This window comes from Labrys sp. 22185, assembly GCF_052045555.1.
GTDB lineage: Bacteria > Pseudomonadota > Alphaproteobacteria > Rhizobiales > Labraceae > Labrys > Labrys neptuniae.
This window is the reverse complement of sequence record NZ_JBQEPH010000006.1, coordinates 1-110082: the sequence shown is the minus strand read 5'-3', so window position 1 is coordinate 110082 and position 110082 is coordinate 1. Positions and strand designations below refer to the sequence as shown.

At 64.0% G+C, this 110082-nt stretch carries 113 protein-coding genes and 1 pseudogene (1 of these 114 only partly in view); 68 read left to right on the top strand and 46 right to left on the bottom strand.

From position 1 onward, the window contains the following. Positions 1–665: the end of an FAD-containing oxidoreductase gene (locus ACTJKX_RS14210; RefSeq protein ID WP_440725642.1), read on the top strand. The gene continues 718 nt to the left of window position 1, outside the view; only the last 665 of its 1383 coding nucleotides appear in the window; the start codon falls outside the window, past its left edge; it ends in the stop codon at positions 663–665. Between the two features lie 278 nt (positions 666–943). Next, entirely contained in the window at positions 944–1717 is a 774-nt protein-coding gene (locus ACTJKX_RS14205) for a hypothetical protein (RefSeq protein ID WP_440725641.1), read from the top strand. A 197-nt stretch (positions 1718–1914) separates the two neighbouring features. On the opposite strand, the gene ACTJKX_RS14200 is transcribed toward ACTJKX_RS14205, so the two are convergent. After that, a complete protein-coding gene (locus ACTJKX_RS14200; protein WP_440725640.1) occupies positions 1915–2874 on the bottom strand; it encodes a MurR/RpiR family transcriptional regulator in 960 nt (319 codons plus the stop codon). Positions 2875–3114: 240 nt separating this feature from the next. Between ACTJKX_RS14200 and ACTJKX_RS14195 the strand changes: the two genes are divergently transcribed. The 5 genes from ACTJKX_RS14195 (at position 3115) to ACTJKX_RS14175 (ending at position 8877) form a co-directional block, all read left to right on the top strand. Beyond that, entirely contained in the window at positions 3115–3933 is an 819-nt protein-coding gene (locus tag ACTJKX_RS14195) for an ABC transporter ATP-binding protein (protein WP_394311869.1), read from the top strand. 10 nt (positions 3934–3943) lie between these two features. Then, the gene (locus ACTJKX_RS14190) at positions 3944–4786 is read left to right on the top strand and encodes an ABC transporter permease (RefSeq protein WP_394311871.1); all 843 of its coding nucleotides are present in this window, start codon (positions 3944–3946) and stop codon (positions 4784–4786) included. Between the two features lie 120 nt (positions 4787–4906). Beyond that, positions 4907–6049 carry an ABC transporter substrate-binding protein gene (locus tag ACTJKX_RS14185; RefSeq protein ID WP_440725777.1) on the top strand — a complete coding sequence of 381 codons (1143 nt, stop codon included), beginning with the start codon at positions 4907–4909 and terminating at the stop codon, positions 6047–6049. Positions 6050–6295: 246 nt separating this feature from the next. Then, positions 6296–7381 (top strand): Gfo/Idh/MocA family protein, encoded by a 1086-nt coding sequence (locus ACTJKX_RS14180; RefSeq protein WP_440725639.1) that lies wholly within the window; start codon positions 6296–6298, stop codon positions 7379–7381. A gap of 65 nt (positions 7382–7446) precedes the next feature. After that, on the top strand, positions 7447–8877 hold the full coding sequence (locus ACTJKX_RS14175) for an amidase (protein WP_440725638.1): 1431 nt from the start codon (positions 7447–7449) through the stop codon (positions 8875–8877). Positions 8878–9023: 146 nt separating this feature from the next. On the opposite strand, the gene ACTJKX_RS14170 is transcribed toward ACTJKX_RS14175, so the two are convergent. Further along, positions 9024–10157, bottom strand: coding sequence for a site-specific DNA-methyltransferase (locus tag ACTJKX_RS14170; protein WP_311942435.1), 1134 nt, complete (start codon positions 10155–10157; stop codon positions 9024–9026). A gap of 307 nt (positions 10158–10464) precedes the next feature. Here ACTJKX_RS14170 and ACTJKX_RS14165 point away from each other — a divergent pair, with 307 nt between their 5' ends. The 5 genes from ACTJKX_RS14165 (at position 10465) to ACTJKX_RS14145 (ending at position 15812) form a co-directional block, all read left to right on the top strand. Further along, the gene (locus tag ACTJKX_RS14165) at positions 10465–11445 is read left to right on the top strand and encodes an ABC transporter substrate-binding protein (RefSeq protein ID WP_440725637.1); all 981 of its coding nucleotides are present in this window, start codon (positions 10465–10467) and stop codon (positions 11443–11445) included. Between the two features lie 353 nt (positions 11446–11798). Then, positions 11799–13370 carry a sugar ABC transporter ATP-binding protein gene (locus tag ACTJKX_RS14160; RefSeq protein ID WP_440725636.1) on the top strand — a complete coding sequence of 524 codons (1572 nt, stop codon included), beginning with the start codon at positions 11799–11801 and terminating at the stop codon, positions 13368–13370. Then, positions 13363–14319 (top strand): ABC transporter permease, encoded by a 957-nt coding sequence (locus tag ACTJKX_RS14155; RefSeq protein WP_311942157.1) that lies wholly within the window; start codon positions 13363–13365, stop codon positions 14317–14319. Before ACTJKX_RS14160 ends, ACTJKX_RS14155 begins: the two co-directional genes overlap by 8 nt. Beyond that, on the top strand, positions 14319–15356 hold the full coding sequence (locus ACTJKX_RS14150; protein WP_394311876.1) for an ABC transporter permease: 1038 nt from the start codon (positions 14319–14321) through the stop codon (positions 15354–15356). The genes ACTJKX_RS14155 and ACTJKX_RS14150 overlap by 1 nt, the downstream gene beginning before the upstream one ends. 9 nt (positions 15357–15365) lie before the next feature. Further along, on the top strand, positions 15366–15812 hold the full coding sequence (locus ACTJKX_RS14145; RefSeq protein WP_105862358.1) for an RbsD/FucU family protein: 447 nt from the start codon (positions 15366–15368) through the stop codon (positions 15810–15812). A gap of 210 nt (positions 15813–16022) precedes the next feature. Here the strand turns inward: ACTJKX_RS14145 and ACTJKX_RS14140 are convergent, their stop codons facing one another. Further along, positions 16023–16595, bottom strand: coding sequence for a ribonuclease HII (locus ACTJKX_RS14140; RefSeq protein ID WP_311942167.1), 573 nt, complete (start codon positions 16593–16595; stop codon positions 16023–16025). A gap of 186 nt (positions 16596–16781) precedes the next feature. On the opposite strand from ACTJKX_RS14140, the gene ACTJKX_RS14135 reads away from it, so the two are divergent. After that, the gene (locus ACTJKX_RS14135) at positions 16782–17234 is read left to right on the top strand and encodes a hypothetical protein (protein WP_311942170.1); all 453 of its coding nucleotides are present in this window, start codon (positions 16782–16784) and stop codon (positions 17232–17234) included. 58 nt (positions 17235–17292) lie between these two features. Here the strand turns inward: ACTJKX_RS14135 and ACTJKX_RS14130 are convergent, their stop codons facing one another. Beyond that, positions 17293–18417, bottom strand: a complete 1125-nt coding sequence (locus ACTJKX_RS14130) for a PA0069 family radical SAM protein (RefSeq protein ID WP_394311877.1) — start codon at positions 18415–18417, stop codon at positions 17293–17295. 183 nt (positions 18418–18600) lie between these two features. Between ACTJKX_RS14130 and ACTJKX_RS14125 the strand changes: the two genes are divergently transcribed. Beyond that, complete coding sequence (locus tag ACTJKX_RS14125; protein WP_394311878.1) at positions 18601–19116, top strand: glycosyltransferase; 516 nt, start codon at positions 18601–18603, stop codon at positions 19114–19116. Positions 19117–19214: 98 nt separating this feature from the next. Here ACTJKX_RS14125 and ACTJKX_RS14120 read toward each other — a convergent pair whose 3' ends face one another. The 7 genes and pseudogenes from ACTJKX_RS14120 to uxaC all read right to left on the bottom strand — a co-directional run bounded on the left by ACTJKX_RS14120 (position 19215) and on the right by uxaC (position 27135). Continuing rightward, positions 19215–20294 carry an ABC transporter ATP-binding protein gene (locus ACTJKX_RS14120; protein WP_311942181.1) on the bottom strand — a complete coding sequence of 360 codons (1080 nt, stop codon included), beginning with the start codon at positions 20292–20294 and terminating at the stop codon, positions 19215–19217. A gap of 112 nt (positions 20295–20406) precedes the next feature. Beyond that, positions 20407–21474 (bottom strand): Gfo/Idh/MocA family protein, encoded by a 1068-nt coding sequence (locus tag ACTJKX_RS14115; protein ID WP_440725635.1) that lies wholly within the window; start codon positions 21472–21474, stop codon positions 20407–20409. After that, the gene (locus tag ACTJKX_RS14110; RefSeq protein ID WP_440725634.1) at positions 21474–22484 is read right to left on the bottom strand and encodes a Gfo/Idh/MocA family protein; all 1011 of its coding nucleotides are present in this window, start codon (positions 22482–22484) and stop codon (positions 21474–21476) included. The genes ACTJKX_RS14115 and ACTJKX_RS14110 overlap by 1 nt, the downstream gene beginning before the upstream one ends. 25 nt (positions 22485–22509) lie before the next feature. Then, positions 22510–23376: a carbohydrate ABC transporter permease gene (locus tag ACTJKX_RS14105; RefSeq protein ID WP_440725633.1), complete on the bottom strand. Its 867-nt coding sequence runs from the start codon at positions 23374–23376 to the stop codon at positions 22510–22512. Beyond that, positions 23369–24232 (bottom strand): annotated as a pseudogene (locus ACTJKX_RS14100) (carbohydrate ABC transporter permease); the annotation flags it as partial. The gene ACTJKX_RS14105 and the pseudogene ACTJKX_RS14100, both read right to left, overlap by 8 nt. An 89-nt stretch (positions 24233–24321) precedes the next feature. Continuing rightward, positions 24322–25605, bottom strand: a complete 1284-nt coding sequence (locus ACTJKX_RS14095; protein WP_311942193.1) for an ABC transporter substrate-binding protein — start codon at positions 25603–25605, stop codon at positions 24322–24324. A gap of 129 nt (positions 25606–25734) precedes the next feature. Then, positions 25735–27135: a glucuronate isomerase gene (uxaC, locus tag ACTJKX_RS14090; RefSeq protein WP_440725632.1), complete on the bottom strand. Its 1401-nt coding sequence runs from the start codon at positions 27133–27135 to the stop codon at positions 25735–25737. A gap of 119 nt (positions 27136–27254) precedes the next feature. On the opposite strand from uxaC, the gene ACTJKX_RS14085 reads away from it, so the two are divergent. After that, complete coding sequence (locus tag ACTJKX_RS14085) at positions 27255–27995, top strand: GntR family transcriptional regulator (protein ID WP_440725631.1); 741 nt, start codon at positions 27255–27257, stop codon at positions 27993–27995. A 64-nt stretch (positions 27996–28059) separates the two neighbouring features. After that, on the top strand, positions 28060–29322 hold the full coding sequence (locus ACTJKX_RS14080) for a Gfo/Idh/MocA family protein (protein ID WP_394311892.1): 1263 nt from the start codon (positions 28060–28062) through the stop codon (positions 29320–29322). A 289-nt stretch (positions 29323–29611) separates the two neighbouring features. Here the strand turns inward: ACTJKX_RS14080 and ypfJ are convergent, their stop codons facing one another. Together ypfJ and ACTJKX_RS14070 are read right to left on the bottom strand one after the other, a co-directional pair. After that, positions 29612–30514 (bottom strand): KPN_02809 family neutral zinc metallopeptidase, encoded by a 903-nt coding sequence (gene ypfJ, locus ACTJKX_RS14075; protein ID WP_367626599.1) that lies wholly within the window; start codon positions 30512–30514, stop codon positions 29612–29614. A gap of 237 nt (positions 30515–30751) precedes the next feature. Continuing rightward, a complete protein-coding gene (locus tag ACTJKX_RS14070) occupies positions 30752–31588 on the bottom strand; it encodes a uracil-DNA glycosylase (protein WP_440725630.1) in 837 nt (278 codons plus the stop codon). 146 nt (positions 31589–31734) lie between these two features. Between ACTJKX_RS14070 and ACTJKX_RS14065 the strand changes: the two genes are divergently transcribed. The 3 genes from ACTJKX_RS14065 to ACTJKX_RS14055 all read left to right on the top strand — a co-directional run bounded on the left by ACTJKX_RS14065 (position 31735) and on the right by ACTJKX_RS14055 (position 36780). Then, on the top strand, positions 31735–33135 hold the full coding sequence (locus ACTJKX_RS14065; RefSeq protein ID WP_440725629.1) for a cell wall hydrolase: 1401 nt from the start codon (positions 31735–31737) through the stop codon (positions 33133–33135). Positions 33136–33450: 315 nt separating this feature from the next. Then, positions 33451–36231, top strand: coding sequence for a DUF2339 domain-containing protein (locus ACTJKX_RS14060; protein ID WP_440725628.1), 2781 nt, complete (start codon positions 33451–33453; stop codon positions 36229–36231). A gap of 6 nt (positions 36232–36237) precedes the next feature. Next, the gene (locus ACTJKX_RS14055; protein WP_440725627.1) at positions 36238–36780 is read left to right on the top strand and encodes a hypothetical protein; all 543 of its coding nucleotides are present in this window, start codon (positions 36238–36240) and stop codon (positions 36778–36780) included. Positions 36781–36960: 180 nt separating this feature from the next. Here ACTJKX_RS14055 and ACTJKX_RS14050 read toward each other — a convergent pair whose 3' ends face one another. From ACTJKX_RS14050 to ACTJKX_RS14040, 3 genes are read right to left on the bottom strand one after another with little or no spacing between them, the layout of a single operon-like run. Further along, positions 36961–37470: a tyrosine phosphatase family protein gene (locus tag ACTJKX_RS14050; RefSeq protein ID WP_149251686.1), complete on the bottom strand. Its 510-nt coding sequence runs from the start codon at positions 37468–37470 to the stop codon at positions 36961–36963. 6 nt (positions 37471–37476) lie between these two features. Further along, positions 37477–38085, bottom strand: a complete 609-nt coding sequence (locus ACTJKX_RS14045; protein ID WP_440725626.1) for a hydrolase — start codon at positions 38083–38085, stop codon at positions 37477–37479. 2 nt (positions 38086–38087) lie between these two features. Beyond that, positions 38088–38705 carry a DNA-3-methyladenine glycosylase I gene (locus ACTJKX_RS14040; protein WP_440725625.1) on the bottom strand — a complete coding sequence of 206 codons (618 nt, stop codon included), beginning with the start codon at positions 38703–38705 and terminating at the stop codon, positions 38088–38090. 169 nt (positions 38706–38874) lie between these two features. Between ACTJKX_RS14040 and ACTJKX_RS14035 the strand changes: the two genes are divergently transcribed. Beyond that, complete coding sequence (locus ACTJKX_RS14035; RefSeq protein WP_440725624.1) at positions 38875–39885, top strand: LLM class flavin-dependent oxidoreductase; 1011 nt, start codon at positions 38875–38877, stop codon at positions 39883–39885. Here ACTJKX_RS14035 and ACTJKX_RS14030 read toward each other — a convergent pair. Beyond that, complete coding sequence (locus ACTJKX_RS14030; RefSeq protein ID WP_394311901.1) at positions 39867–40457, bottom strand: hypothetical protein; 591 nt, start codon at positions 40455–40457, stop codon at positions 39867–39869. The two genes, ACTJKX_RS14035 and ACTJKX_RS14030, sit on opposite strands and share 19 nt — an antisense overlap. Before the next feature lie 274 nt (positions 40458–40731). On the opposite strand from ACTJKX_RS14030, the gene sigJ reads away from it, so the two are divergent. Beyond that, on the top strand, positions 40732–41640 hold the full coding sequence (gene sigJ, locus ACTJKX_RS14025; protein WP_440725623.1) for an RNA polymerase sigma factor SigJ: 909 nt from the start codon (positions 40732–40734) through the stop codon (positions 41638–41640). After that, positions 41637–42230 (top strand): flavodoxin family protein, encoded by a 594-nt coding sequence (locus ACTJKX_RS14020; protein WP_440725622.1) that lies wholly within the window; start codon positions 41637–41639, stop codon positions 42228–42230. Before sigJ ends, ACTJKX_RS14020 begins: the two co-directional genes overlap by 4 nt. Positions 42231–42244: 14 nt before the next feature. Here ACTJKX_RS14020 and ygfZ read toward each other — a convergent pair whose 3' ends face one another. Beyond that, entirely contained in the window at positions 42245–43087 is an 843-nt protein-coding gene (ygfZ, locus tag ACTJKX_RS14015; RefSeq protein WP_440725621.1) for a CAF17-like 4Fe-4S cluster assembly/insertion protein YgfZ, read from the bottom strand. A 139-nt stretch (positions 43088–43226) separates the two neighbouring features. Here ygfZ and ACTJKX_RS14010 point away from each other — a divergent pair, with 139 nt between their 5' ends. Next, positions 43227–44552, top strand: a complete 1326-nt coding sequence (locus ACTJKX_RS14010) for a dihydroorotase (protein WP_440725620.1) — start codon at positions 43227–43229, stop codon at positions 44550–44552. A 110-nt stretch (positions 44553–44662) separates the two neighbouring features. On the opposite strand, the gene ACTJKX_RS14005 is transcribed toward ACTJKX_RS14010, so the two are convergent. After that, entirely contained in the window at positions 44663–46201 is a 1539-nt protein-coding gene (locus ACTJKX_RS14005) for a rhomboid family intramembrane serine protease (RefSeq protein ID WP_440725619.1), read from the bottom strand. A gap of 255 nt (positions 46202–46456) precedes the next feature. Here ACTJKX_RS14005 and ACTJKX_RS14000 point away from each other — a divergent pair, with 255 nt between their 5' ends. The 9 genes from ACTJKX_RS14000 (at position 46457) to ACTJKX_RS13960 (ending at position 55599) form a co-directional block, all read left to right on the top strand. Next, positions 46457–46705, top strand: coding sequence for an exodeoxyribonuclease VII small subunit (locus ACTJKX_RS14000; protein WP_068284665.1), 249 nt, complete (start codon positions 46457–46459; stop codon positions 46703–46705). A 135-nt stretch (positions 46706–46840) separates the two neighbouring features. Further along, on the top strand, positions 46841–48760 hold the full coding sequence (gene dxs / locus ACTJKX_RS13995; RefSeq protein WP_440725618.1) for a 1-deoxy-D-xylulose-5-phosphate synthase: 1920 nt from the start codon (positions 46841–46843) through the stop codon (positions 48758–48760). Next, complete coding sequence (locus tag ACTJKX_RS13990; RefSeq protein ID WP_394311909.1) at positions 48760–49509, top strand: TlyA family RNA methyltransferase; 750 nt, start codon at positions 48760–48762, stop codon at positions 49507–49509. Before dxs ends, ACTJKX_RS13990 begins: the two co-directional genes overlap by 1 nt. A gap of 73 nt (positions 49510–49582) precedes the next feature. Continuing rightward, positions 49583–50809: a class I SAM-dependent RNA methyltransferase gene (locus tag ACTJKX_RS13985; RefSeq protein WP_440725617.1), complete on the top strand. Its 1227-nt coding sequence runs from the start codon at positions 49583–49585 to the stop codon at positions 50807–50809. Positions 50810–50917: 108 nt separating this feature from the next. Then, positions 50918–51436: a gluconokinase gene (locus ACTJKX_RS13980; protein WP_440725616.1), complete on the top strand. Its 519-nt coding sequence runs from the start codon at positions 50918–50920 to the stop codon at positions 51434–51436. Positions 51437–51653: 217 nt separating this feature from the next. Further along, positions 51654–53072 carry an FAD-binding oxidoreductase gene (locus ACTJKX_RS13975; RefSeq protein WP_440725615.1) on the top strand — a complete coding sequence of 473 codons (1419 nt, stop codon included), beginning with the start codon at positions 51654–51656 and terminating at the stop codon, positions 53070–53072. A 1-nt stretch (position 53073) separates the two neighbouring features. Further along, positions 53074–53679: an NAD(P)H-dependent oxidoreductase gene (locus ACTJKX_RS13970; protein ID WP_440725614.1), complete on the top strand. Its 606-nt coding sequence runs from the start codon at positions 53074–53076 to the stop codon at positions 53677–53679. 14 nt (positions 53680–53693) lie between these two features. Beyond that, on the top strand, positions 53694–54419 hold the full coding sequence (locus ACTJKX_RS13965) for a 3-keto-5-aminohexanoate cleavage protein (RefSeq protein WP_440725613.1): 726 nt from the start codon (positions 53694–53696) through the stop codon (positions 54417–54419). Between the two features lie 124 nt (positions 54420–54543). Then, positions 54544–55599, top strand: a complete 1056-nt coding sequence (locus ACTJKX_RS13960) for a D-alanyl-D-alanine carboxypeptidase family protein (RefSeq protein WP_440725612.1) — start codon at positions 54544–54546, stop codon at positions 55597–55599. Between the two features lie 11 nt (positions 55600–55610). On the opposite strand, the gene ACTJKX_RS13955 is transcribed toward ACTJKX_RS13960, so the two are convergent. After that, entirely contained in the window at positions 55611–55940 is a 330-nt protein-coding gene (locus ACTJKX_RS13955) for a hypothetical protein (protein ID WP_440725611.1), read from the bottom strand. 109 nt (positions 55941–56049) lie between these two features. Further along, positions 56050–56679 (bottom strand): SOS response-associated peptidase, encoded by a 630-nt coding sequence (locus ACTJKX_RS13950; protein ID WP_440725610.1) that lies wholly within the window; start codon positions 56677–56679, stop codon positions 56050–56052. Here ACTJKX_RS13950 and ACTJKX_RS13945 point away from each other — a divergent pair. The 5 genes from ACTJKX_RS13945 (at position 56678) to ACTJKX_RS13925 (ending at position 59269) form a co-directional block, all read left to right on the top strand. Then, on the top strand, positions 56678–57163 hold the full coding sequence (locus ACTJKX_RS13945) for an NUDIX hydrolase (RefSeq protein ID WP_415080660.1): 486 nt from the start codon (positions 56678–56680) through the stop codon (positions 57161–57163). The genes ACTJKX_RS13950 and ACTJKX_RS13945 overlap by 2 nt on opposite strands. Continuing rightward, positions 57160–57585 carry a TIGR02301 family protein gene (locus ACTJKX_RS13940; protein ID WP_440725609.1) on the top strand — a complete coding sequence of 142 codons (426 nt, stop codon included), beginning with the start codon at positions 57160–57162 and terminating at the stop codon, positions 57583–57585. The genes ACTJKX_RS13945 and ACTJKX_RS13940 overlap by 4 nt, the downstream gene beginning before the upstream one ends. Positions 57586–57671: 86 nt before the next feature. After that, the gene (locus ACTJKX_RS13935) at positions 57672–57932 is read left to right on the top strand and encodes a hypothetical protein (RefSeq protein ID WP_068284643.1); all 261 of its coding nucleotides are present in this window, start codon (positions 57672–57674) and stop codon (positions 57930–57932) included. 109 nt (positions 57933–58041) lie between these two features. Beyond that, positions 58042–58680, top strand: coding sequence for a hypothetical protein (locus ACTJKX_RS13930; RefSeq protein ID WP_440725608.1), 639 nt, complete (start codon positions 58042–58044; stop codon positions 58678–58680). Positions 58681–58822: 142 nt separating this feature from the next. Next, complete coding sequence (locus ACTJKX_RS13925) at positions 58823–59269, top strand: hypothetical protein (protein ID WP_440725607.1); 447 nt, start codon at positions 58823–58825, stop codon at positions 59267–59269. A gap of 50 nt (positions 59270–59319) precedes the next feature. On the opposite strand, the gene ACTJKX_RS13920 is transcribed toward ACTJKX_RS13925, so the two are convergent. The 3 genes from ACTJKX_RS13920 to ACTJKX_RS13910 form a co-directional block, all read right to left on the bottom strand. Further along, positions 59320–60255 (bottom strand): histone deacetylase family protein, encoded by a 936-nt coding sequence (locus tag ACTJKX_RS13920; RefSeq protein WP_440725606.1) that lies wholly within the window; start codon positions 60253–60255, stop codon positions 59320–59322. Positions 60256–60376: 121 nt separating this feature from the next. Beyond that, positions 60377–61240 (bottom strand): SDR family oxidoreductase, encoded by an 864-nt coding sequence (locus tag ACTJKX_RS13915; protein ID WP_311942287.1) that lies wholly within the window; start codon positions 61238–61240, stop codon positions 60377–60379. A 12-nt stretch (positions 61241–61252) separates the two neighbouring features. Continuing rightward, positions 61253–63019 (bottom strand): acyl-CoA dehydrogenase, encoded by a 1767-nt coding sequence (locus tag ACTJKX_RS13910; RefSeq protein ID WP_440725605.1) that lies wholly within the window; start codon positions 63017–63019, stop codon positions 61253–61255. Between the two features lie 107 nt (positions 63020–63126). Between ACTJKX_RS13910 and ACTJKX_RS13905 the strand changes: the two genes are divergently transcribed. Then, a complete protein-coding gene (locus ACTJKX_RS13905) occupies positions 63127–64098 on the top strand; it encodes an L-threonylcarbamoyladenylate synthase (RefSeq protein WP_394311930.1) in 972 nt (323 codons plus the stop codon). A 458-nt stretch (positions 64099–64556) separates the two neighbouring features. Next, positions 64557–65747, top strand: coding sequence for a sulfotransferase domain-containing protein (locus ACTJKX_RS13900; RefSeq protein WP_440725604.1), 1191 nt, complete (start codon positions 64557–64559; stop codon positions 65745–65747). Between the two features lie 62 nt (positions 65748–65809). On the opposite strand, the gene ald is transcribed toward ACTJKX_RS13900, so the two are convergent. Next, positions 65810–66928 (bottom strand): alanine dehydrogenase, encoded by a 1119-nt coding sequence (gene ald, locus ACTJKX_RS13895; protein WP_311942298.1) that lies wholly within the window; start codon positions 66926–66928, stop codon positions 65810–65812. A gap of 160 nt (positions 66929–67088) precedes the next feature. On the opposite strand from ald, the gene ACTJKX_RS13890 reads away from it, so the two are divergent. After that, positions 67089–67562: an Lrp/AsnC family transcriptional regulator gene (locus tag ACTJKX_RS13890; protein WP_068284623.1), complete on the top strand. Its 474-nt coding sequence runs from the start codon at positions 67089–67091 to the stop codon at positions 67560–67562. 15 nt (positions 67563–67577) lie between these two features. Here the strand turns inward: ACTJKX_RS13890 and ribB are convergent, their stop codons facing one another. From ribB to ACTJKX_RS13860, 6 genes are all read right to left on the bottom strand, one after another. Then, the gene (gene ribB, locus ACTJKX_RS13885) at positions 67578–68873 is read right to left on the bottom strand and encodes a 3,4-dihydroxy-2-butanone-4-phosphate synthase (protein WP_440725603.1); all 1296 of its coding nucleotides are present in this window, start codon (positions 68871–68873) and stop codon (positions 67578–67580) included. 80 nt (positions 68874–68953) lie between these two features. Then, positions 68954–69304: an anti-sigma factor family protein gene (locus ACTJKX_RS13880; RefSeq protein WP_394311934.1), complete on the bottom strand. Its 351-nt coding sequence runs from the start codon at positions 69302–69304 to the stop codon at positions 68954–68956. Next, complete coding sequence (locus tag ACTJKX_RS13875) at positions 69301–69747, bottom strand: sigma factor-like helix-turn-helix DNA-binding protein (protein ID WP_311942305.1); 447 nt, start codon at positions 69745–69747, stop codon at positions 69301–69303. The genes ACTJKX_RS13880 and ACTJKX_RS13875 overlap by 4 nt, the downstream gene beginning before the upstream one ends. A 145-nt stretch (positions 69748–69892) precedes the next feature. Further along, positions 69893–70873 carry a nickel/cobalt transporter gene (locus ACTJKX_RS13870; RefSeq protein WP_440725602.1) on the bottom strand — a complete coding sequence of 327 codons (981 nt, stop codon included), beginning with the start codon at positions 70871–70873 and terminating at the stop codon, positions 69893–69895. Next, positions 70870–71517 carry a DUF1007 family protein gene (locus ACTJKX_RS13865; protein ID WP_311942309.1) on the bottom strand — a complete coding sequence of 216 codons (648 nt, stop codon included), beginning with the start codon at positions 71515–71517 and terminating at the stop codon, positions 70870–70872. Before ACTJKX_RS13865 ends, ACTJKX_RS13870 begins: the two co-directional genes overlap by 4 nt. 318 nt (positions 71518–71835) lie before the next feature. After that, positions 71836–72849 carry a zinc-binding alcohol dehydrogenase family protein gene (locus tag ACTJKX_RS13860; RefSeq protein ID WP_415080678.1) on the bottom strand — a complete coding sequence of 338 codons (1014 nt, stop codon included), beginning with the start codon at positions 72847–72849 and terminating at the stop codon, positions 71836–71838. 102 nt (positions 72850–72951) lie between these two features. On the opposite strand from ACTJKX_RS13860, the gene ACTJKX_RS13855 reads away from it, so the two are divergent. Further along, positions 72952–73326, top strand: a complete 375-nt coding sequence (locus tag ACTJKX_RS13855; protein WP_440725601.1) for a winged helix-turn-helix transcriptional regulator — start codon at positions 72952–72954, stop codon at positions 73324–73326. Between the two features lie 25 nt (positions 73327–73351). On the opposite strand, the gene ACTJKX_RS13850 is transcribed toward ACTJKX_RS13855, so the two are convergent. Both ACTJKX_RS13850 and ACTJKX_RS13845 read right to left on the bottom strand, forming a co-directional pair. Continuing rightward, the gene (locus ACTJKX_RS13850) at positions 73352–74056 is read right to left on the bottom strand and encodes a DUF1045 domain-containing protein (RefSeq protein ID WP_440725600.1); all 705 of its coding nucleotides are present in this window, start codon (positions 74054–74056) and stop codon (positions 73352–73354) included. Positions 74057–74181: 125 nt separating this feature from the next. Beyond that, positions 74182–75768, bottom strand: coding sequence for a gamma-glutamyltransferase family protein (locus ACTJKX_RS13845; protein WP_440725599.1), 1587 nt, complete (start codon positions 75766–75768; stop codon positions 74182–74184). 218 nt (positions 75769–75986) lie between these two features. Between ACTJKX_RS13845 and ACTJKX_RS13840 the strand changes: the two genes are divergently transcribed. After that, complete coding sequence (locus ACTJKX_RS13840) at positions 75987–76244, top strand: hypothetical protein (protein WP_440725598.1); 258 nt, start codon at positions 75987–75989, stop codon at positions 76242–76244. A 34-nt stretch (positions 76245–76278) separates the two neighbouring features. After that, the gene (locus tag ACTJKX_RS13835) at positions 76279–77223 is read left to right on the top strand and encodes an alpha/beta hydrolase fold domain-containing protein (RefSeq protein WP_440725597.1); all 945 of its coding nucleotides are present in this window, start codon (positions 76279–76281) and stop codon (positions 77221–77223) included. 11 nt (positions 77224–77234) lie between these two features. On the opposite strand, the gene ACTJKX_RS13830 is transcribed toward ACTJKX_RS13835, so the two are convergent. Both ACTJKX_RS13830 and ACTJKX_RS13825 read right to left on the bottom strand, forming a co-directional pair. Then, positions 77235–78581 (bottom strand): MATE family efflux transporter, encoded by a 1347-nt coding sequence (locus ACTJKX_RS13830; RefSeq protein WP_440725596.1) that lies wholly within the window; start codon positions 78579–78581, stop codon positions 77235–77237. 74 nt (positions 78582–78655) lie between these two features. After that, entirely contained in the window at positions 78656–79081 is a 426-nt protein-coding gene (locus tag ACTJKX_RS13825; protein WP_440725595.1) for a DUF1330 domain-containing protein, read from the bottom strand. A gap of 203 nt (positions 79082–79284) precedes the next feature. Between ACTJKX_RS13825 and ACTJKX_RS13820 the strand changes: the two genes are divergently transcribed. Continuing rightward, complete coding sequence (locus ACTJKX_RS13820; RefSeq protein WP_440725594.1) at positions 79285–79620, top strand: GIY-YIG nuclease family protein; 336 nt, start codon at positions 79285–79287, stop codon at positions 79618–79620. A gap of 194 nt (positions 79621–79814) precedes the next feature. Continuing rightward, on the top strand, positions 79815–80084 hold the full coding sequence (locus ACTJKX_RS13815; RefSeq protein WP_311942332.1) for a hypothetical protein: 270 nt from the start codon (positions 79815–79817) through the stop codon (positions 80082–80084). Between the two features lie 154 nt (positions 80085–80238). On the opposite strand, the gene ACTJKX_RS13810 is transcribed toward ACTJKX_RS13815, so the two are convergent. After that, positions 80239–81939 carry a vWA domain-containing protein gene (locus ACTJKX_RS13810; protein ID WP_440725593.1) on the bottom strand — a complete coding sequence of 567 codons (1701 nt, stop codon included), beginning with the start codon at positions 81937–81939 and terminating at the stop codon, positions 80239–80241. Between the two features lie 365 nt (positions 81940–82304). Here ACTJKX_RS13810 and ACTJKX_RS13805 point away from each other — a divergent pair, with 365 nt between their 5' ends. The 4 genes from ACTJKX_RS13805 (at position 82305) to ACTJKX_RS13790 (ending at position 85638) form a co-directional block, all read left to right on the top strand. Beyond that, on the top strand, positions 82305–82607 hold the full coding sequence (locus ACTJKX_RS13805) for a hypothetical protein (protein WP_311942338.1): 303 nt from the start codon (positions 82305–82307) through the stop codon (positions 82605–82607). Between the two features lie 598 nt (positions 82608–83205). Next, positions 83206–83793: a L,D-transpeptidase gene (locus ACTJKX_RS13800; RefSeq protein ID WP_311942341.1), complete on the top strand. Its 588-nt coding sequence runs from the start codon at positions 83206–83208 to the stop codon at positions 83791–83793. 226 nt (positions 83794–84019) lie between these two features. Next, positions 84020–84895, top strand: coding sequence for a glyoxalase III HchA (hchA, locus tag ACTJKX_RS13795; RefSeq protein ID WP_440725592.1), 876 nt, complete (start codon positions 84020–84022; stop codon positions 84893–84895). 38 nt (positions 84896–84933) lie between these two features. Beyond that, a complete protein-coding gene (locus tag ACTJKX_RS13790) occupies positions 84934–85638 on the top strand; it encodes a PA1136 family autoinducer-binding transcriptional regulator (RefSeq protein ID WP_394311951.1) in 705 nt (234 codons plus the stop codon). 116 nt (positions 85639–85754) lie between these two features. On the opposite strand, the gene ACTJKX_RS13785 is transcribed toward ACTJKX_RS13790, so the two are convergent. The 3 genes from ACTJKX_RS13785 to ACTJKX_RS13775 form a co-directional block, all read right to left on the bottom strand. Continuing rightward, the gene (locus ACTJKX_RS13785; RefSeq protein WP_149251642.1) at positions 85755–85943 is read right to left on the bottom strand and encodes a hypothetical protein; all 189 of its coding nucleotides are present in this window, start codon (positions 85941–85943) and stop codon (positions 85755–85757) included. A gap of 316 nt (positions 85944–86259) precedes the next feature. Next, a complete protein-coding gene (locus ACTJKX_RS13780) occupies positions 86260–86478 on the bottom strand; it encodes a hypothetical protein (RefSeq protein WP_440725591.1) in 219 nt (72 codons plus the stop codon). Positions 86479–86682: 204 nt separating this feature from the next. Continuing rightward, complete coding sequence (locus ACTJKX_RS13775) at positions 86683–87183, bottom strand: RT0821/Lpp0805 family surface protein (protein ID WP_311942356.1); 501 nt, start codon at positions 87181–87183, stop codon at positions 86683–86685. A 21-nt stretch (positions 87184–87204) separates the two neighbouring features. Here ACTJKX_RS13775 and pdxH point away from each other — a divergent pair, with 21 nt between their 5' ends. The 4 genes from pdxH (at position 87205) to ACTJKX_RS13755 (ending at position 90515) form a co-directional block, all read left to right on the top strand. Further along, positions 87205–87849 carry a pyridoxamine 5'-phosphate oxidase gene (gene pdxH / locus ACTJKX_RS13770; protein ID WP_440725776.1) on the top strand — a complete coding sequence of 215 codons (645 nt, stop codon included), beginning with the start codon at positions 87205–87207 and terminating at the stop codon, positions 87847–87849. A gap of 129 nt (positions 87850–87978) precedes the next feature. Beyond that, positions 87979–88731 carry an SDR family NAD(P)-dependent oxidoreductase gene (locus ACTJKX_RS13765; protein WP_394311955.1) on the top strand — a complete coding sequence of 251 codons (753 nt, stop codon included), beginning with the start codon at positions 87979–87981 and terminating at the stop codon, positions 88729–88731. Between the two features lie 148 nt (positions 88732–88879). Further along, complete coding sequence (fabI, locus tag ACTJKX_RS13760) at positions 88880–89698, top strand: enoyl-ACP reductase FabI (RefSeq protein WP_068284574.1); 819 nt, start codon at positions 88880–88882, stop codon at positions 89696–89698. Between the two features lie 235 nt (positions 89699–89933). Then, on the top strand, positions 89934–90515 hold the full coding sequence (locus tag ACTJKX_RS13755; RefSeq protein ID WP_394311958.1) for a histidine phosphatase family protein: 582 nt from the start codon (positions 89934–89936) through the stop codon (positions 90513–90515). A gap of 123 nt (positions 90516–90638) precedes the next feature. Here ACTJKX_RS13755 and ACTJKX_RS13750 read toward each other — a convergent pair whose 3' ends face one another. Beyond that, positions 90639–91058 carry a hypothetical protein gene (locus ACTJKX_RS13750; protein WP_311942369.1) on the bottom strand — a complete coding sequence of 140 codons (420 nt, stop codon included), beginning with the start codon at positions 91056–91058 and terminating at the stop codon, positions 90639–90641. Positions 91059–91227: 169 nt separating this feature from the next. Here ACTJKX_RS13750 and aroC point away from each other — a divergent pair, with 169 nt between their 5' ends. Then, positions 91228–92343 carry a chorismate synthase gene (gene aroC, locus ACTJKX_RS13745; protein ID WP_440725590.1) on the top strand — a complete coding sequence of 372 codons (1116 nt, stop codon included), beginning with the start codon at positions 91228–91230 and terminating at the stop codon, positions 92341–92343. A 69-nt stretch (positions 92344–92412) separates the two neighbouring features. On the opposite strand, the gene ACTJKX_RS13740 is transcribed toward aroC, so the two are convergent. Next, a complete protein-coding gene (locus tag ACTJKX_RS13740) occupies positions 92413–93342 on the bottom strand; it encodes a DnaJ C-terminal domain-containing protein (RefSeq protein ID WP_311942376.1) in 930 nt (309 codons plus the stop codon). A 281-nt stretch (positions 93343–93623) separates the two neighbouring features. Here ACTJKX_RS13740 and ACTJKX_RS13735 point away from each other — a divergent pair, with 281 nt between their 5' ends. Further along, the gene (locus tag ACTJKX_RS13735) at positions 93624–94337 is read left to right on the top strand and encodes an HAD family hydrolase (RefSeq protein ID WP_440725589.1); all 714 of its coding nucleotides are present in this window, start codon (positions 93624–93626) and stop codon (positions 94335–94337) included. Then, positions 94337–95221: a DUF1499 domain-containing protein gene (locus ACTJKX_RS13730; RefSeq protein ID WP_440725588.1), complete on the top strand. Its 885-nt coding sequence runs from the start codon at positions 94337–94339 to the stop codon at positions 95219–95221. The genes ACTJKX_RS13735 and ACTJKX_RS13730 overlap by 1 nt, the downstream gene beginning before the upstream one ends. Here ACTJKX_RS13730 and ACTJKX_RS13725 read toward each other — a convergent pair. Further along, positions 95206–96114, bottom strand: coding sequence for an MBL fold metallo-hydrolase (locus ACTJKX_RS13725; protein WP_440725587.1), 909 nt, complete (start codon positions 96112–96114; stop codon positions 95206–95208). The two genes, ACTJKX_RS13730 and ACTJKX_RS13725, sit on opposite strands and share 16 nt — an antisense overlap. A gap of 162 nt (positions 96115–96276) precedes the next feature. Between ACTJKX_RS13725 and ACTJKX_RS13720 the strand changes: the two genes are divergently transcribed. From ACTJKX_RS13720 to ACTJKX_RS13710, 3 genes are all read left to right on the top strand, one after another. Further along, a complete protein-coding gene (locus ACTJKX_RS13720) occupies positions 96277–96489 on the top strand; it encodes a cold-shock protein (protein ID WP_068284736.1) in 213 nt (70 codons plus the stop codon). 90 nt (positions 96490–96579) lie between these two features. Beyond that, entirely contained in the window at positions 96580–97182 is a 603-nt protein-coding gene (locus tag ACTJKX_RS13715; RefSeq protein ID WP_440725775.1) for a glutathione S-transferase family protein, read from the top strand. A gap of 4 nt (positions 97183–97186) precedes the next feature. Further along, positions 97187–97681 carry a GNAT family N-acetyltransferase gene (locus ACTJKX_RS13710; protein WP_440725586.1) on the top strand — a complete coding sequence of 165 codons (495 nt, stop codon included), beginning with the start codon at positions 97187–97189 and terminating at the stop codon, positions 97679–97681. Positions 97682–97820: 139 nt separating this feature from the next. On the opposite strand, the gene ACTJKX_RS13705 is transcribed toward ACTJKX_RS13710, so the two are convergent. Beyond that, positions 97821–98516 carry a helix-turn-helix transcriptional regulator gene (locus ACTJKX_RS13705; RefSeq protein ID WP_440725585.1) on the bottom strand — a complete coding sequence of 232 codons (696 nt, stop codon included), beginning with the start codon at positions 98514–98516 and terminating at the stop codon, positions 97821–97823. 113 nt (positions 98517–98629) lie between these two features. On the opposite strand from ACTJKX_RS13705, the gene ACTJKX_RS13700 reads away from it, so the two are divergent. Beyond that, positions 98630–99526 carry a DMT family transporter gene (locus ACTJKX_RS13700; RefSeq protein WP_440725584.1) on the top strand — a complete coding sequence of 299 codons (897 nt, stop codon included), beginning with the start codon at positions 98630–98632 and terminating at the stop codon, positions 99524–99526. 66 nt (positions 99527–99592) lie between these two features. Here the strand turns inward: ACTJKX_RS13700 and ACTJKX_RS13695 are convergent, their stop codons facing one another. Further along, positions 99593–100228, bottom strand: a complete 636-nt coding sequence (locus ACTJKX_RS13695) for an outer membrane protein (RefSeq protein WP_367623376.1) — start codon at positions 100226–100228, stop codon at positions 99593–99595. Between the two features lie 277 nt (positions 100229–100505). After that, positions 100506–100973, bottom strand: a complete 468-nt coding sequence (locus ACTJKX_RS13690) for a hypothetical protein (protein ID WP_311942401.1) — start codon at positions 100971–100973, stop codon at positions 100506–100508. 255 nt (positions 100974–101228) lie between these two features. On the opposite strand from ACTJKX_RS13690, the gene ACTJKX_RS13685 reads away from it, so the two are divergent. The 7 genes from ACTJKX_RS13685 to ACTJKX_RS13655 all read left to right on the top strand — a co-directional run bounded on the left by ACTJKX_RS13685 (position 101229) and on the right by ACTJKX_RS13655 (position 107172). Beyond that, entirely contained in the window at positions 101229–101978 is a 750-nt protein-coding gene (locus ACTJKX_RS13685; RefSeq protein WP_311942403.1) for an SDR family oxidoreductase, read from the top strand. 103 nt (positions 101979–102081) lie between these two features. Next, on the top strand, positions 102082–104049 hold the full coding sequence (gene uvrC, locus ACTJKX_RS13680; RefSeq protein WP_394311971.1) for an excinuclease ABC subunit UvrC: 1968 nt from the start codon (positions 102082–102084) through the stop codon (positions 104047–104049). 41 nt (positions 104050–104090) lie between these two features. Then, positions 104091–104693, top strand: a complete 603-nt coding sequence (gene pgsA / locus ACTJKX_RS13675) for a CDP-diacylglycerol--glycerol-3-phosphate 3-phosphatidyltransferase (RefSeq protein ID WP_440725583.1) — start codon at positions 104091–104093, stop codon at positions 104691–104693. A gap of 19 nt (positions 104694–104712) precedes the next feature. Further along, positions 104713–104964, top strand: a complete 252-nt coding sequence (moaD, locus tag ACTJKX_RS13670) for a molybdopterin converting factor subunit 1 (protein ID WP_311942409.1) — start codon at positions 104713–104715, stop codon at positions 104962–104964. Between the two features lie 19 nt (positions 104965–104983). Further along, positions 104984–105445, top strand: coding sequence for a molybdenum cofactor biosynthesis protein MoaE (locus ACTJKX_RS13665; RefSeq protein ID WP_394311973.1), 462 nt, complete (start codon positions 104984–104986; stop codon positions 105443–105445). Positions 105446–105533: 88 nt separating this feature from the next. Continuing rightward, a complete protein-coding gene (locus ACTJKX_RS13660; protein WP_394311975.1) occupies positions 105534–106682 on the top strand; it encodes a hypothetical protein in 1149 nt (382 codons plus the stop codon). Between the two features lie 202 nt (positions 106683–106884). Next, positions 106885–107172, top strand: coding sequence for a hypothetical protein (locus tag ACTJKX_RS13655; RefSeq protein WP_068284544.1), 288 nt, complete (start codon positions 106885–106887; stop codon positions 107170–107172). A 535-nt stretch (positions 107173–107707) separates the two neighbouring features. Here the strand turns inward: ACTJKX_RS13655 and ilvA are convergent. Next, positions 107708–109222, bottom strand: a complete 1515-nt coding sequence (ilvA, locus tag ACTJKX_RS13650) for a threonine ammonia-lyase, biosynthetic (RefSeq protein WP_367623372.1) — start codon at positions 109220–109222, stop codon at positions 107708–107710. 135 nt (positions 109223–109357) lie between these two features. Here ilvA and ACTJKX_RS13645 point away from each other — a divergent pair. Continuing rightward, positions 109358–110082 (top strand): caspase family protein (locus ACTJKX_RS13645; RefSeq protein ID WP_440725582.1); only part of this gene is annotated, 725 nt, incomplete at its 3' end.

Sequence of the window (110082 nt, the reverse complement as noted above, 5' to 3'; positions counted from 1 at the left end):
ATGGCGGCGGGGTTGCCGTCACCGTGGCGGGGGAGGGGCAAAGTCCCATGCGGATATCGGGCTCGCATGTGCTTGTCGCCGTCGGCCGGGTTCCCAATACCGACGATCTCGGCCTGGACAAGGCCGGCGTGCACACCGATGAGCGCGGCTATGTCATCGTCGATGATGAGCTGCGCAGCAACGTCGAGGGCATCTGGGCGCTCGGCGATTGCAACGGCAAGGGCGCCTTCACCCATACCTCCTACAATGACTACGAGATCGTCGCCGCCAATCTGTTCGATGCCGATCCGCGCCGGGTCAGCGACCGCATCACCGCCTATGCCCTCTATATCGATCCGCCGCTCGGACGCATCGGGCAGACCGAGGAGGAGGTACGCCGGTCCGGACGGAAGGCCCTGATCGGCAAGCGGCCGATGACGAGGGTCGGCCGGGCGGTCGAGAAGGGCGAGACGCAGGGCTTCATGAAGGTGATCGTCGATGCCGACAGCCATGCCATTCTCGGAGCGGCCATCCTCGGTGTCGGCGGTGACGAGGTCGTCCACGGCCTGCTCGACGGCATGTATGCCAAGGCGCCCTACACCACCATCCAGCGCGCCGTGCATATCCATCCGACCGTTTCGGAGCTGGTGCCGACCATGATCGGCGAGATGCAGCCGCTGGTGTAGCGGCGCATTTCATGAATGATGGAAACGGAAGTATTGGGAATCGATTGTGGAGAGGGTGGACGCATGCGCTAGGCCGGTTGCAAAACTGGTTCGCGGAAACAGGCTTTTGCAGCCGATCTCCACAACGCCAGCACCGCCAGCATTTGATGTAAACGCTTCGGAAATCAGTAATTTAACGGAAGGGGGATGATAAAAATGGTCCCTGTAACAGACATTGAATCGCAACGTGAAGTACATAACAATCTGTCATGGCTCCCGATAAACGCGCTCTCGAAATCTTGACCAGCATGTTCTGGTCTTCTTCAGGCTGGAAGCGCGCCCCCTCGGTGTCTCCCGAGGACTTCGCCTATGCCAAGGCGCAAGGATTGATGTTCGATCCGGTCGAATTTTCGCATGACGAGGTAGTAGACGCGGTGGTAAACGCCGTGGCCGGAACTAGCCGTAAAGCAATTGCTCACGCTTTTATATCGAGTCTTGGATCGAGACGACTTGATCTTCGCTCGGCGATGGGAAGCTACGCAGTTGGCCTACATATGAAAACACATTCGAAGGCCGTCTGCTGCGGAAACCAAAGTTGCGCTTATTGTGGCGCGTACGACAAAGCGAATGCAGATCTCAATGTCTTGAGCTTTGAGCGAATTAAATGTGGTGGGGTTCGTCACGACAATCCCCGCTACATAGCATTCGATCTTGAGGCGTTTGCTGCGAGCGAGAGTGTCGCTCCGAAAGAGGCCGATTATTTGATTCTCCGATCCGTTCTCAATGTGGCGAAATCCATGCCCCCGACAGCGCGGCTGGGTGATTTGGAACGGGCGCTGTCCAAGCTGTTGCCTTCCAACAATGCGGAGCGGCGTATTCTGATCGGCATCCTTGGATACGCAGGCATTCTGGTAGATCCCAGTCGACCGGACTTTCGGCGACAATTCGTATCGAGTGCAGAACGCGAACGGACCCCTTGGCATAAGGATGACTGGCCTTATCCGGTCCAGTGGTGGAATGGCTCTTGCGGCGTGAACCAGGCGGCGATCAATGAATGGTTTCCCGGTCTCTGACGAATAACTACCTTCCTTCAATCCGAGACCTTTGTCGCCGCAAAATCTCCGATTAAAGCTGCACTTCTATGCCTGAGTTTTGCAACCCATTTAGCTTAGGATTCTGCCCTCTCCCACAAACGGGCCGGCGTTGTCCCCATTGAGCCACTCTGCGGCGAGGGAAGTAGATGCTAGAGCATCTCTCCGCAGACAGCCTCTCAATCCCCCAGAGGTTCCATCTCCTTGCCGGCGCGGCGGATCTGCACATTGTATTTGATGCGGCGCAGCGTCTCGCGGGCCGAGCCGCCGAGCTTGTAGCCAGTGGCCGTCGCCATCAGGTCGATCAGGGTCAGGAAGGCAAAGCGCAGGGCCGTGGGCTTGAGCGTGTCGGGGAATTCGGGCACGGCCACGGTCAGCCTCACGTCGCAGGCGCGGGCGAGATCGGTGTCGGGCGCGGTGACACAGATGGCGGTGGCCCGGTACTGGCGGGCGATCTCGACCGCTTCGACGACCTCGCGCGTGCGCCCGGTTGCCGAGATCGCGATCACCACGTCCCTCGGCTTCAGGGTCGAGGCCGTCATGCGCATGACATAGGGGTCGCAATGGGCCGATACCGCGACGCCATAGCGAAACAGGCGATATTGGGTTTCCTGCGCCAAGGCGGAGGCGCTGCCGCCCAGGCCGAAGACGGCGATCTGGTGGGCACCGGCGATCAGGTCGCCCGCCTTCTGCAGTTCAGCGGGATCGAGCTGGCGCTCGGTTTCCTGGATGGCACGATGGGCCTCACCGAATACGGCATTCCAGTACGGCAGTTCCGGGGCCTGGTAGCCGGCATTGGTGCCCGGCTTGCCGAGATAGAGCGCGCCAACCACCAGGCTCTGCGCCAGGCGCAGCTTGAAGTCCCTGACGCCCTCGCAGCCGATGGCGCGGCAGAAGCGAGTGACGGTGGGTTCGCTCACTCCGGCTCGCCTGGCAAGCTCACCATTGGAGGCGGCGACGGCGGCCTCGACATCTTCGAGCACCACGTCTGCGACGCGCCGCTCGGCCGGGCGGAGCTCGCGATAACCGTCCTTCACCAGGGAAATGATGTCCGGGATATGGGTCATGCGCTCGGAAGCGGCGCTGCCCGGCTCACTCGCCTTGCCGTGCCGGGACGCTCGCTTCCTGTCCTGGCTCATCAGGCGTTTCTCCCTGGGATTAAAGTGTGCACCATCGTGGGACAGCGTGATCCATGTAGGAAAGTAACACAACCTTCATGTTGCAATAACACAAGATAATTCCGATAGATAGAAGGTATTTCGGTGCGCTGGTCCTGCAATGGTCCTACCATATGCTTGACACTAAAGTAGGATAGTTACACAGTGCCGGCAGCGATGAGATGGCCCTTGAGGGCCACGGCGCATTCTCCGAGGGATGGAATGAAAACGGGGCTGGCATCACACCCGAAGCTTGCCGTGCGGGAGGCGAGCAAGGTCTATCACACCGCTTCGGGCAATCTCGTTGCGCTGGACCGCTGCAGCATCGACATTCAGGCCAACCAGATCGTCTCCATCGTCGGTCCCTCCGGCTGCGGCAAGACCACCTTGCTGTGGTCGATGTCGGGTCTTCACCGCCTCTCCAGCGGCGAGATCAGGCTGGACGGGAAAGCGATCACCGGCCCGCATCCCGATATCGGCCTCGTCTTCCAGGAAGCCAACCTGCTGCCCTGGCGCAACCTCGACGCCAATATCGCCTTTCCCTTCGAGATCAAGGGCACCCGTCCCGACCGGGCCTGGATCGAGCATCTCCTGCAACGCGTCGGCCTTGCCGGCTTCGGCGGCAAGTTCCCGCGCGAGCTTTCCGGCGGCATGCAGCAGCGGGCCTCCATCGTGCGCGCTCTAGCGCTCAAGCCTTCGGTCTTGCTGATGGACGAGCCCTTCGGCGCCCTCGATAGCTTCACCCGCGAAGAGATGAACCGCTTGGTCGAGGAGATCTGGCTCGATCGGCCGACCACCATCGTCTTCATCACACACAGCATCGAGGAGGCCATCTTCCTCTCGGACCGGGTGATCGTGATGAGCGCCAGGCCCGGGCGGGTGGCAAGGGAATATCAGGTGCCCTTCGCGCGCCCGCGCTCCCTGGAGATCATGGCCACCAAGGAGGTCTTCGACCTGCAGAACGCCATCAAGCTCGACATCGTCGGCGGCCGCGCCAGCCAGACGCAGGCGCCGCTGCGCAGCGCCGTGGCCGCAAGCTGAGGATATCGCCGTGAGTGACGCCGTTCCCCAATTTTCCAAGGCGAAGTCCGGCGATGGCCGGGATGTCAGCCTCACCAATCTGTCGGCCTTTTCCTCCGGCCCCGGCATCAAGTCCGGCTTCGAGATTGCCGCGATCATCGCGGTCGCGGTGATCCTGATCGGCGGCGCGGAGGTGGCGCTCCGGCTGTTCAAGGTGCCGCTCTATATCATGCCGCCGCCGAGCGCGATCGCCGCGGCGCTGTTTACCGAGTTTCCGCTGATCCTGCCGCATCTGGGCTATACGCTGGTGGAACTGGGCGGCGGCTTTGCCATCGGTGCCTGCATCGGCCTGATCCTTGCCGCCTTGATCACCCAGTTTCCTTTCGCCGAGAAGATCATCGCACCCTATATCCTGCTGCTGGTCACCACGCCGATGCTGGCCTTGGTGCCGCTGCTCATCCTGCGCTTCGGCTTCGGCTATACGCCGAGGATCATCGCGGTGGCGCTTGCCGCCGGCCCGATGGTGATGATCAACGCGGCGACCGGCTTCCGGCGGGTCGACAATGCCAAGATCGCGCTTGCCCGTTCCTATGGTGCCTCGACGCTGCAGATCTTCTGGAAGATCCGCGCACCGATGGCCCTGCCGATGATCCTGGTCGGCCTGATGATCGGCGCCATCTTCGGCCTGCTGACGGCTGTTGGGGCCGAGATGGTCGGTGGCGGCTTCGGGCTCGGCAACCGTCTGACCACCTATTCCTCCATGATCCAGATGCCGCAATTCTTCGCGGTGGTGCTGGTGCTCTCCATCCTCGGCATCCTGATCTATGTGCTGTTCTTCCTGATCGGCAAGAAATGGGCGAGTTGGGAAGCCTGAGCAGGAAAGCGGGCGATGGCAAAGCGTTAGAACGAACAAACCACACACCATTCGAACTGCCGGAAACAGGCGGGATGCAACCGGAGGAAAGCCGTGACGAAGAACGAGATCGTATCGACAATGCCGGGCATCAACCGGCGCTATTTCCTGCAGGTGGGTGCCGGCGGCCTGGTGACGGCGACGGCCCTCGGTGCCTCCGGCCTGCTGGCGCCGGCACGGGCTGCAACCTATGAGAAGTTCACCTGGATCTCGCCGCGCGGCACGCTGGAAGTGCTCGACGACTATCCCTATTGGGCGGCGAAGAAGGCCGGCTATTTCGGCGATCTTGCCACCGACATGCAGCCTGGCCCCTCCGACGGCACGGCGACGGTGAAATTCGTCGATGTCGGCCAGGCCGACATGGGTTTCCCATCCCCGGGCGTATTCTCCTTCGCCATCCAGAACGGCATGAAGCTGAAATCCGTGTTCCATATGGGTGCACGCGACACGTTCAGTTTCGCCTTCCGCAAAGGCGAGGGCACCAAGGATCTCAAGACGCTGGAAGGCAAGACCATCCTGCTCGGTTCGGCCGCTTGGCAGGCGATCACCGATCCATTGCTCGCCGCCCAGGGCGTCGACGTCAAGAAGGTGAAATATGTCGAGGCTGGCTGGCCGACCTGGGGCACGGCACTGGCCGGCGGGCAGGGCGATGCCGCCCTGTCCTGGGAAGGGCTCAGGGCGGAATGGATCGCCAAGGGACTCAGCTTCGACTACTGGCTCGGCGTCCAGCATTCGAAATTTCCGGCCAATACCTTCGTGGTGCGCAGCGCTGACCTCGAGGATCCCGACCGCAAGACCTTCCTGGAGAAATATCTGCGCGGCTGGGCCATGGGCCTGGAGTTCGGCTACCAGAACCCGCGCGCGGCGGTGGAGGCGGTGTTCGAGCAGTTCCCGACGCTCGCCAGCAATCTCGGCCCGGAGCTCGGAACCACCTCCATCCTGCAGCAGGTCAACGTCTTCCGCGGCGACATGGACAAGCGCGGCGGCTGGGGCTGGCACGACATGGCGAGCTGGCAGGGCTTCTTCGACCAGATCCACAAGATCGGCCAGATCACCTCGCCGGTGAAGGCGGAGGACGTGCTCACCAACGACCTGATCAAGCCGGCCAATGATTTCGACAAGGCCAAGGTCAAGGCCGACGCTGACGGCGCCAAGCTTTCGGACGGCTTTGCCAAGGTCGACGTCGAGAAGATCAAGGCGAACCTGTTCAACGGGGCGCTGTAGGGGGAATGCGGTTCACATAGGGAGGTAACGCTGCGATTTGTCATAGCCGGGCTTGACCCGGCTATCCAGGATCCACGCGAAGGGGCTGGATTGCCGGGTCAAGCCCGGCAATGACAAGGTAGCGCAAGCTCCAGGACGCTCAAGTGAACTGCATCGGCCCTCTAAAGGGCGCTTTTGCAGAGCTTTGAAATCCGGCGCGGATCCCGGTCTGCGTCGGACCATGTGATTGGCAGTGGGGGAGGGCGCATGTCCGACAAGGTTAGGATTCTCGTGGTGGGGCTCGGCAATATGGGGGCCTCCCATGCCAGCGCCTATCATCGCAATGATGGCTTCGAGATCGTCGGCATCATGAGCCGTTCGATCAAGTCGAAGCCCGTGCCGGCCGAACTCGAAGGCTATCCGCTGTTCGAGGATTACGAGACCGCGCTGACGGAGACCAGGCCCGATGCCGTCTCGATCAATTCGTGGCCGAACACCCACGCCGACTACGCGCTGAAGGCGATCGAGGCCGGCTGCCATGTCTTCATGGAAAAGCCGATCGCCACGACGATCGAGGATGCGGAGAAGGTGGTCGCCGCCGCCCGCGCCAAGAACCGCAAGCTGGTGCTCGGCTATATCCTGCGCGTGCATCCCTCGTGGGTGAAGTTCATCGAGATGGGCCGGACCCTCGGCAAACCCCTGGTGATGCGCCTCAACCTCAACCAGCAGAGCAGCGGCCCGGCCTGGCATTGGCACAAGAACCTGATCGATTCCCTGATCCCGATCGTCGATTGCGGCGTGCATTATGTCGATGTGATGTGCCAGCTCACCGGTGCCAGGCCGCTGCGCGTGCACGGCATCGGTGCCAAGCTCTGGCAGGAGGCGGCCCAGCAGAATTACGGCCACCTGCACGTCACCTTCGATGACGGTTCGGTCGGCTGGTATGAGGCCGGCTGGGGCCCCATGATGAGCGAGATCGCCTATTTCGTGAAGGATGTGATCGGGCCGGAAGGAGCCGTGTCCATCGTCGCCGGGCAGACCGAGAGCGCCAAGCAGGGCGAGGAACTTTCCGATTCCGCCGACATCGATCGCCACACCAAGACCGATGCCATCAAGATCCACTACGCCAAGGTCGACGCCGACAAGAACTTCGCCAAGCCGGACGAGATCTTCAGCATGGAGGACGAGCCGGGGCACCAGGAATTGTGCGACCGTGAGCAGGCCTATTTCCTCAAGGCCATCCGCGAGGATCTCGATCTCACCGAATCCATGGCGGCCGCAGTGAACAGCCTGCGCATCGTGCTGGCTGCCGAGCAGAGCATCCGGGAAAAGCGGGCGATCGAGCTCGGCTGACCGGCCCGGCGCGCGCGATTAGTGCGCGCCGTCCCTTCGATTTTCATCACCAAGGATTGATTGTCATGACGTCATTGCTGGAGACCTATGTCGAATCCGATGCGCTCGGCCTGGCCGCGCTCGTGCACAGAGGCGAGGTGTCGCCTGTCGAAGTGGCGGAAACCGCCATCACCGTGATCGAGCAGGTCAATCCGAAGCTCAACGCCGTCATCCACCGGCTCTACGACATGGGACGGGCAATGGCCGCCAAGGTCGACCGCAAGGCGGCTTTTGCCGGCGTTCCCTTCCTCGCCAAGGAACTCGCCAGTTCCTGGGAGGGCGCACCGCTCACCAATTCGTCGCGCTACCTGAAGGATCTGGTGGCCGAGAGCGATTCTGTCTCGGTGCAGCGCATCAGGGCGGCCGGCCTGGTGCTGCTCGGCAAGTCGAACGCGCCCGAGAATGGCTGGTCGATTTCGACCGAGCCCAAGCTCTACGGCGCCACCATCAATCCCTGGAAGGAAGGCATCACCGCCGGCGGGTCGAGCGGCGGCACGGCGGCAGCCGTGGCCTCGCGCATGGTGCCGATCGGCGAGGCGAGCGACGGCGCCGGCTCCATCCGCGTTCCCGCCTCCTGCTGCGGTATCGTCGGCCTGAAGCCCTCGCGCGGCCGCGTCACCCTCGCTCCGGCGGGGGACTTCTGGTATGGCGGCGCCTATTTCCTCTGCCATTCGCGCAGCGTACGCGATACTGCCGCCTATCTCGATGCTGTTGCCGGCGCCCTGCCGGGCGATCCCTATACGCCGCCGAGGCCGGCGCAGAGCTGGCTGGAACTGTCGAAGCGCGCGCCTGCGCGGTTGCGCATCGGCTACACCATCACGCCGGCCAATGGCACGCCGATCGATCCCCAGGTGAAGGCGACGGTGCTGGCGACGGCGAAGGTGCTGGAAGGTCTCGGCCATGTCGTCGAGGAACATGACATGGCCTTGGACGGCAATGACGCCTGGAAGACCTATACCCATATGTCTCCGGTCGAGACGGCCGCGATGTTCGACGGATTGGCCGGCGTGATCGGGCGTCCCGTCACCCGGGACGATGTCGAGCCGGTGACCTGGGCGGTGATCGAGCGCGGCCGGTCGATCAGCGGCGTGGAACATGCCCGCGATGTTTGGAAATTGCGTGAGCTCAGCCGCGCCATCGCCGAGGACCTTGCGCCCTACGACATCTTCATCACGCCGACCCTGACGCAATTGCCGCGTCCGATGGGTTATTACGACATGTCGATGACCGATCTCGACCAGTACAACGCCAGATGGACGGATGCGGTCTTTGCCTTCCCGTTCAATCTTTCCGGCCTGCCCGCGATCTCGCTGCCGCTGGGCTCGACGCCGGACAGCATTCCGATCGGTGTGCAGCTGGTCGGGCGTTATGGCGACGAAGCGAGCGTGCTGGCGGTGTCGACGCAGCTGGAGCAGGCCATGCCCTGGAAGGACAGGCGCCCGGCTATCAGTGCGTGAGGTGATAGATGCCTTCTCCCCTTGTGGGAGAAGGTCCCGGCAGGGGGATGAGGGGTGTTGGCGCATAGGCCGGTGAGGCAGAGTTGCTCCCCTCATCCGTCATTGCATTCGCAATGCCACCTTCTCCCGCAAGGGGAGAAGGAAGCTCACCCGGCTGCCGCTAGTTCCTTGCGCAGAATGGCGCGCAGCTCGTCGATCAGCACCGGCTTGCCGCCGTCGTCATAATGCCAATAGGTCCAGCCATTGCAGGCGGGCAGGCCCTGGGCGAGGGCGCCGATCTTGTGGATCGATCCGACGATGTCGCCGAGCATGATCGAGCCGTCGACCCGCACGCGGGCCTGATGGCGGCCATTGGCATCGGTCAGGATGGCGCCGGGCTGCAGGAGCTGGCGTTCGATCACGTTGGCGAAGGGAATGCGCGGTTCGGAGCGTTTCTCGGCCGGTGCCAGCATGGCGGCATCGTCGACAGGCGCGGCGAGGGCGATGCGTTCGCGGGCATGGGCGATATAGGCCTGGTCGCGTTCGATGCCGACGAAGTGGCGGCCGAGCTTCTTGGCGACGGCGCCGGTGGTGCCCGAGCCGAAGAAGGGGTCGAGCACGACGTCGCCCGGCTTGGAGGCGGCGAGCAAGATGCGCCCCAGCAACGCCTCCGGCTTCTGGGTCGGATGGGCCTTGCGCCCCTCGTCGTCCTTGAGCCGTTCGGAGCCGGTGCACAGCGGAATCAGCCAGTCGGAGCGCATCTGCACATCCTCGTTGCCGGCCTTCAGCGCCTCGTAATTGAAGGTGTAGCGTGAGCGCTGGTCGCGCGAGGCCCAGATCAGGGTCTCATGCGCATTGGTGAAGCGCTTGCCGCGGAAATTCGGCATCGGGTTGGATTTGCGCCAGACGATGTCGTTGAGGATCCAGAAATCGAGATCCTGCAGGCTGGCGCCGACCCGGAAGATGTTGTGATAGGAGCCGATCACCCACAGCGTGGCATCCGGCTTCATCACGCGCTTGACGGCGGCGAGCCAGGCCCTGGTGAAGTCGTCATACTCGCGCAGGGAGGCGAACTTGTCCCAGTCGTCATCGACGGCATCGACCATGGAATTGTCGGGCCGCTGAAGATCGCCGCCCAGCTGAAGGTTATAGGGCGGGTCGGCAAAGACGAGATCCACGCTTGCGGCCGGCAGGCGCTGCAACGCGGCAATACAATCGCCTTCGATGATGGTATCGAGCGGTAGAACCGCGCCCGCCACAAGCGACGAACGCGATTCTACACGCTTCAACCCAGGGCTCATCCGAAGCGCTTGGGCGGCTCCGGTACGCGAGATACTCATGGGGTACTCATACGCAACGCTTACTGACAACACGTTGGATCCTGGGCTGGTTTGGTAAATTCCGCGTTGCCGCCGCGATAAAAATTTCGTGCCGGAACGGGACGCCTGTGTCGTGGCCGAGCTTGGTTGTGATTGACCGGGTTCTGCTCAAATTGATGACTTGACGCGGTTCAAATTGTCCGACCATTCTAGCCGCCGACCCTGGCGCGGAAACTGCGCTGCCATCGGTCCGGGCCCGTCGGAACAAGGGCCCAAACGGGAGAGAAAAATGATCACGCGTCGTTCCTTGCTGCAGATCGCGGCCGGCAGTGCTGCGTTCACCGGCCTCGGGCTGGTGCCGGCCTATGCCGACCTGCCCAAGCTGAAGAAGAAGGATACTTACAAAGTCGGCTTTGCGCAGACGGAGAGCAACAATCCCTGGCGCCTTGCCCAGACCGCCAGCATGAAGGACGAGGCCCAGAAGCGGGGCTGGCAGCTCGTCTACACCGATGCCGCCGGCTCGGCCGCCAAGCAGGTTGCCGACGTACGCTCGATGATCGCCCAGAAGGTCGACGTCATCCTGCTGTCGCCGCGCGAGGAAAAGCCGCTGGTGCCGGCGGTGATGGAAGCCAAGAAGGCAGGCATCCCGCTCTTCCTCATCGATCGCGGCGTCGATGTGAATCTCGCCAAGGGCGGCAAGGATTATGTCGCCTTCATCGGCTCGGACTTCATCAAGGAAGGCGAGATGGCTGGCGAATATCTGGCCAAGGCCGTCAATGGCAAGGCCAAGATCATCGAATTGCAGGGCACGGTCGGCTCTTCTCCGGCCAATGACCGCAAGACGGGCTTCGAGAAGGCGATCAAGGCCTATCCCGACATGAAGATCATCGCCTCCCAGTCGGGTGACTTCGCTCGCGACAAGGGGCGCCAGGTCTTCGAGACGCTCTACCAGGCCCATCCCGACGCCACCGCCCTCTATTCGCATAATGACGAGATGACCATGGGCGCCATCGCCGCCATGGAGGCTGCCGGCAAGGTGCCGGGCAAGGACCTGATCCTGGCCTCGATCGACGGTACGCGCGATGCGGCCCAGGCCGTTTCGGATGGCAAGATCCTCGTCCTGATCGAATGCAATCCGAAATTCGGTCCGGCCGCCTTTGATGCCATCGTCAAATATGCCGCCGGCGAAGCCGTGGCGCCGCGTCTCGTCAATACCGACCGGCTGTTCAACAAGGACAACATCGCTGCTTATCTGCCGGAATCCTATTGATCCGGCTGTTGTAAGGCACTGACCCCCGTCGCTGCCGGGCTTGGCTCCTTGCGGCTCGTCCACTTGGAGTTGGCGCGACCTTTGTCATTGCCGGGCCTGACCCGGCAATCCAGTCCCTGTTGCCCGATCGGCTGCGTGGCTTCTGGATAGCCGGGTCAAGCCCGGCTATGACAAAAGGGAGCGTTTCCTCCTTGAGTGGGCCGCATTGGGTCTCGATCGGCAATCCAGCTCTTCTTTTGCGATGGAGAGCCTGGATGTCCGGATCGAGCCCGGACATGACAAAGATTGAGTCTGTGCTCGATTGTTTACAATGATAGAGGCGGGTTTTGCCGCCATTATGAGCCGGAGACCGAATGGCAGCATCGTCTGCGCTTCTTTCCATGGAAGCCATCACCAAGAGCTTTGGCGGTGTCAAAGTCCTGCATGGCGCGACCCTCGAGATTGCTCCTGCCGAGGTCATGGCCTTGGTCGGCCAGAACGGGGCCGGCAAGTCGACCATGATCAAGATCCTCAACGGTGCCCATTCGCATGATGGCGGCGCGATCACCTTTGGAGGGGCGCCCTGGCAGGCGAGCTCTCCGCAGCAGGCCCAGCGCCTGGGGGTGAGCACCATCTTCCAGGAACTCAACCTGATCGGCTATCGCTCGGTTGCCGAGAACATCTATCTCGGTCGCGAGCCCAAGCGTGCGGGCCTGTTTATCGACTGGAAAGCGATGAATGCCGGCGCGCGGGAACTGCTGGCCCGTTTCGACGTCAATATCGACGTTACCCAACCCTTGGGGGGCTTCCCCACCGCCATCCAGCAGATGGTGGCGATCGCTCGCGCGGTATCCTTCAAGGCCCGCCTGGTGATCATGGACGAGCCGACCTCCTCCCTCGACGAGGCCGAAGTGGCGGTGCTGCTGCGCACCATCCGGCAATTGAAGAGCGATGGGGTCTCGGTGCTGTTCGTCACGCACAAGCTCGACGAGCTCTATGCGGTCTGCGACCGGGTGACCATCATGCGGGATGGGCGCACGGTCGCCGTTTCGGCCATGCAGGAGATGCCCAAGCTCACTCTGGTCACCACCATGCTTGGCAGAGCCCTGGCCGAGGTAATGGCCGGCCCCACCGCCGCCGAGCGCGACGAAGCGCCGTCACGCCGGGAGGAATTGCTCGGCGTGCGTTCGCTTGCGGTCGGTCGGCGGGTGAGCGACGCTACGCTTTCGATCGACAAGGGCGAGATTGTCGGACTGGCCGGCCTGCTCGGTTCGGGGCGGACCGAGACCGCTCGCGCCATCTTTGCCGCCGATCGCCGGGCCAAGGGAGAGATCGCCTTCGGCGGCGCCAGGACGGATTTCCGTTCGCCCGCCGAGGCCATCAAGGCCGGCATGGGTTTCTGCTCGGAGGATCGCAAGGTCGAGGGCATCATTCCCGACATGTCGGTTGCCGACAATCTCACTCTTGCGCTGATGCCTGCCCTCTCTCGCTCCGGCCGCTTCGACCTGGCCGAGCAGAGGCGGATCGTCGAGCGCTTCATCAAGGAAATCGGCATCAAATGCTCGAGCCCGGATCAGAAGATCCGCGAATTGTCCGGCGGCAACCAGCAAAAGGTCCTGCTCGCTCGCTGGCTGTGCATGAATCCCAAACTTCTCATTCTGGATGAACCCACCCGCGGCATCGATGTCGGTGCCAAGGCGGAAATTCTCAACCTGATCCGGCGCTTTTCCGCCGAGGGCCTCGGCGTGCTGGTGATTTCGTCCGAACTTGAGGAAATCATCGAGGCAGCGACCCGCGTCTTCGTGCTGCGCGACGGCTTGAGCGTGGCGGAACTGCGTCCGCCCGATATCAGCGAGGACAGCATCATGGCCGCCATGGCCCACGGCGCCAGCCCTGTCGCCGAAGAGACTGGAACGCCAGCCCACGGAAAACCCGGCCATGCGTGACGTTCCTGCGTTCCTGCAGCGCTACGGTGTCTTCATCGCGCTGCTGCTTCTGATCGGCTTCAATTTCGCCGTCACCCCCAATTTTGCCACCACCCAGACCTTGCTGCTCAACCTCACCCAGGTCTGCACCATCGTGATCGTCGGCATCGGCATGACGCTGGTGATCGCGACCGGCGGCATCGACCTGTCGGTCGGCTCGCTGATGGCGATCGCCGGTGCGCTGTCGCCGATGATCTTCACCGGCAAGCTCGTGGATTTTCCCAGCCTCTATGTCGCGATCGCCTTCGGTATCGTTATTCCGGTGCTGGTGGCCGGCCTGTTCGGCCTGTTCAATGGCTGGCTGATCACGCGCTACAACATCCAGCCGATCATCGCGACGCTGATCCTGTTCATCGCGGGCAGGGGGCTTGCCCAGGTCTCCACCAATGGCGACCTGCAGGTCTTCAAGGTCCCTGAATTCCAGGCGATCGCGCTCGGCAAGGTGCTGGGATTGCCGTTCCAGGTCTGGATCATGGCTGTTCTGGTGATCGCGGCCGCCTATGTGCTCAAGGGCACCGTCTTCGGCCGCCAGGTCCTGGCGGTCGGCGGCAATGAATCGGCGGCCCGGCTCGCCGGCGTGCCGGCGGCTCGGGTCAAGGTGCTGGTCTATTTCATCTGCGGGCTGTGCGCCGGCATCGCCGGCCTCATCGAGATCGCCATGAATTCGGCGGCCGATGCCAATCTGATCGGCATGGGCAAGGAACTCGATGCCATCGCCGCGGTGGCGGTGGGCGGCACCCTGCTTTCGGGCGGCCGGGCCACCATCGTCGGCACCCTGTTCGGAGCCCTGATCATCCAGCTGGTGCGCTATACCTTGCTTGCCAACGGCGTGCCGGATGCGGCGGCCCTCATTGCCAAGGCGGTGCTGATCGTGCTCGCCGTCTGGCTCCAGCGGCAGGGAACGGCGTGATGAAGAAATTCCAGTTCACGCCGGTGATCGGCGTCCTGCTCGCCCTCGTGCTGCTCGCGGCCTTCGGCGCCTGGCGCTATGACGGCTTCCTCGGCACCTACAACATCCAGACGGTGCTGCGCTACAACTCGATGTTCATGCTGGTGGCCCTCGGCATGTGCTTCGTGATCATGACCGGCGGCATCGACCTGTCGGTCGGCACCACCGCGGCGCTGGCGAGCGTGGTCTCCGCCTATCTCAGCTCCTATGGTCTCCTCGCCGGTGCGGCCGGCGGGCTTGCGGCGGGTGCGATCGTCGGCCTCATCAACGCTCTGATCATCACCCGTTTGAAGATACTGCCTTTCATCGCCACGCTGGCGACCATGCTGGCGGCGCAGGGAACAGCCTTGCTGCTGGCCAACAACCAGTCGGTTTCGGCTTCCTACGATACCGCCTTCACCGTGCTCGGGCAGGGCGATCTGTTCAGTTTCGTCAGGCCCGAATGGGTGGATGCCGAAAATGCCGGCATTGCGGCCAACATTCTCGGCTTCATCCTGAGTTTCCCGACGCCCGCCTGGATCGCCTTGGCGGCCTATATCGTAGGGGCGGTGACCCTGAACTCCACCTCCTTCGGCCGGCACGTGCTGGCGGTCGGCGGCGGCACGGAAGCCTCCCGTCTGATGGGTTTGCCGGTCAACCGCACCATCTTCGCTGTTTATGTGATCTCCGGCGTGACGGCCGGCATGGCTGGCGTGATCCTGGCCTCGCAATTCGGGGCGGGGCAGCCGATCGAAGGCATTGGCTGGGAGCTGATCGCCATTGCCTCGGTGGTGGTGGGCGGCACGCTGCTGACGGGCGGCAAGGGCTCGATCGGCGGCACGCTGGCCGGGGCCTTGCTGCTTGGCCTGATCTACACCATCCTCAATTTCGAGAACGGCATGGGCTGGATCTCGCTCTCGGCCTATTGGCAGTCGGTGGTGCGCGGCGCCTTCCTGCTGGTCGTCGTCATCCTGCAGGCCAAACTCATGCAGACCAAGCCTGCGCAGATCGCAAAATAGGAAAACACCATGCTCAAGAACATCGATCCGTTGCTGAATGCCGATGTGCTCTATGCCCTCAGGGCGATGGGGCACGGCGATACGCTGGTGATCTGCGACACCAATTTCCCGGCCGATTCGGTTGCCCGCGAGACGGTGCTGGGCGATCTCCTGCGCATCGACGGCGTGACGGCGGCGCGGGCGGTCGAGGCCGTGCTGTCGGTCGTGCCGCTGGATACTTTCGTCGACGACTCGGCCCGCCGCATGGAGATCGTCGGTTCGCCTGACGAAATCCCGGCGGTCCAGCAGGAGGTGCAGGCGGCCATCGACAAGGCGGAAGGCAAGTCCTGGCCGATGACCTCGATCGAGCGCATGGAATTCTACGAACACGCCAAGAAGGCCTATTGCGTAATCGCCACCGGCGAGCGTCGCTTCTATGGCTGCTTCATCTTCCGCAAGGGCGTGATTGCGCCGTAGGAGGTGTTGCACCTCTCATCCCCCTGCCGGGACCTCTAGTCAACTCAAGGGAGTTGACGGCACCCGCAAGGGGAGAAGGAGCCTTTGTGGGACAGGCCGCGCGATGTTGAAGCGGCCGGATGTGGCAAAAGCGAGCCCGATGAAATCCCTTCTCCCCTTGCGGGAGAAGGTGGCGGCAGCCGGATAAGGGGGACGCGCTGTCCCTCCTCTTCAAACCCGATAAGCCTTGAGCCTGCCGAATGTCAGGCGGTGGTGCGGACAGGGGCCGTGCGTGTCGATGGCGGCGGTATGTTCGGCGGTACCGTAGCCCATATGACGCTCGAAGCCATAGAGCGGGTAGGTGGCCGCGAGCTTGATCATCAGGCGGTCGCGGGTGACCTTGGCGATGATCGAGGCGGCGGAGATGGCCGGCACCAAGGCGTCGCCATCGACGATGGCGCGGGCTGGAAGCTGCAGGCCGTGCGGCACGTCCTTGCCGTCGATCTCCACCGACGAGGGGCGCAGGGACAGGCCCCTGACCGCCCGCCGCATGGCGTCGAGCGTGGCGCCGCGGATGTTGAGCCGGTCGATCAAAGCCGGGCTCGAGAAGGCAACCGACACCGAAAGCGCCGACGCCATGATCTCCTGATAGAGTTCCTCGCGCCGTGCTGCGGTGATGACCTTGGAATCGGCCAGGCCGACGGGCACTCTGTCAGGATCAAGGATGACCGCGGCTGCCGAAACCGGGCCGGCCAGCGGTCCCCGGCCAGCCTCGTCGACGCCAGCGAGAAGAAGTTTTGTCATGAACTGGCGTTAGAAGATTCCCGCCGACAGGTCCAGCGCGGAGGATGGTTCGAAGCTGTACCGATACAAATCGTGACTTGCTTTGTATCTCTGCCGTGTCAAGTTGAGCCGCAATATTTCACGGCATGTTGCCGACGACGGTAGCTGGCGTCTGGGCAGATAGCGTTTGTTGCAGGGCGAGGTGGAATGCAAAAGAACGTGACCGATATCGAGGCAGTTGCGCCTTCTCAGGACCATCAACCCAAGAGCGAAGTGGCATCAACTCCGGCTCCGGCCAAGGCCGGCCTGGCCTCCGACAATGTTTTCGATCGTCTGGTGCATGACGAGGAGGATGTCGTCGGCCTCCTCGCGTTCTCCCTTTCCATGCAGAACAAGCGTGACTGGCTGGTGGCGTTCAAGAAGGAAGTCGGTCGTGACCCGACACCCCAGGAACTCGCCGCCTATGACATCGGCGAGCGGATCGATCGTCGCCTGGCGACCTATCGAAAGCTCGCCGAGCACGCCTTGGCCGGCAATTCCTTCTGGGCCTCGGCCACCCTGACACCGGTGAGCGAATTGCCCGGCCCCACCGTGAGCGAGCCTTCTTCTGCCCCGGCCAAGCCGCAACGCTCGTCCTGGTTCGGCAACAGCAAGGGATGATTGCCGCCCGCTGGCCAGATGGCGGGCAACGCGACCGATGGACGAAAGAGTGGCCTGATCAGAACAGCGCCAATTGTTCGCCCATCCGCACCGGGCGGGTGAACAGGTCGGTGCGCAGTTTCAGCCGCCTGGCGTTGATGCCGAGCCGCGCGGCTGCCAGTTCGAAGCGCCGGCCGATCATCCAGGCATAGGGCCCGGTGCCGGACATGCGCAGGCCCCAGCGTGAATCATAGTCCTTGCCGTCGCGGCTCGAGCGCATCAGCGAGAAGACATGGTTCATGGCATCGGGGCGATGCTCGTTGAGCCAATCGCGCATCAGGCCCGAAATTTCCAGCGGCAGGCGCAGCATGACGTAACCCGCCTCGCGGGCACCAGCCGCACGGGCCGCCTCGAGGATGCGCTCGATCTCGGCATCGTTGATCTTGGGGATGATCGGCGCCACCATCACCGTTACGGGAATGCCGGCATCGGCCAATTGGCGCATGGCCTTCAGCCGCAGGGACGGCGTGGCCGCGCGCGGTTCGAGCGAGCGGGACAGCTTGGCGTCGAGGGTGGTTACCGACAAAGCGACCTTGACGAGGCCACGCCGGGCAAGACGCGCGAGAATGTCGATGTCGCGCGTGATCAGGCCCGATTTGGTGACGATGCCGACCGGATGGCTGGTTCTATCGAGAACCTCCAGGATGGAACGAGTGATGCCGCGCTGGCGCTCGATCGGCTGATAGGGATCGGTATTGGTGCCCATCGCGATGGTGCGCGGCTGGTAGTTCTTCGCCGACAACTCCTTTTCCAAGAGAGAAGCGGCATTCGGCTTGGCGAACAGCTTGGTCTCGAAGTCGAGCCCCGGCGAGAGGCCCATATGCGCGTGCGTCGGCCGGGCGAAGCAATAGACGCAGCCATGCTCGCAACCGCGATAGGGGTTGATCGAACGGTCGAAGGAAATGTCCGGCGAGTCGTTGAAGGTGATGATCTTGCGGGCCTGCTCCTCCTGGATTTCGGTGCGCAGGGTCGGCAATTCCTCGATCGAGTTCCAGCCGTCATCCTCGATGAAGCGCGACAGCCCCTCGAAGCGCCCGCTGGCATTGGAGCCGGCGCCGCGCCCCCGCCGTCGCTCGATGTCGACCACGGTCGTGCCCACCGGCACCGCATCGGTGAGAGAGACCTTGCTTATCGGCACGCCCATGGCCGCCTCCGCGAATCAAATTTCTCTGTTCTCATTAGAACAAAAAGAGAACATCCGGGCAAGCGAAACCAAAATGCCAATCATTTGAGCAGGATCGCGCCTTCGCGCCCCTCACGTCGGGCGGTGGTGCATGATATGCGGACCTTTGAAAAAAGTGACCGTTCCAGTCGGACCAGACTTGCCATGATCAGTGTCGTCATCGCCGCAAACGGCCAGGAAGTCGCGCTGGCGGAAACGCTGGCTGCCCTTGTCCCGGCGGCGGCGGATGGCTTTGTGCGCGAGGTGGTGGTGGTAGCGGAATCCGGGCCGTCGCAGGGCACGCGGCTGGTCGCCGACGCGGTCGGTTGTGTCATTGTCGAGGGCGATGCCAGGGCCGGGCTGGAGGCTGCCCGCAGCGACTGGGTGCTGGTGATGGCGCCGGGCGTCCGGCTGGAAAGCGATTGGTTCCGCGAAGCCGGCGTGATGATGCAGCGATTGCAAAGAGCGAACGACCGGCCGGTTGCGATGCTGTTTCGTGGCGCTGTCGACGATTATGGCTGGCGCGCAAGGCTCTGCGAAATCGTGCTCAAGCTGTCGCGTAGCCGCAGACGGAAGCAGGCCATGCTGGCGCCGCGCAAGGCGCTGCTGGCGGGGGGGCGCTTGGGGACTCATGCCTTGCGCGCGCGTGCTTTTACGGGTGGAGTGGGGACGGTGCGGTGAGGCAGGCGCTCCTGGGACCGCCGGCTTCCAGCCGGCTCTTGGAACCGTCGCACGTGCGGAAAGGAAGAGCCGGCCGGAAGCCGGCGGTCCCAGCGAATCTAGCGCCGCAGCGAAGCTCCACCGCTGTCGAAGACATGGCAGAGGGCGGGGTCGGCGCGTAGCGGCACGGTTTCGCCATGGCGGACCCGCAGCTGGCCGGGGGCTGAAATGGTCAGGTTCTCGCCGCCCGTGGTGGTCGCATAGAGCACCGTCTCGCCACCGAGATGCTCGACCAGATGGACCTTGACCTCGCCGAGCGGCTCGCCGGCCTCGCCGCCGACCAGGATATGCTCGGGGCGGACGCCGAAAGTGACGGGCGCCGTTGCCGCCGCGCCCGGCAGCGGCGCGCCGAGGCGAACCGATTGCCCGGCGACTTCGATCGCATCGCCGGTCCCGGTCAGGCGGCCGGCCAGGAAGTTCATCTTGGGCGAGCCGATGAAGCCGGCCACGAACTGGTTGGCCGGTGCGTTGTAGAGGTCGAGCGGTGCACCGACCTGCATCACCACGCCGTCGCGCAGCACCACGATCTTGTCGGCCATCGTCATCGCCTCGACCTGGTCGTGGGTGACATAGATCATGGTGTTGCCGAGGTCCTGGTGCAGCTTGGCGATCTCCACGCGCATCTGCACGCGCAGTTCCGCGTCGAGATTGGAGAGCGGCTCGTCGAACAGGAAGATGCGCGGTTCGCGCACGATGGCCCGCCCGATGGCGACGCGCTGGCGCTGCCCGCCGGACAGGGCCTTGGGGCGGCGCTGCAGATAATTCTCGATCTTGAGGATCCGGGCGGCATGGTGCACCCGCGTCTCGATCTCGGCCCGCTTGTAGCCGGCGGTTTCCAGGCCGAAGGCGAGGTTCTTGTACACCGTCATGTGGGGGTAGAGAGCATAGGACTGGAACACCATGGCGATGCCCCGGCGCGAGGCCGGCACATTGTTCATGCGCTCGCCGTCGATGAGGAGGTCGCCGCCCGAGATCGGCTCGAGCCCGGCGATCATGCGCAGGAGGGTGGACTTGCCGCAACCGGATGGGCCGACGAACACCGTGAACTCGCCCGGTTCGATGACGAGGTCGACGCCGTGGATGACGTCCAGCGAACCATAGCGCTTCACCACCTTGTCGAGCCTGATGCTGGTCGCCATGCCGTCCTCCCTACAAACCATTCGCACTTGATTGAACCCAAGGGACTGTCATCCCCGGCGGGGTCGTAGACCCCGGGAAGGGGATGACACGTCCTCATTTGCGGGCGGTTCTCTAAGGCCACCAACCGCGATATTTCGGATGATCCGGGCCGATCGGCAGGTCGACGTCGCTGCCGGTCTGGGCGGAGTGATAGAAGGCGGTCGCCAGTTCCAGCGCCCGGCGCGCATCATCGACCGTGACCGGCACCGGGCCCCGGCCATGCAGAGCCTCATGGAAAGCATCCATCTGCCCGAGGAAGCGGCGGCCGACCGGGGGCAGGTCGGCGACGAGATCCTTGATATCGGCGGCCACGGCCTCGTTCGCCGGCAGGATGGTCCAGGGTTCGTCGCCCGGCGAATAGGCCTCGCCGCCGCTCTCGAAGGTGACGTTTTCGAAGCAAAGGCGCAGTCGCGAAATCTCGTTCTGCGAGCCCAAAGTGGCGCTGGCGGCTACCAGCGCGCCATTTTCCATTTCCCAGGAGGAAGAGACGCAATCCTCCACCTCGATGGCGTTGACCCGTGTCGTCGCCCGTGCGAACAGCCGCCGTACCGGGCCCATCAGGTAGGTCATCATGTCGTGCTGGTGGATGGCATGGGTCATCAGCACGCCGCCGAGTTCTGTGTCCCATTTGCCGCGCCAATAGACGGCATAGTAATCGGGCGTGCGCTTCCAATGGGTTTCCACCGTGCCGAGATAGGGCTTGCCCGCCAGCCCCGCCTCGATGACGCGCCTGGCCTTCTGCACGCCCTCGCCGAAACGGTACTGGAAGATCGGCATCAGCATCTGCCCGCTCTGGGCCTGTGCATTGGCGAGCAGGTCGGCCTCATGCAGCGAGCCGACCAGCGGTTTCTCGCAGACGACATGCTTGCCGGCCGCCAGGGCGCGGCTGACCAGCTCGAAATGGGTGGCTGGCGGCGTGGCGATGTCGATCACGTCGATATCGTCGCGCTTGAGAAGTTCGTCGAAATGCAGCGTGCGGCTCTCGGCCGAGAATTCGTCGGCCACCGCATCGAGGCGCTCCTGGTTGCGGTCGCAGACGGCGGCGAGCCGCCAGCGTTCGGGGCGGGCGGCATAGGCCTCGGCGATGTGGGAGCGGCCGATGTTCAGCCCGACCACGGCGACGGATTTGATCTCGCCCATCACGCGGCCTCCTCGGCGTGCTGCTGGGCCCTGAGGGCGAGTTCCATCGCCTTGAAGCAACGGGCCTGCGGCATGGCCGTCTCGGTGCGCTCGAAGACATCGGCGATGAACTGCCGCCCGAAGGGGAGCTCGACCGCCGAGCAATCGATATGCTGCATGCCCTTGCGGTCGGTCAAGAAGAGATGGTCTCCGCCGGGCCGGCCGGCGACGTCGACATATTTGCGCAGTTCGATGGTGCCATGCGTGCCGGTGATGAAGAGCCGCCCATCGCCCCACACCGGCAGGCCGTCCGGCGTGAACCAGTCGACGCGGATATAGCCGGTGACACCCCCGGGAGTGCGCAGGTGGACATCGCCGATATCCTGCAGGCCCGGCTTGTCGGCATTGGCACGATTGCCGACGGCGGCCGAGAGGATGTCGGCATCCTCGGCACCGGTGAAGAACAGGAACTGCTCGAACTGGTGGGCGCCGATATCGACGAGGATACCGCCATAGCGCTCGCGCTCGAAGAACCAGCCTGGCCGCTGGGGCTTGCGCAGGCGATGCGGGCCGAGACCGGTCATGGTCACGACCTCGCCGATGGCGCCGGAGGCCACCAGTTCGCCGGCCTTGACGGTGGCGGGCACCTCGAAATGTTCCGAATAGAGGATGGAGAAAATGCGCCCGGTTTCGGCCTGAACCAGGCGCACGCTTTCGAGCTGGTCGAGGCTGGTCATGCCCGGCTTGTCCAAAAGCACGTCCTTGCCGTGGCGCATGGCCGTGATGGCGATGTCGGCGCGGTCACCCGGAATGGCGGCGGTGACGATGACGTCGATCGCAGGGTCCTCATAGAGCCTGTCCGCTTCGGCAACGCACGGGATGTCAGGATAGGCCGCGGCAAAGGCGGTGGCGAGATCGTCCTCGGCGGCATGAAAGCCGGTGCAGACGGCACCTGCCTGCCTGAGTGCCCTGATCTGGCCGTGGATATGGTCGTGGTTGATGCCGATGACGGCGAATTTCAAAGGTCTCATATCAATTTTCCGCAAAAGTGTGGCGTCAGCGTTTCATGCCGGTGGTGGCGATGCCTTCGATCAGAAGGCGCTGGAAGAACAGGAAGACCAGGAAGATCGGGATCAGGGAGAGCACCGACATGGCGAACAGGGCGCCCCAGTCGGAGGTGCCGCTGGCATCGACCAGCGAGCGCAGGCCGAGCTGCACGGTGTAGGTGTGGATGTCGCCCAGATAGATCAGCGGCCCGAAGAAGTCCTCCCAGGTCCAGATGAAGGAGAAGATCGCAGCGGTGGCGAGCACGGGAACGGAAAGCGGCAGCACGATTTTCCAGTAGATGCGCCAGGCGCTGCAGCCATCCATCATCGCGGCCTCGTCGAGCTCGCGCGGCAGGCCGCGGAAGAACTGCACCATCAGGAAGATGAAGAAGGCATCGACCGCGAGGAATTTGGGCACCACCAGCGGCAGCCAGGTGTTGACCCAGCCGATGTTCAGGAACAGCACATATTGGGGAATGAGGGTGACGTGATAGGGCAGCATCAGTGTGCCCAGCATCAGCGCGAACCAGAAGCTCTTGCCGAAGAACTGGAGCCGCGCGAAGGCATAGGCCGTCAGCGAGGCGGCCATGACATTGCCGATGGTCGCCAGCACGGAAATGGCCAGCGAGTTGAGGAAGAAGGTGCCGAAGCTGACCTGCAGGCCGAACCAGCCGGTTTCATAGGCCCGGATCGAGACCTGGGAGGGGATCAGCGAGGTCTGGCCGCCGAAGATGTCGTCGGCCGGCCGCACCGAGCCCGCCAGCATCCAGAGCAGGGGGTAGAGCATCACGAAGGAGGCGGCGATCAGGGCGGCGTGGATCAGGGCGGAGCGCAGGACTGATCGTTCCGGCGCGTGCATGGCGGCGGCATCAGTCATCGTAATGCACCCAATAGCGCGCGGTCAGGAAGGAGAAAGCGGTGAAGAAGGCGATGATCAGCACCAGGATCCAGGCCAGTGCCGAGGCATAGCCCATGCGGAAGAAGCCGAAGGCTTCCTGGTAGAGATAGAGCGTGTAGAACAGGGTCGAGTTGATCGGGCCGCCATTGCCCTCGGAGATGATGAAGGCGGGCGTGAAGGCCTTGAAGGCCTCGATGGTCTGGATGACGAAGTTGAAGAACACCACCGGGGTGAGCAGCGGCAGCGTGATCTTGAAGAATTGCCGGGCCTTGGAGGCGCCGTCCAAGCTGGCTGCCTCGTACATGTCCTGCGGAATCTGGCGCAGGCCCGCCAGGAAGATGATCATCGGCGAGCCGAACTGCCAGACCGAGAGCGCTACCAGTGTATAGAGCGCATAGCGCGGATTGGAGATCCAACTCGGCCCGTCGATGCCGGCGAGGGCAAGGAGGGAATTGACGAGGCCGTCGGCGGCAAAGAGCTGGCGCCACAGCACCGCGATCGCAACGGAAGCGCCGAGCAGCGAGGGCAGGTAGAAAATGGCGCGATAGAGCGGAAGCCCCCTGATGCCGCGATTGAAGGCCATGGCCAAAGCGAGGGCGAAGATCAGCTTGAGCGGCACCGACAGGATCACATAGGTGAAGGTCACCTTCATCGCCGCCGCGAATTTCGGATCGGCGGTGGCGATGCGCACATAGTTGGCGGGGCCGACGAATTGCGGGCTCTGCAGCAGGTCGTAATCGGTGAAGGACAGATAGAGCGAAGCCAGAGCCGGCCCCAGGGTGAGGCCGAGAAAGCCGATCAGCCAGGGAGCCAGGAACAGATAGCCGGCACTATTGCGGCGCAGGGCCTGCCGCAGCCAGCTTTCGGAGATCTCGCTGGGGTGGGCCAGTGTCGTCGAGGCCAGAGTGGTCGGGGGCATGGCACTCAACCCCGTTTGAGGATCGACTCGGCTTCCGTGACGAACTGCTCGCCCCCTTGTTCCGGCGTCGACCCGAAAGCGACTTCCTGGCTGATACGCTGCAGCACGAAGGAGATCTCGCCGGCTCCCTTGGGCGGGGAGGGCGGCAGGGGCCCGACATAGGGATCGAGCTTGCCGACATAATCGACCATCTGCCTGCTGACATCGTCGAGCGAGGCGGCCGCAAGGTCGCGCATGGCGGGGGAGGCGGGCACCCCTCGTTCCACGCCGAGGATCTTGACGCCGGCGGGATCATGCACAGTGAAATTGGCCAGCTTGACGGCAAGCTCCGGTGCCTTGGCGTCCGAGGAGATCGACCACATCTGCGAGGGCTTGAGATAGTGGCCGGGCTTGCCACCGGTCATCACGGGATAGGCCGTGATCGACAGTTTGGCCTTGCTGAGCTGCTGGGCGCCGATGAACTGGTTGGAATGCAGGAAGCTGGCAGCGGCATAGCCGAGGGCTAGCGGCGAGGTCTCCAGCGTGAGCTTGTCGAGGGCCTGGATGTCGGCGGTGACGCAGCCGCCGGAATCGCGCAGGGCTCCCCACAGCTTGAACCAGTCGGCCGCGTCCTTGGCGTCGAAGGCGACCGAGCCCTTGTCGTCATAAAGCGCCTTGCCGCGCTGACGCAGCCAGAGCTCAAAAGCCGGTTCGAGGCCGCTGGCGTCGACGGAAGCGTAGAATTTCTTGCGTTTGTTGGCCTTGCCGAAAGCTTCGCATTTGCTGGCGAATTCCTCCCAGCTCGTGCCGAATTTCGGCGGCTCGACGCCTGTTTCCTGCCAGGCCGCCGCGTCATAGGCCATGGCGGAGGAATTGACCCCCAGATTGATGCCGTAGAGCTTGCCGTCGACGCTGCAGGACCCCAGATTGGTCTTTCCGAAATCGGCGATGTCGAGAAGGTTGCCCAGATACTGGTCGAGCGGCACGATGGCGCCGCGGCGGGCATATTCGAACATGTAGCGGTAGTCCATCTGCACCAGGTCCGGCGCATTGCGCCCGGCGACGCGCGTGGCGAGACGGGGCCAGTAGTCGCTCCATCCGGTGAATTCGGTCTTGGTGTCGATGCCGGCGTTGGCCGCCCGGAAGGCATCCACTGCCTTGTTGGTGCGGTCGGCCCGCTCCTGCGAGCCCCACCAGAATACCCTCAGTTGCTTGTCCTGGGCCCGGACCGGGCTGCCCAGCGTGATGGAGGCGGCAAATCCGCATCCGGCTCCCAGCATGGCACGACGACTGACGAGATGGGCACTCATGGCTTCCCCCCTTTTCCGGTCCGTTTGGTTGCTCGAAGGCCGGTTTTTCTGCGTTCTTGTCTTTGTACTCGTGCGTTTCGATATCGATATGACGTTACGTGACATTACGCGCCGCTACGGCATGCAATGTCAGAGTTTGTAGGCGCGCTTGGCGAGGTTATAGGCAAGGTCCACGGCTATCTCGGCGGCCTCGTCCTCCTCCAGGCGATGATCGGCGACCAGCCGGGCGAGGAAGGCACAGTCGACGCGGCGAGCCATGTCGTGGCGAGCCGGGATCGACAGATAGGCCCTGGTATCGTCGTTGAAGCCGACCGTGTTGTAGAAGCCTGCCGTCTCGGTCGCGAGTTCACGGAAGCGGCGCATGCCCTCCGGGCTGTCGAGGAACCACCAGGGCGGCCCGAGCCTGAGCGCCGGATAATGGCCGGCGAGGGGCGCTAGTTCCCGACTGAAGGCCGTCTCGTCCAGGGTGAAGAGCACGATGGTGAGACCGGGCTCGTTGCCGACGGCGTCCAGCAGAGGCTTCAGCGCCTCGACATAGCTGGTTTGCCTCGGAATATCGGCACCGACATCGGGACCGAAACGGGTGAACAGCGCCGGATTGTGGTTGCGATGGGAGCCGGGATGGAGCTGCAGCACGAGCCCGTCGTCGAGGCTCATCCGTGCCATTTCGGTGAGCATCTGCGCCCGGAACAACTCGGCATCGGCGGCGGAGGCTGGGCCGGCAAGCAGACGAGCGAACAGTGCCGTAGCATCGGCCCTGTCGAGATCGGCCGTGCGGGCGCTGGGGTGACCGTGATCGGTCGAGGTCGCCCCCAGCGACTTGAAGAAGGCGCGGCGTTCGCGATGCGCCATCAGATAGCCGTCCCATGTGGCTGGCTGTCCGGTGAGATCGAGGAGATGGCGAACCTGGCTGCGGAAATCGGCGCGGTCGGCGTCGACGACGGCATCGGGGCGATAGGCCGGCAGGACACGTCCCTTCCAGCCGGAGGCACGAATGGCCTGATGGGCCTTCAAGGCGTCGGTGGCGCTGTCCGTGGTGGAGATCGCCTCGATATTGAAGCGGTCATAGAGCGCGCGCGGGCGGAATTCCGGCCGTTGCAGCGCGGTCGCGATCTCGTCGTAAAGGCGGTCGGCATTGCCGGGTGCCAGGCGCTCGGTGATGTCGAAGCCGCTCTCCAGCGAATGCTCGAACCACAAGCGGCTCGGCGTGCCCCGAAACAGGTACCAATGGTCCGCGAACAGCCGCCAGATCTTGCGGCCGTCGGCTTCGACATCAGTCCCATCGCGGCTGGGAATGCCGAGCGCTTCCAGCCGCACGCCCTGCGAATAGAGCATGCGGGTGATGTAGTGGTCCGGCTTGACGAACAGGGTGGCAGGGTCGGGGAAGGCCGCATCCTCAGCATACCAGTTGGGGTCGGTATGACCATGCGGGGAGAGGATCGGCAGGCCTGCCACCTGCCCATAGAGGCGGCGCGCAATGGCCCTGGCGTCCGGTTCGATCGGCAAAAGCCTGTCTGGATGAAGTGCCATGCGGGGCTCGGCCCTGTTCTGGTTGGCGTCTCCTCTTGACGGAGGCTTTAACACTAAGATACTAGTGTGTCAAAATCTGATCATCGCGATGCCGCGAGAGGTCGCATCAGGCCGGGGCCATGGAGAGCCAGGACACGAGCCATTCGCTGGAAATCCTGACGGCGCGAGGCAAGGCGGCGCAGTCCGGCGTTCGCCCGAGGCGGCCGCGCGTCACCACGGCGACCCTGATCTATGACGATCTGCGCGAGGCAATCCTCGGCATGCGCCTGGTGCCCGGCACGCCTTTGCAGGAGAAGGCGCTGACCCAGCGTTTCGGCGTGAGCAAGACGCCGGTGCGCGAGGCCCTGATCCGCCTGGCAGAGGACGGCCTGGTCGATATCTTCCCGCAATCGGGAACCTTCGTCTCGCGGGTGCCGGTGGCCGCTATTCCGGAGGCGGTGGTGATCCGCCAGTCCCTGGAGGACACGGCGGTGCGGCGCCTGATCGAGATCGCCACGCAAGCCGATATCGCCACGATCGACGCCATCCTGGCGCGCCAGCGCCTGCTGGCCGATCTCGGCGACAAGGATGCCTTTCACGAGGCGGACGAAGCCTTTCATCAGGCCATTGCCCAGATCGCCGGCTATCCCAGCATTCCGCGCCTGCTGCGCCAGATCAAGGTCCAGATGGACCGGGCTCGGCGGTTGACCCTGCCGGTGGCGGGCCGGATGCATCAGGTCATCGCCGAGCACAGCTTCATCCGTGATGCCATCGCCCGCCGCGACGTCGAGGTGGCCAGCAGGGCCATGAAGGCCCATCTGAGCGCCGTGGTTCCCGACATCGACCGGTTGAGGGTGCAATATCCCGATTATTTCGTCTGAGCGCCCCGGAGAAAGATCCCGTTCCCGGACGCCGTCAACAGCCAGAACCGCATGAGGAAACGCTATGACGATGCAAGCGACGAGACATGAGGAAGGGGCCGAGCGGCATCGGGTGGCCCTGGTCGGCACCGGTCATCGCGGCGCGGGCATGTGGGGCAAGGAATTGCTGCAAGGCTGGCGGGACCGGGCCGAGTTCGTGGCGATCTGCGACGTCAACGAGATGCGGGCCACGGCCGCGCGCACCGCGATCGGCACCAATGCGCCCGTCTACACCGACGTCGACGAGATGCTGGCGAGCGTGAAGCCGGAGATCGTCATCGTCTGCAGCCGTGACGACACCCATGACGAGATCATCGTCAAGGCGCTCGAGGCGGGCTGCCGGGTAATCACCGAAAAGCCGATGACCACCACGCCGGAAAAGTGCCGGCGCATCCTCGAAGCCGAGGCACGCACCGGCCGGCCTGTCGACGTGACCTTCAACTATCGCTTCGCGCCCACGGCCGCCCGCATCAAGCAGTTGCTGCGCGAGGAGGCGGTGGGCACCGTGACCTCGGTCGATTTCCATTGGTATCTCGACACCCAGCATGGTGCCGATTATTTCCGGCGCTGGCACGCCAAGGAAGCCCATTCGGGCAGCCTGTTCGTGCACAAGGCCACCCATCATTTCGATCTGCTCAACTGGTATCTGGACTCGGTGCCTCGCGAGGTCTCGGCCTTCGGTACCCAGCGCAATTACGGCCGCAACGGGCCGTTCCGCGGGGAGCGTTGCCAGACTTGCGTCCATGCCCAGGATTGCGATTTCTATTTCGACATGAGCAAGGATCCCTGGCTGACCATGCTCTACGAGGACCCGTCAGCCGAGGACGGCTATGTGCGCGATGGCTGCGTCTATCGCGAGGACATCGACATCGCCGATACCATGACGGCGATGCTGCGCTTCGAGAACGAGGTGATCGTGTCCTATTCCCTCAACACCTTCATGCCGATCGAGGGCTATCACCTGGCCTTCAACGGTACCAAGGGGCGCATCGAGGTCCGCCAATATGAGCGCCAGGCCTTCGAGACGCCCGACCATGACGAGATCCTGCTGATGCGCAATTTCGGCGACGTCGAGCGGATCAGCGTGCCACATGCCGGCGGCGGGCATTTCGGCGGCGACGACCGCCTGCGCGACATGCTGCTGCGCCCCGGCATGACCGATCCGCTCGGCCAGCGCGCCGGCGCGCTGGCCGGCGCGATGTCGATGCTGTGCGGGGCGGCGGCTGTTGCCAGCATGAAATCGGGGCGTCCTGTCAGGCTTTCCGAACTCGGAGGCCTGCCGGCCTGAACGGGAGGATGGGTCCTCGTTTTCTGACCTGAATCTTTGCATGCCGCCTGAAATCGAATGAGTTTACGTGGGCGATGCTGCCCCTCACCGTACCTCTCCCCGTAAGAACGGGGCGAGGAGGCGCAAGTGTTGCGATTGATCTTCGGAGCTCTCATCTCGCCCCACCGTTGGGCGAGATGAGAGGTTTTCGGCATAAACTCGACGTCAAAGTCCCCTCGCCCCGTTCTTACGGGGAGAGGTACGGTGAGGGGCTGCGCGACCTCAATGACAAGGGAGTGAAGTATTCCCCTCAGATGGCGCCGGAGGTGTCGCAGGAGCGGATCTGGCCGCTCTTCAGGCCGGTAACGAACCAGCGCTGGCGCTGGGCAGCCGTGCCATGGGTGAAGCTGTCGGGCACGACATAGCCCTGCATCTTCTTCTGCAGCATGTCGTCGCCGATGGCCTGGGCAGTCTGCAGCGCGCCTTCGATGTCGCCCTGTTCGATGAACTTGAAATCCTGCTGGGTACGGTTGGCCCAGACGCCGGCCAGGCAATCGGCCTGCAGTTCCTGGCGCACCGAAGCGCCGCCGGCCCCGGCCCCGCCTTCGCGCAGGAGGCCGAGTTCGTCCTGCACGTGGTGGCCGACTTCATGCGCGATCACATAGGCCTGCGCGAAGGCGCAGGCGCCCTGGCCGGCCGGGCAGGCGTTGAAGCGGTTGCGCATCTCGTCGAAGAATTCCGTGTCGAGATAGACCTTCTTGTCATTCGGGCAATAGAACGGGCCCATGGCCGATTGCGCCGTGCCGCAGGCCGAACGCGTTACGCCGCTGAACAGCACCAGCTGGGTCGGCTGGTAGCTCTTGCCCCGGACCTGTTCCTGGAACAGCTTGGTCCAGGTATCTTCGGTCGAGCCCAGAATCTTGCGCACGAAGGTTCCCGAAGCGTCGTTGGCGCCGCCTGCCTGGCTGGAGGGGCGTGGCTGCTGCTGTTCCTGGACCTGCGGCTCGCCTCCGCCGCTGAGGCCCTGCAGGGCATTGAAGGCCGCTTCGGGGCCGACGAGGAAATAGAGCGCGGCCACGATCACCAGGCCGCCCAGGCCGATGCCGCCTCGTCCACCCGGGAAGCCTCCGCCGCCGCCACCGCCGCCGAAACCACCGCCTTCGCCGCGACGATCGTCGACATTGTCGGATGCGCGCATATCGTCGAGTTTCATCGCCCTGTCTCCTGCTCCCCGGATGCCGGCCTTTCACCGATGTCGGGCCGGCACGGTGATTTGTGCTGTGCAAGCCATACCCAATAAATATGTCTTCGCAAAGCCTGTTACAGGGGTTCTAGGTGGTGCTTACGTAAGGAAATATAGTTTTCCCAAAATGTGCCCTCTTGTTTGGTACAAGCAGCGGTAAACGACAGCACTCTCCCGGCGAAAAAAGGAGGCAAAGGGGCGTTTGCCTCAGGGCGCATCCTGCTCCAGGGCGGTGCGGATGGCGCGGAAGTCGCGCCAGGCCAGGCGCTTCTGCACCGGCTGGCGCAGCAGATAGGCCGGATGCAGCGTGGCGATCGCCCGGATGCGCTGGCCGCCGAGATCATAGTCGAGCCAGCGCCCGCGCAGTTTCAGGATACCGTCGGTGACGCCGAGCAACGCCTGGGCGCTGCGGGCGCCGAGGCAGACCAGGACCTTGGGGGCGACCAGCTCGATCTGCCTTTCGATGAAGGGACGGCAGATCGTGGTTTCCTGCGGGGTGGGATCGCGATTGCCGGGCGGACGCCAGGGCACGACATTGGCGATATAGGCCTTGGTGCGGTCGAGCCCTATGGCAGTCAGCATGCGGTCGAGCAACTGGCCGGAGCGGCCGACGAAGGGCTTGCCCTGGATGTCCTCGTCGCGTCCGGGTGCCTCGCCCACGAACATCACCTTGGCGTCGGGAGCACCGTCGGCAAAGACGAGACGGTTGGCCGTGGCCTTGAGGGCGCAGCCGTCGAAGCGCTCGAGCAGGTCCCGCAATTCGTCCAGCGTGCGGGCACTGCGCGCCTGTTCGCGGGCCGCCAGTTCCACCGCGTCCGGAGAGGTGGTGAGCAGGGTCGGTGCCGGGGAGGCCATGCGGGGCTGCGCCGTGGCAGCAGGAGGCCTGCGCGCCGGATCGGGATTGGGCGCGGAACGCATGAGGGAGGAGGCGGGGGTAGCCTGGGCGCTCTCGGCAAAGCGATCGAGCGGCTCGTCCCCGATCGCCACGTCCACGCCCATATCGGCATACCATTGCAGCAGCGCGACGATCTGTTCGGGAGGCATGGACGCGGACATCATAGCGAAAGGATAGAGCAAAGCTTCCAGAGTTGGAACAGGCTGGCAGCCTCTGTTAACTCCCCATCAAGGTTAATGCATCATCAATGGGCTCATCGGCGACGCCGTGTTGGTTGAACCTGTGAGTCTCGTCCATGCTGCTGCGCCGGCCCGTCATCATCGCCCTTCTGCTCTGCGCCGGAGCCACCAGCACGATGATGTATCGCCGCTCGACAGCCGTGCAGGCGAGCCCGGCCGTTGCCGCCAGCATGCATGGCGCCTTGCAGGGCGGCGTGGGTGTGCTCGGCGCCCGGCGTGCCTCGGTGATGCGAGCCGGCCTGTTCGCGATGCCGCAGCTCAGCCTTGCCGATATCGGCTCGGCGCCGCAGGCGGCCTTCGGAGACGGCTTCACGCTGCGCGCCATGCCGGCCAGCCTGACACTGACGCCGAGCCGAAGCGATTTCATGCCGCTTCCCGACGATGTCGGTCCACCCAGCGCGCCGATCCGTGACGCCACCAAGAAGGGCATGACGATCTGGCCCGAGGTGATCCGGACCGCCAAGGGCGACCGCCGGCCGGACCGGGGTGCCGGAGAGAACGTCGCCTATATGGTATCGGGCGATCCGCATGTGCTGATGCCCAAGACAGGTGCAAGGCCGATGGGGCGTCTGTCGCGCAAGCTCCAGCCGCCCGAGACCGCCGAGGGCCTGCAGCAATTCCAGCCGTCCCGGCTCAGCGCCATCGTGGTCACCAAGCTTGCCGAACGGCTCTCGATCGCCGACGCCGAGCTCGGCGGGCACGACGGCGCCGTCCCTCTCGATCATTCGCTGGCGCCGGCCGGCGGCATGTCGCCGGCGGCGAGCCGTCCCGATCTTGCCAGTTTGACCAGCAGCACTACCCGTGCCGACGAAGCGCTGCCTGTCGAGCTCGCCATGGCCGAGCCGGGTGCCCTCCAGCCGGTGGTGGCCCAATCTTCCATGACCTTGGCGAACGTACAGCCGGTGATGACGCCCGACGATGCCCAGACCCTGCCTGAGATCGGCAGCGACGAAGGCTTGACCGATGCGCAGAAGAAATCGCGCATCGCCGGCCTGCCCGGGCTGGACGACGGCAAGGCCCGCCCGCTCGACCTGCCGCCGGCCGCGTTCACCAAGGCACAGATGTGTCTGGCGACGGCGATCTATTTCGAGGCACGCGGCGAGAGCCGCGAGGGGCAGGTGGCCGTGGCCCAGGTCATCATCAACCGCCTGCGCTCACCCTTCTATCCCAAGAATGTCTGCGACGTGGTCTATCAGGGCGCCAGCAACAAGCGCTATGGCGGCTGCCAGTTCTCCTTCGCCTGCGATCTCGTCGCCGACAAGGTGATCGAGAAGGAGCCCTGGGAACAGGCTCTGGTCCTTGCCGAGCGGGTGATGAACGCCAAGGACTGGATCCCCGAAGTCGGCAACGCCACGCATTATCACGCCAACTATGTCCGTCCGCGCTGGGTGCGCGACATGCGGGAGAAGGACAAGATCGGCAAGCATATCTTCTATCGCGTCAAATGGTGGGCGTGACCGGCAAGTCTCCTGGAGAGGACGTCCACAGGTCCTGTATCCGGCGGGATACCCGGGAGCCGAATTCTCGCGTATGGCTGGCATCGAAGTTGCGTTTGTGGATGGCATGTTTATCGCATCGTCGATGCGAGCGTCGTGAAGCAAACCCAAGATCATCGATGCGGCAATTGTTGCTGCTGCATTGGCGCGCTACGCTTGCAGTGACGGCAAAGACCTTGTCCGTGATCAAGCAACCTCGATTGCCGGGCCGATCGTCGGCGATCACATCCTGACTCCGCGCGGAGCCCGCGCTGTAATGATCTGCCACGGGTGAGCATGTCCGAAGAAAGTGCCTTCCTCCTCATCGGCCTCCTGGTGCTCGCCTTTCCGGTGCTGGCGATCGTTGCCTTTGTGATGACGCTCGGCCTCAGGCCCAGGGTGCAGGCGCTGGAGGAAAGGGTTCGCCAGCTGGCGGGCCAGCGCCCGGTGCCGGTCGACGCCGTCAGGGCCGCTACGCCGGCCTCTCCGGCGCCGACCGAGGGGAAAAGGGCCGCTGAACCCGTACGGGAAGCGGTTGCGTCGGTTCCCGCTGTCGCGCCTGTCGACAAGCCGTCGACTGTCGAACTGGCGCCGGCTCGGCCGGAGCCGGCGGCTTCCGCACAGACTGCACGCCGCGCGGCGCCGGACAGGCCCAAGGTCAGCCTCGAGGAGAAGCTCGGTACGCGCTGGGCCGTCTGGGTCGGAGGGCTGGCGCTTGCGCTCGGCGGTGCCTTCCTGGTGCGGTATGCCATCGAGGAGGAGCTTCTCGGTCCCGGTGCGCGCATCCTGGCCGGTCTTGTCTTCTCCCTGGCGCTGATCGCTGGCGGCGAATATCTGAGGCGCCGGCCCGTGGCGCCCGCCGCGAAACAGGCGGCCTACATTCCCGGCGTGGTCACGGCCGCGGGCACGGTCGCCCTGTTCGCAACCATCTATGCCGCCTATGCGCTCTATGACTTCCTCAGCCCGGCGCAGGCCTTCGTCCTGCTCGGCCTGGTCGGCATCGCCACCATGTATGCGGCGGCGCTGCATGGTCCCTGGCTCGCCGGCCTCGGCCTTGTCGGCGCCTATGGCGCGCCCCTGCTGGTGTCCTCGAACCAGCCCAATCCCTGGGCTCTCGCCCTCTATGTCGTGGTGGTGACGGCAGCCGCCTTCATGCTGGCCCGTATTCGGCTCTGGCGCTGGCTCGCTATCGCCGCTGGTATCGCTGCCTTCTGCTATGGCTTCGTCCTGGGAAGCATCATGGGCGAGGACACCGGCGCCATGGTGTTCTACATCCTCGCTTTGTCCGCCTTGGTCGGCGCGGTGCTGATCTACGAGCCCCATCACGGCAAGACCTATCAGCGTTTCGATCCTATCGGCCTCGGCGCGGTCGCGGGCCTTGCGGTCCTGGCCGTCTCCTTTGCCGGCGCGGATGTGTTCGGGCATGCCTCGCTTGCCATCTTGCTGATCGTGATGGCACTGGCGCTGGCGGCTGCGCTCGCTTTCGACGCGCTGGCCCCGGCGGCCGTAATCGCAGGCCTGGCAGGGCTTGCCTGCCTGTGGATCTGGCCGATGGGTGGGCAGATTGCCGCCGAACCATTGGTGGTGGTGCCAGGCCACCTCTATCTGCCCTTCCTGATGCCGGACGCGCTCCAGGCCTATCTTGAGATCGCGATCATTCCGGCTGCCGTGCTGTTGCTGGCCACCACGATCAGCCTGATGCGCCATCCAAGGCCGCAACGGCCGGCATTGGCGCTGGCACTGGCGGGGACGGCAACCCCGATCTTCGCCCTGGCGATCGCCTATCTGCGCATCGAGAGTCTTCGTGCCAGCCTGCCCTTCGGGGCCGTGGCGGCCGGGCTTGCGCTGCTGTTTGCCGCGACGACCGAGCGTTTCCTGAGGCTCGAGGGGCAGGCGGCGCAGGACGGGACACCGGGGGCGGGTTCCTCCCTCCATGCCGTCGCGAGCGCTTCGGCAGTGGCGCTGACGCTCACCTTCCTGATCACCGATTCCCCGCTCACCCTGGCTTTCGGCCTGTCGGCGCTCGGTGCGGCCTGGGTCTCGACCCTGCGGCCGCTACCGGCCCTGCGCTGGTGCGCGGCCGGATTCGTCCTGCTGGTGCTGGCGCGCATGGGTGGAGCCTGGACCCTGGCCGGTGCCAGCCTCGAGCGCTTCCCGGATTGGCCGGATATCGTGCTGCGTTATGCCGTACCGGCCGCGGCGTTCTACTATGGCGGCATTCTCCTGCGCCGGCGCAAGGCGGACATTCCCGCCGCCATCCTCGATCTCGGCGCCATCCTGCTCGCCTGCGTGGCGGTGGTCTTTGCCATCCGCCTCGGCCTGCGCGGCGCCGAGGAAGCTGCCCATCCCGGCATGTCCCTCGCCGAGGCCGGGCTCTACACGGCGCTCGCCTTTGCCGCTTCGATGGCGCTGGTCTATCGCTCCGGGGCGACCACCAGCGTGGTGTATCGAGCGGCGGCACCGATCAGCGTCATCATCGCGCTTTGCCTGACGGTCTCGGGGCAATTGATCACCGCCAATCCTGCCGTCAGTGGCGAGATGATTGGCGGCGGCGTCCTCTTCAACACCTTGCTGCCCGGCTATGCCCTGCCGGCACTGCTGGCGGGAGCGGCGGCGCTGTTCTGGCACTGGTATGGCCGCGCCGTCGGCCAGGGTGAAAACAAGAATTTGGGCATGGAGAATGCGCCCTTCGCCCTGCTATGCGGGGTCTGTGCCTTCGTGCTGGGCTTCGTCTATGTCACGCTCGAGGTGCGTAAGATCTTCGCCGATGGCGTGCCCGATTTCGACGCGATCTCTTCGGCCGAGAATTGGGGGTACACCATCGCCTGGCTGCTCTACGGCCTGATGCTGCTCGCCCTCGGCATCTGGGCGAAGGTGCGCGCCATCCGTCTGGGTTCGGCCATCGTGATCATGCTCGCGGTCGCCAAGGCCTTCCTGTTCGACATGTCGGAGCTGGAAGGGATCTGGCGTGCCTTGTCCTTCATGGGGCTCGGCGTCGCCCTGATCGGCATCGGCCTCGTCTATCAGCGCCTGTTGTTCGGACCCAAACTCGGATCCGGGCAGGAACCGCGGCAGTAGCAGTGGATGGCTGGTATCGAACCATATCCCGACAATGTCTTGCAGCGTCTCAAGCCGGGAATCGTCTTGTTGAACTTTGCCGCAAGCCAGTTCGCCCAACAGCACCAAAACCATGGCAGGCTGGCCGACGACATCTGGCTGGACCGGACGCAAGGCAATCCGCCACCCGAGGAGGTTGCTCGGTTCGAGGCCGCATATGAGGCGAGACGCGCGGCCTGGACGGCGGATCCCGCCTTCCTTTCGGCCATCGGGCGGCTGCAGGGTGTTGGCGTGGACTGGGCGTTCAGCCATGAAAGCGATGTCAGCGGCGAGTTCTCCCTGCTGCGCCTGTACATCGCCGCCGACGATCTCGGCGCTCTGGAAGCGCTGGCCGCCGAGAATGCCGGCTACGTTACGCTCGAGGCAAAAGCCTCGGCCGCCGAACGCTTCCGCATCTTCATGCTGCGCAACTATCATCCCGACTGGCGGCGCAACCGCCAGCTCTATGCCGATGTGGGTGGCTCGCCCTATGCGGCTTCGGCGTCGCGGCGGACCGAGACCAGATCGTAAGCGGCGCACGCTGCTGCGCGAAGCGGCGTCATCGGCGCGTCATTGATCTGCGCCATGGTCACGGCCATCGAGCTGTCCGTTCCTCGACAGCATTGCGATGTTTGACCTTCCTCTGGCCTGGCACCGCGCCGGGCCTCTTTTTTGGCGGGCCGCCGAGCGGCGCTTTCCTGTCGATACGCCCTACAACTGCAAGGCGAAAGGCACGCCTTCGAAGCAATCCTCGCCACGGCCGATGGCGTCGATGGCGGCCAGCATGCGGCCATTGCGGCCGAGCCGCATGTCCGCCAGCGCCACAATGCGTCGGTTGGGGGTAGCGGTCGGCGACAGCCGGCGGATGGTCTGCGCCAGCTCATGCTCGTCGAGCGAGGGATTGAGGGCGCAGGCCGCCGTGAAGGCCGCGGCGGTCGAACGACTGACCCCGGCATAGCAATGTACCACCAGCGGCGTCGCCTGGTCCCAGTCCCTGACGAAGGCGAGAAGCTGGGAGAGGTGGTCGTCGCCGGGCAGGATCTGTCCTTCTTCAGCCACCTCGACGATGTCGTTCATGCTGAGAAAGAGATGATGCTTCTCCTCCACCGTGACAGGCCTGATCACCTTGGTGCCGGCATTGATCAGGGTCAGGATCTGGCGGGCACCGGTAGCGGTGACGGTGGCTTCGAGACGGGAGAGCGAGCAGACATTGATTTGCATGGTGGCCTATCTGAAGATCTGGGTAAAACGGTCGAGGAAGGCCTGTTGCGCCTGCTCCGCCGGCAGAGGTTCCAGCCTGGCCTGGTCCATCGGACGGGGCAGGGGGCGCGGATCACCGAAGATGCGGCAGGATTCCTCGATGCCGAAGCCGGCAAGCTGGGTTGCTTCGAGAAAGGCGGCCACCATGTCGGCTTTCTTGGTCATCACCTTGATTGCCGGTGGCGGGATGGCCGGCAGGCCGAAGCGCAGATGGATGGCGCCGAGCAGGCGGGCCTCCACGCTTTTGTAGCTCTCGCCGATCACCGCCTTGAAGGGCGAGATCATGTCGCCGATGACATATTCAGGCGCATCGTGCAGCAGCACCATCAGCCTCACCGTGTCGGGCTGGGCGGGCTCCATCGCATCGAGCACGTCGAGGACGAGCACGCTGTGCTGCGCCACCGAGAAGATGGCCTTGCCGCTGGTCTGGCCGTTCCAGCGCGCGACCCGGGCCAGGCCATGAGCGATATCCTCGATTTCGATGTCGAGCGGGGAGGGATCGAGCAAATCGAGCCGCCGGCCCGACAGCATGCGTTGCCAGGCCCGATGGGGAGCCGCTTTCTTCACGCGTGCCATGGTCAGCCCGGATGTCCCGCCTTGCCGAGCTCGGCGCATTCGGCATGGCGGAAGCAGTCGACGAGATGGTCGTTGACCATGCCGACCGCCTGCATGAAGGCATAGACGATGGTGGGGCCGACGAATTTGAAACCGCGAGCCTTGAGGTCCTTGGAGATCTTCTGAGACAGCGGCGTCTCCGCCTGGACATCGGCCGTGGTGCGCAGGGTGTTCTGCAGGGGGCGGCCGTCGAGGAAGTCCCATAGATAGTGCGAGAAGCCCTGGCGTTCCTCGATTTCCAGCCAGAGGCGGGCGCCGATGATGGTGCCTTCCACCTTGGCGCGATTGCGCACGATGCCGGGATCGGCCATCAGGGCTTCGACCTTTTCCGGCCCGTAAAGCGCGATCTTGGCCGGCTCGAAATCGTCGAACACCTCGCGGAAGCGCTCGCGTTTGCGCAGGATGGTGATCCAGGACAGCCCCGCCTGGAAGCCGTCGAGGATGAGCTTTTCATAGAGGGCGCGGCCGTCATATTCCGGCACGCCCCATTCCTCGTCGTGATAGGCGACATAGAAGGGATCGAGCCCGGGCCAGGGGCAGCGCTGCTTGCCGTCGGCATGAAGAATGACTGTGCGTTCCATGCCGCCTTCTTGCCATGGCGAAAGCCGACTCGGGAAGAGGGAAGAACATTTCGTGATCGGGTTGGGGCCGGAAAAGCCTTCTCAGAAGGCCCTCCGAGCCTTTCCTTGCCAGGGCGGCAATGCCACCTATATTAGTTCGATCGCCATCGAATTTTGTCGTGCCCTTTTCATGATCCCGATTTCAGTCCTCGATCTTTCGCCCATCGCCGTCGGCAGCAATGCCGGGCAGGCCCTCCACAATTCGCTGGACCTTGCCCGCCATGTCGAGCGGCTCGGCTATAACAGGCTGTGGCTGGCCGAACATCACAACATGCCGGGCATTGCCAGCGCCGCCACGGCGGTGGCGCTCGCCCATGTCGCCTCCGGCACTTCCACCATCCGCCTGGGAGCCGGCGGCATCATGCTGCCCAACCATGCGCCCTTGATGGTGGCCGAGGCCTTCGGCACGCTGGCGGCCCTGCATCCTGGCCGTATCGATCTCGGTGTGGGCAGGGCTCCCGGTACCGACCAGATCACCGCCCAGGCGCTGCGCCGCAATCTCAACGCCGAGATCGACGCCTTTCCGCGCGATGTCATCGAACTGATGAACTATTTCAAGCCGGCGAGCCCGGATCAGCGCGTGCAAGCCGTTCCAGGCGCGGGGTTGGCAGTGCCGGTCTGGATCCTCGGCTCCAGCCTGTTCGGGGCGCAGCTTGCCGCCATGCTCGGCCTGCCTTTCGCCTTCGCCTCGCACTTCGCGGCGGCCGATCTCGAAGGGGCGATCGCCATCTATCGCGGCCGTTTCGAACCCTCCGAATATCTCGACAAACCCCATGTCATGCTGGGCATGAACGTAGTCGCCGCCGACACCGACGAGGAGGCCCACTTCCTGCAGAGCTCGCGGCTGCAGGCCTTCGTCAGCCTGCGCACCGGGCGGCCGGGCCTGATCCAGCCGCCGGTGGAGAATTACGAGGAGACCCTCGATGCCATCGGCCGTGCGACGCTGCAGCATATGAACCATGCCTCGGTGGTGGGCTCTCCGGCAACCGTCAAGGCAGGCATCGAGGCATTCATCGAGCGCACCGGCGCGGACGAGATCATCGCCACCAACATGATCTTCGATCATGAGAAGACCAAGCGTTCCTATGAGATCCTCGCCGAGCAGCTGATCGCCGCGCCGGCTCAGGTCAGCGTGTCGTAAAGGCCTAGGGCCCAGCCGATCTCCGCGATCAGCGCGATGATGGCAAAGGCGAGCTGGAAGCGCTGGTTCGAGACGACGATCGCAGCCGCACTGGTGACGACGAAGAAGGCGATGCGCACCCAATATTCCGGGCCGAGCGACTGGACATAGTCGCCGCCCTTGATGAGGGTGTCGATGATGTCGAGGAAGAAGGTCCCGATCAGGATGCCGAAAAACCATTTCCGGCGGGACATGAAATAGTCCTCGAAGCCCTTGTACTCATACATGGTGTCCGGGAAGAGCATCGTGCACATGAAGAAGAACACGCTCGCATAGAAGGCGACAAAGCCATAGAGCGGGAAGGTCCACTGTACGTTGACCAGATGGAATTCCCACCACCAGAACGAGATGATGTGCAGCAGCATGAAGAAGGTCCACGCCAGGTGGACGCCGTAGATCTTGTGCTGGCGCGGATGCTGGACAAAGCGGGCGAGGCCGGTGAGCAGTCGGCCCATGCTGAGGCCCACTATGATGCTGATCACCGTGCGGACATGGCTGAGAACGGTGGGGTCGAAGGCGTGGGGCTGGTTCACGGAGGCATCCTCGCGCTTGAGGGCAGCAGCATGCCATTGCAACCACGACGCCCGGCATACTCACGAAGAGTCCCGCGCTCGGGCGGGTATGAAACTACTTTCCCAGCATTGCCCGGAATCACCACGGGAGCAAGACAGGCAGGGCAAGGTGTTGGGGAAGACCTTCTCGCGACGTGTAAATACGGTGCCGGCCGAGATTTAGTTTGGGCAGGAGTCACATTCTTGGGTCGTCATCTCGTCTTGAGGGCAGGACGATCAAACGAGAGAGGACGGCGTGCTCGACCTGCCCATTCAGGACACCAACCTGTTCAACGCATTCTGGCCTCGTCTCAAGAGCCTGGCCTACAAGATGCTCGGCTCGATCGCGGATGCCGAGCATGTCCTTCAGGATGCGTTCCTTCGCTGGCTGCAGGCTGATCGCAGCCTCGTACGGGAGCCTGAAGCCTATCTCAGGCAGGTGGTGACCCGCCTGTGCCTGGACGAACTGAAATCGGCGCGGGTACGGCGGGAGGCCTATGTCGGCTCCTGGCTGCCGGAGCCCGTGCTGCAGGAGGATCCTTCCGAGGACATCACCCTGCCGCTTCTGCTGGTGCTGGAACGTTTGTCGCCGTGCGAGCGAGCCGCCTTCCTGCTGCATGACGTCTTCGGGGTCGCCTTCGACGAGATTGCGCTGACGATCGGCCGGGATGCCGCTGCCTGCCGGCAGATGGCGCGGCGGGCCCGCCTTCGCATCCGGTCGGAAAGACCTCGGTTTCTTCCGCAGGGGGCAAGAGGGCAGGAAATTGCTGCCGTTTTCTTCACCGCCTCGCGCACCGGCGACATAGACGGGCTTCGGGCTCTGCTCGCTCGGAATGTGACGGTCCAGGCGGATGGTGGCGGCAAGGTTGCCGCTCCTCCGCGCCCGATCGTCGGCATCGATGCCGCATTGAAGCTGATGGCTGCTTTGGCGAGGCTGTTCTCCGCCCAGATGTCGCAACTCCTGCGCTATGCCAGCGTCAATGGCTTGCCGGGGTTCGTGACCATCGAACGGGGATGCGAGCTCCAGACCACGGCCCTGGATGTCCGGAGAGATCGGATTGCTGCGATCTATGTCTGTCGCAATCCGGAAAAACTCGGCCATCTCGTGATCGACCGCACCGTCGCGAACCAGATCCGGCCTGCATCGAAAGGGACCTGCCAGTGACAAAAGCCACCATTGCCATCGTCTATCACAGCGGCTACGGCCATACCGCCCGGCAGGCACATGCGGTCGAGCAGGGGGTGACACAGCTGCCCGACGTCGCCACGCTGCTGCTGACGGCGCAGGAAGCGCCGGAGCATTGGCACAGGCTGGCATTGGCCGAGGCGATCATCTTCGGGGCGCCCACCTATGTCGGCGGGCCATCCGCCGTGTTCAAGGCCTTCCAGGAAGCCAGTTCGAATGCGGTGATGTCGAAAGGCCTCGGCTGGAAGAACAAGATCGCGGCGGGCTTCACCAATTCGGGCTCACGGTCGGGCGACAAGCTCGCAACCTTGATGCAGATGGCCCTGTTTGCCGCCCAGCACGGCATGCATTGGGTCAATCTGGCCCTGCCGCCGGGCAATTGCTCCTCGGTGGGTAGGGAAACCGACCTCAATCGCTTCGGCTTCTTCCTCGGCGCTGCCGCCCAGTCCAACACCGATGAGGGGCCGGAGGTGGCACCGCCCGAAGCGGATCTCGCCACAGCCCGATATCTCGGCCGGCGCGTTGCCGAGACGACCCTGCAATTCGTGCGGGGGCGCAATCCCGGTTGAGGCGGGTGCCAGGGTCAGGCCGTTGCCTTGTGCGCGCTGCTCGGTGCGACCCACCAGGATGGCTTGTCGATCGTCAGGCCAAGACCTTCAGTCACCAGGCTTTCGCCGGCAGCCAGCCCTTCCTCCACCCTGTCGAGCCGGAGCAGGGCCAGTCCCCTCTTGCCAACCGAGGAGCCGAGCGTGCCCGCCGGCCGGTCGCCGATACGGATTTCCGTGCCGGCGGCCGGCAGGGTGGCGCTGGCTGTCACAGGCACGATGCGGTTGCGCGCAGTGCCGCGATGCTGCATGCGGCTGACGACTTCCTGGCCGACGAAGCAGCCCTTCTTGAAGTCGACGCCGGCGAGCATGTCCATCAGCACTTCGTGCGGGAAGGCCTCGCCGAAGCGAAAATCCTTGCCGCCTTCGGGAATGCCGAACTCGATGCGGCGGTCGTGATAGGCCGTGGTCGCATCGTCTGCCGTGGCTGCGACAGGTGCGAGAATGCGAAGCCCGAGTTCGGGCCGCCTGGGATCCGGGAAGACCAGAGCACCCTCGATGTCGACATTTTCGGGGGGCAAGGCAGCGTAGACTCCCCAAGCCGGTAAGGCCTCGACCGTCACCTTGGCGCGCAGCCGATAGAAATTGAGCCTCTTGGCGAAATCGGGGGCCAGGGCGGCGTCCGCATCGAGGTAGAGCCCGTCCTCGCCGATCGTGGCCAGGAAATCGAACAAGATCTTGCCCTGCGGCGTCAGCAAGGCACCCCATCGTCCCTGGCCGGGCTCGAGATGGGCGATATCGCAGGTGACGAGATTGGCGAACCAGGATCGCGCATCCTCGCCGCTGAGGCGGAGTATGGCGCGGTCGAGCAGATGGATCATGGCAAGGCAATCCCGTTTCAGCCCCTCCTATATGGCAATCCCTGTGCGCGGCGTGAAGAGGCGGCGGATTGGCGGTTGAAAGCTGGCGCTGCCTGGGGGAAAAGCGCAGGGTTTCAGCTTCGTCATCGAGGAGAGCGCCATGCCCCAGACCTTCGACCGCATCTTCCGCAATGGCGAGATCGTCAACCAGGATGGCCGGCATCATGGCGATGTTGGGGTCAGGGACGGGCGTATCGCGGCGCTGGGGGATTTGTCGCGGGCCAGTGCCGGCGAGGTGATCGACTGCACCGGCCTCACCGTCCTGCCCGGCGTGATCGACAGCCAGGTCCATTTCCGCGAGCCGGGGCCGACGCATAAGGAAGATCTTGAATCGGGCTCGCGCGCGGCGGTCATGGGCGGCGTCACCGCTGTATTCGAAATGCCGAACACCGATCCCTTGACCGTGACGCCGGAGGCTTTGGCCGACAAGGTCAGGCGCGGCACGCACCGCATGCATTGTGATTTCGCCTTCTGGGTCGGCGGCACCCGTGAGAATGCCGCTGACGTCGCGGAGCTGGAGCGTCTGCCGGGCGCGGCCGGCATCAAGGTGTTCATGGGCTCTTCTACCGGCTCGCTGCTGGTGGAGGACGATGAGGGCGTGCGCGAGATCCTCAAGCGCACACGCCGGCGCGCTGCCTTCCATTCGGAGGACGAATATCGCCTGCGCGAGCGGCGCGACCTGCGCGTCAAGGGAGATGCCTCCTCCCACCCGGTCTGGCGCGACGTCGAGGCCGCGCTCAACTGCACGCGGCGGCTCGTCGCCATCGCCGAGGAGACGGGCGCGCCCATCCATGTCCTGCATATCTCGACGGCGGACGAGATTCCCTTCCTCGGCGCGCACAAGCGGCTGGTGACCTGCGAAGCCACGCCGCATCATCTCACTCTGGCTGGGCCCGAGGCCTATGAGAAGCTGGGCACGCTGGTGCAGATGAACCCGCCGGTGCGTGACGCCGGTCACCGCGACGGCATCTGGCAGGGCATCCGCCAGGGCATCGTCGATGTGCTCGGTTCGGACCACGCGCCCCATACGCTGGAGGAGAAGGCCAAGCCCTATCCCGATTCGCCTTCCGGCATGACCGGTGTGCAGACGCTGGTGCCCGTCATGCTCGACCATGTGAACCGCGGGCGACTATCGCTGGAGCGTTTCGTCGACCTGACCAGCCATGGTCCCTGCCGGATCTTCGGCATGGCCGGCAAGGGGCGCATCGCGGTCGGCTATGACGCTGACCTCACCATTGTCGACCTCAAGCGCAGGCAGACCATCCGCAACGATTGGATCGCCTCCAAATGCGGCTGGACGCCCTATGACGGCATCGAGGTCACCGGCTGGCCGGTCGGCACCATCGTGCGCGGGGTGCGGGTGATGTGGGAGGGCTCGCTGGACGAACATTCGCGTGGCGAAGCTGCGCGCTTCTGGACGGCGTAGCGCCTGGAGCGCGGACATCCTGTCCGCTCTTTCTCTCATCCAGGCGCAGCAGTTCCAGGAGCGGAATCGCGACATGCTCCTGCATGTCGCTGTGATGTCCGCGCTCCATTCTACCGCCTGCTGGCGTGCGCCGTGCCAAATATCCAGGCCAGGGCAATGCCGGCGATGAAGCCGATGCCGTGCGCGGTGAAACTGATCTGAGGCAGTGAAAGGTCGATCGCCGCCTGGATCAGCAGCACGATGACGATCAGGCTGAGATTGTGCCGGTCGGCGATATGGCGGGTCGCCAGGAAATCGGACAAGCGTCGCAGGGCAATGGCTCCGATCAGGGCGAAGATGGCGCCGGAAGCCCCGACCAGAACATCGGGCTGGGTGAAGCCCGCCTCGGTGAGGGCGAGCACCCCGGCCATGGAGATCAGGCCGCCGATCAGATAGATCAGGCCCATGCGCAGGCTTCCGACCGTGGCCTCGACCATGCGCCCGAGCAGGAAGAGCCCGATCATGTTGCTGATCAGATGTTCGGGGCCGGCATGCAGGAACATGGCGCTGAGCAGGCGCCACCATTCATGATCCCGGACTACCGCGTCGGGCCATAACCCTCCGAGCCGGAACAGGTTTTCGGCATCGGTGGTGTCGCCATTCCACAGCTCGATGCCGAAGGCGGCGCAATTGGCCAGGATCAGCAGATAGGTCACGGGGGCGGCGCGCCAACCCGTGCGGCGCAGGGGGGCGTTGCGCCGGATATGAGCCTCCAAATCATCGAGGAAGGCGGTTGCCTGCGGCGAGAGCTGGCCCTCGGCCTGGCTCGCAGGCTTGTCCAGGCGAGCGACGATCGCCTCATGCTGGGCGGGTGTCAGCGAGGCGGAGGCGAAGCCGCGCAGCAGGGGCTCGGCGAGTTCGCCCCGTGCCGCCGCCTGGAGGGCGGTCGCCTGCCAGAAGGCCTTAACGGAGACCGGCATGGCATGGAACGAGGCGAGCATCGAGTCCGTGGCCTGGACGCGCCCGCAGAAGGCGAGGAGCATCAGGGTCGACAATTGCCCGGCGCCCAGCAGGCCGCGATAGCGCATGGCTGTCGCCACCATGGCCTCCAGCTGGCCGGTCTCCCCGAGGGCCCGGATCGGAAAGGCGACCGCATCTGCGCCTGCCGGCATGGGGTTGCGAGCAAGGTAGTCGACGATGCCCTGCCAGTTCTGGCGCTGCCGCAGCAATTGCAGGTTGAGGATCACTTCCTGATCCGGCTTGCCGGTCTGGCGCAGCGCTTCGAGGGCCCCGATCCGTTCCTCGCGCGTCGATTCTGAAAGAGCCTTGAACAGATTGGCTGTGAAGCGGATTTGGCTGGTGGGCTGGACAAGGCTGGCCAGGCGGGCGAGCAGGGCGGCGCGTTCGTTGCGGCCGGCCAGCAATTCGCGATTGGCCCGGTTCAGCAGCGGCCCCGGCGCAATGATCGCCAGCAAGGCGAGAGCCGCCAGGAAACCGTAATAGTCAGGCAGAAACCTGTATCCGGCGACGGCGATGGCGATCACGACCGCGTGCCCCGCCAGGTAGATCGCGATGCCTGGAAAGCGGTAGGCTCGGGTGACGAACACCTGGGCGATGGCCACGGCTGACAGGGAACCGGCGGAGAGCGCGAGGAAGGTCTGCAAATCCATGCGCCGCTTTTGCCGGAAGCGGCGCTGAGCCGCAACCTGTCACTCTCCCCCGCCTTATGCACGGTTGGGTCATGCGGCTTGCATGGCTTTTTCTTTCAATGCAGCGAGGTTCGGGGCTATAGAGGGGAAAATCGAGAGCGTTTTGCGATTTGGCGGAATCGCCAAGAATCGCAAAGACGCGTCGAACCAAAGAGTTAGAGCAAACAAGCGTTTCCCTCTAAACGCCCTTTGCTCTAGAGATCCGACAGGTTGATAATGGCCGACAAGCCGTCCGATATCGCAACGCTCAGCTTCGAAAAGGCGCTTGCCGAGCTCGAGCAAATCGTGCGCAGCCTCGAAGGCGGCAATGTGCCGCTGGAGGAATCGATCACACTGTTCGGGCGTGGCGAGCAGCTCAAGGCTCATTGCGACAAGCTTTTGAAGGTTGCAGAGGCCAAGGTCGACAAGATCCGGCTCGATGCCGAGGGCAAGCCCGCCGGGCTCGAGCCTCTACCTGAAGCCTGACAGGCGACGGCCTGCAAGGCGCCCAGCACTCCACCAGAACGGCCGTCATCGCAAAGGCGCGTCGGAACAAAGAGTTAGAGCAAAATGATGTTTCCACTTATGCGTGCTTTGCTCTAGTCTCCCCGGGTGAACAATTTGGCAAACACTTCCGCAACCCCGCTGCTCGACACCATCCATCTGCCGGCCGATCTGCGCCGCCTGCCCGAGGACAAGCTCCAGCAGGTGGCGGACGAGCTGCGCCGGGAGACCATTGACGCCGTTTCGGTGACGGGCGGCCATCTCGGTGCCGGGCTCGGTGTGGTCGAGCTGACGGTCGCCATCCATGCCGTGTTCGATACGCCGCGCGATCGCCTGATCTGGGATGTCGGCCACCAGGCCTATCCGCACAAGATCCTCACCGGGCGGCGCGATCGCATCCGTACCCTGCGCCAGGCGGACGGCCTCAGCGGCTTTACCAAGCGTAGCGAGAGCGAATACGATCCCTTCGGCGCCGCGCATTCCTCGACCTCGATCTCGGCGGGCCTGGGTATGGCGGCGGCGCGCGATCTCGATGGCCGCAACAACAACGTGATCTGCGTGATCGGCGACGGCTCGATGTCGGCCGGCATGGCCTATGAGGCGATGAACAATGCCGGGGCGCTGGGCTCGCGCCTTGTCGTCATCCTCAACGACAACGACATGTCGATCGCCCCGCCCGTGGGGGCGATGTCGGCCTATCTGGCCCGGCTGGTTTCCGGCGGCACCTACAAGAATTTGCGCGATTTCGGCAAGATGCTGGCCAGGAAGCTGCCGAAATTCTTCTACGACAAGGCCAAGCGCACCGAGGAATATGCCCGCGGCTTCTGGACCGGCGGTACGCTGTTCGAGGAACTCGGCTTCTACTATATCGGGCCGATCGACGGGCATAATCTCGACCACCTCCTGCCGGTGCTCAAGAATGTGCGCGACCAGGCCGATGGGCCCGTGCTGATCCATGTCGTCACCCAGAAAGGCAAGGGCTATAGCCCGGCCGAGAACGCGCCCGACAAATATCATGGCGTGGTGAAGTTCGACGTCATTACCGGGGCGCAGGTGAAGGCCAAGGCCAATGCGCCCTCCTATACCCGCGTCTTTGCTGAAAGCCTGATCAAGGAAGCCCACAAGGACGACAAGGTCGTGGCGATCACCGCCGCCATGCCGTCCGGCACCGGGCTCGACTTGTTCGAGCAGGCCTTCCCGCAACGGCTTTACGATGTCGGCATCGCCGAGCAGCACGCCGTCACCTTCGCGGCGGGCCTTGCCAGCGAGGGCTACAAGCCGTTCTGTGCGATCTATTCCACCTTCCTGCAGCGCGGCTACGACCAGGTCGTCCACGACGTTGCCATCCAGAACCTGCCCGTGCGCTTCCCGATCGATCGTGCCGGTCTCGTTGGGGCCGACGGCGCCACCCACGCCGGTTCCTTCGACGTCGCCTTTCTTGGCTGCCTGCCCAACATGGTGGTGATGGCGGCCGCCGACGAAGCCGAGTTGGTGCATATGGTCGCAACCGCGGCCGCCTATGACGGCGGCCCTATCGCCTTCCGCTACCCGCGCGGCGAGGGGGTTGGCGTCGAGATGCCTGAAGTCGGCGTGCCCCTGCCGATCGGCAAGGGGCGCGTCCTGCGCGAGGGCAGCAATATTGCCCTGCTTTCCTTCGGCACGCGCCTGGCCGAGTGCCTCAAGGCCGCAGAAGATCTGGCGGCGCTCGGCCTGTCGGCGACCGTTGCGGATGCCCGGTTTGCCAAGCCGCTCGACGAGGAGTTGGTCCTCAGGCTCGCTCGCGAGCACGAGGTGCTGCTGACCATCGAGGAAGGCTCCGTGGGGGGCTTCGGCAGCTTCGTGGCCCAGTGCCTGGCCGAGGCAGGCGTTTTCGACAGCGGCCTGAAATTCCGCTCCCTGGTGCTGCCCGACATCTTCCTCGACCAGAACAAGCCGGAGGCGATGTATGCGCAGGCCGGGCTCGATGCCGCCGGCATCGTCACCAAGGTCCTGTCGGTGCTCGGGCGCGATGTCGTAACCGGCGCCAAGCGCGCCTGATGCGCAAGCGCGCGGACGTGCTGCTGGTCGAGCGCGGTCATTTCGACAGCCGCGCTAAGGCACAGGCCGCGATCTCCGCCGGCCTCGTGACGGCCGATGGCAAGCCGGTGCGCAAGGCGTCGGAGAGCCTGGCAGCAGAGGCTGTGATCGAAGCGCAGGCGGCCTTTCCCTTCGTGTCGCGCGGCGGGCTCAAGCTCGAACATGCCCTCGATATGTTTTCGGTGCCCGTAGAGGGGCGCGTCGCGCTCGACATCGGCGCCTCCACCGGCGGCTTCAGCGACGTGCTGCTGCGGCGGGGGGCGGCACGGGTTTATGCCGTCGATGTCGGTCATGATCAGCTTCACGCCAGCCTGCGCGGGAATGACAGGTTGATCTCGCTGGAAGGGCAGGATGCACGCAAGCTCGATCGCGGCCTGGTGCCCGACCCCGTCGACCTCGTCGTCGCCGACGTCAGCTTCATCTCGCTGGCGCTGGTTCTGCCGGCGGCGCTCGCATTGGCCGCGCCGAGTGCGGATCTTGCCGTTCTGGTCAAGCCGCAGTTCGAAGCGGGTCGCGAGCGGGTGGGCAAGGGCGGCGTGGTGAAGGACGAGGCCGTGCACGCCGAGGTCTGCGATCGTATCGCCGGCACCGTCTCGTCACTTGGCTGGAAGGTGCGCGGGGTCGTGCCGTCTCCCATCGAAGGCGGGGACGGCAACAAGGAGTTTCTGCTGTCTGCCCATAGGGTTAGTGTAGCCGGGCTCATAGATTGAATCAGAGGACTTGCGCGCCTGGATTGAGATTTTGATTCATCTCTTTCAGGCGTCGCTTGATGAAGTTGAGATCGTGAATCAGCACGTTGAGACATCGCTGGAACTCAAGATCGAAAGGCTGGGGCATCGCGGTGACGGCATCGCGCCGGGCCCGGTCTTCGTGCCCTATGCCTTGCCGGGTGAGACGGTCCTGGCCGAGGTGGCCGGAGAGCGGGGGCGGCTGGTCGCCCTGCAGGAACCGAGCCCGGATCGCATCGAACCCTTCTGCCGCCATTTCATGCATTGCGGCGGCTGTGCCGTCCAGCATTTGTCGGTGCCGGCGTACCAGGCCTGGAAGCGGGACCTGGTGGTCGATGCACTGAAGCAGGCCGGCATCGAAGCGCCGGTCGAGCCGCTCGTCGATGCCCATGGCCGCGGCCGGCGCCGGGCAACCCTGCATGCCCGCAAGGGCAAGGTCGGCTTCGCCGAGGCCCGTTCGCATGCCATCGTCGAACTCGACGCCTGCCCGATCCTGGTGCCGGAATTGAACCGCGGCCTGGAGGCGGTGCGGGCGCTCGAAAAGCAATTGCGCGGTCTCGGCAAGCCGCTTGACCTGGTGCTGACAGCCACGATCACCGGCCTCGACTGCGACATTCGTGGCGCCGGTCGCGTCGACGACAAGATGCGGTTGAGGCTCAGCGACCTTGCCCGGCAGTTCGACCTGGCCAGGCTTTCCAACCATGGCGACGTGGTGATCGAATGCCGGGCGCCGGTAGTGCGGTTCGGGACGGTGGAGGTTTCGCCGCCGCCGGGCGCCTTCCTGCAGGCGACGGCCGAGGCAGATGCCGCCCTTACGGCCCTGGTGCGCGGGGGCCTTGCCGGTGCCAAGCGCATTGCCGATCTCTTCTCCGGCTGCGGCACCTTCGCCTTGGCGCTGGCGGACGCCATGCATGTGCAGGCTTTCGATTCGGACAAACCGGCAATATCGGCGCTCGACCGGGCCGCTCGGCGAGCCCAGGGACTGAAGCCTGTCGGCGCTACCGTGCGCGATCTCTTTCACCGTCCCTTGCTGGCCGAGGAACTCAAGCCCTTCGATGCCGTGGTGTTCGATCCACCGCGCGCGGGCGCGGAGGCGCAGGCCAAGCGCCTTGCCGCTGCCAAGCTGCGCCGTATCGTCGGTGTCTCCTGCAACCCGACGACCTTTGCCCGCGATGCTGCACTGTTGATTGCCGGGGGCTACCGGCTCGTCAGGGTGACGCCGGTCGATCAGTTCCGCCACTCCGGCCATGTCGAACTGGTCGGCGTGTTCGAGCGAAGATAGCGTTTTGCAATTGGATGGAATCGTCAGGAGCCGCAAAATGCTCCTGGCACCCGCGAGTTGATCTAGAGAATGATCTCAACCAGACCGCATTCTGCTCCAGGAAATGTCATGACTTCAGAGCCGCCTCTTCCCACTGCCCTCATCGTCATGGGTGTTTCCGGTGCTGGAAAGAGCAGCATCGGCGAGCGGCTCGGGCTCCGGCTTGGCTGGACGTTCCGCGATGGTGATTCCTTCCACCCGCCGGCCAATGTCGCCAAGATGCATGCCGGCATCCCGTTGACGGACGAGGACCGCTGGCCCTGGCTTGCGGCCATCGCCTCCTGGATCGCCGAACTGAGAGGGGCGGGGCAACACGGCGTCGTCGCCTGCTCGGCACTCAAGCGCGGCTATCGCGATGCCCTGCGGAATGGGCATGTGGACGTCCGCTTCGTCTTTCTCGAAGGCAGCGCCGAAGTGATCGCGGCCCGATTGGCCAAGCGCAAGGACCATTTCATGCCGCCGAGTCTGCTCGCCAGCCAGTTCGCCACGCTGGAACCCCCGGGAGCCGACGAGGCGCCGATCCGTGTTTCGATCGAGGCGGAACCCGACGCGATCGTCGCCAATGCGCTTCGCCAGCTTGCCCGTTAAAGCGTTTTGCGATTTCTTGGAATCACCAAGAATCGCAAAGACGCGTTGAAACAAAGAGTTAGAGCAAAGCAGCGGTTATGCATAAACGCGCTTTGCTCTAGGATAAGGCAGGTTCAAGTATGACCGCGCCTTGCTCCGACTCCTTCATTTTGGCGCGTCTTTGCGATTCCGGTTGTGTTCGGCAGTCGCAAAACGCCGTAGCCAGGATACCCATTCCATGTCCGCCCTGCTTTCTCCTGAACTTCTTGCCCGCTTCGCTGCTCTGGTCGGCGAGCGCTATGCCATTGCCGATGCGGATGCCCAGCAGCCTTTCCTGAAGGAATGGCGCGACCGCTATCACGGCAAGACGCCGCTGGTGCTGCTGCCAGGGACGGTGGACGAGGTTGCGGCGATCCTCAAGCTGGCCGACGAGACTGATACCCCGATCGTGCCGCAGGGCGGCAATACCGGCCTGGTCGGCGGCCAGGTTCCGCATGCGGAAGGCAATGAGCTGCTGATCTCGCTCAAGCGGCTGGACAAGGTTCGTGCCGTCGACCCCGACAGCAATACCATCGATGTCGAGGCCGGAGTGACGCTGCAGCGCGTGCAGGAGGCGGCGGAGGCGGCCGGGCGTTTGTTCCCGCTCACTTTGCCCTCGGAGGGGAGCTGCACCATCGGCGGCAATATTGGTACCAATGCCGGTGGCACCGGCGTGATCGCCTATGGCAATACGCGCGATCTGGTGATGGGCCTGGAGGTCGTGCTGCCGGGCGGGCGGATCTGGCACGGCATGCGCCATCTGCGCAAGGACAACACTGGCTACGATCTGAAGAACCTCTTCATCGGCGCCGAAGGCACGCTCGGCATCGTCACCGCGGCGGTGCTGAAACTGTTTCCCAGGCCTCGCTCCGTCGGCACGGCCTTCATCGGCGTCGACAATCCGGCGGCGGCGCTGGCGCTCTTGAACGTTGCCCGGGAAAACGGCGGCGGCACCGTGACGGCTTTCGAATTGATGCCGCGCATCGGCATCGATTTCGTCATCCGCCATGTTGCCGATGCGCGCGACCCCATCGAGGGCAGCTATCCCTGGTATGTGCTGCTGGAGGTGTCAACCTCCGCGGAAGGCGGCGTGAACGAGGCGCTGGAGGCGATGCTGATGACGGCTTATGAGCGCGGTTATGCCCGCGACGCCGTGATCGCGGCCTCGCTCGACCAAGCCGCCGATTTCTGGCGCCTGCGCGAATTGCTGTCGGAAAGCCAGCGCTTCGAGGGCGGCTCGATCAAGCACGACGTCTCGGTGCCGATCCGCCTGGTTCCGGCCTTCCTCGACAAGGCCATCGCGGCCGTGGAGGCCTTCATTCCGGGTGCTCGTCCCTTGCCCTTCGGCCATCTCGGCGACGGCAATATCCACTTCAACATTTCCCAGCCGGTGGGCGGCGACAAGCAGGCTTTCCTGGATAAGTGGGAAAAGGCCAACGAGATCGTCCACGCCATCGTCGCCGAGTTTCGTGGTTCCATCTCGGCCGAGCACGGCATCGGCCAAGCCAAGCGCAAGCTGCTGCCCGGGGTCAAGGATCCGGTAGAGCTCGAGATGATGCGCGCCATCAAGGCGACGCTCGATCCCAAGGGCATCATGAATCCCGGCAAGGTGCTCTGACATGCGGGCGATGGTCGTCATCGGCCATCCCGCGCCGGCGAGCTTCAACCATGCCTTGGCCGAGGCGGTGCGACGGACCTGGCTGGAAGCTGGCTGCGACGTTGCCTATCACGACCTGACCGCCGAGGGCTTCGATCCGCTGCTGACCGCCGACGAGGCTCGCGGCCGCCCGAGCGAGGATGCCCTGGTGCGGGCCCACATCGCCGAGCTGCAGTCCTGCGATCTCATGGCGGTCATCCATCCCAATTGCTGGGGCGCGCCGCCCGCGATCATGAAGGGCTGGATCGATCGGGTCTTCGCGCCGGGCGCCGCCTACGGTTTTGCCAAGGGGGACGATCGGGGCGACGTGCCGCAGGGGCTCCTGCGGGCGCGCGCTGCGCTGGTGCTCAACACCGGCAATACGCCTCTGGAGCGCGAGCAGGCCGATTTCGGCGATCCGCTCGATCGCATGTGGCGGGAGGGCATTTTGCGCTATTGTGGCGTCCACCATGTACGGCGTGCGCTCTATGGCGTGGTCGCCACCAGCACCGCGGCCGAGCGGGCCGGCTGGCTCACGGATGCGAAGGCCTTGGCGCTGCAGGTGCGGGATCTCGCCGCGGAGACGTGATCAGGGAGAGGACGATGCTGCAAGCTTGCCTGAACGGCAGCAGGAGCCGCGATTTCCACCCGGCATTGCCCTGTACGCCGGACGAATTGGCGCGCGATGCCAAGGCAGCCATCGAGGCCGGAGCCGAGGAACTGCATGTCCATCCCCGGGGGCGGAATGGCGAGCAGAGCCTGGAGCCGGCCGATATCGCCGCGGCCTTGCAGGCTATCCGCATGAGCGTGCCGGACGTGCCGGTCGGCATCTCGACCCTATGGACCATTCCGCCGGTCGGCCGGGCGCGTCAGGCGCCGATGCGCGAATGGCGGGTGCTGCCGGATTATGTTTCGGTCAATCTCGGCGAGGAGGACGCGCCGGAGATCATGGCATTGATGATCCAGCGCCGCATCGGCATCGAAGCGGGCCTGGCCACGGTCGCCGACGCCTTGCGCCTGGTGGCGCTGCCTTCCGCGGAGCGCTGCCTGCGCGTGCTCGTGGAGATCGAGGAACAGGAAGCGGCGGCAGGATTGCATGTCGCCCACGAGATCCTCGCTGTCCTCAGCCACGCCAATCTCGGCCTGCCGGTCCAGCTGCACGGCAGCGACCTGACCCAATGGCCGATGCATGACGAAGCCGTCCGCCGGGGTCTCGACCGCCGCATCGGCCTCGAGGATGGCGCTGATCTGCCCGATGGGAGCAGGGCCGCCGACAATGCCGAACTGCTGCGCACCGCGGTGGTGCTCGCGGCGCGGGCGGGTGGCTGACCGCCGGGCGGTTCGTTCCAGCGCCGATCGGCCGTTGTGCATGTCGCAAAAAGGTCGGAAGCGAACGTCATAGAAACGCTTGATTGATTGGGCTGCTTCGGCGGCCGAAAGGGATACGGATAGAATGTTTTGGAAGAGTCTTGGATGCCTGGCGCTGGTTTTGGCGCTTCACGGCCCTGCGCGCGCGTCAGATGCGACGCCCATTCTCGTCGTCGATGTCGCGAATGATCAGGTGCTCCATGCCGAGGAGGCAGGGCGTCCCTGGTTTCCAGCCTCGACAACCAAGTTGATGACGGCCTTCGTCACCTTCGAGGCCATTCGCGCCGGGCGTGTGTCGCTGGAGACGCCGGTGGTGCTTTCCAAACATGCTGCGAGCCAGAAGTTCCTCGACTCGGGGCTGCATGTCGGCAGCACCATGACCATGGAGGACGCTCTTTTCGCCATGATTTCGGGCTCCACCAACGATGTCGCCATGGCCATCGCCGAAACGGTTGCCGGCTCGGAGGAGGCCTTCGTCAAGTCGATGAATGACGCCGCCAGGCGATTGGGAATGACAGGAAGCCGATTTGTGAACCCGAACGGATTGTTCGACCGCCGGCAGAAGTCGACGGCGCGCGACATGGCGCTGCTGGGCATCGCCATTGACAGGCAGTTCCCGCAATATCGTCGCTTCTTCGAGACATCGGCTGTCGTCATCGACGGAAAGACCGTGGAATCGCACAACGAGTTGCTGACCCGTTTTGACGGCGCCAGAGGCCTGAAGACGGGCTATCTCTGCGCGTCGGGCAACAATGTGGTCGCTCTTGCCGAAAGAGGCGGGAGGCAGGTCATGGTGGTCGTGATGGGCGCGACGACCGAGCGCGAACGCAACGAACGGGCGGCGATGTATCTGACCCAGGCGTTTACCGGCGAGCTTTCGCCCGACAACACCACGCTCTCCGCCCTTGCCAACGACACCAAGCGCAGCCCCCCGGACATGCGGGTAAAGCAATGCGGCGAGCAAACGCGGGACTATGAGCGAATGCGCGATGCAGCTTATCCCATGGGGCTGCCTGGGCAGACCAGCTATCTCGCGCAGGCCGAAGCCGCCAAGAAGGTACGCCAGATCACGACTTGGCTGACCCCCAGCCCCGCCAAGCCCGAAAAGACCTCGACCTCCGCCAAGCCGAAGCGCGGATGATGCGGCGAGGTTCAATCCTCGCCGCCATCGGCAGGCCGCGTCACGCAGCCGCGCTGGCGGTGCACGCCGCTGCCGCTTGCGTCGGGAGCCTCGATGCTGGCGCCGACGCTGCGTGAGCAATAGGTCGACCCTCGCTCATCGGCGCTGTAGGTCGCGCTGCCAACCCCAACGCCTGCACTGCAGCTGGTGAGGGCTGCTGCGGCCGTAAGCGCGAGGGTTGCGGATAGAGCAAAGCGCGATTTTCTCGAATCGCTCTTTTTCTCTAACTTATTGTTTTGACGCGTTTTCTTAATCGAAAAGTCTATCAACTTTTCTGGAAAACGCTTTAGGGTCTTCATCATCGTCTTTCCTTTGGGAATTGAATCTCGTCGAACAGGAAAACGTTCTCTCTCACAAGATTTCGCTAAGAATTTGAACACGCGCCATATTCGGCTTCGGCATGGCGAGGGGTCAAAGACCGTGCCTCAGATCCGGTGCATCCGGCGCCAGTTCGAGCCTATCGGCGGCCGGCGGCCGCAGCAGGGCGGCTGCTTCTCCAGGCTTGGTCAGCGGATCGAGCCAGAAGGCCATGGCGTCGGGCTCGATCAGCACCGGACTGCGGTCGCCGAGCGCCGCCAGCGTGCCGCTGGCATCGGTGGTGAGAAGGCCGACCGTGTCGATCTCGCTGCCGTCATGACCCGACCAGGTCTCCCAGATGGCGGCCAAGGCCATGAGGCCGCCGCCGGGCCGGCGCAGCAAATAGGGCCGTTTCGTGCGCCCCTGCTTTTGCCATTGGTAGAAACCGTCCGCCGGTATCAGGCACCGACGCCGCGCAAAGGCGTTGCGGAAGGAAGGCTTCTCCTGCACCGTCTCCGAGCGGATGTTGATCAGCAGCGGATAGCCGGCCGTGTCCTTGATGAAGGCCGGGATGAAGCCCCATCGCATGAGGGTGAAGTGCCGGGCCGAGAAGTCGGCATGCACGACGGCAACAGGCTGGCTCGGTGCGATATTGGTACGCGGCGGGAAATCCGGCTCCTCGACATAGCCGAACCAGTCCCGCACCTCTCGTGGCGAATGGGTGAGCGCAAAACGGCCGGTCATGACCTCGAAAGGGGTTGCGGGGCAAGGCGCCGCCGCCAATAGTGGCGCCATGACGGAAGCGCCGCGATCCTATCCCGCCAGACCGATTCTTGCAGCCAGCATTGCTCTCTTCCGCGATGGCAGGGTGTTGCTGGGCGAGCGGGCGCGAGCACCGGGCCAGGGTTTGTTCTCGCTGCCGGGTGGTGTGGTGGAACTGGGTGAAAACCTGGAAGCGGCGGTAAGGCGGGAAGTCCATGAGGAGACCGGGCTGGAGATCGAGATCGCTGGCTTCGTCCGCCATCACGAGGTGATCGCCCGTGATGAAGCGGGGATCGTGCAACGCCATTTCGTGGTCGCGGTCTTCGTGGGGCGTTCGGAGCAGGGGGAGCCGCGGCTCAGCGAGGAAACCTTGAGCTTTCGCTGGGCCGATGCCGTCACCCTCGACGGCCTGCCGCTGACCGACGGACTGGCTGATATCGTTGCCGCTGCCAGGAGGATGCTGTGAGCGGCCGCCAGGTCCTGCCAGCCGCCTTGCTGGCATTCGGAACGATCGTGGCAGCGGCCTACGCTCAGACGCCGCCGCCCAAGCCGGTGCAGCCACCGGCGGCGCCAACGGCTCCGCAGATCGCCCCCTATGAGCCGCAATTGCTGCGGCTCGCCGAACTGATGGGAGCCTTGCACTACCTGCGCGGCCTGTGCGGCTTTGCGGATGCGCCGGCCTGGCGGGACAAGATGAACGCGCTGGCCGAGGCACAGGGCTTCGACGAGGCCGCCAAGGCACGCTTCGCCGGTGCCTTCAATCGCGGCTATCGCAGTTTCAGCGAGAGCTATCGCAGCTGCAACGAAGCTGCCGGGACGGTGATCCGTCTCTATCTCGATGAGAGCGGCAGCATCATCAAGGCACTGGAAGCGCGTTACGGCCGTTAACGATTAATTTGGAAGTGTCTATTCCTGGGACACCAGCATGCTATGGTCCGGTTCGCCCGCAGCCATCGCTGCGGCAGGATTTTGTCATGTATGATCGCGTTACCCATCTGAAACAGCAATTCGCCGCAGACGATGCCCGGCGGGCAGCGCTCGACTATCTGCTGCAGGCCTGGGAAGAGGCCATTCTTGATGGCATCGACGGCGATTGCGTGGCCAATGCGGCTCTTTTTGCGGCCTTCAAGGAATTGGTCGCGACCTATGGCGAGGAACCCGTCGCCCGCTTTGCCGAGCGCCTGCCTGAGCGGGTGCGCAATGGCGAGTTCACGGTCAAGGGAACCCATCAATAGAATGTGACGGACGGCAGGCGTCCGGGAAGGCTCGCATTCGGACGCGGCTGTGGCTAGGCTGGCGCCGAGCGAATACCGTGATTCGCCTGATCCCGGATTGATGCCGCCCATGCGCCTGATAACCCTTGCCGCTCTCGCAGCCACCCTGTTCGGCGCCGTGCCGTCGCAGGCGGCCAACGATACGACCAAGAATGCGCCGGGCTCGTCACCGCCCGTCAGCACCCAGACCCCCACGGTGACGGTCACCACGCCCGCAAATGATGACAGCGCAGCCTCCCAGGCCACGCCCCAGGTCTTCTATGGTGACGCCGACCTGCCGGCACCGGTGAAGGAACTGCGGCAGAAACTGCTGACGGCGATCAAGACGGGCGAACTTGAATCACTGCGCCCGATCTTTGCCGCCAATGGCGGCAATCCGGATCTGCCCGGTGGCGAGAGCGACGATCCGATCGCGACGCTGAAGCTTCTGGCCGGCGATCCGAAGGGCCGGGAGATCCTCGCCATCATGGACGACGTGCTCGAGGCGGGCTATGTCCATGTCGATGTCGGCACGCCGCAGGAGGCCTATGTCTGGCCCTATTTCGCGCGCTATCCCCTCAACAAGCTGACCGGCCCGCAGATGGTCGAGCTGTTTCGCCTGATCACGGCCGGCGATTTCCAGGACATGCAGGACAAGGGCGTCTATTCCTTCTATCGCCTCGGCATCAGCCCGCAGGGCAAGTGGCAGTTCTTCGAGGACGGGGATTGATATCCCCCACAACATCATGTTGCCACCGGTAAGAAGAACGCGGATCGCAGCTTTTGCGACTGCAATGGCGGCGATGGCTGTGTGGGCACCGACGGCCCTTGCTGGTGCCGGCAATAGCTGCCACGGCAGGATACCAGACGAAGTGACGTTTCGCGTCAAACGCGACCCGGTCGATAAAGCCTACCCTTTCAGCCCTTATGTCCATCTGCAAGATCCGGACAAGAGCATTGCCGGCATGGAGGATGCGGAGCAGATCGTTCTGCCTTGCCGGAATATCATCGTGATCGCCGACTATCCGTTGCGCTCGGCATTCAGCTTTCCCTTAAAGTCGGCCGATGATGCAGGCTTTACGCGTGCCGAACTCGCAAGGCAGATCGGCGCCATCTACCAGCATATCTATGCCGAGGAAGAAAAGACGACGCGTCAACCGATCATTCCGCCGGATCAGCGCCAGGGACTGGCCAATCGCAACGGCACAGACGGTACTTACGGCATTTGGGGACACGATCTCGGCGATCTCGATCTCAGCGCGGTGACACCGGAGCTGCGCGATGGCGTCGTCTATGTCCAGCTGGAAATCGATTCGTAATCCCGTGTCGGTGGTAGGCCGCAGCGATTTCGTCAGATCGCCTACAAGGCTCAAGCCTGCATCAAGGTGGCGACATGCACGGCGCTGGAGCGGGCGAGGGCGGTCAGATCATAGCCGCCTTCGAGCACGGAGACGATGCGCCCGCCTGCGGTCCTAGCTGCGAGATCGATCAGCACCGAGGTCGCCCAGGCGTAATCCTCCTCGACGAAATTGAGCCCGCCAAGCGGATCGCGCTCATGGGCATCGAAACCGGCTGAAATCAGGATGAGATCCGGCGCGAAGTCCTGCAGGCGCGGCAGGATTACGTTCTGCATGGCCTCGCGGAATTCGCTGCCGCCCTGGCCGGGCCTGAGCGGGGCATTGACGATGGTGCCGGCCTCGCCGGTTTCGCTGGGCGCGCCCGTGCCCGGATAGAGCGGCATCTGGTGGGTGGAGGCATAAAGCACGCTGGGGTCGTTCCAGAAGATCGCCTGGGTGCCGTTGCCGTGATGCACGTCGAAATCCACGATCGCCACTCGCTCAGCGTCATGCGCCTTCTGGGCGTGGCGGGCGGCGATCGCGACATTGTTGAAGAGGCAAAAGCCCATTGCCCGTTGCGGCTCGGCATGGTGGCCGGGCGGGCGCGAGGCGCTGAAGGCGTTCTTGGCCTTGCCGGTCATGACATGGTCGACCGCCAGCGTCGCACCGCCGGCGCCGCGCAGCGCTGCCTCGAAGCTGCCCGACGACATCGAGGTGTCGCCGTCGAGCTGCACCAAGCCCTCATCGTCATGCGGGCTCAGGCGCTGCAAGGTTTCGACATAGGCGCGCGGATGGCAGGCCTCGATCATGTCGATCGAGGCCTCCGGCGCCTGGACGCGCTCCAGCCCGTCAAACAGGGGAGTAGCCAGCACGGCTTCCACCGCCAGGATGCGGTCGACCCGCTCGGGATGCCCTCGCGGCGTCTCGTGGCGGGCATAGGCCGGGTGCGTGACCAACAGCGTCGTCATGCCGGATATCTCCCTGCGACCTATGGCGTCTTGCGATGTGCCGACATCGGCAAGAACCACAAGGACGCGTCGAAATGAAGGACTAGAGCAAACAGGCGTTTCCGTCTAAACGCGCTTTGCTCTAGTGCATGGCCTCCCCGATTACCACGCCGGGGGGCGGTACGGAATCGTCGGGCACGAAGAAGTCGGGCGCCAGGGTTTCGCCCGGGACCGCGCGATAGGCTTCGAAATCGGTGACGCCCTCGCCATAGAGAAAGGTATCGTCGATCAGGAAGTTGCCGGTGAAGCTGACCGGCTTGTGGAAGATGCGATAGGCGGCGTCAGCCAGGATGTCTGGCTTGCGCGAGCGGCGCATCAGGGCGTCGCCGCCGAGGATGTTCTTGATCGCGGCAGTGGCGATGGTGGTGCGGGGCCACAAGGCGTTGACGCCGATACGCCCGCGCGTCTCGCCGGCAAGGCCGAGCACCACCAGGCTCATGCCGTATTTGGCGATGGAATAGGCGGTATGGGGCGCGAACCACTTCTCCTTCATGTCGAGAGGCGGTGACAGCATCAGGATATGCGGCTGCTCGGCCTTTTCGAGATAGGGTAGGGCCGTCTTCGAGACCAGGAAGGTGCCCCGCGCGTTGATCTGGTTCATCAGATCGTAGCGCTTCATGTCGGTATCGGCGGCCTTGGTCATCTGGATGGCCGAGGCGTTGTTGACCACGATGTCGATGCCGCCGAACTGCGCCGCCGTCTTGGCGAAGGCGTCCTTGACACTGTCCTCGTCACGCACGTCCACCACCAGCGGCAGGGCCTTGCCGCCCGCCTTTTCGATCTCTTCGGCGGCCGTATAGATGGTACCTTCGAGCTTGGGGTGGGGGGTTTCGGTCTTGGCCGCAATGGCGATGTTGGCGCCATCCCTGGCTGCCTTCAAGGCGATGGCGAGCCCGATGCCACGCGAGGCGCCAGTGATGAACAGGGTTTTGTTGGCAAGCGACATTCAGGAGTCCTGTCAGAGAACGGTTTCGAGTCCGGCGGCAACGTAGCCGCTAACCGCGCTTTCTGCGAGCCCCTCGGCCTGCGGCGAAATCTGCGTGGCATAGAAATGTGCGGTGTCGATGCGCAGGCGGTTGGCGGGCTCGTGGGGATCGATGGCGGCGGCGGCCAGCGCTTCCTTCACCACCACGGCGCCGCCGGCGGCGATGGCGAAGACGCGCAGATAGGGCGTGGCGCCGGCCAGGACGTCTTCGGGCCGCTCGCGGGGCGCCAGCATATAGGCCGTGGCGCGCTCCAGGGCATCGACGGAGCGCCCTAACGAGGGCGCGAGCGCGGCGAAGCGCTCGCTGGCCGCGACGGCCGCGATGGTTTCCCGTAGTTCGGCGATGAACGCCCTGACAACGTCCCCGCCTTCGAGCGGTAGCTTGCGGGTAACGAGGTCGATCGCCTGGATGCCGTTAGTGCCCTCATAGATCGCGGCGATGCGGGCATCGCGGAAATGCTGGGCGGCGCCGGTTTCCTCAATATAACCCATGCCGCCATGGATCTGGACGCCGAGCGAGGCGACTTCGTTGCCGATATCGGTGGAGAAAGCCTTGGCCACAGGGGTGAGCAGGGCCGCGCGGTTGGCAGCTTGTCTGCGCCTGTCGACATCCGTCTCGTGATGGGAGCGATCGATTGCTGCGGCAAGCAGGTAGGAGATGCCGCGGGCTGCCACTGTCTTCGCCCGCATCTCCAGCAGCATGCGCCTTATATCGGGATGTTCGATGATCGGGCTCATGCCGCCATTCTGCCAGAGCGGGCTCTTGCCCTGGCGGCGCTCGCGCGCATAGGCGAGCGCCTGCTGATAGGCCCGCTCGGCAATGGCGACCCCCTGCAGACCGACGGCGAGGCGGGCATTGTTCATCATGGTGAACATGCAGGCCAGGCCCTTATGCTCCTCGCCGACCAGATAGCCGATGGCGCCGCCCTCGTCGCCGAACACCATCACGCAGGTCGGCGAGCCATGGATGCCGAGCTTGTGCTCGAGGCCGGAGCAGAAGGCATCGTTGCGCCGGCCCGGATTGCCCTCGGCATCGGGCAGATATTTCGGCACCAGGAACAGCGAGATGCCGCGCGTGCCCGCCGGCGCGTCGGGAAGGCGGGCAAGTACCAGATGCACGATGTTGGGCGTCAGGTCGTGGTCGCCATAGGTGATGAAGATCTTCTGCCCGAAGATGCGGTAGCTGCCGTCGTCCCGCCGTTCGGCTCGGCTGCGCAGGGCGGCGAGGTCGGAGCCGGCCTGCGGCTCGGTCAGGTTCATCGTGCCCGTCCACTCGCCGCTGACCAGCTTGGCGAGATAGGTTTCGCGCAATTCCGGCGTGGCATGGGCGGCGAGCGCCTCGACCGCGCCCATGGTGAGCACAGGCCCGATGCCGAAGGCCATCGAGGCCGAGTTCCACATTTCCAGGCAAGCGGCATTGAGCAGCAGGGGCAGGCCCTGGCCCCCGAATTCGACCGGCCCCGCCAGGCCGTTCCAGCCGCCGCCGCTCCAGTCGGCATAGGCCTCGCGCCAACCGGGAGCGGTCACCACGCCCTGCTGCTCGAGCCGGGCGCCGACCCGGTCGCCCTCGCGATTGAGCGGAGCAATGCGATCGGTCGCGAAATGGCCGGCTTCCTCCAGGATGGTATCGACGAGATCCGGCGTTGCCTCGGGGAACAGCCCCTCGCTCTGCAGCGCATCGACATCAGCGACGTGACGAAGCGAGAAGGCAATGTCGGCGACAGGCGCTTGATAGGTCATTGTTGGTTCTTGAACTCCATTGCGCGCCTTCGACCTTGACGGAATGCGTGGCTACGGGCAATGGCGCATCACGCATCGATCAACAAAAGAGCGGACGGCGAGCCCGGATGACACATCGAAACACTCTGCATCTCGGGGCGGACCCATCTTCCCTGGCGACGGCGGGACGCATCCTGGTGGAGGGGGGGCTGGTCTCCTTTCCCACCGAAACGGTCTATGGCCTGGGCGCCGATGCCACCAATGGCCGGGCGGTCGCAGGCATCTACGAGGCCAAGGGCCGTCCGCGCTTCAATCCGTTGATCGCCCATCTCGCTTCTTTCGAGCTCGCCCGTGGCCAGGGCGTCTTCTCGCCGGCGGCCGAGCGCCTGGCGTTGGCGTTCTGGCCGGGACCATTGACTCTGGTGGTGCCGAAGGCGCCGACCTGTACGGTCAGCGAGATCGCCACCGCGGGGCTCGACAGCGTGGCCCTGCGGGTACCCGACCACCCCGTGGCCCATGCCGTGCTCGGGGCGGTCGGCCGTCCCGTCGCCGCACCCTCGGCCAATCGCTCCGGCCATGTCAGCGCCACCACGGCCGCCCATGTCGCCGCCGATCTCGATGGCCGCATCGATGCCATCGTGGATGGCGGCGCCACCCAGGTCGGCGTCGAATCGACCATCCTGTCGTGCCTCGGCGATCGCGTGGCGATGCTGCGTCCCGGCGGCCTGTCGCGGGACATGATCGAGGACGTGCTCGGCTTTGCGCTCGCCGAGGGGCCGGAGGGCGCCGGCGACGAGCCGGTGGCGCCTGGCATGCTGGCGTCCCACTATGCGCCTCGGGCTCATGTCAGGCTCGATGCCGAGGAAGCCGGACCGGACGAGGCCTGGCTCGGCTTTGGCCCGGGTGGGGATGGGCGGGCTCGCATCGCTGCCAATCTCAGTCCTAGCGGCGATCTGACCGAGGCCGCCGCCAATCTGTTCGGCATGCTGCGCCTGCTCGACCGGGCCGACATTCATGCCATAGCCGTCGCTCCCATTCCCGGCGACGGACTGGGAGAAGCCATACGCGACAGGCTCGCTCGCGCTGCCGCCGAACGATAGGGCAACTGGCCGGCGACTCGCCCGGCTGAACGGGTGGTGCTGACGTCACCAGGATGGAGGTGTCGTGACACCGTGTCGTGTCGCCGATTAAGTGGCTCCGTCCTTCGCGGTCTTGCTTCCTGGTCGCCGCAGGTGAAGGGTGCAGTCCTCGAGGAATAAATTTTTGTTGATCGGATAAGTGCGGATTAGGCAGTTGGTGTCAGGCGCCGACAGCGAATTCAGCATATCCCCACATCTTGGTTCGACCTTCGTGGCTTTTGGCTCGACGTGATCCATCCAGGTTCATTTTTGTAATGATTCCAGAATGATAGATATTGCGGTGTTTTCGGGGGCGGTCAGTAAGACGTGTAACCGTTGAATGGTTTGCCGAGCCTGGAACTTTGGACGAGAGCCGGCGTTCTCTTATCGCCCGTCTGCCGAATGCTGGCCTCAGTGGAAAAACAGAGACTAACCGTAGGTTGAACCAGCCGGGAAAGTATGTTTCCTGTGGTATGACGCTGGGTAGTTGCTGGGGGGCGCTGAGTAGCAAAGACAATTACCCGATCATGGAGATCAATTGTTCGAGCGAAGGAGACGCGATGTCGCACCATGTTCTTGTGGCCTGCATGCCGAAATCGGCTTCGACATTCATAAGCAGCGCCATAGCAAACGCGGTGAACCTTAATTCAATCAATTTGATTCCAAGTTACGGACGCCGCGAGCAGGAACTTTGTGAAATCTGCCTGGCCCAAAACGCCAAGCTCGACTATGTCGCGCAGCACCACATCAAGCATAGCACCTGGACCGAGGAACTGTGCAGCGACTACGATGTCTCGATCATCGTCCTGATCCGCAGCCTTTTCGATGTCGTAGTCAGCATCCGGGACCATGTGCATCGCGAGAGCCCGGTCAATCCCTTCTTCTATCTCGACAAGCAGCATTTGAGCCGGGACCGAGCCGAGCTCGAGCACATGATCGCCATGCTGGCGATGCCCTGGTATATCAATTTCTACATGGGATGGCGCAGCTCGAAGGCCGCGCGGATCTTCATGTATGAGGATTTCATTGCCGATCCGGACAAGGCGATAGGCGAGATGCTGACGTTTGCCGGTGTCCCGGCAACTACGGCGCAAATTGCCGCCGGCCTGGAGGCTGCGAAATCCAAGGGCAGCCGCATCAATGTCGGCAAGGCCGGTCGCGGCATGGACCTCAAGCCGGAGACGGTCATGATGATCATGGACATGATGGCGGCCTATCCTGAAATTCAGGATGACCCCTATGTCCAGATGATGAAGACACAGGCTGCGCGTATCCTTGCCGCGGGGAACGACCAGGTTGCCGCGCCGTCACCGCTTCCGGCTGCCGCCGGGGCGACACTCCGTCCTTCCTTTGCGATGCGGGCGAGGCGCTATTTCAGGCGCAAGATGAGGCTGCTGGGCAAAAGACGAAACCCGCTCATAGCGGCGGGATTGCTGGCCATCGCCGGTCTTTATTACGCTTTCCTGTACAATCTGATTCCGAATTCGCTGATGGGCGGGCGCATCGATGATCTCATCGTGCCGGCCGCCTGTGTTTTCGTCGCTGCCAAGCTCTTGACGAGGACCAAGGTCAGGCCGGTTCCGGTGCCATTCAGGGCAACCGATGCGGCAGCCTCGGTGTCATCGCACTGATCTTGGCCCGGGAAGGTCGCGCCCGGGCGCATCCCTGCCGATGCCCCCGGTCGCCGTCACGGTCAGGCCTGCAGAAGGCTTTCTGCGCTGACATAAGCCAGATTATGCGCTTCCGCGACCGGGTGGCAGGTGATCTTGCCATCCACGACGTTGAGGCCGTTGCGCAGATGCGCGTCGTCGCGCAGCGCTTGCTTCCAGCCCTTGTCCGCCAACGCCACTGCGAAGGGCAGGGTGACGTTGTTGAGCGCGAAGGTCGAGGTGCGCGCCACCGCGCCCGGCATGTTGGCGACGCAGTAATGCACTACGCCATCCACCACATAGGTCGGGTTTGAATGGGTGGTTGCCTTCGAGGTCTCGATGCAGCCACCCTGGTCGATCGCCACGTCGACGATCACTGCGCCAGGCTTCATGCTGCGCACCATGTCGCGGCTGACGAGCTTGGGAGCCGCCGCGCCGGGAACCAGTACCGTGCCGATCAGGAGGTCCGCCCGCTTCACCAGTTCCTCGATGGCCGAGCGGGTCGAGAACACGGTGGAGATCGACGTGCCGAACTGGGCGGCAAGCCGCTTGAGAGCCTCGGCCGAGCGGTCGACCACGGTGACTTTCGCCCCCATGCCGACGGCAATCGTCGCCGCATGCGTGCCCGAGACGCCGCCGCCGAGAATGACGACCTCGGCTGCCGGAACGCCGGGAACACCGCCCAGCAGGATGCCGCGCCCGCCCTGGGCTTTCTCCAGGCTGTGGGCGCCGACCTGCGGTGCCAGGCGACCGGCGACTTCCGACATCGGCGTCAGCAGGGGCAGGGCGCCGGTGGCCGAGGTCACGGTCTCATAGGCAATGCAGACGGCGCCGGAGGCGACGAGGTCATGCGTCTGCTCCGCATCGGGTGCCAGGTGGAGATAGGTGAACAGGATCTGGCCCTGGCGCAGCTTCCGGCGCTCGACCGCCAGCGGTTCCTTCACCTTGACGATCATCTCCGCCTTGGCGAAGAGGATGTCGGGGTTGTCGACGATCTCGGCACCGGCGCCGATATAATCGGCATCCGAGAGGCCGGCGCCGACGCCGGCATTGGTTTCCACCCAGACCTTGTGCCCGTGATGCACCAGTTCCGCAACGGAAGATGGGATCAGGCCGACGCGAAATTCATTGTCCTTGATTTCCTTGGGGACGCCGATCAGCATTGTTTTCGCCTTGTATGGTGATGAAGCCAGCCCTTGTCGTCGGGCTTTAGGCTAGAAAGGCATGTTGGCGCGGAAATCGCGCAATTTCTCGCGGAAAAGTCTGGTGTTCAGGGCGTTCTGTCGCATAGTATGCGACAAATTGATCCAATGATCGCTGTTTATGCCAAGATCCGAGATCTCGCTCGATATCCGCGACCGTGCCATTCTCAGGCTGTTGCAAGCCGATGGGCGCCTGACCAATGTCGACTTGGCAGAGAAGGTCAATTTGTCGCCCTCTGCCTGCTTGAGAAGGGTCAAGCTTCTTGAAGAGCGCGGACTGATCTCGCGCTATGTCATGCTGCTCGATGAGAAGGAAGCTGGCCTGCCGGGGGTGGCCTTCGTGCTCGTCACGCTGGACCAGCAGGGACGCGGTGCGCTCGATGCCTTCGAGGCGGCGATCCAGCGCCATCCCGAAGTGACGGAATGCTGCCTCTTGGCCGGTGCCGCCGACTATATGGTGCGGGTCGCCTATGCCGACGCCGCCGATTTCGAGCGCATCCACACCGAGATCCTGACCCAGCTTCCCGGTGTGGTGCGCGTGCAATCGACACTGGCTTTGCGCAGCGTCAAGAAGACGACTGCGCTGCCGGTGTGAAGAGAGGGGCGGTCTTCAGACCGTCTCCGTGCCCTTGATCTCGATGCCGAAGCCCGAGAGGCCGATATAGGTGCGCGGCTTGGTCGAGAGCAGCTTGATCGACGAGACATCGAGGTCGCGCAGGATCTGGGCGCCGAGCCCGACCTCGCGCCACTGCTCGTTGCGCGCGGCTTCCGAGCCGTGGTCCGAGCCGTGCGTCACCATGGGGACGCCCGCAGTACCGTCGCGCAGATAGACGATCACGCCCCGGCCTGCTTCCTTGAACTTGGTGAGGGAGCTGCCGAGCGTCTTGGCGCCGCCGAACACATCCGTCACCACGTCGGCACGGTGCAGGCGGGTCGGTACGTTCTCGCCGTCACCGATCTTGCCATAGACGAAAGCGAGTTGCTGCACCTCGTCATAGGGCGTCGTGTAGGCGTAGGCGGTGAGCGGTCCGATCTCGCTTTCCACGGTGAAGGTCGCCACCCGCTCGACCAGCTTTTCGCGGGCCTGGCGGAAGGCGATGAGATCGGCGATCGAGACCACGTGCAGGCCATGGGTTTCGGCGAAGGCCGCGACTTCGGGGCCACGCTTGACGGTGCCGTCATCATTGGCGAGTTCGCAGATCGCGGCGACCTGGGGCAGGCCGGCGAGCTTGCACAGGTCGGTGGCTGCTTCGGTGTGGCCGGAGCGCATCAGCACGCCGCCTTCCTTGGAGATCAGCGGGAAGATGTGGCCGGGGCGCACGAAATCCGTGGCGCCCATATTGGGATTGGCGAGCGCCCGCACCGTGTTGGCGCGCTGTTCGGCCGAGATGCCGGTGGTCAGGCCGTGCTTGACGTCGACAGTGACGGTGAAGGCCGTGCCGAGCGGGGCATCGTTCTGCGACACCATGGGATCGAGGCGCAGGCGCTTGGCCTCTTCCAGCGTCAAGGGGGCGCAGACGATGCCGCAGCAATGGCGGATGATGAAGGCCATCTTCTCGGTGGTGAGATGACTCGCGGCGATGATCAGGTCGCCTTCGTTCTCGCGGTCGTCGTCGTCGACCACCACCACGATCTCGCCACGGGCAAAGGCCTCGATGGCGGCCTGAATCTTCTGATGGGACACGACAGTCTCCTTGAAGGTGTCTCGAACCGGGGCAAGGCCCAGAAAATCATTGGGAGTGACGCTGCCGCCGGTTGCTTCGGCAATGCGCGCGGCGGTCTCGCGGGAAATCCACGCCGTCTCGTCATTGCACAGGGCGGTGATGCTCGCAGGCGACAGCGCCACCGTCTTGGCGAAGGCGCTGCGGGGGGTGGCGGTCTGTTTGAGCCAGGCGTCGAGTTTCATGGTGCCAAGGTAGGCACGACGAATTTTAATTTCAACCGAAATGTAGAATGAATTTCAGTATTACTGAAAAATCAAAATTATCAGATCCCGATCAAGGCCCGCAAGGTCGGCGTGGCGAGGTCGAGAGCCAGGCCGACGGCGACTCCGGCTGCGAAAATGCCGACATAGGTCCAAAGCGTGCTGTCACGATGCCAGGCAACCGGCTTGTCGTGACGCAGTTTCAGCATCATCGAAAGGGGCAGGGGCTCCCGCGCGATGGGGGCGAGGGCGGCGTGCAGGGCTTCGCTCTGGCGCTGCCAGGTGGCGGCACGCTCGCTGCCCTGGGGATCGGTTTCCAGCGCTTCGCGCGTTTCGCGCTCGACCCGCGCGGAGAGCCGGCCATCGACCAGGGCGTTGAAGATCCGGTCGGGAATGCGGGTCGGTTCGGTCATTTCACGATCCGCAGCACGGCATGGCGCTGGCCGTCCACCTGGCGCGAAAAGGCCTCGCGAGCCCGGGTGAGGCGGGCGATGAAGGCTTCTTCGCGCACCGCCAGCACGGCCGCCGCCGTCTCATAATCCAGGCCTTCGATGATGATCAGCGCCAGGACCTCGCGATCGGTCAGGGGCAGGCGGTCGAAGGCGCGCAGGATGTCGGGATGGCTGGAGCAGCCGGCCTTCATCGGCGGCCGCTGTGCCTTGAGCTGGTTTTCCCGGTCGTCGAGGTCGCGGCGGCGGGCGATCAGCGCCGTGAGCAGGCGGGGATAGTCGAGACGCTTGCCTTCATGCGCGGACAGGATCTCCAGGACCAGTGCATCCGCCCCATCGGAATCATGGCTGAGCGCCCGGGCAAAGCGCCTCAGGCGCTGGACGACGGCTTCTATCTGCTGGCCCATCGGTCGATCCTCCGGCCGCCCCCCGGCTGGCCGCTTCTCCCTGCGGATTGAGCCGGAAATTCGCGCTGGGCGCACCTCTCGGCACGCCTTGCCGCATCATACTGCGCAGCTTTTTAGGGGCCAAGCGTTTTGGCGATGACGGACCCTATGCAGAGGGTAAATTTATCACGCCGGCCAGCAGGATGAGCCCGAGCGCAAAGACCATGAAGGCAAGGCCCATTTCGAGCGTGCGCACCGTGATGGCGGCGGCAAAGCTCTGCGGGGCGGCAAGGCGCACGGCCAGGCTCTTGGCCATCACCGCGACGGTGGCGATGACGGCGATGGTGAGGGCGGTACCCAGGCCCATGGCGAAGGTCGCGATGATGCCCGAACCGTAGATTCCCTGCCGCCAGGCGAACACCAGCACGATGATGGCACCCGTGCAGGGCCTGAGGCCGGCGGCCAGGATGGCTCGCATATTGTTGCGCTTGGCGGTGTCGCTGTCGGTCGGCAAGGCGAGATGCCCGCAATTGGCGTCATGGACGTGGATGCTGGCGCCGGGCAGGCCGAAACGAGCGGCGATCAGTCCCCAGAGCGCGCGACCCTTGCGCCAGAACAGCCAGGCGCCGACCGCCATCACCATGAAGTTGGAGAGACGCTCCAGCATCAGGGTGGAGGCATCCATGGTCTGGGCGGTAACGTTGAGGATGGCGGCCAGCACCGACACCATGGCGATGGCGGACAGCGCTTGCACCAGGGCGAAGGCGCCGGACAGCGCGATGCCACGCTTCACCGCCTCGTCATTGGCGAACAGATAGGATGAAATCACCGCCTTGCCATGGCCGGGGCCGGCCGCGTGGAAGACGCCATAGCCGAAACTGAGGGTGATCAGCGCCAGGCTGGCCGTGCCGTTCTGCTTGGATTCCTTCAAGGCATCGACGAGCAATTGGTAGTAGCGCGCCGTCTCTGTGAGGATCCAGGCCAGGAAGGGACTGGCGGGGCCGGTGATCGATTGTTCGGGCCGGCTGATACCAAAGGGCGTGCTTTTCTGGGCCAGCGCTTCGCCGGCCATCAGCATAAGCAGGACCAGGACGGCTGGTGCCGCCTGCGCGACCCGCCTGGCAAAACGGCCTGTCCCCGCGATCACGGGCAGTTCACCTGGATGTTGTTGGCGAATTTGGCACCGAAATCCTTGTTCTGGTCCAGTGCGCTGAAATAGGCCTCGTCGAGCTGCAGGGCAGCGGCCTTCTGGTCCTCGCTGGGCGGCTTGGGCCTGATGACGTTGAGTGCGCAACCCTGTGGGGAACCGTCGAGCTTGGCAGGGGTCTCGTCATCAAGGGTAAACGCGACATAATAGGTCGGGTCGTAGATCTGGATTGCCAAGGCCTTCTGCCCCTGTGTCTGCGGGGAGGACAGGGGCAGGAAGAAATGCAGGGTCAGGACGCCGTTGGTAAAGTCGAGATAAGGATCGACCGGATCCTTGAACAAAAGCTCCTTGCCGCCGAGCTTGGCAAAGGTGAAGTAGCCGAAATCCTTGAGGTTCTCGACATTGGTCTGGGCCAGAGGAGCGAGAGCCTCGCGGGTGTAGCCACCATTCGCGCTCTGCTGCAGCCCCTGCGTGGCATAAGAAGAAAAGGCCTCGTCGAAGGTCCAGTGCTGCTTGACGCCGGTTACTCGCCCCTTGTCGTCGTAGACGATCTCGCTGGCCGAATTGACGAAGACATGCGGATGGGCCGCAGCCCGTCCAATGAGACAACCGAGCAGCACGGTGGCGAGAAGAAGCGAACGCATGAACGATCCGGTTTGCAGAGGGCGGGAGCTGTAGCGATTCACCACTCGGAGGGTTGTAACCCGCCGAGTGGGGCGGAAGCATGGCGCTCCCTAGAGCAAAGCTCGTTCAGGCGTGAATGCTTTTTTGCTCTGACTCTTTGGTTCGACGCGTCTTTTCGATTCTTGATGATTCAACCAAATCGCAAAACGCCACAGCCTTTGGTCCGGGAGCGCGCTGTTTGACAACAGCTTCCGGCTTCGGAACCTGTCAACGCGGCCGGGTTGTCCCGAACTCTTCACGGGCGCGGGAACTCAGCGCCCGCGCGCCGCTCGCATTTCTCAGAAGCCCTCCAGCACGATCTTGCCCTTGGCGCGCCCGCTTTCGATCAGGGCGTGGGCCTGCTTCAAATTTTCGGCATTGATCGGACGCAGCACCTGGCTGAGCGTGGTGCGGATCCTGCCTCCGTCGATCAGTGCGGCGACCTCGTTCAGCAGTTTGCCCTGCTCGTCCATGTCCGGCGTCTGGAAGATCGGGCGGGTGAACATCAGTTCCCAATGGATCGAGGCCGCCTTGCGCTTGAAGCCCATGATGTTCAAGGCTTCGGGATCGTCGATGAGCCCGAACCGGCCCTGCGGGGCGATCAGTTCGACGATCTCGTCGAGGTGGCGGTGGGTCTCGGTGGTGGAAAAGACGAAGGCGGGTGCTCCGATTCCGAGCGCCGCAATCTGTTCGGCGATCGGCTTGCTATGGTCGACGACGTGATGGGCGCCCAACTCGCGTACCCAGTCCTGCGTCTCCGGGCGCGAGGCAGTGGCGATGACCGTCACATCGGTCAGCGCGCGGACGAGCTGGATGGCAATCGACCCGACCCCGCCGGCGCCGCCGACGATCACGATGGCATTGGCCGCTCCGGGCACGGGGCGGCGAATGTCGAGCCGGTCGAACAGCATCTCCCAGGCCGTGATCGCCGTCAGAGGCAGGGCCGCAGCCTCTGCATTCGACAGGCTTTTGGGTTTGTGGCCCACGATGCGCTCGTCGACCAGATGAAACTGGCTGTTGGCGCCGGGCCGGGTGATCGAGCCGGCATAGAACACTTCGTCGCCGGGCTTGAAGGCGGTAACCGCCTCGCCGATTTCGGCCACCCTGCCGACCGCGTCCCAACCCAGCACCTTCCACTCACCGGCTTCAGGCGAGGCCCTGCGGCGCACCTTGGTATCGACCGGGTTGACGGAGATTGCCGCGACCTCGACCAGAATGTCGTGGCCGGTTGCCTTGGGCCGGGGCAGCTCGAAGTCCTCGAGCGCCGTGGTGCTGTCGATGGCGCCGGCTGTCCTGTATCCGATTGCTTTCATGGCTCGTTCCTCGTGCTGATTGCTATGGGCGGAACTTGTGCTTATGATTGGTTATCGTCAATATGCACAAAAAACGCCTATAGTATCAAAAAGGATACTGTCATGGCCAAAGCGCGCCATTCGCGGTTCGATTGCACGCCGGGCTGTTCGGTCGAGGCAGCCATCGGCCTGATCGACGGCAAGTGGAAGTCGATCATCCTGTTCCATCTACTCGCCGGCACGCTGCGCTTCAGCGAGATCCGCCGCCACATCGCCAATGTTACGCCGCGCATGCTGACCAACCAGTTGCGTGAACTGGAGGAGGACGCGCTGATTGAGCGCAAGGTCTATGCGCAGGTACCGCCCAAAGTGGAATACAGCCTCTCCCACCTCGGCCGCAGCATGGAGCCGGTCCTGCTGGCGCTGAAGGCCTGGGGGGATGCCCATATCGGCTTGTACGGCAAGCCGCATGCCGCCGAAAAGGCAGACGCGGCCTGATTCCATCCCAGGAAAGCCGCCGCCGTCAGCCCTGGAGCGTGGCGACGTCGATCACCTGGAAACGCCCGCCATCCTCTTGGCGAAACAGGCCGAGGCGGTCGATGCGCAAATGCGGGGCGACCTCGAGCTCCTGGGCTCGGGCGTCCAGGCGTTCGCCGATGGCCGCAGCATTCTCGATGGCGCCCGACAGCGTCATGTGAAAGCGGAATTCTTCGAGCACATGGGGGTAGCCATGGGCATGGAGATAGCCACGCTGGCGCTCGCTCAGGCGGTCCGGGTTGCGGCGCGCGATTTCGGAGGGCGTGAGCGGCGCACGCAGCCTGTCGAAATGCCTGACGATGCTGCTCTCGAGGACGGCCAGCTCGGCCGGCGGCTCGGCGGGCACCATGGCGAGAAAGGCGCGGCCGTCGCGCGAGGACGGAATCGGCAGAATGACCCAGGCGCCGAGATCGACCGGCCGATGGGTCTTGGCGAAGGCAACGAAGTCCGATGCAAGAGCCGCTTCGTCCACGCCCTCGGCCGCACGGAAGGGAGCCTTCAAGGTGGCATGGAAGCCATAGAGCCGAGGATCGGCGGTCATCTCATGCCAGGCGGACGCCGAGGCGAGGGCAGGGTGCCATTGCGGCACGTCCCGGCCGGTAAAGGCATCGTAGCCCAGGACTTCGCTGCCGAAGCGCCAGAGCGCCGAATCTGCAGCGGGCACATAATAGATCGCGTAGCGTGTCGTCATTCTCGAACATCCATAAACCTGCTCTGCAGCATCGAACTTGATCCTGGAGGTAAGATCGATGCCATAATTTGTTGTTTCGAAAGCCCTTTTATTAAAAGGCCGATATCCCCCCTCAACTCGATGGGCTAGAGCCCGAGGGCCCCGCCATCGGCGCGCGGGTCGTGCACGGCCTCGATGCGGCCATCCCTGATATGGCGGACGAGCGCGCCGGCATGACCGAAGCTGTCTGCATAGGGCCGGCCGATGTCGATGGGATGACCGGCGCGGTCGAGCGCGTTGAGGAGGCTTTCGTCGAATCTGTCTTCCAGCTGAAGTACGGATTTCTGGATCTTCTCGTCGCGAGCGAGGACGAAACGAGGAGCATCGACGGCAGTCGCGAGGTCTTCGCCCAGGCGATAGCGCGAGAACAATTGCGCCAGGATCTGCGGCTGGGCATCGCCGCCCATGGTTCCGAAAGGCATCACCCGTCCATCGGCAAACAGGGCCATGGCCGGGGCAAGCGTATGGAAGGGCAGGCGCCCGGGCGCCAAAGCGCGCGGCGAGCGGGCGTCGAGCGAAAAGGCAAGGCCACGATTCTGCATCAGCAGGCCGGTCTTCGGCAGGACCAGGCCCGAACCGTAGTCCCAATAGATCGATTGGATGTAGCTGACGGCAAGGCCTTCCTTGTCGATCGCGCCCATCCAGACGGTGTCGCCCTTGGCACCCTGCGGGGAGGAGGGGGCAGCGCGCGCCATGGAGATCGCAGCGGCTTCGCGCTCCAGGAAGGCCGGGGTGAGGAAGGCGCCCGGATCTGCGCTCATCGAGGCAGGATCGGCAATCTCGCGATCGGCGATGGCCGAGGCCCGTTTGGCCGCCTCGATCAGGCCATGGAGGTGTTCGAAGCCGCCTGCTCGCTTGAGGCCGAGGCGTTCGGCGAGGCCGAGGATGATCAGGGTGGACAGGCTCTGCGTCGGCGGCGGCAAACTAGAGAGTGTGGCCCCCGGCAGGGCGAGGCTCAGCGGCTCGCGCAGCCGTGCTTCATAGCGTCGGAGATCCTCCCGCGTGACGAGGGCACCGGCGCGGTCGAGATCGGCGGCGATCTCGCGGGCCGCGTCGCCACGATAGAAATCGTCGAGTCCGGCATGGGCGAGTTGCTCCAGCAGACCCGCGAGAGCCGGCTGCAGGAGGCGGTCGCCGGCCTTGGGGGCTTCGCCTGATGGCATGAAATGGGCTGCGAAGCCTGGCACGGCCTTGAGTTCATCGATCTCTGCCGCTTCGACGCGGGCCTGCGAGGCCGAGACGGTAATGCCGTCGCGGGCATGGCGGATGGCGTCTTCCAGCAATAGGGCCACAGGTAGCCGTCCCCCGAAAGCTCTGGCCATCTCGGCGGCGATCTGCCAGCCGGCGATTGCGCCGGGAACCGTGAGGCTGGAGAGGACGCCGCGAGACGGCACTTCGTCATAGCCGAGATCGCGCAGGGCCGAGATGGTGGCCCGGCTGCCGGCGGGGCCGCAGGCCTGGACCGTCCGGACGCGGCGGCTCCTGTCGGCCACCAGCCAGAAGCCGTCACCGCCAATGCCATTCATATGCGGATAGGTGACGGCGATGGTGGCCGCCATGGCGATCATCGCCTCGATGGCGTTGCCGCCCTGGATCAGGATGCGCTGGCCGGTTTCGCTGGCCGGATGATGGGGCGTGGCGACGGCAGCGTGACTGAAAACGGGGGTTTCCATGGAGCAGGGGGCTTTCCAAGCGAAGACTTACATGGACGATTTGTCATCTCACGCGCCCCGAGATCCGTCGGGAATCCAAAGGCACCTGAAAACAAAGCGTTAGCGCGGGAGTGCCGATGCGCTCCGGCGTGCTTCATTCTACAAGGGGCGTAGCAAAGCGCGGCGCGATGGTATAGAGGCATGGGACGACATTCACGGAAGCCGCCAGGGAGCCGCCTTTGCCCAGCTCTGACAAATCCATCAATTGGACCAGCCTGATCACCATTTGCTCGGTTGCCATTCTGATCGGCACCGAGTTGCTCGGTGCGGCCTGGGCTTCCGGCTGGGCGCTGGCGGGATTTTTCCAGCTCGGGTCCACGGTCGAGGTCATCCTGCAAGGCGTGTTCGGCCTGATAGCCCTCTATGCCATTTTCGTCTTCCTGAGGCAGGCCAGCCGGGTCGAGCCGATCTTCAAGCGTGAAGGCGCCGGCTCCTAAGGCGAAATGTCCTGAACCGCCATCCGGCGGCAGGATGGCGGAAGCCGCCGAAAGCAGCCTCGCCGCGCGCTCGCTCCACGGCCTGTTTCGCCTGCTGAGGGTGAAGGATTGGGCGAGGCCGCCGGTTCTGAAGGCCTTGATTCGCCTGAGCCGCCATACCGGTCCTGCACTGCCTCCCGCCCGTTTGCGCAATCTCTGCGAGATCCGGCAGGACATGGCGCATGGTGACCGCGTATTCCACCTCGGTCCACGGGATGGCGGGCAGGCGCCCTTCCATCTGCTCTACTTACATGGCGGCGCTTATTCGTTTGCGATCAGCTTCCTGCATTGGCGTTTTCTCGAAGATCTGATCCGCCGTACCGGCTGCAGTGTCACTGTGCCCTTCTATCCTCTGGCTCCGGAAAACGATCCTCGCGACGTGCTGGCGAGCGTGCTGGCGCATTACACGGATCTGTGTGCCGGCATCGCCCCGGAGCGCATGGCGGTGATGGGCGATTCGGCTGGAGGCGGGTTGGCCCTCGCGCTGGCCCAGGCCCTGGTCTCGGCCGGTCGGCCCCAGCCGGGCCAGATCGTCCTGCTCTCGCCCTGGCTCGACCTCACCATGGAGGATCCCGCGACGCTGGCTCATAGGCCACATGACCCGGTGATCACGCCCGAGGCAGCCCGTGTGGCGGCGCGCCTTTATGCCGGTGACCTGCCGCTAGACGATCCCGGTATCAGTCCGCTTTATGGCGAGATGCGGGGGCTCGCGCCAGTCGCCGTCATGACCGGCACGGCCGATCTCCTCAATCCCGAGGCCCACAGGCTGGTGCAGCGTCTGGAGGCGGCGGGACAGCCCGTCGAACTCCTCGAGCAGGCCGGCATGGTGCATGCCTGGATGCTGCTGCCGCTGCCGGAGGCCGTACGCGCGCGGGGGCAGATCGGCGATCTGCTCAATGCGCGCTTCCGGCCGGAGGGCAAGGTGACCCATCCGGCCTGATTTCCGGCCGCTCAGGTCAAGAGCCGCGCCGGTCTCTTCGACCAGACGAGGCGGTAGTAACAGGCCTGAAACAGCAGATTCGCGGCGAACCCGGCCGCATAGCCGATCCAGATACCGGACAGGCCGAGCTTTGCATCGAGCAGGCAGGCCAGCGGTACCTCGACCAGGGCGATGGCGGCCATGAACAGCACCATCGGCACCAGGACCGTACCATCTGCCCGCATGACCCCGCTCAGCACCGCCGACCAGCCGGCGAGCACCACGCTCCACAGCACGATGCGCAGCAGACCTGCGGCGGCAAGAGCCGTGGCGGAATCGGTGATGAACAGGCCGATGGCCACCGGGGCAAGCAGATAGGCGGCCACCACGAAGGCGCCCGTGGTAACCAGGTTCAGACGCAGTCCCGTTGCCAGGATAGGCCCGACGGCGCCTGGCTTGCCCGCGCCGATGCTGTGGGAAGCCAGGACCGTCGCCGTGATGCCCAGCGACATCACCGGAAACTGCACCCAGCTCATGATCTGATTGATCGCGCCGTAGCTGGCGGTTGCGCCGATGCCGTGCCGATTCACCAGGCCAAGCAGCACCAGTTCCGCCACTGCCAGGCTCATCATCTGGCCGGCGGTCGGCAAGCCGATGCGCAGGATGGCCGGAACGAACGAAACATCGAAGGCAGGTGACAGCGATGGCGCCAGTGGATGTCGGCGGCGGCGCCAGTGCCAGGCAAGCCAGAGCAGCGAAAACGCATAGGCGCCGATGGTGGAGACGGCGGCGCTCGCGATGCCGAGACGAGGCAGTCCCGCCCAGCCCTCGATCAAGGCTGGCGTGGCGACAAGAGACAGTGCGGTTGCGAGGAGGAGCACGAAGAGCGGTGAGACGGTATCGCCGACGCCTCTGCTCATCGAGGTGACGAGCCAGAGCAGGAAGATCATGGGACAACCCACTGTGATCAGGCGCGCATAGTCGATGGCCGCCGGCAGGATCGTCATGGGCGTGCCGAGGGCCTGCAGCAGGCCGGGAACGGCGAAGTGGCCGAACAGGGCGATCGGCAGGCTGAGGGCGAGCATCATCACGATGGCGGTGGCGGCGATACGGCGAACGCGCGGGCGATCGCCTGCCCCCCAGGCCTGGCCGATCAGCACGGCGGCGCCGCTGCTCAGGCCGATCACCAGCGAGAGCGCCAGGAACAGGATCGGAAAGAAGGCGGATACCGCGGCAATGGCCGGCAGGCCGAGCAACTGACCGATCCAGATGCCGTCGAGCGTGCCGGAGGCGGCCTGGAGGACATTGGTCAGCATCATGGGCAGGAGGATGCCGAGATAGAGGCGCCATAGGGGGCGGGGGGCGGGAGACGATGACATGGCGGATACCGGGCAAGCGCATGCAATCCGGGCGGCGGACCGCCAGGTGCATGCGGGAAATCGACGGGTGAAAATCAGGCAGGAATCGGTAGTTCCGTCAGCGGTAACAGGCGTGAATCGACCCGTGCGGCGGTGCGGTGCCCGAGCCCGGCGAGATAGTCCCGGTCTTCGGCAAAGGCGAGGAAGCTCTGCACCGAGGCCTGCCGGATCAGCATGACCAGGTCCCAGCGTTCGGTTTCGGGGCCGATCAGGAACGCACCACCGTTCCCGAGAAACTGAACTTCGCCGCCACTTCGGGACAGGAAGGGCAGGGTGTGGACGATATATCGCCGGAAGGCTTCCTCGCCGGTGATCGGCGCGGCGGGGGCGAGATCCGGCGAGGCCGAATAGTCGGCAACCTCACGAAAACGCAGGAGATTGAGCATGGTGATGGGGCCGGCAAGGCCCCGCGTCACGAAGGCTCGTCCGGCCTCCTGCGTAGGAGAGAGAAAGGGCGGCATGATTTTTCCTCGGCATCCTGCGGAGTCCAGCCTGGGCAGGCACTTGTCTGCCGCCGAACGGGTGGACTGTGAATGGCGGCCCTTATACCCGGGTAAAATTACACAGTCAATATACCCGGGTAATATTGCCTCACGTGCCGATCTGGTTTATGGCTGCCTTCCAACGTGCAACGCCAACCCGGTTCGGCCCAAGGAGGCCGCCCATGAAACGCGAAGATCGCAAGGCGGCAGTCGATGCCTATAGGAAGCGCAAGGTCGCGGGCGGCATCTATGCCGTTCGCTGTGCGGAGACGGGGGACTGCTGGGTTGGCCGGGCGCCGGACCTCTCCAAGATCCGCAACCGGCTCTGGTTCACCCTGGGCCAGGGTGTCGGCCTGAATCCGGCCTTGCAGGCCGCCTGGAACCGACACGGAGAACAGGCCTTCACCCTCGAGATCGTCGAAGAACTCGAGGATGAAGAGGTCGCCTTCATACGCGAACGGGCCCTGAAGGAACGGCTCGATCACTGGATCGCGGTGCTGACGGCAAAGCCGATCTGATGTCGTCATTGTCCGGTGATGGAGGCGTCTTCGTCGGTACGCCGTGCTCGGGTGCTTGGCGATGCTGAAGGCAGTCGGTCCGGATCCGGTCGGGCACCCAACCCATTCTTGTAATGGTCATGAACGACGTGGCGCTTCTCATTTGACGCCGGAACAGCGCATGATGCAGATCGCGATTACCGGGGGCCTTTCGCATGTCCGATCTTCCAAGCGACGATCAGCTTCGCATCACGCTGGCGCGAACGCTCGGCCTCGTCTTCGAGGATTGGAGCATGCCCGATCCGACACGCATGGAACTGGATGTCGAGCAGGCGATTCGACAGGCGGTCCGGCGAGCCTGGCCGGACTTGACCGTCACCGCGGTGGTGGCCGGCCTTCGGCACGAAGGCGAAGTCGATAGCATCGATCTCCTGATGGCCGACACCCGCAGCGGCATCAAGAGACGATATCTGGTGTTTCCCTGACATGCGTCGCGTTCGGGGCAGGGCGCCTGCAGGCTCCAACGGTGCGGATGCCTGTTGAGGCACCCTTGCATCTGCTGTCGAATTCATTCGCAAGTCGCTGCCGATGGCCGCACCTCGTCCCGTAAAGGGGCGAGGACGGGCACCGAAATCGGGATCATTGCGGCAGGGCCAGCTTCACCTCATTGCGTATGCCGGCCTTGATGTCGACGTCCTGGACGACGCTGACATCGCCCTTCCAGGCGCTGATCTTGTATTTGCCGGCAGGCAGGACGTAGTTCGCCGGCAGGGTGTAGAGCCGGGTAATTTCTTTCGCCTCGCCATAGATATCGGTTTCGGGACTGGTGATGCGCACCGAGTCCGCACCCGGCGCGTCGAGGGCGGCAAGGCCTGCATCGAGGGGGAAGGAAGCCGTGACCGTCTCGCCCGCCTTGATCTCCAGGGGGAAGACGCGATCCACCCCGTCGATCTGGACATGAACGCGATAGGTACCGGCAGCAATGTCGAAAACGGGTTCGCCGTCATAGGCATCGGCCAGGAACGACTCACCATCGACCGGCGTGGCGCCGGCGAGGATCTCCACATGGGGATCTTTCGCGACGGGGCCTCCGGAAACGAAGACAATCTTGCCCTTGAGCTTGCCCACGCCGGCGATGACCTCGACGGGGACCGTTTCGGCCGGTGCGACCTCAACGTCACGGGATTGAATGGACGTGCCGAGCTTGAGGGTGACGCTGTATTCGCCCGCCGGCAGGATGACGGACGTCTCGGCATCATAGGCGGTGAACAGGTCGTCGGTGTTGCCCTTGGCCTTGACGGTCCAGGTCGCGTTTTCCAGGGCCGTTTCAGTCGCGGTCCGCTTGGCGCGCAGCCCAAGGCGGCCGGCATTCAACGCCATGTCGACGCGGTTCATCTCGCCGGCCTTGATGGTGATGGGAGCCTTCACGCTGGCCTGTCCCACCGTGAGCGTCAGAATGTAGTCACCTGGGGCGACCTGCTCGTGGATGTTGGCGTTGTAGCTCGTCATCACCGTTTCAGGCGCCACGCCTTCCGGCGCCGGGCGGGCGAGTTCCCACTGCACATTGTCGGTGAGCGGGTCGTCGCCGGCCGCCAGTCTCGCATAGCCGGTCAGGTTCCAGTCAGGCTTGGGTTCCGCCTTCGGCTCGGCCTTGGGTTGCGGAGCCGGCGCAGGCGGCGGCGGATTGCCTTGCGCCGTGTGAACGGCCTGTTGGATGGCCTTGGTGAGTTCGCCGGCATCCTCTGCCTGCAGGGCTATGCCGCCGGTCGCCTCCGCCATGCAGCGCAGTTCCCGGTTGGCCTCGGGATCCTTGATGTCGAAGCCGACAGTGTCGACGACGAGGTCGATATCGGCCTTCTTCAAGGCAGCGGCGACCTCGCAGGGGTCGGCATTGCAGGTCTCGACGCCGTCGGAGACGAGAATGATGGTCGACCGGCCCTCCTGCCCCTTCATCGCTTCGGCGGCGGCTCGCACGGCGTCGGTCATCGGCGTACGGCCGTTGGGCGACAGGCCCCCGACCATGGCCATGAAGGCCTGCTCGTCGACGGGGCCGACCGGTTTGAGCGTCTCGATGTCCTTGCAGTCGCCCTTGCGGCGGTGGCCATAGACGATCAGGCCGAGCTGATCTTCCGAAGGCCAGCCTTTCAGGATGGTGCCGACGGTTTGGCGGGCCGCTTCGATCTTGGTGATGGCGCCTACCTTGCCCCACATCGAACCCGAGGCATCGAGCACCAGCATGACGCGAGCTCCTTCTTCTGCCCTCGCGCTCGCCGCCATCGGCGACAGGGCGCCCGCCAGGCCGAGGAAGCCCAGAAGGAGGAAGCAAAAGCCTTTCTGCATGGAAAACTCCAATGGATCTGCCGATCGGAAGCCCGTCCGGCCATGCTCGCCGGTTGCCGGTTCGAACACAAGCGAAGGTTGCGTGCCCTGGCAGGGCGCAGAATGTGTCGCCGTCGTCCGTTACCTCTGTGCGCTTTCGCATAGGGGGACGCGAGGTGATGGTGTTCATTCGGCATTGACGGCGCCACCTCCCGCGCACCGCTTGAATGCCCTTCTCCCGCTTTTTGGACAGGCGGCATGCTGATACCGCCCCACAGCGATGTGCGAAAACGCACAGCGCGAAGGGGCCGTTTCCAATTAACCATTGCTGTATCAGCTGGGCCGGAAATCAGCACGAGCCCACGCAAAATCGTCGGGGACTATCGATGTTGACCTCAAACGCACGCCTGGACTGGAACGACGACATCGACATGTCGGCGCCAGACATCACCGAGCTGCATCGCGCTTATATGCTGTCGATCCGGCAGCACCAGCGTCTACTGGGCGAGCTTTGCGCGACGCTGTCCAGTCTCGGTGTCGCCATCGACAATTCTCCTCTCGACTCGCAGATGCGAGATGCCCTTTCCGCCGGTGTCGGCCGTCATGTCGACCTGGCCCGCGGGATCATCGCTGGAATCGACAGCGCATTGAGCTTCTCGGCGCCGACGCGTCCGTCGACCGCTCATTGACGAATAGTCGCTGCAGCGGCAGCCGGCTGTGCCGAAAGGCACAGGGGTGCAGCGGCCGGGAAACCGGGTTGCCGTGGACGTAACTCTACTCTCCATAGCAGTACCTTGAGCGGGCAGGCCTTGCAGGAGGTTTGTCCGCTCCTTTCAGCTTGGATTTCCCGTAGAGAGCGAACCTTACGCTTGGTTGCTTCAGGAAGCCGGCGCAGCTCTTCCAAGAAAGAGGCACGATGCGTGTCCTCACCTCGCCTGCGTTACAGTAAGGCAGGGGCGGCTTCGTCGGGGTAGAGCACGTTCTTTTTCGATCTCTCTCCTGCCCAAACTGTTTGTTTCTGCGTATCTTTGTCATTTCCTGGGGTTCCGCCAGGTTGCAAAACGCTCCAGGGGCGGGTTTCCGAGTGGGTCACGGGGGCGGCGTATGATATCGGCAACACTTCTTGTTTTTTAATCAAACCGCATTGACACCCACTGGCTGTTTCATTTTTGTACTGCTGATGTGTTGATGTTTCCGGCTCTCGTCTGCCTAGTACCGCCGGACTTAACCGAACAGTAACCATAATGATGTCGGTACTAGCTACGCGCTGACGTATTCGGGGGTACTATGAAACTGGTCCATTTTGCCGTGCTCGCGGCCATGTCGCTGAGTCTGGGCGCCTGCCAATATACCAAGACGGCCGATCCCGTGCTCTCGGAGCGGGACGCGCAGTTCATGGCGATGATTCCCACCGGCGATGTGGACAAGATGTTTGCCCGCTACATGGTCGACAATCCCACCGGCGAGCCGCCGGGCGTGGTGGTGGTCGAGACCAAGCAGCATCTGCTCTATTATACGCTGCCCGACGGCAAGGCGATGCGCTATGGCGTGGCCCTCGGCAGCGAGGCTTTCGGCTGGACGGGCGAGGCCGTCATCGACCACAAGGCGGAATGGCCGACCTGGAATCCGCCGGCCGAGATGATTGCGCGCTGGCCGCATGTCAAGCGCACCGAGGGTGGCTGGACCAATCCTCTCGGCGCACGCGCGCTCTACCTCTTCCAGGGCGGCAAGGATACGCTCTATCGCATCCATGGCACCAACGAACCCGAGAAGATCGGCCGCAGCGTATCGTCCGGCTGCATCCGCATGCGCAACATCGATGTGATCGATCTTTATAACCGCGTTCCCGCCGGCACGAAGGTGATCGTGCGCTGAGATTTGCGGTTTCGGGCATCCCGGCGCGTCCGGGCTGGCCTGCCCGGCATTCGTTCGACATGAAGCCCCGGATCTTTCCGGGGCTTTTTGTTTGCCCGGCCGGCGCTGCATGGTTGCCGAATGAGGGGCGGTCTTTCTGGCCGGGTTGAGGGAAATCCCTCATCCGAGGCGCGTGGCATGGAGACTATCCTCGGTGGACGGTTCATATCAGCCCGGAGAGACCATCATGACCGACCGCTCGGAAGACAGACATCCTACCCCCGATCGTGCCGAGGAGAATGCCTTCTTTCCTTCGCCCTATTCACTGAGCCAGTTCACGTCCGCCAAATCCGACCTGGGGGATGCACACTACCCCGACGCCTATCGCGGGGGGCGCTGGAAAATCCTGATGATCGCGGCGGACGAGCGCTATCTCCTCATGCGCAACGGCACGATGTTCTCGACCGGCAACCACCCCGTCGAGATGCTGCTGCCGATGTACCACATGGACCAGGCTGGTTTCGAAATCGAGATCGCCACCCTGTCGGGAAACCCGGTCAAGCTGGAGCTCTGGGCCTTTCCGAAGGAGGACGATGCAGTCCAGGGCATCTATCGCAAATATCTCGACAGGCTGAAGCAGCCACTGAAGCTGTCCGACGTCATCGAGGGCCGGCTCGGCAATGCCTCGGATTATATCGGCGTCTTCATCCCCGGGGGACATGGCGCCTTGATCGGCCTGCCGCAAAGCCGCGACGTCAAGGCGGTGCTCGAATGGGCCCTGCGCAAGGACAAGCACATCATCTCGCTCTGTCATGGCCCTGCGGCCTTGCTGGCCGCCTCGATCGGCGAAGCCAAGGCAGACTCCCCCTTCAAGGGCTACAAGATTTGCGTGTTCCCCGATTCGATCGACGCGAAGACGCCCGATATCGGCTACATGCCCGGACCCATGCCTTGGTTCATCGGCGAGAAGCTGCGGGAAGCCGGTGTGGAAATCCTCAATGACGACATCACCGGCCGAACGCACCAGGATCGCAAGCTCATTACCGGCGACAGTCCTTTCGCATCGAACAATCTTGGCAAGGCAGCAGCCCGCGCTCTGATCACGGAGGCAGCCGCGCTATAGTCGCCCGGATGACGGCGCATGAAGATACGGATCAAGACATGGATCAGCTCTACGGCACGGTCTTCGCCATCGAGAGAAGCGACGACCTTGCATCGATCCAGCAATGCGTCCGTGCTGCCGCTTTGCCGTTCGGATTTGATCGTTTCGTGCTGTTTTCTGCAGCCCCGGTGCGCGACGACCTGGTCGAGAAGATCTATTGGGCGGAGGGGGATTGGTTTGGCGACGGGACTGTCGTGGATGCGAAGACCTATGTCCGCCGCTGCCCGGTGACGCGCCATATCCTGTCCACGGACGAAGCCTTTTTCTGGACCAAGACGGTTTCGAGCCGCGGCGAGAAATATCGCGTGGTCCGCACGCCCAGGGGGGCAGGCGTGCATGGGCTGCAGATTCCCGTCTTCGGCCCCGCCGGTCTCGAGGGCGCCGTGACCTATGGCGGCGAGCGGATCGACAGCTCTGCGCGGGCTCGCATCGCCCTGACGATCATCGGCGTCACGGCTTTCCGCTCGGCGCGACGCCTCATCGAAGGTGGTGGCGACGACACGGCCGCCAACCTTACGCCGCGGGAGCGCGAAGTCCTGCGCTGGACGGCAGCGGGCCGGCGACAGGCGGACATTGCTGCGACACTCGGCTTGTCGGAGCGGACGGTTGAAAATCATCTGCGCCGGGCACGCCTGCGCCTGGGAGCCGCGACGACTGCGCAGGCGGTCCGAACGGCGATTCGACAAGGCGAAATCGAGGACTAAGCGAGTCGTTTCGGAAAACGCGCTTTGCTTCCGCATGTCTTACCGGACGTCACCGAGGCTTGCCCCAGGACGCGCGAACCGTCGCCGGATATACCGACCTGCAATATTGCCAAGTCTTACGACTGGGCCATCTGCTGAAGGCGAGTATAGGCCGCCTCCGCGCTCATCTGGCGCTGGTCCTTTTCCTTGCGCGCCGCGCCCACGGCGGCGGCCAGAGCCGGGATGGCGATCTTGCCATAACGATCCTCGAGCTTTTCCCGCTTCTCTTGCGCGGGCTGCTGGAGACGCGATCCCTCGATGTCCATAATCTGGTCCTCAACCAAGATACACGACAAGTATGTGCACGGATTTACGCAGTTACGACAACAACTTATCCCATAATTGACAGCGAAGGCGTGGGAATTATGACGGAACGGCGACATGATTAGCTCAATTGCGACATTGACGTTATTTTGCTGCAGCATGTTGCAAGAACGTCACAAGTAAATGAGCCGCATGGCCATAAAGAAAGCCGCGCTTTGCGGCGCGGCTGCGATGCATTCATAAGTTCAATGTTACCGATATGCCGCGCGCATGTCGTTGCAGCCGCGTCGCATATCGACAAATGCAGGATGCTTCCGCTCAGGCGGCGAGATCGTCGTCTTCGTCGCGCAGGCAGGCCGGCATTTCATGCTTGGGCTTTTCGGGTTTGGCCACGACCCGGGCCACCTGCGCCGCGGCAGCGGCGACGGCCGAAATACCGATGGCGCGATAGAGATGCTGCAACTGCTCGCGCGGGGACCCTTGCTGGGACGCGAGCCCTTCGCCCGGTCGGGCGGCGGAAAGAGGGGAGGTCGTCATAATTAACTCCATACGCAACGACACGCTCTACTTACATTCACCCTGGAGGTGCTTTGAAGCGAGGTGAGGGCCGGACTGTGAATATTTGGCGGCGAAGCTATCATGGTTAACGTGAAGGCTCCGTGATACTTCGCACGGCATGGTGGGCAGTATAGACCCCGCCACCTGAATGTTCGATTAACCGGGCCTCCGGCACCGGCAAATTCATGCCCTCGGCAGGGCCCAGGGCTGTACGCTGACGATCGACCAGGCCGTACCGCTCTTGCGGCAGCCCTTGCCCTGGTACCATTGCGCCGGGTTCGATCCCCGGACCAACCCCCCGGTCTGGTCCGACTGCGCCGCCACAAAGCTGCGGCAGGTGAGCTTGTTCTCGACATAGGTCTCGGCCACCGGCGTCACCGAACCATGGGCGCCGGTCGTCATATTCGACCATTGGATCGACGCGCCCGGATTCTGGGGGTCCATGGCAGCCTGCAGCGCAGCCTTGGCTTGCTGCCAGTCGGCATCGGTCATGCTGGCATTGAGGCGGATGTCCTGGGCGGGAATCGAGCCGGTCGTGGTCTGATCTTCAGCCGAACCGAAGATCGGGCCGAGAGGCGTCGAAATGGCGCAGCCTGTCAAAATGACACTGGCGATCAGCGCTGACAGTGGGCCGCGGACGCGGTACGCGTTATAAGCGCCCTTGAAGACGAACAGGCTGAACACAGTGGAGCCACCCCAATGACCATGACGTTAGGTAATCTTGGCACGGGCGAGTTAACGCCGGGTGACTCGGCTGGCTTCCTCGGCGCGTCCGAACCGTTTTTGCTGTTTGCGCAATGGCTCGCGGAGGCGGAGAAATCCGAGCCCAACGACCCCAACGCCATGGCGCTCGCCACGGTAGATCCCGATGGCTTGCCGGACGTCCGCATGGTGTTGCTCAAGGGCCTCGATGACAAGGGATTCGTATTCTACACCAACACCCAGAGTGCCAAGGGCCAGGAACTGGCCGGCACGCCCAAGGCCGCCCTGCTGTTTCACTGGAAGAGCCTGCGCCGGCAGGTGAGGGTGCGCGGGCCAGTGGAGCGTGTCACGGATGCGGAGGCCGACGCCTATTTTGCCACGCGCCCGCGCGGGAGCCGAATCGGCGCCTGGGCCTCGCAGCAGTCACGGCCGCTCGAGGGGCGTTTCGCCCTCGAAAAGGCGGTGGCGACCTACACGGCCAAATTCGCCATCGGCGAGATCCCACGTCCTCCGCACTGGACCGGTTTTCGCATCCTGCCGGTGCAGATCGAGTTCTGGCACGACAAGCCGTTCCGGCTGCATGACCGCCTGGTTTTCCGGCGTGTCGAAAACCAGGGCGGCTGGAGCCGCGAACAGCTTTATCCCTGAGGACAGCGGCGCTGCAATTCGGGATGCCATTCGCGGCGATCCGCCGCCCTATTTCATTTGGGCGTCGTGATATCTATGTCTTCTGGCATGGCTCTTGGGAGCCGCCCCCTTTTTCGATCGGTTACATCAATGACAAGCAGTTCCTCCCAGCATCCGCAGCGCGCGATGATCCTCACCGGCGCCTCCCGGGGGATCGGGCATGCCACCGTCAAGCGCTTTTCAGCGGCCGGCTGGCGGGTCATCACCTGCTCCCGCCATGCTTTTCCGGAGGAATGCCCGTGGGAGGCGGGCCCCGAGGATCACATCCAGGTCGATCTGGCCGATCCGGCCAATACCGAGGAAGCGATCCAGGAGATCAAGCGCCGTCTCGACGGCAGCGGCCTGCATGCACTGGTCAACAATGCGGCGATTTCGCCGAAGGGCAAGGGTGGCTCGCGCCTGAGCAGCATCGAGACCGGGCTTTCGGATTGGCAATGGGTATTCCAAGTCAATTTCTTCGCACCGATCATGCTGGCGCGCGGGCTGATCCAGGAGCTCGAGCAGGTCAAGGGCTCGGTGGTGAACGTCACCTCGATAGCGGGCGCGCGCGTTCACCCCTTTGCAGGGGCCGCCTATTCGACCTCCAAGGCTGCCTTGGCCGCCCTGACCCGCGAAATGGCCTCGGACTTCGCGCCGCGGGGCATCCGGGTCAATGCGATCGCGCCCGGTGAGATCGATACCTCGATCCTGTCGCCCGGCACCGAAAAGATCGTCGCGCAGATCCCGATGCGCCGCCTCGGCACGCCGGACGAGGTGGCCAAGACCATCTACTTCCTGTGCACGGACCAGAGTTCCTATGTGAACGGGGCCGAGATCGCCATCAACGGCGGCCAGCACGTCTGACGGCGGTGTTCCGGGGGCGGGAAGGTTGCCCACAATGCTCCCGGCATGACAGGGATGGTCTATTCCTCAACAAATAGGTCTATCGCCCCTTCCCCCCTGCGCAGCCTTCCGTTATTCATGCCGTTCCTTTCGAATAGGCAGTTGCGGAATGACAGCAAGTGGATTGATGGCCGGCAAGCGCGGCCTCATCATGGGTGTGGCGAATAATCGATCGATCGCCTGGGGTATCGCCAAGGCGTGCAGGCAGCATGGCGCCGAGCTCGCCTTCACCTATCAGGGGGACGCCCTCAAGAAGCGCGTCGAGCCCCTGGCTGCCGAACTTGATGCCCTGGTCGTCGGCCATTGCGACGTCACCGACGGCGCCAGCATCGATGCGGTGTTCGCCGAAGTTGCCGCCAAATGGGGCAAGCTCGACTTCATCGTCCATGCGATCGCCTTTTCGGACAAGGATCAGCTCGACGGCCGTTATCTCGAGACGACCGAAGAGAACTTCACCAAGACGATGCTGATCTCCTGCTATTCGCTCACCTCGGTCGCCCAGCGCGCCGAGAAGCTGATGACGGATGGCGGGTCGATCCTGACGCTGACCTATTACGGCGCCGAGAAGTGGATGCCGCACTACAACGTCATGGGTGTGGCCAAGGCCGCGCTCGAGGCGAGCGTGCGCTACCTCGCCGCCGATCTCGGCGAAAAGGCGATTCGCGTGAACGCCATCTCAGCCGGCCCGATCAAGACCCTTGCCGCTTCCGGCATCGGCGATTTCCGCTACATCCTGAAGTGGAACGAATATAACGCGCCGCTGCGCCGCACAGTCACCATCGAGGAGGTGGGCGAAGCGGGGGCCTATCTGCTCTCCGACATGTCGCGCGGCGTTACCGGCGAAGTGCACCATGTCGACGCCGGCTACCACGTGGTCGGCATGAAGAATCCGACCTCGCCCGACATCACGCTTGCCGGCAAGGACTGAGCGGCAAGGGCAGGCTTTGGAGCACCGGTCCAGCGATTCCGCGGGAGCGGGCAGCACGAAAACGAGACGGGCGTTCGCCGGCTGGCGTCATGCCCGTCCAAGAAGGATCTGCAAGATATCAAACACTTGCAGAGCGTCTGGGTGTCAACCGTAGGTGGGCGATATTGAGAAGCTCTGCTTGGGGAGGCAGGACGGCCTCCCGTCAGGTTCATGCGTCCAAAGCAGGAGTAAGCCCGTGGCGCCAACACTTTACTTCATGCGCCACGGCGAGACCGACTGGAACGCTGAAGCGCGCCTGCAAGGCCAGCAGGACATTCCCCTCAACGAAGCCGGACGCAAGCAGGCTGCCGAAGCTGGCCACAGGCTTGCCGAGATTCTGCCTGAGCCGGACAGCTTGCCCTGGCTGGTCAGCCCGCTGGGACGCACGCGCGAGACGGCGGAACTGGCGCGCAAGGCGATCGGCCTGCCGCCGCAGCGCTACACGACCGATGATCGCCTCAAGGAGCTGACCTTCGGCGATTGGGAAGGCCGAACCTGGGCTGAATTGCGGTCGGTGGACCGCAACATGGTGAAGGCGCGTACGGCCGACAAATGGGCCTATGTCCCGCCGCGCGGCGAAAGCTACGCCATGCTGCACGACCGCATCGCGCTCTGGCTCAAGACGGTGACGCAGGATCAGGTGGTTGTCAGCCATGGTGGCGTTGCCCGCGTGCTGATGGTGCTGCTGGCCGGTAAAGCCAGCGCTCAGGCGGCCGAAGAACCGATCTGGCAGGGCAAGCTGCTGGTCTTCCGCAACAAATCGGCCGAATGGGCTTAAGGCATTTTCGCGGCTGACCAGAACCGCCGAAGCAGATAAGCGTTTCGGCGGTTCTGGGCATCAGGCCCGGCGAGGCCTGCCGGCCTCGTCGAGCAGGGCCGCTTGCAGCGGCAGTGGATCGGGTCAGGTAACCGGGCCACCCTTGCGCTTGCAGCTTGCGCGGAACTTTTTACGGGGCGCGCCCTTCAGTCCCTGCTTGTCGGCGGCATCGGAGCAGGCCTTGGAAATGGCCGCCTTTTTGCTGGCATCGACCGTCGGCTTCTTGGCCATCGGGGTCGTCGGCGTGGCACTCGGCGCCATCTGTTCGGTCGGTGCAGCCGTCGCCGGTGGCGTGGCTTCAGGCGTGGTCTGTGCGGATGCTGCGCCAACACCCAAGGAAAGCGCCAGTGCAATTGCCGGAAGCAGGCCAAGATGGCGGACGTTCATGGTATTTCCTCCAGTATATTCGATTTCGGGTAGCGATTTCGATATCCAGCCCGACTCAGGCATGGAACCATGACATGGCCGAATTTTGACCTTCGTTTGAGAATTCAGCGGCGGCATCTGATCGAATCCTATTTCGATCCTGGATTATGCCTTGCTTATTCTGATCAGCTGCCCTGGCAATGAAGGAGTTTGTCGGACACCTTCGACCCTACAGGGACACGGTCGAAATTGAGTTTTGGCGCGAATGCTGTAGAAGGCGGCCATCATCCGTTCCCTGCGAGTTCCCATGTCCTTCAACAGCTTCGGCCATCTCTTCCGCGTTACCACCTATGGCGAGAGTCACGGCATGGCGCTGGGCTGCGTGATCGATGGCTGTCCGCCGCGCCTGCCGATCAGCGAGGCGATGATCCAGGGCTTCCTCGACCGCCGCAAGCCGGGCCAGAGCCGCTTCACAACCCAGCGTCGCGAACCCGATGCCGTACGCATCCTTTCCGGCGTGATGGCGGACGAAGCGGGTGGGCAATTGCTGACCACGGGGACGCCGATCCATTTGATGATCGAGAATGTCGATCAGCGTTCGAAGGATTACGGGGAGATCAAGGACAAGTATCGCCCCGGCCACGCCGACTATGCCTATGACGTCAAATACGGCATTCGCGACTATCGCGGCGGCGGGCGATCCTCGGCACGCGAGACCGCAGCCCGCGTGGCGGCCGGAGCGGTGGCCCGGCAGGTCCTGCCCGGCGTGACCGTTCGCGGAGCGCTCGTGCAGATGGGGCCGCACAAGATCGACCGCAGCCGCTGGGATTGGGAGGCGGTGGACACCAATCCCTTCTTCTGTCCGGATCCGGTCGCGGCGGCCTTCTTCGAGGAGTATCTCGACGGCATACGAAAGGCGGGTTCGTCGATCGGCGCGGTGATTGAGGTGGTGGCCGAAGGGGTGCAGCCCGGCCTCGGCGCTCCGATCTACGGCAAGCTCGATTCGGATCTGGCGGCGGCGATGATGAGCATCAATGCGGTCAAGGGCGTGGAGATCGGGGATGGCTTTGCCGCTGCCGAACTCGGGGGCGAGGCGAACGCCGACGAGATGCGCATGGGCAATGACGGCAGGCCGCTGTTCCTCTCCAACCATGCCGGCGGCATTCTCGGCGGCATCTCCACCGGCCAGCCCGTGGTGGTGCGCTTCGCCGTGAAGCCGACCTCTTCCATCCTGCAGGAGCGACGCACGGTGGATCGTTATGGCCACGACACCGACATTGTCACCAAGGGGCGCCATGACCCCTGTGTCGGCATCCGGGCGGTGCCGGTAGGCGAGGCGATGATGGCCTGCGTGCTGGCGGACCATCTTCTGCGCCATCGCGGCCAGGTCGGCGCGCCGGTTGCCTGGCCCTTCGAGAAATAACGGCGGGCGGGTTTGAAGACCCGCCGACATGCACCGCCCGATGGCGGGTCTAAAGACCCGCCCCCCGATTCAACGACCGATGTCGTAGCCCTTGTCGCGCAGCTTCACGAGGGCGGCCTCGAGTTCGGGATCGATCGTGCCGGGCATGATGATCCGGGGCTGGACGATGAGATCGCCCGGCCCGTCCTTGGCCTGCACACCCTTGCCCTTGAGGCGGAAGGAGCGCAGCCCTGTGGTGCCGGCAGGCAAAGTGAGATCGACCGAGCCGTCCAGCGTCGGCACGCGTACCTTGGCGCCGAGAGCGGCCTCGTAGAGGGTCACGTTGACGTCGACGCGAACATTCCTGCCTTCGGCACGAAACGTCTCGTGCGGTGCCACGGCCACCGTAATCAGCGCATCGCCTGGCTCGCCGCCGAACGGGCTGGGCTCGCCCTGGCCCCTCAGGCGAATGGTCTTGCCTGGAGCGATGCCGGCCGGAATGGAGGCATCCACCATGCGGCCCGGCCCGAGCTCGACCCGTGTCTTGCCGCCCAACGCCCAGACCGTGAAGGGAATCTGGCCGGTGACCTGGATATCCTCGCCGCGGGGCGCCGAGCCGCGCGAACCGCCGCCGCGCTGGGCGCGTCCGCCGAACATCTCGCTGAGGATGTCGTCGAAGCCGCCCGCAAAACCGCCGCCACCACTGCCGCCCCGACCACCGCCGAAATTGAACTCGAAGCCACCGGTGTCGCGCCCGAAGCCGCCCGGACCACCCGCAGCCTCGAAGCCCTGGAAGCGGGGCTTGCCCTCGGCGTCGATCTCGCCACGATCGAACTGGGCCCGCTTCTTTTCGTCACCGACGATTTCATAGGCGCTGTTGACCTCGGCGAACTTCGCCGCGGCCTTGGCATCCTTGTTCTGATCGGGGTGGTACTGCTTGGCGAGTTTCCGGAAGGCCTTCTTGATCTCAGCCAAGCTTGCCGTCTTGGAAACGCCAAGGACGCTATAGGGGTCACGCATGTTTCAAAATCTCTCCCGCCGGCCCCCTGATGGGCAGCCCGCCACCGTGGCACAAGGCCCACGTGCGCCCAAGACATGGGATTTAATACGGGATTCCGCAATATGCTTGCACTGCGAAATCTCCGAAAGGCGGTGAGTTCCAGCAATGACGGCTCAGGGGTCGTTTTGACGCTTGATGGACGATCTCTTGTTCCAGCCTCCTGTTTTCGCGCGAATTCGGTATGCCGCGCTTGCCAAATTCCTTATGGAGGGCGGGAAAGGGCTGTAGACTGGGATTCGCCATGCCGATACGCGCCATACTCTTCGACAAGGACGGAACCCTGGTCGACTTCCATCTCACCTGGAGCGCTGCGGCCTATGCCGCCATGCAGCGCCTGAGCGGTGGCGACCCCGAGAAGATGGCTCGGCTGGTCGAGATCAACGACTACGACCTGACGAGCCACCGCATCCTGCCGCATTCGGTGCTGGTGGCCGAATCTTCGGCCGATTATGGGGTCGCCTGGGCTGAAGTGCTCGGGGAGGTCGCCGATACCGCCTTCTTCGAACAGATGGACCGCATCTTCATCGAGGAGGGCCTGAAACATGTCACGCCCATCGGTGATCCGCCCTGGCTTCTGTCCACCCTGAAGAGCCGAGGCTATCTGCTGGGCATCTGCACCAATGATTCCGAGGCGGGTGCCCGTGCGCACTGCGAGAAGCTCGGCCTGATGCCCTGGCTCGACGCCGTGCTCGGCTATGATTCGGGCCATGGCCGCAAGCCGGAGCCGGGTCCGGTGCTCGGCTTTGCCCAGGCCTTCGGCGTGGCACCCCAGGAAATCGCCCTGGTCGGCGACTCCACCCATGACCTTCATGCCGTCAAGGCGGCCGGCGGCACGGCTATCGCCGTGCTCAGCGGTTTTGCCAAGCGGGAAGAACTCGCGCCGCATGCCGATCACGTCATCGACAGCGTGATGGACCTGCCCGATCTCCTGCAGTCGCTGGCGGGCGCGCCCTGATGCGGCGACGCCCGGCGCCTCCGCCGACCGGCTGGGCCCGTACCGCGCAGAGCTTGGCGGTCTTCGCCTTCGAGGTGGTGCTGATCTCCCTGGTGCTGCTGCGCTTCCATCTCGCCCCGCTCAAGGCCGGTTTTGCCGCCCTGTGCGCGGGACTGCTGGCAGCCTGCGCCGCCTTGCTCTGCGCCGTGGTCGCCTTCCAGGTGATCTGGCGCAAGGGCGAGCGAGGTTTCGGCAGAGCCTTCAGTGCCTTCCTGCTTGCCATCCTGGTGCTCGGGCCCGCAGCGATCGCCACCAGCCTTGCCCTCAGCGTGCCCGGAATCGTCGATGTCAGCACCGATCCCGAGGATCCTCCGCCCCTGGCCCATGCTACCCGCACACGCACGGCGGACGCCAATTCCACCGCCTATGCGGCGGGGCTGGCGGCGTATCAGCGCGAGGCCTTGCCGCAGGTCCAGTCGATTCTCCTCGACGTGCCGCCGGACGATATCCGCAAGATCGCGCTTCGCCTGATGCGGGAGAGGCGCTGGCAGGTCGTGGGTGATCTGCGCTTCGGCGAGATGGCCGCGCGTATCCGCCTGCCGGACAGCATCCGCGAGGATGGCGATCCCGTGGACGCCGACGCGATGGGAGGCCCGACCGCGGGTTCGGCCTCCACGCAGAGGCGCTTTGGCGATCGTATCGAGGCGGTCGCCTCATCCACCATTCTGGGTACTGTCGACGACATTGCGCTGCGCATCCGGAGCGAGGGCGGCAAGACGCGCATCGACATGCGTTCGGCTGCTCGCTACGGCTCCTATGATTTCGGAGCCAACGCCAAGCATGTGCAGAGTTTCATGGCCGAGTTGCGCGATCGGGCGCTGACGCCGGATCAGGCGAGCCAGTAGCGGCCCGCCATGGAAGGGGCCCCCTCGGTGGCGACCTTGCCGCGCTGGACCAGGTCTTCGAGATGGGCGAAGAGGTTGAGGGCCGCCGCTCCCTGCAACCCGGCCGGCAGCCCCGCATAGACCCTGGCGGTCAAGGGCGTGATCGGCGCAGGGCCTTCGCCGAGGGCCTGCAGGATCGAAGCCTCGCGCATGCGGCGATGCTGGATCATCGCGCGCACGAAGCGCTGCGGCTGTTCGACCGGGCCGCCATGGCCAGGGAAATAGCGTGCCTCCGGCCTGCCGAGAAGTTTCTCCAGCGAGGCCATGTAGTCTCCCATCGAGCCGTCGGGTGGGGCGACGATGCTGGTGGACCAGGCCATGACATGGTCGCCCGACAACAGCACCTTGTCCGCTTCCAGCGAAAAGGCGAGATGGTTGGCGCAGTGGCCGGGCGTCGCCAGTGCCGTCAACGGCCAGTCCGGCGGACCGAAACGATCGCCTTCGGCCAGGACAATGTCGGGCTGGAAGGCGAGGTCGCCGGCGGCATCGAGCAGATTGATCTCGCCGTCATGCAGGGGGCGGGCGCTGCGATGCGGGCCGGCGCCGTAGGTGGGCGCGCCGGTGGCCGATACCAGCGCCGACACGCCCGGCGAGTGGTCGCGGTGGGTGTGAGTGACGGCAATCGCCACCACTTCCTCGCCGTGCACGGCTGCCAGCAGGGCAGCGGCGTGACCAGGATCGTCCGGTCCGGGGTCGATGATCGCGACCTTGCCGCGTCCGACGATATAGGAACAGGTACCGGTAAAGGTGAAGGCACCGCCATTGGGAGCCAGGATGCGGCGGACACCCGGCGACAATTCCTCGAGGATGCCCGGCGGCGGCGCCTCGCGGTTGTAAGGTATGTCTTCGCCCATAGGAATTTCCAGTATCGGTAAAATTTGTCCGGTGCGGCAAGGGCCTATCGGTCCGGCCGCCGATATCGCCTCTTGCGTACAAACGTCCTTTGGATGAAACTCATCGCGTACTGGTGTGGAATGGATCTGGTCATCCGGCCAGATCGGGACTGGGAGCGTAAGATGGCGCAGAGCGGCACCGTCAAGTTCTTCAACACCCAAAAAGGCTATGGCTTCATAACGCCTGACGATGGTGGACGCGACATCTTTGTTCACATCACCGCAGTCGAAAGTTCCGGTCTGGGTACATTGTCTGAAGGCCAGAAGATCTCCTTCGATGTCGAGCCCGACAAGAAGGGCAAGGGACCGAAGGCCGTCAATCTGGTGAAAGCCTGATCGGTATTTCCGCGCTTGCGGCTGAAATGCGGTAATGGATGGATGAGCGCTTGCAGGCGCTCATGATTCCAGCAGCTGGATTTCGGCTTCATCATGCAATTGCGCTCCTCGCCTCCTTCGCCCTTCGGTCGGAAGGTCAAGATCGCCGCCCACTATCTCGGCCTGTTCGATCGCATCACCGTGGTCCCGGCGGATACCAATGATCCGCAGGATAGCCTGCGCGAGCAGAACCCGCTCGGCAAGATCCCGGTGTTGATCCTGGATGACGGGACCATCCTCTACGACAGCCGGGTCATTCTCGACTATCTCGACCACCTCGCAGGAGGCGGGCGGATCATGCCGCAGGGCCCGGAACGCTATGAGGTGCTGACCCGTCAGGCCCTGGCGGACGGCATCATGGATGCCTCCCTGCTCCAGGTCTATGAAGCGAGGATACGTCCCGAGGACCAGCGCAGTGCCAAATGGCTCGATATCCAGGCCGGCAAGGTCGCTCGCGGCCTGGCTCAATTCGAGGCACGGGCAGGGGCCTTCGACCCGGCACTGGACGCGGGAAGCATCGCACTGGCCTGCGCGCTCGGCTATCTCGATTTGCGCTTTGCCGGAACCTGGCAGCAGCATCATCCCAAGCTGCAAGCCTGGCTGGCCACCTTCGAGGCGGAAATCCCGGCTTTCGGCCTGACGCGTCCGCAGTGAGGCGATGGGCCTGAATGGTGGCCCCTATCGCTTCCGCCCGGCAGCCGTGGGCGACCTGCCCTTGCTGGCGGCCTGGCTGCGCGAGCCCGAAGTGGCCTGCTGGTGGCAGGATGCGGACAAGCAGCTGGAATTGCTCAGGGAGGACCTCGCCGATCCGCGCATGGTAATGCGGATCGTCAGCTTCGAAGCGCGACCCTTTGCCTATGTCCAGGACTATGAAGTCCACGCTTGGGAACAGCCGCATCTGGCCGCTTTTCCGGTCGGCACACGCGGCATCGATACGTTCATGGGGGATCCCGCCATGCTCGGTCGTGGCCACGGCCCGGCCTATCTGCGCCTGTTGGCACAGCATTTGCGGGCAGAGGGGGCGCCGATGGTCGTGGTTGATCCCGACCCTGCCAATCGGCGAGCACAGGCGGCCTATGCCAAAGCGGGCTTTCAGGCGCGAGACCTGGTGGCAACCGAGGATGGCCCGGCCAGGTTGATGGTGTTCGTCTGAAAGCCTGATCGGACGCCAAAGCGTTTTGCGATTTGGTGGAATCACCAAGAATCGCAAAGAAGCTCTGGCCAATCCTCAGGATTGGCTTGGGAACAAGGAGTTAGAGCAAATAAGCGTTCACGCTCGAACGCGCCTTACTCTAGCGCTGTGGCGCCTCTTCACGCTGGCGTGCTTCCCAGGCAGTGCGCAAAACCGCGCTTTCGCCCTCGAAACGCTCCTCCATGACCTCGCAATGGCGAATGCGGTCGGCCCTGAAGCTGCGGAAATCCCGGCGCAGCTCGCACCAGGCTACGACATGCATCACCTCGACATAGTAGATCATGGCGATCGGGCGAATGACCCGCCGACTTTCCCGTCCCTCGACGTCGGCATAGTGCAGCAGCAATTTGCGTTCGTCGCGAATGGCCAGGCGAATGGCGGCAAGGTCGATGCTGATCGGCTCGGGATGGATCCATTGCGGCACGAAGAGGCTGGTCTTGTCGATCGGCTCGCGGTTGGCAACCGGCAGGACGGTGGCGATCTTGGCGCGGATCGAGCCTGCTGCCGCCTTGAGCGCACGGTCGTCGGTGCGCTCCAGCAGTCCGAGCGCGACCACGAGGGCCTCGACTTCCTCGATCGACAGCATCAGCGGCGGCAGGTCGTAGCCGGAGCGCATGACATAGCCGATGCCGGCTTCGCCATAGATGGGCATCGACAGGGCCTGGAGCGAGGCGATGTCGCGATAGATGGTACGTTTGGCGACTTCGAGCTGCGCCGCGATCGCCTCGGCGGTTACCGGCTTCCTGGCGACGCGCAGCAACTGGATGATCTCGAACAGGCGTGTGGTGCGGCGCATGGGCAACAAGCCATTGATTGCGGTCTGTGCAGAGACTGCTGACAGATTCTTGGCAGCAGGGTTCTGCTTCAATCGGCATCTGTCAATCGGCATCAGCCGTATCGGAGATTGCCATGTCCATCGAAGGGAGCATGCCGGCCGCATTTACCCCGCGCCATCACGGTGTGGCGCTGGTGACGGCCTCCGCCATCCTGTGGAGTTCGGCCGGCTATTTCACCCGAGCGGTACCCCTCGACATTGCCGCCCTGCTGTTCTGGCGTGGCCTGTTCGGTGCAGCCACCAGCCTCGCCTTCATCCTGGCGCTGGAAGGCCGCAATACCTGGCGCAGCTTCAGGGCGATGGGGTGGGTCGGCCTGGGCTTCTGCCTGCTGTCCAGCCTGGGCATGGCCTGTTTCGTGGCATCGCTGCGACTCACCAGCGTGGCCCATGTCTCGATCATCTACGCGACGGTGCCCTTCGTGGCGGCGGGCCTGGCCTGGCTGGTGATGCGCGAACGGGCTTCAGCGGCGGTGCTGGTCGCCAGCCTGTTCGCGGTCGTAGGTGTGGTGCTGACCGTGGCCGGCGGCGGCGGGCAGGGGAGCCTGATCGGCGATGCCCTCGCACTGGCAATGACGGTGCTCGTGGCCGCCTTCGTGGTGATGCGGCGGCGCTTTCCCGATGTGCCACTGGTGCCGGCTGCCTGCCTATCGGCGCTGGTGCCGGCCCTTGTCAGCGCGCCTCTGATGTCGAGCTGGCCGGCGAATGCTGATGAAGTTGTCTTGCTGGTGGCATTCGGCGTGAGCAATATGGGCCTGGCTCTGGTCTGCTTTACCATCGGCGCGAAGTTCATTCCGGCAGCCCAGACGGCGCTGATCGGCGCCTTGGAGACGCCCCTTGCGCCCCTGTGGGTCTGGCTTGCCTTCGGAGAAGCGCCGGGAACGGCGGCCCTGGCCGGCGGCGCTGTGGTTCTCCTTGCCGTGGTGGGCAGCATGATCTGGGAAGGCCGGATATCGACTATCAAGGCCGGCTGACGATCATAGAACGAAAAAGGCCCGGCGTTGTGCCGGGCCTTTTCGGAGCGCTGTCTTCTGAACTGATCAGAAGTGATAGTTCACGCCCAGCTTGATGTCGCTGCCGCTATAGCCGGCCTTGACGATACCGCTGCGGATGTCGAAGTCATCCTTGCCGTAGCTGGTATAGTTGTATTCAGCCCGGACCGACACTTCCGGGGTCACGCGATATTCGGCACCGAAGCCGGCGGTCCAGCCGACCTGCCACTGCGAATCCTTGGCGCCGAAGCGGTTGATCTCGACATCGCCGAAGGCAAGGCCCGCCTTGATATAGGGCAGGAAGTCACCCATGGCGTAGCCGATGCGGGGCGTGATCGAGCCGTTGAAGCCGTAGGTGCCCTTGTGGCCGTCATATTTGTCGGTGATGTCGGCGTAGTTCAGCGAGCCTTCGAGGCCGATCACGATCGGATCGTACTGCATGTTGTAGCCGGCCTGGACACCGCCGGTGAAGCCGCTGGCCTCGTTCAGGCGGACGCCGCGATCGGCATCGAAGTCACCGGAAAAGCCGTAGCCGAGATTGATACCGGCATAGAAGCCCGTCCAGGTCACATTGGAGGCAGGTGCCTGATAGGCCGGAGCGGGCTCCTGATAGGGCGGAATGTCGGCCGCGAAGGCGGACCCGGTGATCAGCGTCAATGCTGTGGCGAGAAGAAGCTTTTTCATCGTGAACTCCTGGAACTCATACACGCGATGACGCCGGTATCCCCAACCCATCGAACAATCATGCGACCGTGTTACGTGAAGACTATTAAGAGAAAGTTGCCTGATGGGTTTATTAAGTAGATTTAACAAGGCGACATTATGGCAATAACTTAAATTATATTTGAAATGATTTGTTAACTATAATGTATGTTCTAAAGATTGCCTTAGGATAATTCAAAATTTATTATAGTTAATGAGAATTTAAATTCATGAATTCTGGTGTTGTCGGAATGATTTTTCATTCCCATCCGGCGGCATAGGGCGCGGGCGCATTGGCAAAATCGGAATGAACCGTGCCCAAATCATAGTTGAACGCCGTCGCGCGGGCCGACCAGCGATTATTCTGGGCGCCGCCGCAGGCCAGATCATCACCCCGGCCGGAGGTGAGGCCGGGCAGAAGACAGAGGCCTGCCGGGCGTGCAGTGCGCATGGGCGAGCGATTCTTGCCACTCTCTCCCGAGGGATTGGCCGGGATGGAGCCGACGATGTCGACATCGTCATAGCCAGCCGTCGGGCGGGCCGGCTTGGCAGCGGCCTGCGGAGCGACGCCCGCCAGCACCGGCGCCTTGGTTACGGCAATGAAGCGACCGGTCCACACCAGCGACAGGGCGGAGGGCGCCCCAGGCACAGCCTCGCCGGCCTGCGCTGCTCCAATGAGGGGCTGCCAGGCCAGGATCGCGCAAGTGAGGAAAGTGACCTTCAGCATCGTGTCCCAGTGTTGCCTGTTCCAGTGCCAAAGCGTCTTGCGATTGAAGGGAGCTACCACGAATCACAAAGACGCGTCGAACCAAAGAGCTGGAGCAAAAAACGTTCAGCCATGGGCGTGCCTTGCTCCAGTGCTGGCATGGGCCAGTCCGTCACTTGAACACTGTCCAGTGGTTGATCGACGTTAACGCTGGGCAGCAATCTGCCTGCATCGTAAACGCAGTATGAAGACAAGCCTGCGGAAGGAATGGAGAAAATGGTGGAAAAGGCTCGTGCGCAACGCGCTTTGGTGACCGGCGCCGCCAAGCGTATCGGTCGGAGCATCGCGCTTGGGCTGGCCCAGGCCGGATACGATGTCGCGCTTCATTGCAATCGTTCGCGCGCGGAAGCGGAGGATGCGGCGGCGCAAATTGCGGCCATGGGACGCAGGACCTGTATCGTCGTGGGTGATCTGGCCGCGGGTGACAAGGTAAGTGCAATCGTCGAGGAGGCGCGCGCCGGCATCGGCGTCCTCGATCTGCTGGTGAATTCGGCCTCGATGTTCGAGCCCGACGGCATCGGCAGTCTCCAGGCGCAGATCTGGAACCGGCAATTCGCCGTCAACGCCCAGGCCCCGATCTTTCTCGCCCAGGCCTTTGCGGCCCAGGTCGACCCGCTTGCCTACGACCCCTCCATCGTCAATCTGATCGACCAGCGCGTGCTGCACCCCCGGCCGGACTATGTGTCCTATTATCTCAGCAAATCCGTGCTGCATGTCGCCACGCAGACCCTGGCCCAGGCCCTGGCGCCGCATATCCGCGTCAACGGCATCGGACCCGGCCCAACCCTGCAGGCAGCCTCGCAGACACCCGAGGAATTCGCGGCCGAGGCGGCCGGCACGCCGCTCGGCCATGGCAGTGCCGTGGAGGACATCGTGGAGGCCGTGCTCTATCTGGCCCGTGCGCGTAGCGTCAGCGGCCAGATGATCGCCGTCGATGGCGGCCAGCATCTGGCCTGGACTGAGTAAATCCGGGCGGAACAGCCCGCGGCAGGCCGAGGATGGTAGGCAATTTCACCGGTGTTTTGCGTGCCCTCTCGCCAGCGCGTTTCCCGCGTCCTATTTATCAGCCATGATCGACTCGCCCGCTCCCGCCGAAACCGAGGAAGCCTCCTCCTCCGTCGACCTTGCCTTCGACGAGAAAGCCGTGCCGTCTTCGCTGCGGGCGGGAACCGCGGTCATCCATGCCTTCTGGAAGACGTTGCCCAATGCGCCGGGGGTCTATCGCATGATCGATGCGGAAGGCACGGTGCTCTATGTCGGCAAGGCGCATTCGCTCAAGAAGCGGGTGGCGAGCTATGCTCGCGGCATTGCGCCGACGGCGCGCATCGCCCGCATGATCGCCGAGACGGCGGCGATGGAGTTCGTCACCACCCAGACGGAGACGGAGGCCCTGCTGCTTGAGATCAACCTGATCAAGAGCCTGAAGCCGCGTTTCAACGTGCTGCTGCGCGACGATAAATCCTTTCCCTATATCCTGCTGACGGGTGACCACCCGGCGCCACAACTGACCAAGCATCGCGGCGCGCGCACGCGCAAGGGTGATTATTTCGGCCCCTTCGCCAGCGTCCTGGCCGTCAACCGCACGATGAATGCCCTGGAGCGTGCCTTTCTCATCCGATCCTGTACGGATTCGGTGTTCTCCACCCGCACGCGCCCCTGTTTGCTGCACCAGATCAAGCGCTGCTCGGCTCCCTGTACCGGCGAGATCTCCATCGAGGATTATGCCGGCCTGGTCAGCGAGGCGCGCGCCTTCCTGACCGGCAAGTCCAAGGCCATCAAGGAAGCGATGGCGCATGAAATGGAGCAGGCCGCCGAGACCCTGGAATTCGAGCGCGCCGCCCGTTATCGCGACAGGCTCGCGGCACTTTCGGCCATCCAGTCGACGCAGGGCATCAATCCGCGTTCGATCGAGGAAGCGGACGTCTTTGCCGTGCACGAGCAGGCCGGCCAGTTCTGCATCGAGGTCTTCTTCTTCCGCACCGGCCAGAACTGGGGCAACCGGGCCTATTTTCCCAAGGCCGACCGTACGCTCAGCGAGGCCGAAGTGCTCGATGCCTTTCTCGGCCAGTTCTACGACGACAAGCCGGCGCCCAAGCTCGTGCTGCTTTCGCATGAGGTCGAGGGCGGGGAGATCCTGCGTGAGGCGCTGTCGCTGCGTGCCGGCCATCGTATCGAGATCGCGACGCCGAAGCGGGGAGAGAAGCGCGACCTCGTCGAACATGCCCTCACCAATGCCCGCGAGGCCCTTGGGCGCCGCCTGGCCGAATCCTCCTCGCAGCTCAAGCTGCTGGAAGGTGTCGCCGAGGCCTTCAGCCTCGAGGAGGCGCCGCGCCGCATCGAGGTCTATGACAACTCCCACATCATGGGCACCAATGCCGTCGGCGGCATGATCGTGGCCGGACGCGAAGGCTTCGCCAAGACGCATTATCGCAAGTTCAACATCAAATCGACCGAGATCACACCGGGCGACGATTACGGCATGATGCGCGAAGTGCTGGAGCGACGCTTTTCCCGCCTGATCAAGGAGACACCCAAGGACGAGCCGGGCGAGGGGGCGGAGCCGGACGATGTCGTGATGCCGACCTGGCCCGACCTCGTGCTCATCGACGGCGGTGCCGGCCAGTTGCAGGTGGCCCGCGAGGTTTTCGCCGACCTCGGTGTCGAGGATGTCGCGCTGGTCGGCGTCGCCAAGGGTGTCGATCGCGATGCCGGTCGCGAGACCTTCATCGTCGAGGGCAAGCCCCCCTTCAAGCTCGCCCCGCGCGATCCCGTGCTCTATTTCGTGCAGCGCCTGCGTGACGAAGCCCACCGCTTCGCCATCGGCGCCCATCGCCAGAAACGCTCCAAATCCCTGAAGGAGGGAGGGCTCCAGGAAATCGGCGGCATCGGCCCGCAGCGCAAACGTGCGCTGCTGCGGCATTTCGGCACTCTCAAGGCGATCGAACGCGCCTCGATGGCCGATCTCGAAGGCTGTCCGGGCATCGATCAGGCGACCGCCCGCAAGGTCTACGACTTCTTCCACGACAAGGCTCCTTAAACCCGGTTGACGGCGCGGCCCGCGCCATGTTCCTTCAAGCCATGACATCACCTGCGCCCACCAAGCGGACCTCGCCGCTCTCCCTGCCGAACATCCTCACCTATGGCCGGATCGCGGCGGTGCCGGTGGTCGTGGCCTGCCTGTTCTGGCCGGAGGTGATCTGGGTGCGCTGGGTCGCCTTCGGGGCGTTCGCGCTGGCGGCGGTGACGGACTATTTCGATGGCTATCTCGCCAGGGCCTGGGGGCAGCAATCCTCGCTCGGGCGCATGCTCGATCCGATCGCCGACAAGCTCTTGGTATCGTCCTGCCTGCTCATGCTGACGGCGACGGGAACCATCGCCATCGGCAACCTGTCCGTATGGGCGGCGATCGTCATTCTGTGCCGCGAGATCCTGGTTTCAGGTCTCAGGGAGTTCCTGGCCGAATTGCGTGTTTCCGTGCCGGTAACGCGGCTTGCCAAATGGAAGACCACCGTCCAGCTCCTGGCGATCGGTTTCCTGCTGGCGGGGCCGGCCGGCGATGCGGTCCTGCCCGGCTGTACCATCATCGGCCTGGTGCTGTTGTGGGTTTCGGCTGTGGTGACGCTCTATACCGGGTATGATTACTTCCGCAGCGGCGTACAGCATCTCCTCGAGGATGCGTAATAAGGCTGGAGGACGCGCGATGAAGCTGATCTATTTCGCCTGGCTGCGCGAGCGCATCGGCGTGCCGGAAGAGGAAGTCGATCTGCCGGCCGAGGTCAGGACGGTCGAGGATCTGATGCAGTTTCTGTCCGAGCGCAGCGAGGCCCATGCCCATGCCTTCGAGAACCGCAAGATCGTGCGGGCGGCGATCGATCGGCGCCATGTCAAGCCGGCCGCTCCGATTGCCGGTGCGGGTGAGGTCGCCTTCTTCCCGCCCATGACGGGCGGCTGAGGCGGCGGGAGCGGATACGGTGAGCGTTCGCCTGCAATGTGAGGATTTCGACGTTTCGGCCGAGATTGCCGCCTTGACTGGCGGGCGGACCGATATCGGTGCCGTGGTCAATTTCATCGGCATCTGCCGGGCCGGGCCGGACGACGACCGCATCAGCGCCATGACGCTCGATCATTATCCCGAAATGGCCCAGGCCGAGCTCGAGCGCATCGAGGCGGAAGCGCGCGGGCGCTGGCCTTTGCAAGGGGTCTCCATCATCCATCGCCATGGCCGTCTCGTCCCAGGCGACAACATCGTCTTGGTAGTGACGGCCTCGATGCATCGCCAGGCCGCCTTCGAGGCCGCGTCCTTCCTGATGGATTATCTCAAGACCCGTGCCCCCTTCTGGAAGAAGGAGGAACGCGCCTCCGGCACGGGCTGGGTCGCCGCCAAGGACGAGGACGATGCCGCCGCGGCGCGCTGGACGACGAAGAAATCCTGATGCAGTTCCCCTGATGCGTTCCCCTGGCGACAGACTTGGCCCCGCCTGCGTGCCATTGCCGCCGTTGCGATGGACAGGAGGGATTTTCATGCCGGACGGATTGAGAAGGCTCGCAGGTGCCGCAGCGGTGGCGACCTTGCTATGCGGCGTCGCGGGAGAGGCCTCGGCCGATTCGGAACTGCGGCGCGCGCTGTCGCACGTTCCCGCCAAGGTCGCAATGGATCGCAACGGCATTGCCGCCAGCTTTGTCGGCCTGTCGGAATTGCGCCGGCTCTATGCCGGGGATGTCTCCTCGATGAGGCGGCGGGTGGGCTTAGGCGACAGCGATACGCTGAAAGCTCTATTCATCAGCACGGACGAGTCCTGGCGCGATGACACTGGCCTGAAACGCAGCGAGATTGCCAGCCTCACCGACTATGGCACGCCGCCGCGGGCTGTCGTCCTCTGGCGCTTCACGGAGCCCGCCATATCCGCATCTTTCGTAGAAGGGCTCGGCAAGCGCGACTTCAGCCATGCCAATGGCGTATGGCGCAATGGTGAGCCGATGAAGCTCGATTTCGCCAAACGCAGCATCACAAATCCCTTCCTCGGTCCGTTGGGCAGGGCCTCCATGCTGGCACCTTTCGCCGATGGAGTGGCGCAGTCCCCCGATCCAGCGGCTGCTGCCGAGGCGGGAGGCGTTTCGGCCAAGACCAGCCTCGCCGGCCTGGCACCCGTCGAAGCGGCCATCGATGCCATCGAGAAGGTGGCCGTCCAGGGCTCGATTCTGCAGGCGATCGTGCTCACCCCGGCGATCTGGATGCAGGGGGACGATGTGCTGGACATGATGGCGACCTCACCCACGGTCGACAAGAAAGCGCTGGCGGACAAGATGGCTGAGCGGGCGAAGAGGCCGCCCACGCCCGTGTCCCTCGGTGTGGTGATCGCCGATGTCGAGACGATGGAGCCGGCAGGCAGTGGCGTGGTGATCGCGCTGCCCTATGGCGATTGCGACACCGCCAGGGAGGGGGCGAGGATCTTTGCCGACAAGTGGAAGAATGCCGCCGGCCGGGATGGCCAGACCGGCGCCCAGCGGACCGGCCGGGAACCCACGGTTACGGTGCATCAGGGAAAGGAGGCCTGTGTGGCCTTGCTCTCGCTGATGGGAGCGCCCGATGCCGAACGCGGCAATTCCGTTCTACGCTATATCACCGGCGCGATCTGGCAGCGTGATTTCAAGGCACTTCAGGGCGGATAGACTCGCAGGAAACAATGCAGCGAGCTCTCCACCGAGACGGCGAAGCGCTGCAGAAGCGAAATACACAGATTTTACTTTGTGTAAGGCCTCCTGAAGCGTTGCTCGATTCGCGGATTAATTGAAACGAAACCAGAATCTGTACAAATTGTCGCAGGCGGTCATCTTTCCAGCAACCAGCCGCCACTGAAAGTGGAAGTCGACAATGGAACAGATTCTTATCAACCTGGTAGCGGGCGCGCTCGGCGGCGCCGGCTCCGGCAAGGCTCTGCCGCAATTCGACATGGGCAATATCGGCAACATCATCGCCGGCCTGGTCGGCGGCGGCGTGCTCGGCCAGATCATCACCGCCGTTTGGCCGTCCGTGGCGGCCTCCATGCAGTCGGGGAATTTCGACATCGGCTCGATCGTCACCAACGTCATCGGTGGCGGTGCCGGTGGCGCGATCCTTCAGGTCATCGTCGGCATGATCAAGAATTCGATGAGCAAATAGTCGCTGCGACCGGGCGGTACGACAGCTGCGTCATCGTGAGCATGATGAAGCGGTCTGGTTTCCCACGGCGGGGGACCGGACTGCTTCACGTCATCCGTGATGATCGATGCGTTCTCAGCGGGCCAGCGCCGAGGCGATATGGCTGGCATCCGCGTTCAGTGCGCTGCCGAGCAGCCAGACACCGATGATCAGGGCGAGACCGGCAAGCAGACCGGTGACGACATCGATCGTCACTCCAGCTATGTCGCCTTCTTCAAATCCGTCCTTCGCTGCAAACAATCCCGCCAAACGCATCGTACTGACTCCAACTCACCTTTCATTGTAACGCGGCGCAGTTAACGCCTCGTCTCTACTTGTAAGACTTATTGCGACTTTTCGGTGTTTATGTAGTGTCGAAAAGCACGCCGTGGGCATGTTATTCGGCATTGCTGCTATGGGCGTGGAGCATAGCGGTGGCAGGCTCCGCCAGGAGCCTTAACCAATTGTTATTGCTTAATTTTTCGTGAAGGGTGGTGCGTGCCTGGCAGCAGGCCGTTCAGCCGCGCAGGAAGAGGCGATAGGCGTCGTTGGCGCTCTCGTCCTCATAGGGGTAGCCGAGCTCTCCCAAACGTTCGAAAAGGCGCGGCCGATCAGCCTCGGGAACCTGGATTCCAACCAGCACGCGGCCATAATCCGCGCCGTGATTGCGGTAGTGGAACAGGGTGATGTTCCAGTCGAAGCCGACACCGTCGAGAAAGCGGAGCAGGGCGCCGGGACGTTCGGGAAACTCGAAGCGCAGCACCAATTCGTCCGTCAGACCGGGCGCCCGTCCTCCCACCATGTAGCGCACATGCAGCTTGGCGGTCTCGTCGGCGCTGATGTCGACGACGCCATAGCCGAGCCGCTCGAGCTGACCGACGATCTCGCTCTTCTGGCGCTTGGCATCGGCCAGCTTCAGGCCGACGAAGACATGGGCCTGGCTGCCGCCGGCATAGCGATAGTTGAACTCGGTGACGATGCGGTTGCCCAGCACGTCGATGAAGCGGCGATAGCTGCCCGTCTCCTCTGGGATGGTGACGGCGAGCAGGATCTCGCGAGCCTCGCCCACCTCGGCGCGTTCGGCGACATGCCGCAGGCGGTCGAAATTGAGGTTGGCGCCGCTGTTGACGGCGATCAGCGCGCCGCTTCTCTCAGGATTTGCCTGGGCATAGGCCTTCAGGCCTGCCAACGACAGGGCGCCGGCCGGTTCGGACAGCACCCGCATGTCCTCGAAAATGTCCTTGATTGCGGCGCACATGGCGTCGGTGTCGGCGACCAGGACGTCGTCCAGCAGTTCCCGGCAGATCCGGAAGGTCTCTTCACCTGCCTGGCGTACCGCGACACCGTCGGCGAACAGGCCGACACGATCAAGCACCACCCGCTCGCCGGCCTCGATGGCCGCCTTCATCGAGGCGGCGTCGACGGGCTCGACACCGATCACCTTCGTCTCCGGACGCAGGAACTTGACGTAGGAGGCGATGCCGGCGGCCAGGCCGCCGCCGCCGATCGGCACGAAAACCGCCTCGATCGGGTCGGGATGCTGGTGCAGGATCTCGACGCCCACCGTGCCCTGGCCGGCGATGACGTCACCATCGTCATAGGGATGCACGAAGGTGAGGCCGTGCTCGCGTTCGAGTTCCCTGGCATGGGCGTAGGCTTCGTCGAAGACGTCGCCCTTGAGCACGACCTTGCCGCCCCAATAGCGCACGGCGTCGACCTTGATGCGCGGGGTGGTGATCGGCATGACGATGGTGGCGGCGATACCGAGTTTCGTTGCCGAAAGGGCGACGCCCTGGGCGTGGTTGCCGGCCGAAGCGCAGATCACGCCGGCGGCCTTGGCCTCCTGCGACAGGCGGGCGATACGGTTATAGGCGCCACGGATCTTGAAGGAGAAGATCGGCTGCAGATCCTCACGCTTGAGCAGGACTTCCGCATTCAGGCGCTGGCTGAGGCGCACCATCGGGTCCAGGGGCGTTCTCTGGGCCACGTCATAGACGCGGGCATCGAGGATTCGGCGGACATATTCGATCACAACGCACCTGACTGTCGAAAAGGGGAGCTGTTGAGCGCTCCCATGTAGAAAAGCCTGTCGGCTTCCATCTTTGAGGCGTTCGCATGGCGCTGTCACGTTTGATTTGCGCGCGCTGGCGGAGATAATGTCGCGCCCTTGCCTTCCAGAGACCTCATCATGGCCTGCCTGATCCGTCTGTTCTTCCTTGCCGCTGTCGTTCTGGCAGGCGCGTTGCCGGCCGGCGCAGCCCAGAAGGCGGCGCTGGTGATCGGCAACAGCGCCTATCGCTCGGTGACGCCTTTGGTGAACCCGGCCAATGACGCCAACGACATGGCGGCGGCGCTGGGGCGGATCGGCTATGCGGTGACCCTGGTCAAGGACGGCGACCTGGCGGCGATGAATGACGGGCTGAGGGCGTTCCTGCGCGATGCCGACCATGCCGACAGCGTGGTGGTGTTCTATTCGGGCCATGGCGTGCAGGTGAAGGGGCGCAACTACCTGGTGCCTGTCTCGGCCAAGATCTCGGACGAGCTCGATCTGGACACCCAGACCCTGTCGTTGGACAAGCTGCTGGAACTGGTCGACAGCGCGGCGCCGAAGGTGAAGATCGTGATCCTTGATTCGTGCCGGGACAATCCCCTGACGCGCCAGCTGACGCGGGGGGCGGGGACGCGCGGGCTGGCCCGCATCGATCTCGACGCCTCCTCGGCCAAGGGCACGCTGATCGCCTTCTCCACGGCGCCGGGTTCGGTGGCGCAGGATGGCAGCGGGCGCAACTCGCCCTTCACCACGGCGCTGCTCGCCCATATGGAGACGCCCGGCCTCGACATCCGCCAGATGTTCGGCCAGGTCAGGGCCGATGTCGACCAGTCGACCCAGGG

Excerpts from the sequence above, each read along its gene's own strand:
- ACTJKX_RS13800 (WP_311942341.1), top strand. The coding sequence starts at position 83,206 with ATGAAACTGGTCCATTTTGCCGTGCTCGCGGCCATGTCGCTGAGTCTG.
- ACTJKX_RS13765 (WP_394311955.1), top strand. The coding sequence starts at position 87,979 with ATGACAAGCAGTTCCTCCCAGCATCCGCAGCGCGCGATGATCCTCACC.
- ACTJKX_RS14175 (WP_440725638.1), top strand. The coding sequence starts at position 7,447 with ATGACGTCATTGCTGGAGACCTATGTCGAATCCGATGCGCTCGGCCTG.
- ACTJKX_RS13720 (WP_068284736.1), top strand. The coding sequence starts at position 96,277 with ATGGCGCAGAGCGGCACCGTCAAGTTCTTCAACACCCAAAAAGGCTAT.
- ACTJKX_RS13950 (WP_440725610.1), bottom strand. The coding sequence starts at position 56,679 with ATGACCGGCCGTTTTGCGCTCACCCATTCGCCACGAGAGGTGCGGGAC.
- ACTJKX_RS13740 (WP_311942376.1), bottom strand. The coding sequence starts at position 93,342 with ATGCGTGACCCCTATAGCGTCCTTGGCGTTTCCAAGACGGCAAGCTTG.
- aroC (WP_440725590.1), top strand. The coding sequence starts at position 91,228 with ATGTCCTTCAACAGCTTCGGCCATCTCTTCCGCGTTACCACCTATGGC.
- ACTJKX_RS13835 (WP_440725597.1), top strand. The coding sequence starts at position 76,279 with ATGGCGGAAGCCGCCGAAAGCAGCCTCGCCGCGCGCTCGCTCCACGGC.
- ACTJKX_RS13945 (WP_415080660.1), top strand. The coding sequence starts at position 56,678 with ATGACCTCGAAAGGGGTTGCGGGGCAAGGCGCCGCCGCCAATAGTGGC.
- ACTJKX_RS14050 (WP_149251686.1), bottom strand. The coding sequence starts at position 37,470 with ATGCAAATCAATGTCTGCTCGCTCTCCCGTCTCGAAGCCACCGTCACC.
- ACTJKX_RS13855 (WP_440725601.1), top strand. The coding sequence starts at position 72,952 with ATGGCCAAAGCGCGCCATTCGCGGTTCGATTGCACGCCGGGCTGTTCG.
- ACTJKX_RS14160 (WP_440725636.1), top strand. The coding sequence starts at position 11,799 with ATGGCAGCATCGTCTGCGCTTCTTTCCATGGAAGCCATCACCAAGAGC.
- ACTJKX_RS14005 (WP_440725619.1), bottom strand. The coding sequence starts at position 46,201 with ATGGATTTGCAGACCTTCCTCGCGCTCTCCGCCGGTTCCCTGTCAGCC.
- ACTJKX_RS13930 (WP_440725608.1), top strand. The coding sequence starts at position 58,042 with ATGCGCCTGATAACCCTTGCCGCTCTCGCAGCCACCCTGTTCGGCGCC.
- ACTJKX_RS13920 (WP_440725606.1), bottom strand. The coding sequence starts at position 60,255 with ATGACGACGCTGTTGGTCACGCACCCGGCCTATGCCCGCCACGAGACG.
- ACTJKX_RS14145 (WP_105862358.1), top strand. The coding sequence starts at position 15,366 with ATGCTCAAGAACATCGATCCGTTGCTGAATGCCGATGTGCTCTATGCC.
- ACTJKX_RS13655 (WP_068284544.1), top strand. The coding sequence starts at position 106,885 with ATGGAACAGATTCTTATCAACCTGGTAGCGGGCGCGCTCGGCGGCGCC.
- ACTJKX_RS14185 (WP_440725777.1), top strand. The coding sequence starts at position 4,907 with ATGCCGGGCATCAACCGGCGCTATTTCCTGCAGGTGGGTGCCGGCGGC.
- ACTJKX_RS13865 (WP_311942309.1), bottom strand. The coding sequence starts at position 71,517 with ATGCGTTCGCTTCTTCTCGCCACCGTGCTGCTCGGTTGTCTCATTGGA.
- ACTJKX_RS14040 (WP_440725625.1), bottom strand. The coding sequence starts at position 38,705 with ATGGAACGCACAGTCATTCTTCATGCCGACGGCAAGCAGCGCTGCCCC.
- ACTJKX_RS13685 (WP_311942403.1), top strand. The coding sequence starts at position 101,229 with ATGGTGGAAAAGGCTCGTGCGCAACGCGCTTTGGTGACCGGCGCCGCC.
- ACTJKX_RS13935 (WP_068284643.1), top strand. The coding sequence starts at position 57,672 with ATGTATGATCGCGTTACCCATCTGAAACAGCAATTCGCCGCAGACGAT.
- ACTJKX_RS13990 (WP_394311909.1), top strand. The coding sequence starts at position 48,760 with ATGCGCAAGCGCGCGGACGTGCTGCTGGTCGAGCGCGGTCATTTCGAC.
- fabI (WP_068284574.1), top strand. The coding sequence starts at position 88,880 with ATGACAGCAAGTGGATTGATGGCCGGCAAGCGCGGCCTCATCATGGGT.
- ACTJKX_RS13700 (WP_440725584.1), top strand. The coding sequence starts at position 98,630 with ATGTCCATCGAAGGGAGCATGCCGGCCGCATTTACCCCGCGCCATCAC.
- ACTJKX_RS13960 (WP_440725612.1), top strand. The coding sequence starts at position 54,544 with ATGTTTTGGAAGAGTCTTGGATGCCTGGCGCTGGTTTTGGCGCTTCAC.
- ACTJKX_RS14115 (WP_440725635.1), bottom strand. The coding sequence starts at position 21,474 with ATGGGCGAGATCAAATCCGTCGCCGTGGTCGGGCTGAACATCGGCCGC.
- ACTJKX_RS13735 (WP_440725589.1), top strand. The coding sequence starts at position 93,624 with ATGCCGATACGCGCCATACTCTTCGACAAGGACGGAACCCTGGTCGAC.
- pdxH (WP_440725776.1), top strand. The coding sequence starts at position 87,205 with ATGACGTTAGGTAATCTTGGCACGGGCGAGTTAACGCCGGGTGACTCG.
- ACTJKX_RS14120 (WP_311942181.1), bottom strand. The coding sequence starts at position 20,294 with ATGGCGACCAGCATCAGGCTCGACAAGGTGGTGAAGCGCTATGGTTCG.
- ACTJKX_RS13790 (WP_394311951.1), top strand. The coding sequence starts at position 84,934 with ATGGATCAGCTCTACGGCACGGTCTTCGCCATCGAGAGAAGCGACGAC.
- ACTJKX_RS14200 (WP_440725640.1), bottom strand. The coding sequence starts at position 2,874 with ATGAGCCAGGACAGGAAGCGAGCGTCCCGGCACGGCAAGGCGAGTGAG.
- ACTJKX_RS14140 (WP_311942167.1), bottom strand. The coding sequence starts at position 16,595 with ATGACAAAACTTCTTCTCGCTGGCGTCGACGAGGCTGGCCGGGGACCG.
- ACTJKX_RS14150 (WP_394311876.1), top strand. The coding sequence starts at position 14,319 with ATGAAGAAATTCCAGTTCACGCCGGTGATCGGCGTCCTGCTCGCCCTC.
- ACTJKX_RS13750 (WP_311942369.1), bottom strand. The coding sequence starts at position 91,058 with ATGCCGCCGCTGAATTCTCAAACGAAGGTCAAAATTCGGCCATGTCAT.
- ACTJKX_RS14060 (WP_440725628.1), top strand. The coding sequence starts at position 33,451 with ATGTCCGAAGAAAGTGCCTTCCTCCTCATCGGCCTCCTGGTGCTCGCC.
- ACTJKX_RS14080 (WP_394311892.1), top strand. The coding sequence starts at position 28,060 with ATGACGATGCAAGCGACGAGACATGAGGAAGGGGCCGAGCGGCATCGG.
- ACTJKX_RS13810 (WP_440725593.1), bottom strand. The coding sequence starts at position 81,939 with ATGCAGAAAGGCTTTTGCTTCCTCCTTCTGGGCTTCCTCGGCCTGGCG.
- ald (WP_311942298.1), bottom strand. The coding sequence starts at position 66,928 with ATGCTGATCGGCGTCCCCAAGGAAATCAAGGACAATGAATTTCGCGTC.
- ACTJKX_RS14055 (WP_440725627.1), top strand. The coding sequence starts at position 36,238 with ATGGCTGGTATCGAACCATATCCCGACAATGTCTTGCAGCGTCTCAAG.
- ACTJKX_RS13785 (WP_149251642.1), bottom strand. The coding sequence starts at position 85,943 with ATGGACATCGAGGGATCGCGTCTCCAGCAGCCCGCGCAAGAGAAGCGG.
- ACTJKX_RS14110 (WP_440725634.1), bottom strand. The coding sequence starts at position 22,484 with ATGAGACCTTTGAAATTCGCCGTCATCGGCATCAACCACGACCATATC.
- ypfJ (WP_367626599.1), bottom strand. The coding sequence starts at position 30,514 with ATGAAACTCGACGATATGCGCGCATCCGACAATGTCGACGATCGTCGC.
- ACTJKX_RS14085 (WP_440725631.1), top strand. The coding sequence starts at position 27,255 with ATGGAGAGCCAGGACACGAGCCATTCGCTGGAAATCCTGACGGCGCGA.
- ACTJKX_RS13660 (WP_394311975.1), top strand. The coding sequence starts at position 105,534 with ATGCCGGACGGATTGAGAAGGCTCGCAGGTGCCGCAGCGGTGGCGACC.
- ACTJKX_RS14170 (WP_311942435.1), bottom strand. The coding sequence starts at position 10,157 with ATGAGCCCTGGGTTGAAGCGTGTAGAATCGCGTTCGTCGCTTGTGGCG.
- ACTJKX_RS14095 (WP_311942193.1), bottom strand. The coding sequence starts at position 25,605 with ATGAGTGCCCATCTCGTCAGTCGTCGTGCCATGCTGGGAGCCGGATGC.
- ACTJKX_RS13965 (WP_440725613.1), top strand. The coding sequence starts at position 53,694 with ATGCTGCAAGCTTGCCTGAACGGCAGCAGGAGCCGCGATTTCCACCCG.
- ygfZ (WP_440725621.1), bottom strand. The coding sequence starts at position 43,087 with ATGATCCATCTGCTCGACCGCGCCATACTCCGCCTCAGCGGCGAGGAT.
- ACTJKX_RS14155 (WP_311942157.1), top strand. The coding sequence starts at position 13,363 with ATGCGTGACGTTCCTGCGTTCCTGCAGCGCTACGGTGTCTTCATCGCG.
- ACTJKX_RS14195 (WP_394311869.1), top strand. The coding sequence starts at position 3,115 with ATGAAAACGGGGCTGGCATCACACCCGAAGCTTGCCGTGCGGGAGGCG.
- ACTJKX_RS13710 (WP_440725586.1), top strand. The coding sequence starts at position 97,187 with ATGGGCCTGAATGGTGGCCCCTATCGCTTCCGCCCGGCAGCCGTGGGC.
- ACTJKX_RS13955 (WP_440725611.1), bottom strand. The coding sequence starts at position 55,940 with ATGATGAAGACCCTAAAGCGTTTTCCAGAAAAGTTGATAGACTTTTCG.
- ACTJKX_RS14130 (WP_394311877.1), bottom strand. The coding sequence starts at position 18,417 with ATGGGCGTGCCGATAAGCAAGGTCTCTCTCACCGATGCGGTGCCGGTG.
- moaD (WP_311942409.1), top strand. The coding sequence starts at position 104,713 with ATGAAGCTGATCTATTTCGCCTGGCTGCGCGAGCGCATCGGCGTGCCG.
- ACTJKX_RS13970 (WP_440725614.1), top strand. The coding sequence starts at position 53,074 with ATGCGGGCGATGGTCGTCATCGGCCATCCCGCGCCGGCGAGCTTCAAC.
- ACTJKX_RS14135 (WP_311942170.1), top strand. The coding sequence starts at position 16,782 with ATGCAAAAGAACGTGACCGATATCGAGGCAGTTGCGCCTTCTCAGGAC.
- ACTJKX_RS13780 (WP_440725591.1), bottom strand. The coding sequence starts at position 86,478 with ATGACGACCTCCCCTCTTTCCGCCGCCCGACCGGGCGAAGGGCTCGCG.
- pgsA (WP_440725583.1), top strand. The coding sequence starts at position 104,091 with ATGACATCACCTGCGCCCACCAAGCGGACCTCGCCGCTCTCCCTGCCG.
- ribB (WP_440725603.1), bottom strand. The coding sequence starts at position 68,873 with ATGAAACTCGACGCCTGGCTCAAACAGACCGCCACCCCCCGCAGCGCC.
- ACTJKX_RS14165 (WP_440725637.1), top strand. The coding sequence starts at position 10,465 with ATGATCACGCGTCGTTCCTTGCTGCAGATCGCGGCCGGCAGTGCTGCG.
- ACTJKX_RS13910 (WP_440725605.1), bottom strand. The coding sequence starts at position 63,019 with ATGACCTATCAAGCGCCTGTCGCCGACATTGCCTTCTCGCTTCGTCAC.
- ACTJKX_RS14045 (WP_440725626.1), bottom strand. The coding sequence starts at position 38,085 with ATGGCACGCGTGAAGAAAGCGGCTCCCCATCGGGCCTGGCAACGCATG.
- ACTJKX_RS14070 (WP_440725630.1), bottom strand. The coding sequence starts at position 31,588 with ATGCCTCCCGAACAGATCGTCGCGCTGCTGCAATGGTATGCCGATATG.
- ACTJKX_RS14180 (WP_440725639.1), top strand. The coding sequence starts at position 6,296 with ATGTCCGACAAGGTTAGGATTCTCGTGGTGGGGCTCGGCAATATGGGG.
- ACTJKX_RS13890 (WP_068284623.1), top strand. The coding sequence starts at position 67,089 with ATGCCAAGATCCGAGATCTCGCTCGATATCCGCGACCGTGCCATTCTC.
- uvrC (WP_394311971.1), top strand. The coding sequence starts at position 102,082 with ATGATCGACTCGCCCGCTCCCGCCGAAACCGAGGAAGCCTCCTCCTCC.
- ACTJKX_RS13690 (WP_311942401.1), bottom strand. The coding sequence starts at position 100,973 with ATGCTGAAGGTCACTTTCCTCACTTGCGCGATCCTGGCCTGGCAGCCC.
- uxaC (WP_440725632.1), bottom strand. The coding sequence starts at position 27,135 with ATGGCACTTCATCCAGACAGGCTTTTGCCGATCGAACCGGACGCCAGG.
- ACTJKX_RS14105 (WP_440725633.1), bottom strand. The coding sequence starts at position 23,376 with ATGACTGATGCCGCCGCCATGCACGCGCCGGAACGATCAGTCCTGCGC.
- ACTJKX_RS13805 (WP_311942338.1), top strand. The coding sequence starts at position 82,305 with ATGTTGACCTCAAACGCACGCCTGGACTGGAACGACGACATCGACATG.
- ACTJKX_RS14035 (WP_440725624.1), top strand. The coding sequence starts at position 38,875 with ATGATCCCGATTTCAGTCCTCGATCTTTCGCCCATCGCCGTCGGCAGC.
- ACTJKX_RS13905 (WP_394311930.1), top strand. The coding sequence starts at position 63,127 with ATGACACATCGAAACACTCTGCATCTCGGGGCGGACCCATCTTCCCTG.
- ACTJKX_RS14000 (WP_068284665.1), top strand. The coding sequence starts at position 46,457 with ATGGCCGACAAGCCGTCCGATATCGCAACGCTCAGCTTCGAAAAGGCG.
- ACTJKX_RS14010 (WP_440725620.1), top strand. The coding sequence starts at position 43,227 with ATGCCCCAGACCTTCGACCGCATCTTCCGCAATGGCGAGATCGTCAAC.
- ACTJKX_RS13875 (WP_311942305.1), bottom strand. The coding sequence starts at position 69,747 with ATGGGCCAGCAGATAGAAGCCGTCGTCCAGCGCCTGAGGCGCTTTGCC.
- ACTJKX_RS13975 (WP_440725615.1), top strand. The coding sequence starts at position 51,654 with ATGTCCGCCCTGCTTTCTCCTGAACTTCTTGCCCGCTTCGCTGCTCTG.
- ACTJKX_RS13880 (WP_394311934.1), bottom strand. The coding sequence starts at position 69,304 with ATGACCGAACCGACCCGCATTCCCGACCGGATCTTCAACGCCCTGGTC.
- ACTJKX_RS13830 (WP_440725596.1), bottom strand. The coding sequence starts at position 78,581 with ATGTCATCGTCTCCCGCCCCCCGCCCCCTATGGCGCCTCTATCTCGGC.
- ACTJKX_RS13980 (WP_440725616.1), top strand. The coding sequence starts at position 50,918 with ATGACTTCAGAGCCGCCTCTTCCCACTGCCCTCATCGTCATGGGTGTT.
- hchA (WP_440725592.1), top strand. The coding sequence starts at position 84,020 with ATGACCGACCGCTCGGAAGACAGACATCCTACCCCCGATCGTGCCGAG.
- ACTJKX_RS13730 (WP_440725588.1), top strand. The coding sequence starts at position 94,337 with ATGCGGCGACGCCCGGCGCCTCCGCCGACCGGCTGGGCCCGTACCGCG.
- ACTJKX_RS13825 (WP_440725595.1), bottom strand. The coding sequence starts at position 79,081 with ATGCCGCCCTTTCTCTCTCCTACGCAGGAGGCCGGACGAGCCTTCGTG.
- ACTJKX_RS13725 (WP_440725587.1), bottom strand. The coding sequence starts at position 96,114 with ATGGGCGAAGACATACCTTACAACCGCGAGGCGCCGCCGCCGGGCATC.
- ACTJKX_RS14065 (WP_440725629.1), top strand. The coding sequence starts at position 31,735 with ATGCTGCTGCGCCGGCCCGTCATCATCGCCCTTCTGCTCTGCGCCGGA.
- ACTJKX_RS13915 (WP_311942287.1), bottom strand. The coding sequence starts at position 61,240 with ATGTCGCTTGCCAACAAAACCCTGTTCATCACTGGCGCCTCGCGTGGC.
- ACTJKX_RS13695 (WP_367623376.1), bottom strand. The coding sequence starts at position 100,228 with ATGAAAAAGCTTCTTCTCGCCACAGCATTGACGCTGATCACCGGGTCC.
- ACTJKX_RS13850 (WP_440725600.1), bottom strand. The coding sequence starts at position 74,056 with ATGACGACACGCTACGCGATCTATTATGTGCCCGCTGCAGATTCGGCG.
- ACTJKX_RS13820 (WP_440725594.1), top strand. The coding sequence starts at position 79,285 with ATGAAACGCGAAGATCGCAAGGCGGCAGTCGATGCCTATAGGAAGCGC.
- ACTJKX_RS14125 (WP_394311878.1), top strand. The coding sequence starts at position 18,601 with ATGATCAGTGTCGTCATCGCCGCAAACGGCCAGGAAGTCGCGCTGGCG.
- ACTJKX_RS13815 (WP_311942332.1), top strand. The coding sequence starts at position 79,815 with ATGTCCGATCTTCCAAGCGACGATCAGCTTCGCATCACGCTGGCGCGA.
- ACTJKX_RS13705 (WP_440725585.1), bottom strand. The coding sequence starts at position 98,516 with ATGCGCCGCACCACACGCCTGTTCGAGATCATCCAGTTGCTGCGCGTC.
- ACTJKX_RS13845 (WP_440725599.1), bottom strand. The coding sequence starts at position 75,768 with ATGGAAACCCCCGTTTTCAGTCACGCTGCCGTCGCCACGCCCCATCAT.
- ACTJKX_RS13860 (WP_415080678.1), bottom strand. The coding sequence starts at position 72,849 with ATGAAAGCAATCGGATACAGGACAGCCGGCGCCATCGACAGCACCACG.